The organism is Hymenobacter sp. BT188 (assembly GCF_014333585.1).
Taxonomy (GTDB): domain Bacteria; phylum Bacteroidota; class Bacteroidia; order Cytophagales; family Hymenobacteraceae; genus Hymenobacter.
Window position 1 is genome coordinate 634386 of the sequence record NZ_JACSCW010000001.1, and the last position, 115343, is coordinate 749728.

General features: G+C 55.7%; 94 protein-coding genes and 1 tRNA gene (1 of these 95 only partly in view). 56 read left to right on the forward strand and 39 right to left on the reverse strand.

What is annotated here, in order from left to right; translation table 11 throughout:
• The 3 genes from H8B13_RS02465 to H8B13_RS02475 form a co-directional block, all read right to left on the reverse strand.
• Positions 1–2213: the 5' portion of a glycoside hydrolase family 127 protein gene (locus tag H8B13_RS02465; protein WP_187309235.1), read on the reverse strand. Its footprint begins 163 nt before the window's first position; 2213 of the gene's 2376 nt are visible here — the first part of the coding sequence; it begins with the start codon at positions 2211–2213; the stop codon falls past the left edge of the window.
• 169 nt (positions 2214–2382) lie between these two features.
• On the reverse strand, positions 2383–4827 hold the full coding sequence (locus H8B13_RS02470; protein ID WP_187309236.1) for a TonB-dependent receptor: 2445 nt from the start codon (positions 4825–4827) through the stop codon (positions 2383–2385).
• A gap of 114 nt (positions 4828–4941) precedes the next feature.
• Entirely contained in the window at positions 4942–6273 is a 1332-nt protein-coding gene (locus H8B13_RS02475; RefSeq protein ID WP_187309237.1) for an NAD(P)/FAD-dependent oxidoreductase, read from the reverse strand.
• 254 nt (positions 6274–6527) lie between these two features.
• Between H8B13_RS02475 and H8B13_RS02480 the strand changes: the two genes are divergently transcribed.
• The 10 genes from H8B13_RS02480 (at position 6528) to H8B13_RS02525 (ending at position 20590) form a co-directional block, all read left to right on the forward strand.
• Complete coding sequence (locus tag H8B13_RS02480; protein ID WP_261990196.1) at positions 6528–8000, forward strand: CoA-acylating methylmalonate-semialdehyde dehydrogenase; 1473 nt, start codon at positions 6528–6530, stop codon at positions 7998–8000.
• 193 nt (positions 8001–8193) lie between these two features.
• Positions 8194–9546 carry an aminotransferase class III-fold pyridoxal phosphate-dependent enzyme gene (locus H8B13_RS02485; RefSeq protein WP_187309238.1) on the forward strand — a complete coding sequence of 451 codons (1353 nt, stop codon included), beginning with the start codon at positions 8194–8196 and terminating at the stop codon, positions 9544–9546.
• 196 nt (positions 9547–9742) lie between these two features.
• A complete protein-coding gene (hydA, locus tag H8B13_RS02490) occupies positions 9743–11119 on the forward strand; it encodes a dihydropyrimidinase (protein WP_187309239.1) in 1377 nt (458 codons plus the stop codon).
• 247 nt (positions 11120–11366) lie between these two features.
• Positions 11367–12224 carry a nitrilase-related carbon-nitrogen hydrolase gene (locus H8B13_RS02495; RefSeq protein ID WP_261990197.1) on the forward strand — a complete coding sequence of 286 codons (858 nt, stop codon included), beginning with the start codon at positions 11367–11369 and terminating at the stop codon, positions 12222–12224.
• 211 nt (positions 12225–12435) lie between these two features.
• Positions 12436–13764 carry an FAD-dependent oxidoreductase gene (locus H8B13_RS02500; protein ID WP_187309241.1) on the forward strand — a complete coding sequence of 443 codons (1329 nt, stop codon included), beginning with the start codon at positions 12436–12438 and terminating at the stop codon, positions 13762–13764.
• 93 nt (positions 13765–13857) lie between these two features.
• Positions 13858–15258 (forward strand): NAD-dependent dihydropyrimidine dehydrogenase subunit PreA, encoded by a 1401-nt coding sequence (preA, locus tag H8B13_RS02505; RefSeq protein ID WP_187309242.1) that lies wholly within the window; start codon positions 13858–13860, stop codon positions 15256–15258.
• Positions 15259–15339: 81 nt separating this feature from the next.
• Positions 15340–16863, forward strand: coding sequence for an NCS1 family nucleobase:cation symporter-1 (locus tag H8B13_RS02510; RefSeq protein WP_187309243.1), 1524 nt, complete (start codon positions 15340–15342; stop codon positions 16861–16863).
• 198 nt (positions 16864–17061) lie between these two features.
• Positions 17062–17877, forward strand: coding sequence for an alpha/beta fold hydrolase (locus tag H8B13_RS02515; RefSeq protein WP_187309244.1), 816 nt, complete (start codon positions 17062–17064; stop codon positions 17875–17877).
• On the forward strand, positions 17874–19040 hold the full coding sequence (locus H8B13_RS02520) for a PAS domain-containing sensor histidine kinase (RefSeq protein ID WP_187309245.1): 1167 nt from the start codon (positions 17874–17876) through the stop codon (positions 19038–19040). The genes H8B13_RS02515 and H8B13_RS02520 overlap by 4 nt, the downstream gene beginning before the upstream one ends.
• A 113-nt stretch (positions 19041–19153) precedes the next feature.
• Complete coding sequence (locus tag H8B13_RS02525) at positions 19154–20590, forward strand: amidohydrolase family protein (RefSeq protein ID WP_187309246.1); 1437 nt, start codon at positions 19154–19156, stop codon at positions 20588–20590.
• A gap of 83 nt (positions 20591–20673) precedes the next feature.
• Here the strand turns inward: H8B13_RS02525 and H8B13_RS02530 are convergent, their stop codons facing one another.
• From H8B13_RS02530 to H8B13_RS02540, 3 genes are all read right to left on the reverse strand, one after another.
• Positions 20674–21390 (reverse strand): GAF domain-containing protein, encoded by a 717-nt coding sequence (locus H8B13_RS02530; protein ID WP_187309247.1) that lies wholly within the window; start codon positions 21388–21390, stop codon positions 20674–20676.
• Between the two features lie 74 nt (positions 21391–21464).
• The gene (locus H8B13_RS02535) at positions 21465–22220 is read right to left on the reverse strand and encodes a class I SAM-dependent methyltransferase (RefSeq protein WP_261990198.1); all 756 of its coding nucleotides are present in this window, start codon (positions 22218–22220) and stop codon (positions 21465–21467) included.
• Positions 22221–23103: 883 nt separating this feature from the next.
• On the reverse strand, positions 23104–23397 hold the full coding sequence (locus H8B13_RS02540) for a hypothetical protein (protein ID WP_187309248.1): 294 nt from the start codon (positions 23395–23397) through the stop codon (positions 23104–23106).
• A gap of 133 nt (positions 23398–23530) precedes the next feature.
• Here H8B13_RS02540 and H8B13_RS02545 point away from each other — a divergent pair, with 133 nt between their 5' ends.
• Positions 23531–24136: a tetratricopeptide repeat protein gene (locus H8B13_RS02545; RefSeq protein ID WP_187309249.1), complete on the forward strand. Its 606-nt coding sequence runs from the start codon at positions 23531–23533 to the stop codon at positions 24134–24136.
• A 289-nt stretch (positions 24137–24425) separates the two neighbouring features.
• On the opposite strand, the gene H8B13_RS02550 is transcribed toward H8B13_RS02545, so the two are convergent.
• Entirely contained in the window at positions 24426–25136 is a 711-nt protein-coding gene (locus H8B13_RS02550; protein WP_187309250.1) for a pirin family protein, read from the reverse strand.
• Positions 25133–25717: a nitroreductase family protein gene (locus H8B13_RS02555; RefSeq protein WP_222841315.1), complete on the reverse strand. Its 585-nt coding sequence runs from the start codon at positions 25715–25717 to the stop codon at positions 25133–25135. Before H8B13_RS02555 ends, H8B13_RS02550 begins: the two co-directional genes overlap by 4 nt.
• A gap of 579 nt (positions 25718–26296) precedes the next feature.
• On the opposite strand from H8B13_RS02555, the gene H8B13_RS02560 reads away from it, so the two are divergent.
• The 6 genes from H8B13_RS02560 to H8B13_RS02585 all read left to right on the forward strand — a co-directional run bounded on the left by H8B13_RS02560 (position 26297) and on the right by H8B13_RS02585 (position 31403).
• Positions 26297–27313 carry a 2-hydroxyacid dehydrogenase gene (locus tag H8B13_RS02560; protein ID WP_187309251.1) on the forward strand — a complete coding sequence of 339 codons (1017 nt, stop codon included), beginning with the start codon at positions 26297–26299 and terminating at the stop codon, positions 27311–27313.
• Between the two features lie 139 nt (positions 27314–27452).
• Entirely contained in the window at positions 27453–28325 is an 873-nt protein-coding gene (locus tag H8B13_RS02565; RefSeq protein ID WP_187309252.1) for a universal stress protein, read from the forward strand.
• A gap of 81 nt (positions 28326–28406) precedes the next feature.
• Entirely contained in the window at positions 28407–29162 is a 756-nt protein-coding gene (locus H8B13_RS02570) for an MlaE family ABC transporter permease (RefSeq protein ID WP_187309253.1), read from the forward strand.
• 48 nt (positions 29163–29210) lie between these two features.
• A complete protein-coding gene (locus H8B13_RS02575; protein ID WP_187309254.1) occupies positions 29211–29549 on the forward strand; it encodes a hypothetical protein in 339 nt (112 codons plus the stop codon).
• 28 nt (positions 29550–29577) lie between these two features.
• The gene (locus H8B13_RS02580) at positions 29578–30354 is read left to right on the forward strand and encodes an ABC transporter ATP-binding protein (protein WP_187309255.1); all 777 of its coding nucleotides are present in this window, start codon (positions 29578–29580) and stop codon (positions 30352–30354) included.
• A gap of 77 nt (positions 30355–30431) precedes the next feature.
• Positions 30432–31403: an MlaD family protein gene (locus H8B13_RS02585; RefSeq protein ID WP_187309256.1), complete on the forward strand. Its 972-nt coding sequence runs from the start codon at positions 30432–30434 to the stop codon at positions 31401–31403.
• 186 nt (positions 31404–31589) lie between these two features.
• Here the strand turns inward: H8B13_RS02585 and H8B13_RS02590 are convergent, their stop codons facing one another.
• Together H8B13_RS02590 and H8B13_RS02595 are read right to left on the reverse strand one after the other, a co-directional pair.
• Complete coding sequence (locus H8B13_RS02590) at positions 31590–33098, reverse strand: L,D-transpeptidase family protein (protein WP_187309257.1); 1509 nt, start codon at positions 33096–33098, stop codon at positions 31590–31592.
• A gap of 59 nt (positions 33099–33157) precedes the next feature.
• On the reverse strand, positions 33158–33982 hold the full coding sequence (locus H8B13_RS02595) for a universal stress protein (protein WP_187309258.1): 825 nt from the start codon (positions 33980–33982) through the stop codon (positions 33158–33160).
• Between the two features lie 496 nt (positions 33983–34478).
• Between H8B13_RS02595 and H8B13_RS02600 the strand changes: the two genes are divergently transcribed.
• Together H8B13_RS02600 and H8B13_RS02605 are read left to right on the forward strand one after the other, a co-directional pair.
• Entirely contained in the window at positions 34479–35297 is an 819-nt protein-coding gene (locus H8B13_RS02600; RefSeq protein ID WP_187309259.1) for a universal stress protein, read from the forward strand.
• A 53-nt stretch (positions 35298–35350) separates the two neighbouring features.
• Positions 35351–36265: a bestrophin family protein gene (locus H8B13_RS02605; RefSeq protein ID WP_187309260.1), complete on the forward strand. Its 915-nt coding sequence runs from the start codon at positions 35351–35353 to the stop codon at positions 36263–36265.
• 335 nt (positions 36266–36600) lie between these two features.
• On the opposite strand, the gene H8B13_RS02610 is transcribed toward H8B13_RS02605, so the two are convergent.
• Complete coding sequence (locus H8B13_RS02610; RefSeq protein WP_187309261.1) at positions 36601–38481, reverse strand: gamma-glutamyltransferase family protein; 1881 nt, start codon at positions 38479–38481, stop codon at positions 36601–36603.
• A 451-nt stretch (positions 38482–38932) separates the two neighbouring features.
• Positions 38933–39006, reverse strand: a tRNA-Asp gene (locus tag H8B13_RS02615).
• A gap of 279 nt (positions 39007–39285) precedes the next feature.
• Here H8B13_RS02615 and H8B13_RS02620 point away from each other — a divergent pair.
• From H8B13_RS02620 to H8B13_RS02640, 5 genes are all read left to right on the forward strand, one after another.
• Positions 39286–40233: an acetyl-CoA carboxylase carboxyltransferase subunit alpha gene (locus H8B13_RS02620; protein WP_187309262.1), complete on the forward strand. Its 948-nt coding sequence runs from the start codon at positions 39286–39288 to the stop codon at positions 40231–40233.
• A gap of 15 nt (positions 40234–40248) precedes the next feature.
• Positions 40249–41091, forward strand: coding sequence for an MBL fold metallo-hydrolase (locus H8B13_RS02625; protein WP_187309263.1), 843 nt, complete (start codon positions 40249–40251; stop codon positions 41089–41091).
• Between the two features lie 15 nt (positions 41092–41106).
• Entirely contained in the window at positions 41107–41868 is a 762-nt protein-coding gene (locus H8B13_RS02630) for a patatin-like phospholipase family protein (protein WP_187309264.1), read from the forward strand.
• A gap of 75 nt (positions 41869–41943) precedes the next feature.
• The gene (locus H8B13_RS02635) at positions 41944–42519 is read left to right on the forward strand and encodes a 1-acyl-sn-glycerol-3-phosphate acyltransferase (RefSeq protein WP_187309265.1); all 576 of its coding nucleotides are present in this window, start codon (positions 41944–41946) and stop codon (positions 42517–42519) included.
• A 71-nt stretch (positions 42520–42590) separates the two neighbouring features.
• Positions 42591–43139: a hypothetical protein gene (locus H8B13_RS02640; RefSeq protein WP_187309266.1), complete on the forward strand. Its 549-nt coding sequence runs from the start codon at positions 42591–42593 to the stop codon at positions 43137–43139.
• A 203-nt stretch (positions 43140–43342) separates the two neighbouring features.
• Here the strand turns inward: H8B13_RS02640 and H8B13_RS02645 are convergent, their stop codons facing one another.
• The 4 genes from H8B13_RS02645 to pckA all read right to left on the reverse strand — a co-directional run bounded on the left by H8B13_RS02645 (position 43343) and on the right by pckA (position 47488).
• Entirely contained in the window at positions 43343–43999 is a 657-nt protein-coding gene (locus H8B13_RS02645; RefSeq protein WP_187309267.1) for a DUF4159 domain-containing protein, read from the reverse strand.
• A gap of 89 nt (positions 44000–44088) precedes the next feature.
• On the reverse strand, positions 44089–44829 hold the full coding sequence (locus H8B13_RS02650) for a 16S rRNA (uracil(1498)-N(3))-methyltransferase (RefSeq protein ID WP_187309268.1): 741 nt from the start codon (positions 44827–44829) through the stop codon (positions 44089–44091).
• A gap of 131 nt (positions 44830–44960) precedes the next feature.
• Complete coding sequence (locus H8B13_RS02655) at positions 44961–45746, reverse strand: S1/P1 nuclease (RefSeq protein WP_187309269.1); 786 nt, start codon at positions 45744–45746, stop codon at positions 44961–44963.
• 119 nt (positions 45747–45865) lie between these two features.
• Complete coding sequence (gene pckA, locus H8B13_RS02660) at positions 45866–47488, reverse strand: phosphoenolpyruvate carboxykinase (ATP) (RefSeq protein WP_187309270.1); 1623 nt, start codon at positions 47486–47488, stop codon at positions 45866–45868.
• A gap of 251 nt (positions 47489–47739) precedes the next feature.
• Here pckA and H8B13_RS02665 point away from each other — a divergent pair, with 251 nt between their 5' ends.
• Positions 47740–49170 (forward strand): peptide MFS transporter, encoded by a 1431-nt coding sequence (locus H8B13_RS02665; protein WP_187309271.1) that lies wholly within the window; start codon positions 47740–47742, stop codon positions 49168–49170.
• 99 nt (positions 49171–49269) lie between these two features.
• Positions 49270–49665, forward strand: a complete 396-nt coding sequence (locus tag H8B13_RS02670) for an SH3 domain-containing protein (RefSeq protein ID WP_187309272.1) — start codon at positions 49270–49272, stop codon at positions 49663–49665.
• Between the two features lie 139 nt (positions 49666–49804).
• Here the strand turns inward: H8B13_RS02670 and groL are convergent, their stop codons facing one another.
• The 12 genes from groL to H8B13_RS02730 all read right to left on the reverse strand — a co-directional run bounded on the left by groL (position 49805) and on the right by H8B13_RS02730 (position 63211).
• Positions 49805–51448: a chaperonin GroEL gene (groL, locus tag H8B13_RS02675; RefSeq protein WP_187309273.1), complete on the reverse strand. Its 1644-nt coding sequence runs from the start codon at positions 51446–51448 to the stop codon at positions 49805–49807.
• A 44-nt stretch (positions 51449–51492) separates the two neighbouring features.
• Positions 51493–51783 carry a co-chaperone GroES gene (gene groES, locus H8B13_RS02680; RefSeq protein ID WP_166072468.1) on the reverse strand — a complete coding sequence of 97 codons (291 nt, stop codon included), beginning with the start codon at positions 51781–51783 and terminating at the stop codon, positions 51493–51495.
• 250 nt (positions 51784–52033) lie between these two features.
• The gene (gene secG, locus H8B13_RS02685; RefSeq protein ID WP_187309274.1) at positions 52034–52468 is read right to left on the reverse strand and encodes a preprotein translocase subunit SecG; all 435 of its coding nucleotides are present in this window, start codon (positions 52466–52468) and stop codon (positions 52034–52036) included.
• Complete coding sequence (locus tag H8B13_RS02690; protein WP_187309275.1) at positions 52469–53902, reverse strand: hypothetical protein; 1434 nt, start codon at positions 53900–53902, stop codon at positions 52469–52471. It abuts the gene before it with no gap.
• Positions 53903–54072: 170 nt separating this feature from the next.
• Entirely contained in the window at positions 54073–54606 is a 534-nt protein-coding gene (locus H8B13_RS02695; RefSeq protein ID WP_222841316.1) for an LptE family protein, read from the reverse strand.
• Positions 54587–55924: a sigma-54 dependent transcriptional regulator gene (locus tag H8B13_RS02700; RefSeq protein WP_315985103.1), complete on the reverse strand. Its 1338-nt coding sequence runs from the start codon at positions 55922–55924 to the stop codon at positions 54587–54589. Before H8B13_RS02700 ends, H8B13_RS02695 begins: the two co-directional genes overlap by 20 nt.
• 92 nt (positions 55925–56016) lie before the next feature.
• Entirely contained in the window at positions 56017–57465 is a 1449-nt protein-coding gene (miaB, locus tag H8B13_RS02705) for a tRNA (N6-isopentenyl adenosine(37)-C2)-methylthiotransferase MiaB (RefSeq protein WP_187309277.1), read from the reverse strand.
• Positions 57466–57615: 150 nt separating this feature from the next.
• Positions 57616–58890, reverse strand: coding sequence for an anthranilate synthase component I family protein (locus H8B13_RS02710; protein ID WP_315985098.1), 1275 nt, complete (start codon positions 58888–58890; stop codon positions 57616–57618).
• A 33-nt stretch (positions 58891–58923) separates the two neighbouring features.
• The gene (locus H8B13_RS02715; RefSeq protein WP_187309278.1) at positions 58924–60279 is read right to left on the reverse strand and encodes a DUF3808 domain-containing protein; all 1356 of its coding nucleotides are present in this window, start codon (positions 60277–60279) and stop codon (positions 58924–58926) included.
• Between the two features lie 246 nt (positions 60280–60525).
• Positions 60526–61275 (reverse strand): zinc ribbon domain-containing protein, encoded by a 750-nt coding sequence (locus H8B13_RS02720; protein WP_084447055.1) that lies wholly within the window; start codon positions 61273–61275, stop codon positions 60526–60528.
• Entirely contained in the window at positions 61265–62365 is a 1101-nt protein-coding gene (locus H8B13_RS02725; protein WP_187309279.1) for a Nif3-like dinuclear metal center hexameric protein, read from the reverse strand. The genes H8B13_RS02720 and H8B13_RS02725 overlap by 11 nt, the downstream gene beginning before the upstream one ends.
• 165 nt (positions 62366–62530) lie before the next feature.
• The gene (locus H8B13_RS02730; RefSeq protein ID WP_187309280.1) at positions 62531–63211 is read right to left on the reverse strand and encodes a uracil-DNA glycosylase family protein; all 681 of its coding nucleotides are present in this window, start codon (positions 63209–63211) and stop codon (positions 62531–62533) included.
• Positions 63212–63317: 106 nt separating this feature from the next.
• Between H8B13_RS02730 and lpxK the strand changes: the two genes are divergently transcribed.
• The 3 genes from lpxK to H8B13_RS02745 are packed head-to-tail and all read left to right on the forward strand — an operon-like array spanning position 63318 to position 66987.
• Positions 63318–64373, forward strand: a complete 1056-nt coding sequence (gene lpxK, locus H8B13_RS02735; RefSeq protein WP_187309281.1) for a tetraacyldisaccharide 4'-kinase — start codon at positions 63318–63320, stop codon at positions 64371–64373.
• A 31-nt stretch (positions 64374–64404) separates the two neighbouring features.
• Positions 64405–66375: a putative porin gene (locus H8B13_RS02740; protein WP_187309282.1), complete on the forward strand. Its 1971-nt coding sequence runs from the start codon at positions 64405–64407 to the stop codon at positions 66373–66375.
• A gap of 3 nt (positions 66376–66378) precedes the next feature.
• A complete protein-coding gene (locus H8B13_RS02745; protein ID WP_187309283.1) occupies positions 66379–66987 on the forward strand; it encodes a tRNA-(ms[2]io[6]A)-hydroxylase in 609 nt (202 codons plus the stop codon).
• A gap of 106 nt (positions 66988–67093) precedes the next feature.
• On the opposite strand, the gene H8B13_RS02750 is transcribed toward H8B13_RS02745, so the two are convergent.
• Complete coding sequence (locus H8B13_RS02750; RefSeq protein ID WP_187309284.1) at positions 67094–68977, reverse strand: glycoside hydrolase family 2 protein; 1884 nt, start codon at positions 68975–68977, stop codon at positions 67094–67096.
• Between the two features lie 547 nt (positions 68978–69524).
• Here H8B13_RS02750 and H8B13_RS02755 point away from each other — a divergent pair.
• Positions 69525–69836 (forward strand): hypothetical protein, encoded by a 312-nt coding sequence (locus H8B13_RS02755; protein WP_187309285.1) that lies wholly within the window; start codon positions 69525–69527, stop codon positions 69834–69836.
• Positions 69837–69931: 95 nt separating this feature from the next.
• Here H8B13_RS02755 and H8B13_RS02760 read toward each other — a convergent pair whose 3' ends face one another.
• A complete protein-coding gene (locus tag H8B13_RS02760; RefSeq protein ID WP_261990199.1) occupies positions 69932–71209 on the reverse strand; it encodes an asparagine synthetase B in 1278 nt (425 codons plus the stop codon).
• A gap of 279 nt (positions 71210–71488) precedes the next feature.
• On the opposite strand from H8B13_RS02760, the gene H8B13_RS02765 reads away from it, so the two are divergent.
• Positions 71489–72733, forward strand: a complete 1245-nt coding sequence (locus H8B13_RS02765; RefSeq protein ID WP_187309286.1) for an ABC transporter permease — start codon at positions 71489–71491, stop codon at positions 72731–72733.
• Positions 72734–72827: 94 nt separating this feature from the next.
• On the opposite strand, the gene H8B13_RS02770 is transcribed toward H8B13_RS02765, so the two are convergent.
• Positions 72828–73151 carry a hypothetical protein gene (locus H8B13_RS02770; RefSeq protein ID WP_187309287.1) on the reverse strand — a complete coding sequence of 108 codons (324 nt, stop codon included), beginning with the start codon at positions 73149–73151 and terminating at the stop codon, positions 72828–72830.
• Between the two features lie 224 nt (positions 73152–73375).
• Here H8B13_RS02770 and H8B13_RS02775 point away from each other — a divergent pair, with 224 nt between their 5' ends.
• Together H8B13_RS02775 and H8B13_RS02780 are read left to right on the forward strand one after the other, a co-directional pair.
• A complete protein-coding gene (locus H8B13_RS02775) occupies positions 73376–74416 on the forward strand; it encodes a DUF1259 domain-containing protein (RefSeq protein ID WP_187309288.1) in 1041 nt (346 codons plus the stop codon).
• A gap of 175 nt (positions 74417–74591) precedes the next feature.
• A complete protein-coding gene (locus H8B13_RS02780) occupies positions 74592–75227 on the forward strand; it encodes a helix-turn-helix transcriptional regulator (RefSeq protein WP_187309289.1) in 636 nt (211 codons plus the stop codon).
• Between the two features lie 118 nt (positions 75228–75345).
• Here the strand turns inward: H8B13_RS02780 and mtaB are convergent, their stop codons facing one another.
• Positions 75346–76677, reverse strand: a complete 1332-nt coding sequence (gene mtaB / locus H8B13_RS02785) for a tRNA (N(6)-L-threonylcarbamoyladenosine(37)-C(2))-methylthiotransferase MtaB (RefSeq protein ID WP_187309290.1) — start codon at positions 76675–76677, stop codon at positions 75346–75348.
• Positions 76678–76839: 162 nt separating this feature from the next.
• Between mtaB and H8B13_RS02790 the strand changes: the two genes are divergently transcribed.
• The 4 genes from H8B13_RS02790 to H8B13_RS02805 are packed head-to-tail and all read left to right on the forward strand — an operon-like array spanning position 76840 to position 79908.
• A complete protein-coding gene (locus H8B13_RS02790; protein WP_187309291.1) occupies positions 76840–77295 on the forward strand; it encodes a thioredoxin family protein in 456 nt (151 codons plus the stop codon).
• Positions 77296–77300: 5 nt separating this feature from the next.
• Positions 77301–78383 (forward strand): FAD:protein FMN transferase, encoded by a 1083-nt coding sequence (locus tag H8B13_RS02795; RefSeq protein ID WP_187309292.1) that lies wholly within the window; start codon positions 77301–77303, stop codon positions 78381–78383.
• Positions 78380–78613 (forward strand): DUF4266 domain-containing protein, encoded by a 234-nt coding sequence (locus H8B13_RS02800; RefSeq protein WP_187309293.1) that lies wholly within the window; start codon positions 78380–78382, stop codon positions 78611–78613. The genes H8B13_RS02795 and H8B13_RS02800 overlap by 4 nt, the downstream gene beginning before the upstream one ends.
• A 20-nt stretch (positions 78614–78633) precedes the next feature.
• Positions 78634–79908, forward strand: coding sequence for a DUF3570 domain-containing protein (locus H8B13_RS02805; RefSeq protein ID WP_187309294.1), 1275 nt, complete (start codon positions 78634–78636; stop codon positions 79906–79908).
• 53 nt (positions 79909–79961) lie between these two features.
• Here H8B13_RS02805 and H8B13_RS02810 read toward each other — a convergent pair whose 3' ends face one another.
• The 3 genes from H8B13_RS02810 to H8B13_RS21485 all read right to left on the reverse strand — a co-directional run bounded on the left by H8B13_RS02810 (position 79962) and on the right by H8B13_RS21485 (position 85219).
• The gene (locus H8B13_RS02810; RefSeq protein ID WP_187309295.1) at positions 79962–80324 is read right to left on the reverse strand and encodes a hypothetical protein; all 363 of its coding nucleotides are present in this window, start codon (positions 80322–80324) and stop codon (positions 79962–79964) included.
• Between the two features lie 171 nt (positions 80325–80495).
• On the reverse strand, positions 80496–82886 hold the full coding sequence (locus H8B13_RS02815) for a T9SS type A sorting domain-containing protein (RefSeq protein ID WP_187309296.1): 2391 nt from the start codon (positions 82884–82886) through the stop codon (positions 80496–80498).
• Positions 82887–83350: 464 nt separating this feature from the next.
• Positions 83351–85219, reverse strand: a complete 1869-nt coding sequence (locus tag H8B13_RS21485; protein WP_187309297.1) for an LTA synthase family protein — start codon at positions 85217–85219, stop codon at positions 83351–83353.
• Positions 85220–85520: 301 nt separating this feature from the next.
• Between H8B13_RS21485 and H8B13_RS02825 the strand changes: the two genes are divergently transcribed.
• The gene (locus H8B13_RS02825; protein ID WP_187309298.1) at positions 85521–87710 is read left to right on the forward strand and encodes a glutamine synthetase III; all 2190 of its coding nucleotides are present in this window, start codon (positions 85521–85523) and stop codon (positions 87708–87710) included.
• Between the two features lie 228 nt (positions 87711–87938).
• Here the strand turns inward: H8B13_RS02825 and H8B13_RS02830 are convergent, their stop codons facing one another.
• Positions 87939–88592, reverse strand: a complete 654-nt coding sequence (locus tag H8B13_RS02830) for a TetR/AcrR family transcriptional regulator (protein WP_187309299.1) — start codon at positions 88590–88592, stop codon at positions 87939–87941.
• Between the two features lie 83 nt (positions 88593–88675).
• Between H8B13_RS02830 and H8B13_RS02835 the strand changes: the two genes are divergently transcribed.
• From H8B13_RS02835 to H8B13_RS02860, 7 genes are all read left to right on the forward strand, one after another.
• The gene (locus H8B13_RS02835; RefSeq protein ID WP_187309300.1) at positions 88676–89107 is read left to right on the forward strand and encodes a cupin domain-containing protein; all 432 of its coding nucleotides are present in this window, start codon (positions 88676–88678) and stop codon (positions 89105–89107) included.
• 123 nt (positions 89108–89230) lie between these two features.
• Positions 89231–89659 (forward strand): cupin domain-containing protein, encoded by a 429-nt coding sequence (locus H8B13_RS02840; RefSeq protein ID WP_187309301.1) that lies wholly within the window; start codon positions 89231–89233, stop codon positions 89657–89659.
• 107 nt (positions 89660–89766) lie between these two features.
• A complete protein-coding gene (locus H8B13_RS02845) occupies positions 89767–90090 on the forward strand; it encodes an ester cyclase (RefSeq protein ID WP_187309302.1) in 324 nt (107 codons plus the stop codon).
• 405 nt (positions 90091–90495) lie between these two features.
• The gene (locus H8B13_RS02850) at positions 90496–91677 is read left to right on the forward strand and encodes a tetratricopeptide repeat protein (RefSeq protein WP_187309303.1); all 1182 of its coding nucleotides are present in this window, start codon (positions 90496–90498) and stop codon (positions 91675–91677) included.
• Positions 91620–92075, forward strand: a complete 456-nt coding sequence (locus tag H8B13_RS21110; protein WP_261990200.1) for a hypothetical protein — start codon at positions 91620–91622, stop codon at positions 92073–92075. Before H8B13_RS02850 ends, H8B13_RS21110 begins: the two co-directional genes overlap by 58 nt.
• Positions 92008–92613 (forward strand): sensor histidine kinase, encoded by a 606-nt coding sequence (locus H8B13_RS02855; protein WP_261990201.1) that lies wholly within the window; start codon positions 92008–92010, stop codon positions 92611–92613. The genes H8B13_RS21110 and H8B13_RS02855 overlap by 68 nt, the downstream gene beginning before the upstream one ends.
• Positions 92614–92745: 132 nt before the next feature.
• Entirely contained in the window at positions 92746–93273 is a 528-nt protein-coding gene (locus H8B13_RS02860) for a ferritin (RefSeq protein ID WP_187309304.1), read from the forward strand.
• A 136-nt stretch (positions 93274–93409) separates the two neighbouring features.
• On the opposite strand, the gene H8B13_RS02865 is transcribed toward H8B13_RS02860, so the two are convergent.
• Together H8B13_RS02865 and H8B13_RS02870 are read right to left on the reverse strand one after the other, a co-directional pair.
• A complete protein-coding gene (locus H8B13_RS02865) occupies positions 93410–94294 on the reverse strand; it encodes a DNA/RNA non-specific endonuclease (protein ID WP_187309305.1) in 885 nt (294 codons plus the stop codon).
• A 243-nt stretch (positions 94295–94537) separates the two neighbouring features.
• The gene (locus H8B13_RS02870) at positions 94538–95080 is read right to left on the reverse strand and encodes a GNAT family N-acetyltransferase (protein WP_187309306.1); all 543 of its coding nucleotides are present in this window, start codon (positions 95078–95080) and stop codon (positions 94538–94540) included.
• 358 nt (positions 95081–95438) lie between these two features.
• Between H8B13_RS02870 and H8B13_RS02875 the strand changes: the two genes are divergently transcribed.
• The 8 genes from H8B13_RS02875 to H8B13_RS02910 all read left to right on the forward strand — a co-directional run bounded on the left by H8B13_RS02875 (position 95439) and on the right by H8B13_RS02910 (position 107703).
• Positions 95439–97526 carry a HelD family protein gene (locus H8B13_RS02875; protein ID WP_261990202.1) on the forward strand — a complete coding sequence of 696 codons (2088 nt, stop codon included), beginning with the start codon at positions 95439–95441 and terminating at the stop codon, positions 97524–97526.
• 229 nt (positions 97527–97755) lie between these two features.
• A complete protein-coding gene (locus tag H8B13_RS02880) occupies positions 97756–98433 on the forward strand; it encodes a response regulator transcription factor (RefSeq protein ID WP_187309307.1) in 678 nt (225 codons plus the stop codon).
• Between the two features lie 9 nt (positions 98434–98442).
• Positions 98443–99837, forward strand: coding sequence for an ATP-binding protein (locus H8B13_RS02885; protein ID WP_187309308.1), 1395 nt, complete (start codon positions 98443–98445; stop codon positions 99835–99837).
• A 73-nt stretch (positions 99838–99910) separates the two neighbouring features.
• Positions 99911–100186, forward strand: a complete 276-nt coding sequence (locus tag H8B13_RS02890; protein ID WP_187309309.1) for a hypothetical protein — start codon at positions 99911–99913, stop codon at positions 100184–100186.
• Between the two features lie 31 nt (positions 100187–100217).
• A complete protein-coding gene (locus H8B13_RS02895; protein ID WP_315985099.1) occupies positions 100218–101387 on the forward strand; it encodes an efflux RND transporter periplasmic adaptor subunit in 1170 nt (389 codons plus the stop codon).
• Positions 101388–101436: 49 nt separating this feature from the next.
• The gene (locus tag H8B13_RS02900; protein ID WP_187309310.1) at positions 101437–104601 is read left to right on the forward strand and encodes an efflux RND transporter permease subunit; all 3165 of its coding nucleotides are present in this window, start codon (positions 101437–101439) and stop codon (positions 104599–104601) included.
• Positions 104602–104610: 9 nt separating this feature from the next.
• The gene (locus H8B13_RS02905; protein WP_187309311.1) at positions 104611–106083 is read left to right on the forward strand and encodes an efflux transporter outer membrane subunit; all 1473 of its coding nucleotides are present in this window, start codon (positions 104611–104613) and stop codon (positions 106081–106083) included.
• Positions 106084–106371: 288 nt separating this feature from the next.
• Positions 106372–107703 carry a glycoside hydrolase family 28 protein gene (locus tag H8B13_RS02910; RefSeq protein WP_187309312.1) on the forward strand — a complete coding sequence of 444 codons (1332 nt, stop codon included), beginning with the start codon at positions 106372–106374 and terminating at the stop codon, positions 107701–107703.
• Here H8B13_RS02910 and H8B13_RS02915 read toward each other — a convergent pair.
• Positions 107689–108057, reverse strand: coding sequence for a hypothetical protein (locus tag H8B13_RS02915; RefSeq protein WP_187309313.1), 369 nt, complete (start codon positions 108055–108057; stop codon positions 107689–107691). The two genes, H8B13_RS02910 and H8B13_RS02915, sit on opposite strands and share 15 nt — an antisense overlap.
• A gap of 710 nt (positions 108058–108767) precedes the next feature.
• On the opposite strand from H8B13_RS02915, the gene H8B13_RS02920 reads away from it, so the two are divergent.
• From H8B13_RS02920 to H8B13_RS02930, 3 genes are all read left to right on the forward strand, one after another.
• Positions 108768–109169 carry a hypothetical protein gene (locus H8B13_RS02920; protein ID WP_187309314.1) on the forward strand — a complete coding sequence of 134 codons (402 nt, stop codon included), beginning with the start codon at positions 108768–108770 and terminating at the stop codon, positions 109167–109169.
• 255 nt (positions 109170–109424) lie between these two features.
• On the forward strand, positions 109425–113837 hold the full coding sequence (locus H8B13_RS02925) for a CusA/CzcA family heavy metal efflux RND transporter (RefSeq protein WP_187309315.1): 4413 nt from the start codon (positions 109425–109427) through the stop codon (positions 113835–113837).
• A gap of 29 nt (positions 113838–113866) precedes the next feature.
• The gene (locus H8B13_RS02930; protein WP_187309316.1) at positions 113867–115126 is read left to right on the forward strand and encodes an efflux RND transporter periplasmic adaptor subunit; all 1260 of its coding nucleotides are present in this window, start codon (positions 113867–113869) and stop codon (positions 115124–115126) included.
• The last annotated feature ends 217 nt before the right edge of the window (positions 115127–115343 follow it).

Consider the following 115343-nt stretch of genomic DNA (forward strand, 5'->3'; position numbering starts at 1 on the left):
TCCTGCTTGAGCAGTTTGCCATTAACTAAGATCGAAAAGCGGCGGTTTTTGTCGGCTCCATAATAGGTAATGCGCAACGTGCTTGCCTTGCCGCCTTTGTTTTTGAGATTATAGCTAAACCAGCCTTTGGCCTGACGCCAATGCCGGTCCTTGAATACACCAGTGTCGGTTTGCTCACCCTTAAAGCCATGATCCGACTCAGGCTGCTGCTCGCCGGGCGCTACCTGATCGAGCGTACGCGCTTCTAGCGCCATCTTTTCCGCTTCTTTTAGTTGTAGGGCTTGTTTGCGAGCGACCAATTCAGTGGGCGTAGCCACGGGCCAGTAAATCATGTAGCGAGCATCGTGTATCCGGAAAAAGGGGATAAGCTCCACGTTCCGAAAGCGGTCAGAATCAATCAGTGAGGCGGCACTGAAGGTTAGGGGCTTGCCGGCCACGGGCTTTATTTCGGCTGCCAGGCTCTGCGGACTCGACGAAACCAGCACGGGGGCTTCATCAAGCGGGTAGGCGGGGCCGCTGGCAATATGGCCCATGCGGCTGCCATCCGCGAGCAAACCCGGCAAATCCGTGGTATCGGTAATGGCGGCCAGCACAATGGGGCCATGCACGAAGGATAACCACGGAGATTTATCCGGTAAAAACTCAGCTTTGGTTTCCATCGGCAAGGCCACGCTCACTACGTCGCCCGTCTTCCATTTGCGGTTGATGGTTAGATAGCCGGGGGTGGAGGTATCGTATTTCGCAGCGCGGCCATTCACGAATAGCTGGCGTGGGCCCGGCTTAAGCCAATTGGGTTGCCGGATGTGCAGAGCGAAACGCCGCGTTTTTTTAAGTTGTAGCTTCAGGCTCGACGTCTCAGCGTAGGGAAAGCGCGTGTCTTGGGTCAAAGTCAAGCCTGCCTCGGGCCAAGTGAGGCGGGAAGGAATAAAGAGGTTGACGAACAAGTCCTCCTTATTATGGGCATAAATCAGCTCGCCGTACTTGCCGTGGTTTTCCAGACCCGAGCCCACACAGCACCAGAAGCTTTCCTGGGGCTGGGAATACACGCGGTAATGTCGGGGCCGCATGGGCGTGAAGTACACGAAACCACCTTTCTCGGGGTGCTGAGAGGACAAAATATGGTTGTAGAGGGCCCGCTCGTAGTAATCTATATAAGGAGTAGACGCGCTGGTGAGATACAACTGCTTCGATAGCTTGAGCATGTTGTAGGTGTTGCAGGTTTCGGGGCCTTCCTTGCCTTCCAGCATGGCCGTGAAATCCTGAGCGGGGTGAAAGTGCTCGCTCACGCTGTTGCCGCCAATCGAGACGGTGCGGCGCTCCACTACCGTTTTCCAGAAGAAAGCCGCCGCTTTGCTCCAAGCCGTGTCGCCGGTAAGCTCCGCCACGCGCTCATAGCCTATCACCTTCGGAATCTGAGTGTTGGCGTGGAGGCTGTTCAACTCATCTTTGCCCCCCAGCAGCGGTTCCAATAGGGAGCGATGCGAAAACCGGTGGGCTAGGGTCAAATACTTTTTGTCGCCCGTAATTTCCGCTACGTCGGCCAGCACTTCGTTCATGCCGCCGTGCTCGCTGCGTAGCATATCCTGAATTTGGGCGTCGGTGAGCGAAGCGGTCAAGTCAACGGCCCAGCCGGCGAGCTGCACTAGCATGTCTTTGGCTTTAGCGTTGCCCGCAAACAGGTAGGCATCGCGCAGGCCAGCGTAAGTTTTATGGATGTTGTACCACGGCACCCATTTATCATTGAGCGAAAAGCTGCCGGCCTCGATTTTGCCGGCTTTCACCTGCTCCCACATTTTTTGCCCCCCAGGCGTCCCGCCGAGGTAGCCATTCCCGTTGCGTCGCTGACAAAGCGCCAGCTCATCAACCATATACGTGAGCCGTCGGCCAACCTCAGCGTTGCCGGTGGCCGCATACATATAGGCCAGGGCCGAAAGGTAGTGTCCGCCAATATGCCCATCCAGGCCCGTATTTTCCCAGTTGCCGTAGCTCGGGGCGCGAGGAGGGAGCCCCGCTTCGCGCAGATACGGAGCCAGCAGCCGATCGGGGTTGAGCGCCAGGATATATTGTAAGTCGGTTTGCTGCGCTGCTTGAAACGGACTTTCGGTAAGCTCTACGGTTGATAGCGGAAAGCTTTGCAGCGGCGGACGCGCTTGGCTTTGGCCTGCGGTAACGGCCACAAACAGCAGTCCTATAGTTAACCAGCTTGTTTTCATTGAATTGAGTTGAGAGAATAAAATTGCTTGCTACTCCGCTAACTCAGTTCGTGACGTTGCACTATACCTGAAGTCAGTGGCTAAATCTACACAATCGATTGTTATAGTACAGATCGAAATAAATTTGCCCCCCAGCGCATGAAAGAGGTATTGATTGGCTAGCTCAACCTTAGAATTCGAGAATAAAGCCGATGGTAGGTGTCAGGTTGGGGCTGTCGTCTTGCAGCAGGATGGGGAAGGCGTTGCTTCCATCGGGGCGGAGGGCCTGGCCGTCGGTGGTCAGGAAATCGGTATTGTCGGGGGTGCGCTGAAAGCTGTAGGTGGGCAGACTGGGCGTTTTTAGCAAGAAAGCGTTCTGCAGATCCAAGAACAGGTCGATGCTGGTGCGCCGCCAGTTGAATTTCTTGTCGAGGCGGAAGTCGAACTGCTGGAAGTTGGCCAGGCGCACCGTGTTCAGGCGCGAGTAGTCGAGCACACCCCGGCCCACGGCTAAGTAGCTGGCTTGGGAAGCGTCCAAATCAAAGGGTGTGTAGGGCGAGCCGCCCGCGAATCGGTATTTGAAGCCCATTTCCCAGCCCTTGCTAAACTTGCGCCCCAGCAGAGCAGAGGCCAGAAAGCGCGTATCCCAGGCCGACGGCTTATACTGCCCATCGGTGCCCGAAAACTCCGAGCGGAAGGCGGTAACCGAAGCCACCGCGAATACTTTGCGGGTGAGCTTCTGCTGGAAAAAAAGCTCCGCGCCATAGGCACGGCCCTCGCCGGTGCTTTGTACGGCTTCGTTGCCCAAGGCCGCAAAATCGCCCCCCAGGTTGGCCAGCGAGATGCCATCGCGCACCGAAACGGGGTAGTTGCTGTACTTTTTGTAAAAGCCTTCCAGCGTAAAACGTGAGGCCGCCGTGGGTAAAAACTCCAGGCCCGCTACGTAATGGTCGGAGCGGATGTAGCGGGCATTCTTGTTGACCAGCGTGCCGGCCTCATCCCGAAACCCCAAAATAGTGGAAGGCGGAATCTTATAGTAGCGTCCCACGGAGGCGTTGAGATTCCAGCGCTGGGCCAGGGCGTAGGAAGCCGATACGCGCGGCGAAAGCGTACGCAGCAAGTTGGCACCGCCCGTAGTAAAGGAGTTGCCATCGGTTCGCAGGCCCGCCGACAGCGTCAGCCGATCATCGGGGAGCAGCGTGCGGGTGAGCTGCCCAAACGCGCCAAAGCGGGCAAAGTCGATGGCCGTTTGGAAACGCACGTCCACCCGCGGCGACACAATTTGGCCTTGCGCATCGCGCACTTCGCGGCGCACCCGGCTGAAGAAGCGACTGTCATACTCTACGTATTGCCCCACGGCCCCATACGCGTACTGCCACCGGCCTTTTGCCTTATTGACATCGAGGCGCAGCTTGTTTTCCGTTTCGCCGGAGCGCGTGAGCAGCACCCGCCGCGACTCCTCGGTGGTGGTGCGGTCCTCAAATTGGTCGAGCTCATTGTCGAGCTGGGTGCGGCTCAAGGCTACGTTCAGGTAGCCATCGGGCAGGAGTTGGCGCAGCCCGAAGCCTACTGTATAGTTCCACTGGTCGATAGTAGGAGTGGAGCGCAGCGTGTACTCTTTATCGGGGCTGGATTTGCGGGGCACCGCCAGTTCGAAGTGGTCGATAGCGCCGAGCCCGAGCGCCGTAAGCGTGGTTTTGGGGGAAAGCTTGGTCGTTACTTTATACTGAAAGTCCCAGTAATTAGGCCGTATGGGCAGATCAATTGCTTTAAAGAGCAGTTGCAAGTAGGAGCGACGAGCCGAAGCCAGAAAGGTGGTGTTCTTGGCCAGCAGACCTTCCAGCGTGCCAGCTACTTCGGTGCCGCTCAGCCGCACATTGCCCTGCACGCGGTCGGGGTTGCCGTCACGCTGCCGGAACTGCAGCACCGACGACAAGGCGTTGTCGTAGCGGGCCTCAAACGCTGACGAGCTGAGAGTTACGTCCTCAATAAACGACACGTTCAGGATGCCCGTGGGGCCACCACCAGAGCCCTGAGTCTGGAAGTGGTTGATGACGGGCACCTCAATCCCATCGAGGTAATACACGTTTTCGTTGGGCGCGCCACCTCGGATGATAATGTCGTTGCGAAAGCCGGACGTGCCGCCCGTTCCGCCGCCACCCACGCCGGGCAGCGTCTGAATCACTTTTGAAATGTCAAAATTGCCCCCCGGATTGCTTTTTATCTCCTCTGTATTAATGCGCTGCACCGACAGCGGAGTTTCGGCCGTCGCCACCCGAATGGCGCGGCTACCTACTACCTGCACCTCCGATAGCTGCTGCGTGTTGCTGGTCAGCTCCAGGTTGATAATGGATGCGTTGCCGGAGGTAATTACTACGTTGGCTCGCAGCAGCATATCGTAGCCAATTATAGAGGCGCGCACGTTGTAGCTACCGACAGGAATATCGGTGAGGCGGTAGCGGCCTTCCGCATCCGAAGCGGCTCCTAGGGTAGTGCCTTCCAGTATAACGGTCACGCCGGGTAGGCTTTCCTGGGTTTTACGGTCGCGCACAGTACCCGTCAGCACTCCCGTCGATTGGGCTAGAGCGCGGAGGGTGGCCAGCAACAAAAGCAGGAAAGAATAGAATCTTAACATTACCAGCTAGTGAAGAGGTATTGGGTGAATGATCATACCAAACCCCCAGCTAGCCATGATGTTTGCGTGGTGGGCACCGCTGTGCTTACTACCACTCTGCCTCAATTTCTTTACTCACGTAATGGCTTTGTCCTGAGTGTCTTCCACTGGCGGAAGAACTTTGCGAGCACCTATAATGTAGCGCAAGCCTTTATCATAGCTAAAGTAGGTATACGCCCAGTTGAGCAGCACGATCAGGCGATTGCGGAAGCTGACCAGCGAGATAACGTATACCAATCCCCAAGCCAGCCAGGCAATAAAGCCCCCCAGACGCAAATCGCGGCCGAAAAGCTTGATGTCGGCTACGGCATGGTTGCGGCCGATGGTAGCCATGCTGCCTTTGTCGTCGTAGCGAAACGGCTGCATGGGTTCGTCCTTTAAGCGGCGCTCCAGGTTCTGCCCAAGCAAGCGTCCCTGCTGCAGGGCTGGCTGCGCCACCATCGGGTGGCCTTCGGGATAAAGCTCACTGCGCATGGCCGCAATGTCGCCGAGGGCAAAAATGTTGTCGTAACCCGCTACTTGGTTGACCTCATTGACTGCGTACCGATTGCCGGGCAGCAGACAGTCTTCGCGCAGCCCTTTAATAGGGCTCCCCGTAACGCCCGCCGCCCAGATAAGCGTGCGGGTAATGAGCTTCTCGCCGGTATTGAGGGTTACGGTATAGCCGTCATATGATTTTACGCGCCGATCCAGCCATACCTGTACCCCAAACTGCTTTAGATACTCCAGCGACTTCTGCGAAGCCTCCGCCGACATCCCTTTCAACAGAGCTGGACCGCTCTGTATCAGGTGAATATCCATTTCCTTGAAATTCAATTCCCGGTAATCGCGCGGAAATACGTGGGAGCGCAGTTCGCTCAGGGCGCCGGCAATTTCTACGCCGGTGGGGCCTCCGCCCACAATGACGAAGTCGAGCAGGCTATTGATTTTCTCCATGTCGCCAAGCTGCAAGGCTTGCTCGAAATTGGAGAGCACGGTATTGCGCAGCTCAATGGCATCGCCTACCGTTTTAAGCGTAATAGCGTGCCGCTGCATCTGCTCATCGCCGAAGAAGTTGGACGTGGCCCCGGTGGCCAGTACCAGGTAATCGTAGCGGATGCGGCCAATGGACGTTTCGAGCAAATGCTGTTCGGTATCAACACAGATTGCCTCGGCTAGGCGGAAGTAAAAGTTGTCCTGCCCATCCAGGATTTTGCGAAACGGCGACACAATGGAATCGGCCGCCAAGCTGGCCGTGGCTACTTGGTAGAGAAGGGGCTGGAAGGCGTGATAGTTCTGCTTATCAATAAGTACTACCTGCATCGGCGCATGGCGGAGCGCTCGCGCCAGCTCCAGCCCGCCAAAACCGCCCCCCACAATTACCACCCGCGGCTGATTGATATCTTCTATTTTAGCTAGGGTTTCCATAGGCATAAAGAGGTTCGGGGTAACGCAGTGGCGGCGCTGGGCTGATTTATTTCAGGTATAGATGGCTGAAATACGCGAAATGTGCGAAAATGGGGGTGAAGTAGTATAGCCATCAGCGAATGCCACAGCTAAAAAAAACCAGCCCTGCCAAGCATGCCCTGATTCGTGCCGTTGTGCTTCGCTAGAGGCTGGTGCGGCAAAGTTGCTTTTGTGCTGCAAACTCTTTACTTGCAAGAGATTAAACCCCCTCTCCCATGGAAGTCGACGTTCTGAAGTACCCCGCGGTGCGCAACTATATCGCTGGACAATTTGTAGCGGACGCCAGCGCCCGCACCCTGGAAGTCTTCAGCCCCATCAGCGGCTCGGTGATTTCAACCGTGCCCCTGAGCGGGATGGAGGCGCTCAACCAAGCAGTGGAAGCGGCGCGGGGGGCTTTTCCGGTCTGGTCGGCTGTGCCTATCAAGGAGCGGGTGCAGATTTTTTACCGCTACAAGACGTTGCTGGAAAAGAACTTAGCCGAGCTGACCGCCCTGGTGCGCGAGGAGAACGGCAAAACGACCGATGAGGCGCGGGCCGAAGTGGAGAAGGCCATCGAGCTGACCGAATTCGCCTGCTCTTTGCCCCAACTCGTGGCCGGGGAACTGATGGAAGTAAGCGCGGGCGTGGAGTGCCGCGTGGACCGCAAGCCTCTGGGGGTGGTGGCTTCCATCGCGCCTTTCAACTTTCCCAATATGGTCCCGCACTGGACCGTTCCTAACGCTATTGCCCTCGGCAACTGCATGATACTGAAGCCCTCCGAGCAGGTGCCCATCAGCGCCGGCCGCATTGCCGAGCTGCTCAAGGAAGCCGGCCTGCCCGATGGCGTGCTCAACATTGTGCACGGCGACAAGGAAATCGTAGAGGCCATCTGCGACCATTCCGATATTAAAGCGGTGTCGTTTGTGGGCTCCACCAAGATTGCCAAGGTGGTGTACCAGCGCGCGACGTCCAATCTGAAGCGTTGTGTGGCCTTGGGTGGCGCGAAAAATCACCTGCTCGTGCTGCCCGATGCGCACGTGGACATGACTGCTTCCAATGTGGCCGCTTCTATGTCGGGCTGCGCCGGGCAGCGCTGCATGGCGGGCTCCGCTATGGTGGCTGTGGGTGCCGTAGAGCCTATTATTTCCCGCTTGGTAGAAGAAGCCCGCAAGATTGTGCCGGGCAAAAACCTGGGTTCTGTTATCAGCCAACAGGCCAAGGAGCGCATTGAGCGCTACATCACTGAGGCGGAGCAAGCTGGCGCCCATATTCTACTGGATGGCCGCAACGCCGTGGTGCCGGGGCAGGAGGATGGCTACTACGTTGGCCCAACGGTCATTGACCACGTGACTCCCGATATGGCTATTGCGCGGGAAGAAGTATTCGGCCCGGTGCTGGCCATTATTCGGGCTCACGACCTAGATGAAGCGTTAGCCATTGAAAACGCCTCTAATTATGGCAATGCAGCTTCGGTGTTTACGCAAAGTGGGGGGCTAGCCCGCTACGTGATGGAAAACGCCTCGGCTGGCATGATAGGCGTGAACATCGGGGTGCCAGTGCCACGCGAGCCTTTCTCCTTCGGCGGCTGGAACGAATCGAAGTTCGGTGCCTGCGACATCACCGGCAAAAGCTCCATCGAGTTCTGGACCCAACTCAAGAAGGTGACCACCAAGTGGAACCCTGAGTCGCGGACTAATTGGATGAGCTAGGAGGCTAATATCTTAAGTGGGAATTATTTAAACACACTGGCCATCAAAAGTACGCCTGTCATCCTGACGAAGGAAGGACCTTGTCACCCTAGAACGAGTAGCATACCAATGTGCTGACGTAATAAGGTCCTTCCTCCATCAGGATGACAATTACATAACTGTACGACAGAACAATAAATCAAAGCTACCCACCATGGAAACGCTCACCCACGATAAGCAACAGATCCTGCAGGACAATCTTGACTACACGCTGTTCTCTTGGTCAAAGCAGTCCGGGCTAAACCCCATCAATGCCGAACGGGCTGAGGGCGTGTACGTGTACGACCGGGATGGGAAGCGCTACATCGACTTTTCGTCCCAGCTGATGAACGTCAACATCGGCCACGGCAACCAAAAGGTGACCGAGGCGGTGGCGGCGCAAATGCAGGAGCTGAGCTACGTGTATCCGGGCATGATCACCAAGGCCCGCGGCGACCTGGGCCGGAAGCTGGCCGAAATAACGCCCCCCAACCTGACCAAGGCCTTTTTCACCCTGGGCGGGGCCGAATCCATTGAGAATGCCATCAAACTGGCCCGCGTGTACACCGGCCGCCACAAAATTGTAACGCTGTACCTCTCGTTTCACGGGGCTTCCTACGGGGCCATCAGCGCCGGCGGCGACCCGCGCAAGCTGGCCGTGGATAGCCAGGCCATGCCGAGCGTGGTGCACGTTGAAAACCCGTACTTCTACCGCTGCCCCTGGTATAGCACCACACCCGAGGAGTGCGCCGAACGGGCCGCAGCCCACATGGAGCGGGTTATTCAGTACGAAGGGCCGGGCAACGTGGCCGCTATTCTGATGGAAGGTGAATCGGGGACGTCGGGCTGCATAAAATACCCCCCCACGTACTGGCAGCGGGTGCGCCGCATCTGCGACAAATATGGCATTCTGCTCATCGCCGACGAAGTAATGAGCGGGTTTGGGCGCACCGGCAAGTGGTTTGGCTCCGACCACCACGGCGTAAAAGTGGACATGATGGCCATGGCCAAAGGCATTACGGCCGGCTACCTGCCGCTGGGAGCCGTGATGGTAGACGAAAAGATTGCGGACTCCTTTAATGATAAACCGCTGCCCCTGGGCCTGACCTATTCGGCCCACCCCGTGTCGTGCGCGGCGGCCGTTGCGGTGCTCGACATTTATGAGGAGGAAAACATGATTGAGAATGCGGCCGAAATGGGCAAATACATGGACGCCCGCATCTGCGATTTGATGGGCCAGCACCCCAGTATCGGCGACTGGCGAAACACCGGTCTGCTGGGCTGCCTAGAGCTAGTAAAGAACCGCAAAACGAAAGAGCCAATGGCTCCCTGGAACGCCGCCCCGAATCAAATGGAAGTCATGAATCAGGTGGCTGCTAAGATTCGGGAGCTGGGCATGTACACCTTCGTACGCTGGAATTACATTTTTATCGCGCCTCCGCTGAATATTACTAAAGAGGAGTTAGAAGAAGGGTTAGCGATTATTTCCCAGGCCATCAGCATCGCCGACGAGCATACACACGCCTGATAGCTTGTTTGGGGGCTTTTTTCTTGGTTTAGGGCTGATTCTCTGGCCGCTGCTGAGCTTCTGCTTAAGCTGGGGGCTAGAGCTTGGTTTGGGTAATATTTGGGTTGGGGAAAATTTAGCTTTCGCCAGCTATTTGAATTTGTAAAGAAAAAATGATAAATTTTTAGTCCCTATACTTTACTCTTTCCCTTCCTGAATGGCGTCTATGCTCATTAAAAACGGCCGTGTCGTGACGGCTGATTCCGACAGCGTTTGTGATGTGCTTATTCAGGACGAAATCATCGTCGCCATCGGTCGCCATCTGCCGGATACGGCGGATCAGGTAATCGACGCGGGGGGCAAATTGGTGTTGCCCGGCGGCATCGATCCGCATGTGCACTTGGATATGCCCTTTATGGGCACCTTCAGCAGCGACACCCACGAAACGGGCACCCGCGCGGCCCTGCACGGCGGCACCACCACCGTCATCGACTTTGTGCTCCAAAAGCAGGGTCACTCCCTGCGCGAAGCTCTCACGGAGTGGCAGGGGCGGGCCACCGGCAATGCCGTCGGCGACTACTCCTTCCACATGGCTGTCACGGATTTCAATGAGCAAACCCAGGCCGAGATTGCGGAAATGGTGGCCGAAGGCATCACGTCGTTCAAGGTGTTCATGGCCTATAAAGGCGCGCTCATGATCGACGACGCGCAGCTGGTAGGCCTTATGCAGGAAGTGAAAAGGCACGGCGCCCTAGTAACCGTGCACGCCACCAACGGCGATATGATTGACACGCTCATCGCCCAGCACCGCGCCCAGGGCAAGCTGTCCCCCCTGTATCATTACCTCTCCCAGCCGGAAGTAACCGAAGCAGAAGCCTCCGGCCGCTTCACCGATATTGCCAATTACACGGGCGTCAATGCTTATATCGTGCATTTGACCTGCGAAGGTGCCCTGAACCAAGTGCGGGAAGCCACGCGCCGCAATCAGCGGGTTTTCGTTGAAACCTGCATTCAGTATCTGCTGCTGGATGCCTCACTATATGAGCTGGATTTCGAGGGGGCCAAATATGTGATGTCGCCGCCCTTGCGCCAGAAAAAGGACCAGGAAACGTTGTGGGCCGGCATTAATCAAGGCTTGGTACAAGTAGTGGGCACCGACCATTGCCCATTTCTATGGGAGCAGAAGCAAATGGGAAAGCATGACTTTTCCAAAATCCCGAATGGCCATCCCGCCATTGAGCACCGCATGGAACTACTGTTCTCAGAAGGCGTGAGCAAAGGGCGCATCAGCCTCCAGCGGTTCGTTGCCGTGACCGCTACCAACGCGGCCAAGATTTTCGGCATGTTTCCCCGCAAAGGCACCATCAGCATCGGCGCCGACGCCGATTTAATCATCATTGACCCGGAGCATAAGCACACCATCTCTGCCGCCACGCACCACATGAACGTGGACTACTCAGCCTACGAAGGCTGGGAGCTGACCGGCAAGGTCGAAACCGTAATACTACGCGGCCAAGTGGCCATCCAGGATGAGCAGGCCCATGTGGCTAAGGGCTACGGCCAGTTCATCAAGCGTGGGCCAACGTTTTTCTAACTAACTTATGATGAGACTAAAAGCTAAAGACTAGTTCCCCTCCTCAGCGGAGGAGGGGTTAGGGGTGGTTAACCGGAGCGTGAGAACGTTTTTTAGAGCTATAAATAGGAGCTAATTCTTGTTGTAGTAATTGTGCAACGATTGCCAACCACCCCTAGCCCCTCCTCCGCTGAGGAGGGGAACTAGTCTTTAGCTCTAAACTTCTCCTCATTTCTTCACTTTCTGAACTCCTGTGCTCATGCCACGAATGATTAAATCCGGTCTTATCCAGATGAGTTTGCCCATGACCGAGGGCGAAGGTACCATTGCCGAAATCAAGGAAGCCATGGTGCAAAAGCATCTGCCTTTCATCGACGAAGCGGGGAGGCAGGGTGTGCAGATCCTGTGTTTGCAGGAGATATTTAACACGCCCTACTTCTGCCCCGGTCAGGATAACGCCTGGTACGCGTCGGCGGAAGCCGTGCCCGGCCCCACGACCGAGCGCATAGCCGAGTACGCCAAGAAGTACAACATGGTCATCATTGTGCCGGTGTACGAAAAGGAGGCGGCGGGCTTTCTCTACAATACGGCCGCCGTCATTGACGCCGATGGTACCTACCTGGGCAAGTACCGCAAGAACCACATCCCGCACACCTCCGGCTTCTGGGAGAAGTATTTCTTCAAACCCGGCAACCTGGGCTACCCCGTGTTTCAGACCAAATACGCTAAGATTGGCGTGTACATCTGCTACGACCGGCACTTCCCCGATGGCGCTCGGGTGCTGGGCTTGAACGGGGCGGAAATCGTGTATAACCCCTCCGCTACCGTGGCGGGCCTCTCGCAATACCTGTGGAAGCTGGAACAGCCGGCGCACGCCGCCGCCAACGGTTACTTTATGGGCTGCATCAACCGCGTTGGGGAGGAAAAGCCGTGGAATCTGGGCAAGTTCTACGGCTCATCTTACTTCGTCGATCCTAGGGGGCAAATTTTCGCCCAAGCTTCCGAAGATAAAGACGAACTCCTCGTAGCCGAGTTCGATCTCGACATGATTGAGGAGGTGCGCGCCACCTGGCAGTTCTTCCGCGACCGTCGCCCTGAGACCTACGAGAAGCTAGTGGAACTGTAGGTTTTTACTACCTCAATAGCTCTATCAATCCCCATATAATATTCTCCCTATCTGTCTTCCTGACGAAGGAAGGACCTTCTCACATGAGCACTAACAAGCCGCTCAACTGGCATAAGGTCCTTCCTTCGTCAGGATGACAGGTTGCAGGGAAGGGAATTGATGAAAGATGACAAGTTCAAGAATGACACATTTCTAACCTATTGCCAGTCTCATGGCCGAGTTCATGCCACCCTCCTCCGAACAGGAGTTTCACGCCAATTTCGCTCAGCTTAAGCCCCGAATGAACAATACGGAGGCGCTTTACGAAAGCTCGCGCTGCCTGTTTTGCTTCGACGCGCCCTGCATCAAGGCGTGCCCTACCGGCATTGACATTCCACAGTTTATCCGGCAGATTAATACGGGTAACGTGACGGGGGCGGCGCTTACTATTTACGAGGCCAACTACTTCGGTAACGCCTGCGGTAAGGTGTGCCCCACGGAGGTGCTGTGCGAGGGAGCGTGTGTGTACAACTTGCAGGAGGTAAAGCCCATAGAGATTGGGCGGCTGCAAAGCTTTGCGACGCGTCAGGTAATTGAAAGCCATAAGTACCTCTTCGAACCGGGGCAGGCTAATGGCCGCAAAGTCGCCATCATCGGGGCGGGGCCGGCGGGTATTTCCTGCGCCTGCGAGCTTCGGGCGCTGGGCTACGAGGTCGATATTTTTGAGGCTAAATCCCAGCCTTCGGGCCTCACGGTGCATGGGGTGGCGCCCTACAAAATCACCAACGAAGAAGTGCTGGCCGAAATGGAGTACCTGCAAACGCAGTTTGGCTACCGGGTGCAGTATAACTCGCCCATCTGCTCCCGGCCCGATTTGCTGGCCCTGGAAGAAGCCTACGACGCCATCTTTTTGGGCATTGGCCTGGGTAAAACCAATGCCTTGCTGCTGCCCGGCGAGGAGCGTGAAAACTGCGTGGGGGCGGTAGAGTTTATTGAGCAGTTGCGGCGTGAGCATCATCAGATACTGGTGGGCCGCAAGGTGATTGTGTTAGGAGGGGGCAACACGGCCATGGATGCGGCCTCCGAATCGGCCCGGCTGGGCGCTGAGGATGTGATTCTGGCGTATCGGCGCAGCAAGGAGGACATGGGCGCTTACGACTTCGAATACGACTTGGCTAAAAGTGTGGGCGTGAAAGGGTTGTTCAACGTGGCGCCAGTCGAGATTGTGGGTAATGGGCGGGTTGAAGGCGTAAAATTTATCCGCACCGCCACCGTAGACGGACAGGTGCAGGCCGTGCCCGGCAGCGAGTTCGTGGAGCCCTGCGACATGGTCATTAAAGCCACCGGCCAAGCTAAGCAAACAACTTTTCTGAGCTTGATTCTGGGTTTGCAGCTCGATAGTAAAGGTCGGATTGTAGCTGATACGCACACGTATCAAACAACTAACCCTCAGTATTTTGCCTCGGGCGATGCCCTCAATGGTGGCGCGGAAGTAGTGAACGCCGCCGCCGAAGCGAAAGTAGCGGCGCGAGGTATTCATCACTATCTGTCAGCCCGGTAAAAAAGCCCCCCAGTATTACTTGTTAGCACTTTAGGATTCTAATTCAGCTCTCGCTCGGACGCAGCTAATGGCGTTCTTTTACCTGAATCTTCCATGCCGGACCTCTCCATTAACTTCGCCGGAATTAAGTCGCCAAATCCTTTCTGGCTGGCCTCGGCGCCGCCCACCAACTCGGGCTATCAGGTGATGAAGGCCTTTGATGCAGGTTGGGGCGGGGCCGTTTGGAAAACGCTGGGCGTGCCGGTCGTGAACGTATCGAGCCGTTACGGGGGCGTGAACTATCGCGACAAGCGCCTGATCGGTTTCAACAACATTGAGCTGATTTCAGACCGCCCGCTGGTGGACAACCTCCGCGAAATTGAGGAAGTGAAAAAGCACTTTCCGCACCACGCCGTCATTGCCTCCTTGATGGTGCAGAGTCGGGAGGAGTGGCACCAGATTGTGCGCGACGTAACCAATGCCGGCTCCGACGGCATTGAGCTGAACTTTGGCTGCCCCCACGGCATGTGTGAGCGGGGCATGGGCTCGGCGGTAGGACAGGAGCCGGACGTACTGCGCACTATCGTGGAATGGGTGATGGAAGTAGCTCAGATTCCAGTCATAGTGAAGCTCACGCCCAATATTTCTGATATCACGGAGCCCGCACGTGCCGCTCGCGAAGGCGGGGCCGACGCCATTTCGCTGATCAATACAATTCAAAGCATCGTTGGTGTTGACTTGGATTTATTCGCGCCTTACCCGATTGTAGATGGCAAAGGCACAAATGGCGGCTACTGTGGCCCGGCCGTGAAACCCATTGCCTTAAACATGGTGAAAAACTGCGCCCAGGATCCGCACGTGCAGCTACCGATTTCCGGTATCGGCGGGATTGAAAACTGGCGTGATGCCGTAGAGCACATCTTGCTGGGGGCCAGCTCGGTGCAGATTTGTACGGCAGCCATGCACTTCGGCTTCGGCATAATCCGCGAGATGACGGCCGGGTTGGAGCAGTACATGACGGACAAGGGCTTCCACACCATTTATGACATGGTGGGCAAGGCTTTGCCCAATGTAAAGCACTGGGAAGACCTGAACCTGAAGTACAAGGTGACGGCCAACATTCACGAAGACAAGTGTATCGGCTGCCAACTCTGCTACACGGCCTGCGAAGACGGCGCCCACCAGGCCATTGCCCTGCGGGAAGGCACGCGTGTACCCGAAATCATTGAGGAAAACTGCGTGGGCTGCAATCTGTGCTCCTTGGTTTGCCCGGTCGAGAACTGCATTACCATGGATCGGACGGATGATGGCACCGAGCACCTGACGTGGAAGGAACGCACGCTGGCCGGCACCATTCCCACTGACTTCAACGACGAGCGGGCCGGCGGCCTGCACCATTGGGTACCCGAACCGACTGCTGCGCTGGGAAAAGAAAAGCACAAAACCCTGCCCGGCAAGGCGCGCCAGCTAGGGCACCCAGCTCCCACAATTACCGATCTGTTAAGGAAGGAATAGGTTTACTAGTGCTGGAGGTGTAGTCGATTACAGGGCAATATATCAATCGTTTATGTAAAAATTTACTTAAACAAAATTCGAATGGAAACGACCCGGCAGCCAACAAAAAGCCCCCCAGATTCCGGTTTGACCAGTGAAGATTTGGCCCCCGTAACTTTGCAGGAGCGTACCTGGAATACTTGGAATTACGCCGCGCTCTGGATCAGTATGAGCTTGTGCATTCCGACCTACATGCTGGCTAGCTCCCTCATCGAAGGTGGTATGAACTGGTGGCAAGCCATCCTCACCATCTTTCTGGGAAACAGCATTGTGCTGGCTCCCATGATTCTGAACGGGCGAGCGGGTGCCACGTATGGTATTCCGTTTCCAGTGTTTGCGCGGGTGAGCTTTGGGGTGCGGGGGGCAAATATTCCGGCCATGATGCGCGCCATTATTGCCTGCGGCTGGTTTGGCATCCAAACCTGGATAGGAGGGTACGCGCTCTATCAAATGATGAAGTTGTGGGTGCCGGGCATCGCCACGTTGCCCGCTATTTTTCCGGCTTCCTGGTCTTTGGAAACCGGACCGGCGCTGATGTTTTTGCTCTTCTGGCTGCTCAATATCTACGTGGTGTATCTGGGCGTTGACAGCATCAAGAAGCTGCTGGTGTTCAAAGCATTCTTCCTGCCGTTCGCCGCACTGGCTCTGCTGTTCTGGGCCATCAGGGCGGGGAATGGCCTCGGGCCCATATTGGCGCAGCCAGCCAAGTTTACCTCTTCGGCGGAGTTCTGGGCTTTCTTCTTCCCCTCCCTGACGGGCATGGTGGGCTTTTGGGCTACTTTATCCCTTAATATTCCGGACTTTACGCGGTATGCGAAAAGCCAGCGCGCCCAGGTGGTCGGGCAGGCCTTGGGGCTGCCTTTGCCCATGACGCTTTTTGCCTTTATCGGGGTGGTGGTTACCTCGGCCACCTTCCTGATTTACGGGCAAACGATTTGGGATCCGGTGGTGCTGGCGGGACGGTTTGATAGCAAGCTGCTGGTAAGCGTGGCCATGGTGGCCGTGGCCCTTTCCACGCTGGCCACCAACATCGCGGCCAATATTGTGAGTCCGGCCAACGATTTTGCTAACCTTTCCCCGGCCCATATCAGCTTCAAAACGGGCGGCTACATCACCGGCGTCATCGGTATTTTGATCTTTCCCTGGAAGCTGATTGCGGACCCGTCGGGCTATATTTTTACTTGGCTGGTGGGCTATTCGGCGCTGCTCGGCCCAATTGGAGGGATCATGATTGCCGATTATTATTTTATTCGCAAACAACAGCTGCACCTGCCCGACCTGTACCAATACACGGGTCGCTACGCCTATCAGAACGGCTTCAATACCAAGGCGCTCATTGCGCTTGTGGGGGGCATTTTGCCTAATATACCGGGCTTTCTGACCGTCATTGGCCTTGTGCCGAAGGGCGCTGTGTGGCCTTGGTTGGTGGCCGTATACGACTACGCCTGGTTTGTAGGCTTCTTTATTTCGGCCATTTCCTATTTGCTCATGATGAGCCGGCAAAAGCAAGCCGTGCAGCGGGAGCAGACTCAATTGCAAGGAGAGTTTCAGGTAAGCTCCATCTGAAAGACTGTGGCTGCCCACCTTGCGCAAGAAGCCAACAATTTTTGTTGCTGATAGATTCTGAAGTAGCTGTGCTTTGCTGCCATAAATGAATTGTAGTAGCCTTTACACGGGGTTGCTAACTGCGTCGTCTACCTTTATGGCTTAGGGTTGAGGCATCAAGATGGTGCTGGGCTCGTATAACCAGATAGATTCGCAGCTATGGACGTCTTGAAGCGCAATAATGTTAGTGTAAGTGGGGCTGGTTCACAGACCATGGTTTTTGTGCACGGCTTTGGCTGCAACCAGCGCATGTGGCGGTTGGTAGCGCCAGCCTTCGAGGCGCGCTACCGGGTGGTGCTGCTTGATTTGGTAGGAGCCGGACAGTCAGACCTTACAGCTTACGACCCCGCTCGCTACAGTAGCTTAGCGGCTCACGCGGAGGATATATTGGAAGTATTGCGGACTCTGAATCTGTCGGATGCCGTTTTTGTGGGCCACTCCGTAAGTGCCATGATTGGGGTGCTGGCGGTCATCAAAGACCCGACCCGGTTTTCTCGGCTGATATTGGTGGCGCCCTCGCCGCGCTACCTCAACGATGAGGGCTATAATGGTGGCTTTGAGGCAGCTGACATTGAGGAGCTGCTGGAAACTATGGACAATAACTATCTGGGTTGGTCGGCAGCCGTCACGCCCATGATTATGGGCCATGCCGACCGGCCTGCGCTGACGGAAGAGCTAAACAATAGCTTTTGCAACACCGACCCGACCATTGCCCGGCACTTCGCCCGGGTCACCTTCTTATCTGATAATCGGGCTGATTTGCCTCTGGTGCGTACTCCAACGCTGATTTTGCAGTGCGCGCACGATGCGCTGGCCCCGGTGGCGGTGGGGGGCTTTTTGCACCAGCAGATACCCAATAGCCAGCTGGTAATGCTGGATACCTCCGGTCATTGCCCGCATCTGAGTGCTCCAGAAGCTACCATTAAGGCCATTGAGGCATTCTTGGAACCTATATCTAGCGTATCCAGCCTATGAGTGAGGCTGACGAAAAACCATTGCCCGAACTAGACCTGCGGCTGACGGAAGAAAATCCGGATGACCTTTACGAGCATGCGCCCTGTGGCTACTGCTCTTGCCTGCCCGACGGCACGTTGGTAAAGATCAACCAGACAATGCTGGATTGGCTGGGCTATACGCGCCAGGAACTGGTGGCCCGTTTATGCCTGCAGCAGCTATTTACCATTGGTGGGCGTCTGCACTACGAAATGCACTGTGCGCCCCTTCTGATACTGCAGGGGCAGGTGAGGGAGATAAGTTATACTCTGCGCCGCAAAGATGGCTCTACGCTGCCTGTGCTGATGAATGCGGTGCTGCGCCGCGATACCGACGACAAGCCGCTGCTCATTCGCGTTACCATGTTCGATATCACCGACCGGCGCAAGTATGAGCAGGAATTACTGCGGGCAAAGGATGAGGCCGAAAAGCAACGAGAACTGTTACAGCACCAAAATGAGCAGCTCACCCGCATTAATGCCGACTTGGATGGCTTTGTGTATACTGCCTCCCACGACCTCAAGCAGCCTATTCATAATATGGCCGGGCTGCTGAATGAATTCAAATCCATTGCCACCTTCCACGATCCGGAGGCCGACAAGATGATCGGCATGTTTGATCAGGCTTTGCAGCAAATTCTGCAAACGATTGAAGGGCTGACCGAGGTAGTGCAACGGCCGCGTGAGCTGGAACAGGCGGCCACCGAAGCTGTGGACTTGCTACCCTTCACTGAGGAAATTATTCGCAGTCTGCAGCCGCGGGAGGTAAAGGACGTGTTTAAGCTGGATTTTGCCGCGGTGCCTACCTTGCGCATCGCGCGTACCGCCCTGCAAAGTATTCTTTATAACCTCCTTAGCAACGCGCTCAAATACGCCGACCCGAGTCGACCACCCCGGATTAGGGTAAGCACAAGGCTCGAAAATGATGTGCCCGTGCTGAGCGTGCAGGATAATGGTCGGGGAATTAACATCGAACGCCATAGGAGCCAGCTTTTTCAGCTTTTCCGGCGCTTTCACCCGGAGGTAGAAGGCGTGGGCATTGGGCTGTATCTGGTCAATCGTTTGGTAGCACAGGCTGGGGGGCAAATTGAGGTGGAAAGTGAGGTAGGGAAGGGCACTACGTTTCACCTGTATCTGCCACAGTAGGTAACTGGTCAGACATTTAAAGCGCTACTTTAGTCTAGCCGAATCATCATACCGCTTCCTAAGTAGTAGTTGTATCGTATAACTACTGCCTTTCACTACCATTTCCATCTTCTATGGCTTTCTCTACCCGTTGGTGCCTGGTGCTGAGCACTATAATCCTTCTCGGCACTAGTGTGCTGAGTGTGGCGCAGCAGTTCACTCCACAAGTACAGGAGTTCATCAAAGTGCAGGAACCGTCCGTCGCCTTAGTCGATGCGAAAGTCATTGACGGAACTGGCCGGCCGGCGCTGCTGCACCAAACGGTGTTGCTAAATCAGGGCCGCATTGTGCAGGTGGGCCCAGTGAAGAAAGTTAAAGTGCCCGCCGATGCGAAGGTGATTAACTGCGCGGGCAAGACGCTGATTCCTGGCTTAGTCATGCTGCACGAGCACCTATATTACACCATGCCGATGGGGGGCTTTTTTAACATTGCCCAGATGCCGTATTCATTTCCGCGCCTGTATCTGGCCGGCGGCGCTACCACTATCCGCACGGCCGGCAGCATTGAGCCCCAAACCGATCTGGCTATCAAGCGCATGATTGGAGAAGGCAAGCTTATCGGGCCCGATATGGACGTGACCGCGCCGTACATGGAGGAGCCGAGTCTAGATATTCCCGCCTTGAACACCATCAATGGCCCCGAGGATGCCGCGGCAACCACGAAGTTCTGGGCCGACAAAGGCTGTACTTCCTTCAAGATGTACATGCACGCTACCCGCGCCGACCTGAAGGCCGTGGTCCAGCAAGCGCACCAGCGCAACCTCAAGATTACGGGCCATTTAGCCTCAATCACGTACCGCGAGGCTGCCGAGATTGGCATTGATAACCTCGAGCACGGCTTCATGGCCAGCTCCGACTTTATGCCCAACAAAGCTCCCGATGTGGCCGATTATCCCGCCGCGCGTCAGGCGTTGCTGAAGCTGCCGGTCAATAGCCCCGCCATGAAAGAGCTGATTAGCTTCCTGGTCAGCAAGCGGGTCGCACTTACGTCTACCTTGCCTGTGTTTGAGCCTTATACGGGCCGCGAAGTAGTGCTGGGCGGCGGTATGGAAGCTCTAATTCCTCAGCTACAGGAGCGCGAGCAAGCCACCTGGCAGCAAAACCAGAATAAGGACACGGCCAGCTTGCGACTATTCAAGAAGGAAATGGTCTGGGAAAAGCAGTTCTACGACGCTGGGGGGCTTTTAGTATCCGGCACCGACCCAACGGGCGCCGGCCGCACCATTGCTGGGTATTCCAACCGCCGCCAATTAGAGTTGCTCGTGGAGGGCGGCTTTACACCGGTTCAGGCTATTAAAATAAGTACGCTCAACGGCGCTATTTACCTGGGGCGCGAGAAAGAAATTGGCACCATTGAGGCCGGCAAACAAGCCGATTTGGTCTTGATTAACGGCGACCCCGAGCAGGATATCAAGCAGGTGCGTCGCATGGAAATCGTCTTTAAGAAAGGCGTGGGCTTCGATTCCGTCAAGCTTTTTGAGACGATGAAGGGCAAAGTAGGCTTGAACTAGAGAGCCTAAAAAGCGTCCTGGGGGGCAAATTCGGATGTAAACTTGCTAGATCGAAAGTGCGGCCCAGTAATTCTACGGCGTTGCTATTCCTGGTTCTGATACTGATCGAGCAACTCGTGCAGGTCGGGCAGGCGGCGCTCAAACTGCGCCAGCAGAGCCGATGGTACGGGCACGGTGGTGCCATAGCGCGTGAGCAGATACCGCACCAAGGCCCGTAGCGCCTGCACCTCTTCCTGCAACTGTAGGCGCACCATTTTCCAGCGCGTTTCGCCATCCGGCTGGGTGCGGCACACCTGCCTGACCGCTACCGTGTGGCTGACCACGGCCGCTAGCTTCTCCAGCATGCGCTGCTCATCCTCACTGAATACCCTGGGCTGACGGTCGATAATGCACAGAGCGCCAATTGGTTGGTGGTTGAGCATGCGCAACGGAGCCGCCGCATAAAACTGTATTTGGTTGTTGCGGGCAGCCTCAGCGGCCTGCTTCGTAATCAACGGGTTCTGTTCCTCTTCCACATCCTGATACACAACGGCTTTATCGTGGAGAATGGCAGTAGAGCACAGTGCCTCCTCCCGGGGCTGCTTTTCGTTGCCCGGCATCCCATGATTGGCTTTATAGAACACCTGCTCCTCGTCTACAAGGGCAATCAGCGAAATGGGCAAACTGAAAATGCGGGCGGTAAGCGCCACCAACTCGTCAAAAACAGTTTCGCGCAGTGCCGGCAGCAGGTCGTAGGAGCGCAGGCTGCTTAGCCGGGTGGCTTCGTCCTCGGGGAGTAGCCAAGAAGGAACTTCAGACATGAAAAGCCGGCATTATGTAAGCAGAAGTATAAGGAGAAAGCGAAGGTAAGGCACCTTCGGCAAAGTACAATTTCCTATTTTTCGCCCGAAACTACTACAGCTCCATAGTCTAGAGCAGCCTTTTTATAAAGATATTTCTGATCTACTAGCTCGTATACCTGCTGTTTAATTTTTTCTGTGGTTGCCGTATCCGCTTTGCTCACAGCCGCTACCACCGGAGCCGCGACCTCGTTCATGAAATTCCAGTAGCGCTCGTTGTCACCGCAGGTGAGCTTGACGGTTATCTCCTTTTCCGAAACGTGCTTAAAACCAGCCTGTTTGAATATGTCAGCCAGAAAGCCGGGGCTGCCGCAACGAAACATACCAAGCGCGCCGGCGGCAGGAGCGGGCAAGCTTATGTTTTTCTGGATGGTGCCCATGATGGCGGTAACCCACACATTTTTGTCGGGTACGCCCCATACGGCAGCCGCAATTTTGCCCCCCGGCTTCAGTACCCGCGCCATTTCTTTGGCAGCCAGAAGCATATCCGGGAAAAATATAAATCCGAAGCGGCAACTCACGGCATCGAAAGTGGCGTCGTCGAACGGCAGCTCGCTGACATCGCACACCACTGTTTCATAGTTGGTGACTCCTTTTTGGCGGGCCTTGTCGCGGGCTACGTCCAGCATGCCTTCCGCCAGATCGGTGATCACCACTTTTCCGCGGCTAGCCAGGGCGGCAATGGTAAGTCCGGGCTCACCGGTGCCGGCCGCAATATCTAGCACCGTGTCGGTAGGCTTTATCTGCAGGGCTCGGATTATCTCATCGCCCATGGGCTTTAACCAGTCCATCGTAAAGTCGTCCCACTTTCGCCAGCCCGGCGAAAACTTGTTCTACGTTGCCTTCTGTTGCTCTCGGATCTGTTCCAGCTGCGTATCCATAGCTTTAAGATGATTAAGTGAAGTGGATATGTTATTCGCGGAGAGGAAACAATGTAAGTGGCGTGGGCTGGCGCGGGTACTGAAGCCGGGGGGCTGTATCTAGAGCATGAGTCGGCAGCGTTGATGAGAAATTGTAGAATGCTTTAGAGCCCTCTTACCCGAATATAGCGGTTTTTACATTCTGATTTCATCGCTCCTCTCTGACTTCTAAAAGCTGTTTTTATTAGCTCTAGAACGGTGTAAAGACGCATATTTGCGTCTCGTCGTTGAACGACAATCGTGCGGAAAATCCGAACAATGTAGAGACGCAAGTATGCGTCTCTACATTGTTCGGGCTTCTTACAAAACGTAACGCTCAGCGTCTAAAGCATCCTGATTTCTATACCCAGGATGAATGATACAAGGATAATTGGTGATGGTAAGAGCGAGCGTAGAAGGTGCTCACGAATACGTTGCACTATAGCAGTTGCCATGCAAAGCAGGAACATCGCCACATCTAATTGCCAGACCGGAAGTATATCTTTTCTATGGAATATTTGGCAATGTGTTTGCTCCCGCGCTCCCCAGATAATATAACTACCTTGGTATATGAAAAACCAATACGATCCGAGTACCGGAGAGCTCATTGTAGAGGCTAAAAGGGATATAGCTGTAGCTATGTGCCTGTTTCTGAGCTCCTGCCTTACTATTATGTGCTGGGTATAAGCTGCCAGCAGCCTGGGGGGCAAAGTACAATGGGCTCACAGCCTTGAGGACAGGAGTGGTTGCCCGGCTAGGAAGCGAACAATAGAAGTTACGCAGTCTGGTATTCTTCCATTACCTCCGCAAGTTCAATCTCTTCCAGCGGTGGTACTGGCGCGAAGCGGGACTCATGGAAGTTGGCCTCTGGAAAGCCCGGCGCTACATCAGCATTGTTAATCTCGACCAACGTAATACCGTAGCCGCGATGCGTATCATAAACGCCGCGCACGGTATAGATAGGCCCACGCTTGGGGGTCTGAATATTGGGGTTTTGTACCAGTAGTAGGGTGAAGTCATCGTTCGTGCAGATAATCTGCTGGCCCGGATGGAATAATGGCGGCTTCATGCGGCAAAGATACGGCAGGGTGTTATGACAGAACTAGAGCGTTGAGCCCGCGAACTTCATTGAAAAAGAGCAGTGCTCGAAACGATCAAGCGGCAACCAGAGTCATTAGGAAAATTTTACAAAGATCTTGGATATGTTACCCAAACTACTCGTGACTACATTGTTATCCTACGGGCGAACCACTTTGTTTTTTATGGTTTGCCTGGCTGCAGGGGCATGTACACCGGAGGACCACGCTGTACAAGGGGGAGAATATATGTTGCAAGAAAATTATGACTCCGCGTTGCCAGAATATCAGCTAGCGGTTCAGGCCAATCCACAAGACTACGCTTCCTATAATGTATTAAGTCTCATTGTCGGTAAACTCAATGACCTGGCATCTGCCCTTCGCTATGTGGATACGGCCTTGCAGATTAATCCTCGTTATACCTATGCGTATGTAGCCCGGGGTGCGCTACAGGGGCAAGCGGGTGATTCCACTGCGTGCTTCGCGGCGCTGACCCGGGCCATTGAGTTAGACTCCATGTATGTGGAAGCTTACTTTAACCGAGGATTTTTCCACGCACAGTTTCACAGCAACATCCGGGCTATCGCTGACTTTCGCCAAACCATCGAATTAGCTCCTACAGATTATGCGGCTTATTATCATTTAGGCCGGTTGTTACTCCAGCAGGGAGACCGGCAAGAGGGGTGCTGGCATGTAGCGAAAGCCCTGGCAATAATGAAAGGCTTGTCTTAAGCTCCCTTACTTGGAGCGCAAGAGTTGCAGGAGCAGTATTGTAACAAAGGTTATCCATTAACTGCTAGGAAGTAAGTCTAGGAACTGATTAGGGCACTATTTAGAGAGTCTAATAATCGCCATTATATAAACTTGCCGAGAAAAACAGCCGTCTCCAATATGACAAGGTAAGGCATCCATTCTCTAATCTACCAGAGCCTGAATCCTTTGCATGCAGTCAACTCAAATGCGAAAAGCCGGCGGTAGCAAACCGCCGGCTTTTTGTCTACAATAAGCTACCAATCGTAGGTTAATGATTGATAGGCGCTTCAATCAGTAAAAACCGCGTATCCGCCGCGCACTCCAAGCTAACGTGGTCGGTTTCCCAGATTCCCATACTGTCCCGAGCCTGAAGGGTCTGCCCGTCTAGCGTGATGCTGCCGCTGATGACAAATAGGAACAAGGCTTTATTCAACGGATTCAAACTGTATTCTACGGTTTGGGGTGCCTCGTAGTAGCCTAAGGAGAGTTTTGCGTTCTGGTTTATCCAGCAATGCGCCTGCCCTTCCTCGTTGCTGACGATGGTAGTCAGCTGGTTTTTACGCTTCGCTTCCGGGAACTGACGGCGCTGATAGCGGGGGGCAATATTCTGTAGTTTCGGCTCAATCCAGATCTGCAGGAAGTTTACCTCGTCGTCGCCTACGTTGTGCTCTTCGTGGCGCATGCCCGTGCCGGCACTCATAATTTGCACCCAGTCTTGGTGCACTACTTCGGTGTAGCCCAGGGTGTCCTTATGGTTCATGCTGCCGGCCAGCATCACGGAAATAATTTCCATGTTGGAGTGCGGGTGAATGCCGAAGCCGTTGCCGGGCTGCACGAAGTCGTCGTTGAATACGCGCAACAGACCGAAGCCGTTGCGCTGAGGATTGGCGTAGCTGCTAAAGCTAAAAGTGAAGTTGCTCTTTAGCCAGCCAATGTCTTTGAGGCCACGCTCGTCGGCCCGCGTGATGCTGGTTTTCATACTGTTACAGGCAACTGGTGGGCAAATACGAACTCGTCCAGAGGTTTGCGCTGGCGTGGAGCAACTTCGCGGCTGCGCAACGGTTCGTCCAACTGTTCGGCCGGGCCGGCATAGCCCAAGGCCAGGAAAGTCACTGGTTCCAGATTTTCCGATAGCTCAAAGTGCTCGCGGGTGCGGTCCATGTCAAAGCCCCCCATCGCATGCACCGACAGGCCGAGGGCGGTAGCTTCGAGCGTCAGGGTGGCATTAGCGGCTCCTACATCGTGCTGCGCGGTGCGGTTTAGGTGGCCATTTTCGTAGTGCGTTTTTACCAGCGAAAGAATGAGTACGGGAGCATGCTTGGCCCAGGCTTGGTTGGCGGGCACCAGGCACTCCAGCAAGCGGTTAAACGCTTCCGGGTCCGACTGATCGGCGTAGATATAGCGCCAGGGCTGCTCATTCATGGCGCTAAAAGCCCACGAAGCCGCTTCAAATACACGGTTGAGGTCTTCAGGACTTACTTGTTGGCTCGTAAAAGAGCGCGGGCTCCAGCGTTGCCGAATCAGGTCGCTGATGGGGTACGTAGTGGGGGCAGTTCTCATAATCAATGTTCGATTTGTAAAATGGCGGGGATCAGAAACGGGTTCGATCCGGGTGCAAATGCTTTCTCAACACCAGTAGCCGCAAGCGAATAATGGACTCGTATGCATTGCCTGCGTTACTGAAATGCTAGATCAGTACAAATGTATATACATTAAATGTATGTACATAGTTTTACATGGTATTTATCTTCTTCAATCTTTGAAAGGCCATTGAGCAGCAAGGTATCAACCTCGGATATGGGCAGCCAGCAGACTAAGGCAAGCTATTACGCCAATTATAGTCCTGACGAAAGGAGTGAGATAAAGCTCCTATTTGTGGTCAGAAAAAGCCCCCCAGAAGGAAGAGTGAGTATCGGACAGAGCGTCAGCTTCCAGGAATCGGCAGTGCCGTCGCGCAGGCATATTCAGCCGGGATTTTCGCTGCTGGGGGGCTTTTAGGTTGTATATTTAGCAAAAGCGATACGCTGCCAGCCCCCGTTCGGGTGCAAGCTGAACGCTAGTCCTGGCTGTGTTTGGCGAGAAGCCTTTGGCTCATTGAATCCGCTCAGGCTTCCCACTCTTACTTCTTATCCATCTCGTATGAACATCACGTTTTTTAGCTCTAAGCCTTACGATCAGCAGTTTTTCAACAAAGCCAACGAGGAGTTTGGGCACCGGCTCCGGTTTCTGGAAGTGCCGTTGAACGCCCAAACGGCCGTGCTGGCCCAGGGCGCTGAGGTGGTGTGCGTATTTGTGAACGATGTGGTGAATGAGCCCGTGCTGCACCAGTTAGCCGACAATGGCGTGCGGCTGGTGGCCCTGCGGTGCGCGGGCTTCAACAACGTGGACCTCAACGCGGCGGCAGCCCTGAGTCTGCCTGTAGTACGGGTGCCGGCCTACTCGCCCTACGCCGTGGCCGAGCACACGCTGGCGCTCATTCTGACGCTCAACCGCCACACGCACCGCGCCTACAACCGTGTGCGGGAAGGCAACTTCGCCCTGACCGGCCTGATGGGCTTCGACTTGCACGGCAGCACCGTGGGCCTTATCGGGCTGGGTACTATTGGCATGGTCACGGCTCGTATTCTGAAGGGGTTTGGGTGTCGGGTGCTGGGCTACGATATCAGGCCAACCGCTGAGTGTCAGCAGATAGGAGTGGAGCTGACCGACCTCGATACCCTGTATGCGCAGTCCGACATTATTTCGCTGCATTGCCCGCTCACGCCCCAAACCTATCATCTGATCAACGAGGAGTCGATTGCGAAGATGAAAAGCGGGGTAATGCTGATTAATACCAGCCGGGGGGCAATTATTGATGCCCGGGCTGTTATAAAGGGGCTTAAATCGGAGAAGATTAAATACCTAGGGCTGGATGTGTACGAAGAGGAAGGCGACCTATTCTTTGAAGACCTATCGGGCAAGGTTATTCAGGACGACGTGTTTATGCGCCTGCTCTCCTTCAACAATGTGCTCATTACCGGCCATCAGGCCTTTTTTACCACCAACGCCCTCAACGGTATTGCTCATATCACCCTGCAAAATATCACCGACTTCGAGCAAGGAAAGAGCCTTGTGAATGCCGTGCCGTTCGAAAAAAGCCCCCCAATGACCGTTTAGCGACCAGCGGGGCGTTTTTGATTTCTGCTGAAAAAAGTGATAAAAGTCATCTTGAAAAATGCCATTTGTCATTGCTAAACCGCTTTACATCAAGCAGCTTTAACCGCAGTGTTTTCGGTCATCTCTTCACGTCACCGTTATGGAACCTTCCTTTCTGGTACTCACCGATTTGTCCCCTAGGTCGCAGCGGGCGGTTTATCTGACGGCGCTTCTGGCGGCCGCCGCCAATGGTCAGGTAATCTTGCTGCATATGGAGAATATGCCGATGCTCGAACCTGAGCTGGGCTTGGTTACCATTCCGGAGCAGTACTATCGGCAAGAGCGCCGTGATACGCTGGACGCGCTGGCAGCGCTGGCCCGGCACCTGCCTGCCCCCGCCATTGTGGAGAGTGAAGCCGGGAATCTGCACGATGTGTTGGGGGAGCTAATCGACCGGTGGCAGCCTAAGCTACTTGTGATGGGGCTGGCCGCGGAGCATGATATGCTCGATGAGATGCTGATGAATCAGGCTTTGCCCGCGCTGCGGCAGACTGGCCTGCCGCTCCTGCTGGTTCCGGAAGAAACCGACGTTGCCCAGGATCCGGTGCTGCCACTGCCCCGGCTGGTGGCCGTGGCCGCCGATAGCGAAGCCTTTCAGCTAACCGACTCTTCCCTGGCATTTCGGTCGGTGCTGGAGAGCTGGTCGGCGCAGTATTCTATTGTGCATATCGTAACGCCCCAGGACCCCGCCGATGGTGGCATTAGCAAGGCTGAGGCCGCTGTGCGCCAGAGCGGCCTGATGCCCGCTGAAACCAAGTACACTACCTATCAAATTCGTTCGCAGCCGCGCAGCAAAGGCATTGTGCAGGCCGCCCTTGATATTCAGGCCGATATGGTAGTAATACTGGCCCGGCCGCGCACCTTACTAACCAGCATTTTCAACTTGGGAGTGTCGGCCGAAGTAGTGCGCATCAGTACCGTACCCGTGTTGCTGCTGCCCACCACAGACCGCCCCAAGTCCGCGCCCGAGTAGATTAAGTGCTGGATGAAGCTGCTGGAGCCCAATGGGCGCTTCCGGCCATGTTACCTTGGTTTTACTGACTAACGCAATGAGATGAACAGTACTATTCTTGCTGAAACAGGGGCCATTACGAACTTCGCCTGGCGGTTTTTTCGTCATGGCTTTCGGCCCCGCTACGAGGTGCAGGAGTTGCTGTATCAGTGCTACGTTGTTGGATACCAGTCGCTGCCGCTGGTGGGCATTACGGGGTTTATCATGGGCATAGTGCTCACCCTGCAAAGCCGGCCAACCATGGCGAAGTTTGGGGCTGAGTCCTGGATTCCGACTATGGTGGGGCTGACTATTGTCCGCGAAATGGGCCCCATTATCACCGCGTTGATTTTTGCCGGTAAAATAGGCTCCAGCATTGGGGCCGAGCTGGGCTCTATGCGCGTAACCGAGCAGATTGACGCCATGGAAGTAGCTGGCACCAACCCGTTTAAGTATCTGGTAGTTACGCGCGTGCTAGCCACCACGCTCATGCTGCCGATACTCACCCTGCTCGCCGACGCCATTGCCCTGTACGCGGCCTATATCGGTATCAATCTGAAAGGTGTCACCACGCTGGCCTTGTTCACCAACAATATCATCTCTACCCTGACCTTCGGCGATGTAGTGCCAGCGGTTATCAAAACCTTCTTCTTTGGCTTTGCCGTCGGCATAATTGGCTGCTACAAAGGCTACAACGCCAACAAGGGAACAGAGGGCGTGGGGCGGGCGGCCAACTCGGCGGTGGTCGTTTCGTCGCTCGTCATTTTTCTGCTCGATTTACTGGCCGTTCAGATCACCGGCGCCCTCGGTCTAAACTGAGCCAGAGGTTGCCTTTTGAGTATTGTTATGACGCTTGTCATCAAGGCCATGAATAAACATCTGGCACTGAGTCTTATAAAAGGCCTACACACGCTGATATGGCTGTTTTTCAACGTTGTGATTTTTTACCTGCTCTACGCGGCCATTACTGGCCGGCTGGATCACTGGCTTTGGCTGGGCTACGGCCTAATAGCTCTGGAAGGGCTGGTACTTCTGGGATTCAACTTCTTCTGTCCGTTGACGATATTGGCCCGGCAATACTCCAGCTCGGCGGCCGATAATTTCGACATTTATCTGCCTAATTGGCTGGCCAAAAACACCAAACTTATCTATACTTCCCTGGTGCTGATTAGTGCTATCATAACAGCGTACCGGCTGCTCAAATAGCTACTCAAATTCTTGTTTTTGCTTTCCCATGCTTCCTGATTCTGCTCCATTGTCAGCTACTGCTGCCGCCTCGCCTGCCGAGGAGGTGCTCACGGTGGAGCACGTGAGCAAGTCGTTTGGCGACAACCACGTGCTGCAGGATTTCTCGCTTACCCTGCACCGGGGCGAGAATCTGGTGGTGCTGGGCAAGTCGGGCTCCGGTAAGTCGGTGCTTATCAAGTGCATTATTGGCTTGCTGCCCATTGATGCGGGCCGCATTACCGTGTTGGGTCAGGAGGTGAGCACTCTGAGCCATGATGAGCTGGACCAGCTGCGAACCAAAGTGGGCTTTCTCTTCCAAAGTAACGCGCTCTACGACTCTATGACAGTACGCGAAAACCTGTTGTTTCCTCTCCGACGCCACTGGATGGCCGATCGGCGGGGGCAGGAAGAAAGCATGGTGATGCAGGCCCTCGACGATGTGGGGCTGGTCGAAACCATCGATAAGATGCCGGCCGAGCTATCGGGTGGGCAACGCAAGCGCATTGCTCTGGCCCGCACCCTCATCATTCCGCCCGAAATTATTCTGTACGACGAGCCCACCACGGGCCTCGACCCGATAACGGCGCGCGAAATTTCTCAGCTTATCCGCGAGGTGCAGCAGAAGTACACCACCTCCGCCATCATCATCTCGCACGATATGAATTGTGTGCGCCTCACCGCCGACAGGGTAGCACTTTTGGTGGAGGGACGCTGCCACGTCGAAGGCACCTACCAGGAATTGCAGCAGCTGGACGATCCATACGTGCGCGAATTTTTTGTCTGACAACTCTGTAAAAAAGCCCCCCAGCTATTAAAATCAGGTATTCAAGGCTCCCGTTTTATCATTAACCGTTACGTAAAATGCCGCAAGCTACCGCCAGTAATAATATTCGCCTGGGCTTATTTGTGGCTGTGGGAGTGGGCTGCCTGATGGCGGTCTTGTTTCTGCTGGGGCGCAAGCAGAACCTATTCGGGTCGTCGCTGGAGGTGATGGCCGATTTTCGCAATGTATCGGGTCTGCTGATCGGCAACAACGTGCGGCTGGCTGGCATCGACGTTGGTACCGTGCGCCGCATCCAGATTCAGAATGACAGCACGGTGCGCGTAGTAATGCACCTGAACCGCGACGTACAGCCTTTTGTAAAGAAGAATGCCGTGGCTTCCATTGGTACCGACGGCTTGGTGGGGAATACGATTGTGAACCTGAGTGCCGTGGCCGCGCCCGCTCCGCCCGTTGAGCCCGGCGACGTGCTGCGTACCAAAAAGCCCCTGGCCGTGGCGGATATGCTCAATACGCTCGACATATCGAACAAAAACCTGGTGGGCATTACACAGGACCTGCGCCAGATTACGAGCAAACTCAATGGCAGCAAGGCTATTTGGCAGATTTTGGACGACCAGAAATTGGCTGAAAATCTGGGCGCATCGCTACGTCGCGCCGCCAGCGCAACGGCCTCTTTGCAGGCTTCCGCCGTCGATCTGCAGAATATCACCAACGACGTGCGCCGAGGACGCGGTCCGGCGGGCTACCTGCTCACCGACACAGCCTTCGCCGGCCGGATGCGCTATACCACGCGCCAGCTCGCCAGCTCTTCCGATACGCTAGCCGCAACAATGGCATCTCTGAAACAGCAGGTGCAAACCAGCGGTGGCCCCCTCAATACCTTGCTGGTTGATACCGCCATGAGCCAACAGCTGCGCCGGACGCTGCAAAACGTGGAAAAAGGAACTGAGGGCTTCAACCAAAGCATGGAAGCTTTGCAGCACAATTTCCTGCTGCGGGGCTACTTTCGTCGGCAGCAAAAGAAACAGGCCCAAGCTGCCACGCCTTAGAAACGGTTGGAGGTAGTTTGGCTACTACCCGAACGAGGTAGAGACGCGACACTTCGCGTCTCGTCGTTGCTGAGGTTGTAATGATTGGACTTGGGGTTCAGGCCGTTCAAAGACCGCAACGACGAGACGCGAAGTGTCGCGTCTCTACCTCGTTCGGGCAAGCAGTGGTTGAAAAAGCAGGAAGCTCTACTCAATCGGGGCTACCAGTAAGCGCAGACTATTTTGGGGGGCAAATAATTGCCGCCGTAAAGCTTCGTCGCGGCTGTATATATCGGGATAGAATTTGAGCTCGCCCGCTACAACGGCGCACGTGGCGTAGCGCACATGAAAGGGCATCGGACGCCGAAGAGTAATGGTGCGCGGCTTGGGGGCGGCTTCGCATTCCGCTTCCGAAGGTAGTGCTACGCTGGTGCTATCGGGGCCGAGCAGATAGGCGGCCAGCCGCATGGGGCGCTCCGTGCGCAGGCAGCCGTGCCCCAAGGCTCTGTTGGCCAACTCAAAGTCGCTGGTTTCGGAGGTGGCGTGCAGATACACGGAGTAGGGGTTGGCAAAGCGAAAGATGATGTTGCCCAGCGTATTGCCGCACCCCGGATTCTGCCGAATACTATAAGGAAAGTTCTTGGCTGTCACGTGCTGCCACTTCACCGTAGCCGGATCTACGCGGCGGCCTTTGGCATCGTAGAGGGAGTAGTTGTTTTCGGCCAAAAAATCGTGCTCCGACGGATATTTGGCGTTTTCCTGCAGGTAAGGCAGTATTTCGGTGGTGGCAATACTATGAGGCACGTGCCATTCCGGCGCCACCGTGAACGAGGTAAGCCGGCTGCTAAGCGTGGGCGTGGGGCTTTCGGAGCGGCCAACCACGAGGCGGTGGGTTTGGCGTACACGGCCATTGTCCACTACTTCCATAGCGTACGCGGCCAGATTTATCAGTACGTAAGTCGAATCGGGAATAGCGTCCCAACGCCAGCGCTCCAGGGTGAGGACTATCTGTTCCGTCCGTCGTTGCCGCGCGATGGAATCAGCGCCTTTGGGTTGCTGCCGCCACCGTACCAGTGCCTGTTGGAGCTGCTGGTACTCGCGGTGGCGGGGCTGGCATCGCAGCAGCGCCGCCGCAAAGTCGGGCGCTTCGAGGGCGCGGCTTACCCATGCAACCGGGTCGAATGGCCCTTCCACCTTTTCCAAGGGCGACGGAACAAAGGCGTGTAATTGCCCCCGGCGCAGGTGCTTGGCAAACTGCACCAAGCCATCGGTGAGCAACACCTCAAAGCGAGCCTGCTGGGCTTGCTTGCGCACAACGGACGTGGGCCAGGTCAGCGAATCGGTGAGGGCTAACAGGGCCGGCGCATGATAGGCGCTGGGCTGCAAGCCATAGTCTTCGGCCCCGGCCAGCAACGCCAGGGCAGCGCGACCATTGGCACTGGGCTGCTGGCTGGTGCTCCAGGCCGGCACAAAACGGCGCTTTGCGTAAAAAATGCGTGCTTCTTTTGGGTCAATTGCGGGCTGCTGATGCTGAGCCCACGCTGCTCTAGGCCGTAGCAGACTCTGAATACGGGCGGCCAGCGCCTTCGGCGTAGTTTGGCTGACCTCCGCACTGATACTATTGCGCCCGATATACGCATTCGGAGCTGGAACTGCCCGCAGGGAGGGCAGCATCGTGAGCAGCAAGGCAAGAAACCAGCGCCGGTATATATGCATAGTCAGAGTTAGAGATGAAGTCGATAGGAAAGAGTTGGCCGAAAACTGCTGGCTTACCCTTATTTATTAGTAGGCAACACCAACACCGGCACCGGGCTGCGGCGTAGGATCTGGGCCGTGATGCTGCGGTGAAAAAGCCCCCCAAGAAACGTATGCGGCCGCGCCAGCATCACTATCAGTTGGGCCTGCAGCTCCGATGCGGCGTGCAGAATACCGTCAGCGGGCGCTTCTTCGCACACCTCGTACAGGCTATTACTGGAAAGGCTGCCAAATAACCCTGTGCGTTGCACCGAAGCCAGCCCCACTTCCGCCTGCGACGGGCCAGAGCCGGAGGTAACGTGCACCACCGTAGTCGTAGGCTGCAGCGCCTTAAACAGCTCTTCTAACTCCAGCGAAGGCGCGCTCAACGTGAAAGGATGCGCATCGGTGGCCACCACTATACGCTGCGGCAGCTCCGTATCGTGCCAGCTCTCAGGCACCACCAGCAGGGGATGATGCGCGTCCTGCAGAATGGGGAGCGCACGGTTGCCCACCAGTCGGTCCAGCACGTTATCAGGTTCCTCGCGCCCCAGCGCCAGCAGCAAAGGATGGTGTTGCTGCACCACGTTGGCTAGTGCCGTACTCAACACATCAACAACTACTTCGGTATCAGCCGGAACAGGCAACGTGCTGGCCCGCTGCACCATATTCGTCATGATTTCCTGGCGGCTGGCTACCAGAATAGGTGCCGCCACCATCGATATCTCCGGTTCGAGCACCGGGTCCAGAAAAACATGTAGCAGCACTAGGCGCCCATCCAGGCGTTGGGCGAGTCGGGTGGTATACGTCAGCGCCGCCTCAGCGGAGCGCGACAAATCGGTCATAACTACGAATGTCGGTTGCATAGCCAATAGGTTTGCTTGAGCGAAGAAAGAGGAGCAGAGTAGGGGAAAAGCGGAAACAATTTGCTAGTGTAAAGCAGAAGTTGACCAATATTTAAAGATCGTCAATTTCTTCTGCCTGTAAAATGATGACTGTCAAATGAATAAATGACATATCTCACGCCAGAAGAGTACTATTTTCTGTTGGGACTTTCCTCGTCTTTCCCTCTTGGTATTCCCCCTTATTCCATCACATCAAGAGGTAATTACCCCGCGTTACTGGTCCAAAGAGGGCGTACATACTGATGTATGTACATTAATTTTCTTTAATAAAAGCCCCTTGCTATATAATTCAACTATCAGATAGTCAAGTGTTTAAATAAAATAATGGATACATGATTTTGGTTATAGTTGAGCTTTAATGGCATTATAACCTCCTCTTAATATCACTTTAATTAGGGTGTTTTTGCTTTGTCTCTATTCTAAAAGCCCAGTCTAGAAACAAACCAAGAACACCTATATGAAAAAAATAGTAATTCCAACCGAGCTAACACTATACTCCCTAAATCTGGTCAAACACGCGCTTACCCTGCTAAAAGGGGAGACCTGCGAGATTATACTGTTGCACCATACGCCTTTACCCGATTCTATTACCGAGTTGCTGCTGTTGCCGCGCGAAGCTGAGAAGGCTCGGGAGCCCGATGCGGAGTTTAAGAAGGCTCTGGAGCGGCTAAAAAAATCCTACGCCCTCGAGATACACAGTATTCGCGTAGTTCATCTCTGCTGCGATACCTCCCTGACGATCAAAAATTTCGTCAGTGGCAATCAGATTGATCTGATAATGAGCCCCGTATCGCTTACGAACCCGTCAGAGGCCATGCGTCATTTCAGCAGCCTGGTGCAGGATATTTCCTTTCCGGTTTTATACATCCCCGAGTTTTTTGAAACCACTCAGTTCCGCAAAATCGCCTTTGTGCTGGATGCGGAAGTCCGTACGAATACCCTGCCCGACAAAACGCTGGTGGACCTGCTGTGTAGGAATGATTACCACGTTACGTTCCTGCTGGTGTTTGCCCCCGGCACCAGCACAGTCAAGCTGAAGCAGGCGCTGGATGAGCTGTATGCGGCCCCCGTGCTGCAGGGCGTCGAGTTCTCGGTGCACCTGCAGCAGCAGCGCGACCTGACGACCGGCGTGGTTTCTTTTATTGAAGAGTTTGAAGTGGACTTGGTCGTTACCTGCAAAAAGCGAAGTATGCTCGACTACCTGCGCGTAGGGCGCAGCCGCAGCGTCCGTGATAAAGCCATCAACACGAAAGTGCCCTGCCTTTCGGTCGCGTAGCGAGCGCCAAACATTGCCATGCATTTCTGCTAACGCTTAGTAACGAACCATTTATGTTATTGAAGACCAAAATTCCGCTTAGCTACGTTTTTGGGAAAATACAGAAGGAAGTCCTGTTTGTATTCGTCTACGCCACGTTAATCGCGGTAGAAGATCATTTTTTTCATATTATGTCGCTCTCCCTGCCGCTGAGCGTTCCCATGGTGCTTGGCACGGTGCTTTCGCTGCTGCTGGCATTTAAGTCGAACCAGGCCTACGACCGGTGGTGGGAGGCTCGCATTGTTTGGGGGGCAATTGTAAACGACTCACGCTCCCTGATCCGCCAGGTGCTCTGCTTTGCCGACGCGCCCTACGCTCCGCAGGAAGTTCACGCTTGGGTGGAGCGCTTCACAAACCGGCAAATTGCCTGGAGCTACAGCCTTGGGATGGCCCTGCGCAATAAAATGGATGTGGAGAAAATTCGCCGCTATCTGGCGCCCGAAGAACTTGCTTTTATCACCAAACACGATAACATACCCAACGCGTTGCTGGAGTTGCACGCCCGGGATCTGCGCTACGCCTTGAACGAGGGCTGGGTGAACAGCTACCAGCAGGTAGAACTCGATGCCACCCTAACCCGGCTAACCGATTCTATGGGCAAGTGTGAGCGTATAAAAAACACCGTTTTTCCGGTGACCTACACGCTGTATACCCACTTTTCCCTGTTCTTTTTTGTGATGTTGCTGCCCTTTGCTCTACTTGAGATATTCGGCGTACTGGAAGTATTGATGGTTGTAGCCATCTCATCCTCGTTTTTCCTAATCGAGAAGATGGCCATTCACCTGCAAGACCCCTTCGAAGGCAAGCCCACGGATACCCCAGTGACGGCTATTGCACGCACCATTGAGGTGAACCTAAAGCAGATGATTGGCGACAAGAATCTGCCAAAAGACAATACGCCACTCGCCAGCACGTACTATGTAATGTGAGGACACCATAAGCACACCAACAAGGTGAAACTTTGCGTGCAGGTTATAGGCTGATGCTTACCGAAACCACTCTAGCATAGCCTTTAAGGTAGCTTGTCTCATAACAACAAAAAGCCCCGCTTACCTCACTTTGACTAGTTAAGTCAAAGTGAGGTAAGCAGGGCTTTACTAATATTTAGCTGGCAATAGTTGACTTAGAACGACGCTTACTTGCTCATTGAAGCCGTTTAGGAATTCGTATGATAGTCAGCCTTGACCTGCGGACGCCAGATCCAGATGAGGCATGATTCTAAAGTGTTTTAAGGGACTTCCTACACATCTTTTACATCCTTCTCCTACCAGCCAATGCCGTAATCTTCGCCGTGGTTGCTGGAGCCGCCCCACAGACTGCCGTGTTTCCAGTCAAAGTAAATGGCATTAATGGGTCCGCTGGTGCGCTCGTCAAAGCTCATGGTGTAGCCGAGCTTTTTCAGTTCTGCCCGCACCGGTTCAGGGGTGCTGTTGTTGAGCAGAATGTGGCCCGGTTTGGGTTTGCGGTCGTCGGTTTTGGAACCGCCTAGTGAGAGCCACAGCTGGTTGGTGTTAAAGTTGGGAGCCTCCGAGGCTTGCTGTACGGTCATACCGAATTCCACCACGTTCAGAAAAAACTGCAGTAGGTTCTGGTCTTGGGTGTCGCCGCCCTGCACGGCAAAAGATAGAAAAGGCTTGCCATCTTTGAGTGCCATCGAGGGCGTTAAGGTGACGCGGGGGCGTTTGCCGGGGGCTACCACGTTAAACGGGTTCAGGGTGGGGTCCAGCACAAAGCTTTGCATACGCTGGCTCATGCCCACCCCAGTGTTGCCCGCAATGCAGGCAGGCAGCCAACCGCCACTGGGCGTAATAGACACCACCCAGCCTTCTTTGTCGGCCGCCTCCATGGTGGTCGTGCCTAGCCATAGGCGCTCTTGGTACTCGGGGGTAGAAGAATTGTTGCCCACGTCGTGTTTTGGGGCGAAGTTTCGTTTGGTGGTATCCATCTCGTAGCCACGGGCTTTGAGCAGTTTCAGGTACGGGTTTTTCTTGCCCTCAAACGGGTAGGGGTCGCCGGGGCCAATGCGGGGGTCGTTTTTCTGGTATTGGATAAGCCGCGCCCGCTGCTTAGCGTAGGCCTTGCTGAGTAAGCCCTTGATAGGTTCTTCCGGGGCAGCATGGGAATCACCGTAGTAAAAGTCGCGGTCGGCAAACGAGAGGTTCATGGCCTGATACACCGTATGGATGTACTTGGAGCTGTTGTAGCCCATGGCCTTCAGGTCGAAGTTTTCCAGAATATTGAGCCCCTGCAGCATGGCAGGTCCTTGGGTCCATTGCTGCAGCTTGTACACGTCGATGCCTTTGTAATTGACCATCAGCGGCTCCTCTTCCAAGGGTTTCCAGCGGGCTAAGTCTTGCATGGTAATCAGACCACCCTGTTCTTTCGAACCTCGGACAAATTCCTGGGCAATGTCGCCGGTATAAAACCGGTCGTAGGCCGCCATGATGGCCTGCTTCCGGCTTTTACCTTGCTTAAGAGCCGCTTTTTCAGCTTCCACCAGTTTGGTCAGCGTTTGCAGCAGGTTTTGCTGCACAAATATTTCGCCGGCCTCTGGCGCTTCCCGCGGCTGGCCGGGGTGTGTCAGAAACAGTTTTTTGCTGTACGGCCACTGTTTGAGAAGCTCCTTATTTTTCTCGATGCTGTTGGCTGTCTGTGCTTCTATAGGGTAGCCGGCGGCCATTTCCATGGCTGGGGTGAGCACCTGCTCTAGGCTCAGGGTGCCGTAGTTGGCTAGCATATGCATGAGTCCGCCCGGGGTACCAGGCGTAGTAGCGGCCAACGGGCCGTTCTCCGGAGGAAAGTTGTACCCTTTGCTTTTGAAGAACTCTGCTGTCGCCCCCGTAGGTGCCACACCCATGGCATTGATGGCAATTACCTTTTTGGTTTTCGGGTTATAGATAAGGGCCTGAGTTTCCCCGCCCCAACTCAACACATCCCACATAGTACAGGTCGCGGCCAGCATGGCGCAGGCCGCGTCGACCGCGTTACCGCCTTTTTGAAACGTCATGGCCCCAGCCGTCGCCGCTAGGGGTTTGCCCGTTATTGCCATCCAGTGCTTGCCGTGCAACGGTGGTTTCTGGGTCTGTTGGGCTATACTGGGCAACGAAAAGACCAATGGAGCCAGAAGCGCATAGAGAAGTTTCATAACCTGAACGTTTAGTAAGGTAATGGGAGGGTGTTTCGAGCGTCAGCGCGGAGCATTATTGTACGACGCAATAAGACGACAAAAGCCAGAAAATGAAAGGTTCGCCACTTTTGACGCTCGTTTCAAAGCGTACAGCGGTCGCGAAGGAGTTTGACATACAGCTAGGTGCCTTCTGCTTCTTCGTTTTTAATGGCCTGCGGGTTTACAGCAATAGTCACCTCAATGCCACGAAGGAAGCACATACTGGCTGGCAGAAGAACAACAAGTCGTTCGGTAGGGTAAATTGGTTCGGTAGTTCAGTTGGTTAAAATGCTGCCCTGAAATAAAGCAGATTCTTCCTTCTTGGCCCTGCCTTGAGCATCCGAAAGCACCGTAAGGTTAGAAACAGGGTATAAATAGTAAACAAAAAGCCCCAAATTGCTGATATACAGCAACTTGGGGCTTATGCAAGCGGTCCGGACGGGACTCGAACCCGCGACCTCCGCCGTGACAGGGCGGCATTCTAACCAACTGAACTACCGAACCAATTACTTTGTGGGTGAACCGTTTGTTTTTCCCTTAAAGTGCTGCAAAGGTAGGAGGAGGTTTGAGACTGCACAACATAGGGGGCATTTTTTTACAGAAAAAAAGCCATTCTGTACGGTTGTGGCTGTTTTTCAGCGACATTGTTTTTTCTAAACTCGATTTGGAGCTACTGATATAGCGGGTGGAGCGGTTTCGCTTACCTTTGCTAACTCAGGCTTGAGGCACATTTGTCCAGTCTCAATCCCTTTTTTCGTTATCTGACGCCTATTTCACTCGGCAATGCTCCTCGATTTCGAACAACCAATAGCCGCCCTCGAAGGCAAACTCCGCGAAATGCAACAGTTGGCGCTTGACAGCCAGGTAGATGTATCGGAGGCCGTTGCGGCGCTGGAGGCCAAAATTAAGGCCCTCAAGAAAGAAACATACGCCAACCTCACCCGCTGGCAGCGGGTGCAGCTCTCGCGTCATCCCGACCGCCCTTATACCCTCGATTATATTGAGGGCATGGCCACCAACTTTATTGAGTTGCATGGTGACCGGACCGTGGGCGATGATAAAGCTATGGTAGGAGGCTTCGCCAATTTGAATGGCCGCACAGTAATGTTCATTGGGCAACAGAAAGGCCGCAATACCAAGGAGCGGCAGTACCGTAACTTCGGCATGGCCAACCCAGAAGGGTACCGCAAGGCGCTTCGCCTAATGAAAATGGCTGAGAAGTTCAATAAGCCAGTGGTGACGCTGATTGATACGATGGGTGCGTTTCCGGGGCAGGAAGCTGAGGAGCGGGGGCAGGGCGAGGCCATTGCCCGCAACCTGAAGGAAATGTTCATGTTGAAGGTGCCTGTTATCTGCGTCGTCATTGGCGAGGGCGCTTCCGGCGGCGCGCTTGGCATCGGTATCGGTGACCGGGTGCTGATGCTGGAAAACACCTGGTACTCTGTTATTTCTCCGGAATCGTGCTCCAGTATTCTGTGGCGTAGCTGGGATTATAAAGAGCAGGCCGCTGAGGCCCTTAAGCTTACGGCTACTGATATGATGCAGGCCAAACTGGTGGATGGCATCGTGAAAGAGCCGCTGGGTGGTGCCCATACCAATGTGCCCAGAATGATTGATACGCTAAAGAAGACGCTTATCAAAACTATCGATGAGCTAAGTGTCATACCGACGGAAGAGCGCATTAGCCAGCGCATTGATAAGTTTTCGGCCATGGGCGTTGTGGCTGAGTAGTGTACTGCATAGCGTATGAACCTTTATACAATTGATACTGGGCTATTCAAGCTTGACGGCGGCGCTATGTTTGGTGTGGTGCCCAAAAGCATGTGGCAAAAGCTCAATCCGCCCGACGCTAATAATATGTGCACCTGGGCCATGCGTAGTTTGCTGATTGAGGATGGCAACCGTCTCATCCTCATCGACAATGGGATGGGTAACAAGCAGGATGAGAAGTTTAGGTCGCATTTCTACCCGCATGGTGATGACACGCTGGAGAACTCACTGCGCCAGCGAGGCTTCACGGCCGCAGATATTACCGACGTTTTTCTGACCCACTTGCACTTCGACCACTGCGGTGGCTCGGTGGTGCGCACGCCGGGGGGCAAATTGGAAGTGGCTTTCCCTAATGCTACGTATTGGTCAAACGAAGCGCATTGGAATTGGGCTGTAACGCCTAATGCGCGGGAAAAGGCGAGCTTTCTAAAGGAGAATATTTTCCCAATTCAGGAAAGTGGGCGTTTGCAGTTTCTGACGCCGGGTGCAACTTCGGCGCTGCCGCAGTTTCGGGAAATCATTTTTGCCGACGGCCACACAGAGAAAATGATGGTGCCGGTACTGGAGTATAAAGGTCGTACGCTAGCGTTTATGGCCGATTTGCTGCCATCTGCAGGACATATTCCATTGCCGTATGTGATGGGCTATGATGTGCGCCCATTGGCGACGTTAACTGAAAAAGAGGCCGTACTCAACCGCGCTGCCGCCGAAAACTGGGTGCTGCTGCTGCAACACGACCCCACCAATGCTGCCTGCACCGTTCAGGCCACCGATAGAGGAGTGCGCCTAGCGGAAACGCTGCGCGTGGAAGACCTTTAACTCGTTGCTAACCAGATGCGGGAAATCGGCTTAGCGTTATCGGGAGGTGGGGCGCGGGGTATCGCGCATCTGGGCGTACTGGCGGCGCTGGACGAGCTGGAAATTCCGATTGCCCGTTTAGTAGGCGTCAGCTCCGGGGCAATTGTGGGGGCCTTTTATGCAGCTGGCTTCAAGCCGGCTGAGGTATTGCGCCTATTCACGGCCATGCCGATTACCCGCTTGCTGCGTCCGGCTTTTAGTCGGCATGGGTTACTGAATCTGGATGCGTTAAAACAACTGTTGGAAGAGCATCTGGGGGGGAATTTTACCTTCGCCGATTTGCAGCGCCCGCTCACGCTGGTTGCTACTGATTTGGTGGAAGGCGTGTCGGTGTACTTTTCGGAGGGGCCATTGCTGCCGGCCTTGTTGGGGTCGTCGGCGGTACCAGTGCTCTATCGGCCCGTGGAGTATCAGGGACGACAATTAGTAGATGGAGGCTTGCTGAATAATCTGCCCGTAGAGCCGCTGTTGGATCAGAACGTCGTCGTGGTGGGCGTGCATTGTAACCCCGTGAATCCGGCGGCGCGCATCACTACATTTCGGAGCCTGGTAGAGCGCACCTTGCTGCTAGGCATCAACGCCAATACGCCCGCCCGCCGCCTTCGTTGCGATTTGCTCATTGAGCCGCCTGAGCTACGCAACTTCCGCACGCTCAGCTACCGCCGGGCCACCGAACTCTACGATATTGGCTATCGCTACACGATGAGTCTGGCACCGCAACTGCGTGCCCTGCAATAAGTAGCGACGTTGCTCAAAAATTACCTAGTTTTAACCCTGGGGGGCATTTTCTCGTTGGTCACCCAAAAATTCCTTATGCCAAGAGCCTCTACTACGCCTTTCTTCTGGTACTACTTTTCTAAATTCTGGTTTTGGATAACCGGCTGGAAACTGGTTTCGCGGGTGCCGCCGGGCATTACCAAGGCCATGATGATTGCGGCCCCGCACACCAGCAACTGGGATATTCTCTATGCCCGCGCCTCTTTTTTTCTGATGAATGTGCCCGTGCGCTTCACCGTTAAAAAGGAGTGGGTCGATAACCCCTTCGTAGGCTGGCTGATGCGTTCGTTGGGTGCGCTGCCCGTTGACCGTAGCCGCAACAACAGCCTTGTGGATGGCATGATAAAACTATTCAATGAGCGCGATGAGCTGGTAATTCTTATCACGCCGGAAGGCACGCGTCAGTATCAGCCCAAGTGGCGCAAAGGATTTTATTTCGCTGCCGAGGGAGCAAACGTGCCGATTCTGCTAGGCTTTCTGGACTATAAAAACAAAGAGTCTGGCGTAGGTGGACCCATTTATCCCACGGGGAATTACGAGGCAGACTTGGAACAAATTCAGGCTTTTTACCGAACAAAAACTGGTAAATTCCCGGAGAAAGGTGTGCGCTAACAGGCGCTTTCTTTGCTCATCACAAAGAATAATACGACTAGTTTTTCCACTCTTCACGCACCTACCTCACTATGGAAAAGATCCAAACCTTACTCATCATCTTGTTGGGTATTGGCGTTTTTGTGTGGCGTATGGTGCAAAAAGCCCGAGAAATGGCAGCCCGCGAATTGCGTGAGCGGCCTACGTTGCCGAAGGCCCCTGGTTTGCCTACTACCTCGTTTCAGGATTTGCTGGAGCAGATGAAGTCGCAGAACAAAGCGGGTAATCAACCTCCGCCTACTGCTGCCAGCCGACCCACTACGCCGGCCGGTCGTCCTTTGCCCCGCGAGCAAGCGCCAGTGGCGCGTAGCTTGGAGCGCACGGAGGTTGACCCCCGATCCTTGGAAACGATGCCACCAGCGCGCTCCTTGGAGGCGCCCACGCGGCAGCCGCGTTTGGCAGCTAATTTACCTCGCGCGACTGCTTTACCAGCCCGCGAAGACTACTGGACCCGCCAAGCCGCGCACAGCCCCGACGAGGCCCGTCAGGATGCCCGTCGCCGGGTACAGGCCATGTTGCGCAACCCCACTGATCTGCGCGCGGCCTTTGTTCTAAGCGAGATTCTTAAACCTAAGTACTAATAGCTGAGGATTAGCTATTAGTACTGCTGGAGGGCAAAAAGCAGAAGCTGTCCCTAAAATCTGAGCTATCCGGTGCACAATTTGACGGCTGTTTACCAAGGCCGTCATGCAGGGCGGAGCGAAGCATCTGGCATGTTTAGTAAGATTACTGCCCTCTCGTCAGCACGCGAGATGCTTCGCTCCGCTCTGCATGACGTTCTTTATTAGTCCTGCGTTAGTGCGTATGCGACTAGGTTGGCCCCCATGCGCAGGGCCGCTTCGTGGGTGGCGGGTGGGTCGTCATAGGTGCCTACATCCTCCCAACCATTGCCCAGATCGCACTCAAAAGTATAGAAGCATACCAGCCGACCTTTGTAGAGCAAGCCGAAGCCTTGAGGGCGTTTGCCTTCGTGCTCGTGCACTTTTGGCAGACCTTTCGGGAAGTCGAACTTTTGGTGATAGATAGGGTGGGAGAAAGGCAACTCCACAAACTCCAGCTCCGGAAACACCTTCTTCATCTCGGGACGGATGAACTTGTCGAGGCCGTAGTTATCATCAATATGCAGGAAGCCGCCACCGGTGAGGTAGCGCCGTAGGTTTTTAGCCTCCGCATCAGTAAAAACGACGTTACCGTGGCCCGTCATGTGGATAAAGGGGTAGGTAAACAACTCTGGATTATCCAGCTCCACGGTGGCCTCGTCGGGCGCGATATTGGTTTTTATCGTCTGATTGCAGAACTGAATCAGGTTGGGTAAGCTCGTTTTGTTGGCGTACCAGTCGCCGCCGCCGCCGTAGTGCAGTTTGGCAATGCGGAAGCTAGGCGCGGGCGCAGCGGCCGTTATCAGAAGCAAACTAACCGCTAAAAGAAGGTGCTTAAGCATAAGGTGACAAGATTTCTTACCAAGTTAACGCGGAAGGAAACAGCGGTCGTTCAATGAAGTGGCAGCTTATTAGGGTATGTAACCTGAATTTACTGCTCATTAGTCTGATTGGCATTCGCAGCTGCGTAAAATTCGTGGGCTATATGCACCGTATGGACTGCTGCCAGCGCGGCTGTTTCGGTGCGTAACCGCGATTCACCCAGCGTTACAGGTCGAATACCGCGTTGCAGCGCCAGTTCTATTTCAGCTGGAGTAAAGTCGCCTTCCGGCCCGATAAGGATGCAGCAATTTGCCCCCCACGCCGCCACCTGCGATAAAGCCGTACGCTCACCCTCAGCCAGATGCGCAATAAAGCTGGTAGCTGGCTCGAGTGTTGGAATAAAGCCAGCGTAATCCGTCAGTTCATCCAACTGCGGCAGCCACGCCTGCCCCGACTGCTTTAGAGCACTAACTACAATTTTCTCCAGCCGGTCCAGTTTCAGTTCACGGCGTTCGGAGCGGGCGCAGCGCAGGAAGGTGAGGCGGTCAATACCGATTTCGGTCGTTTTTTCCACCAGCCACTCCATACGGTCGAGGTTTTTGGTGGGGGCGACGGCCACGTGCACTGAAAAGGCGCGACGCGGTATGCGCTGCTCACTAGTTATGCGAAGCAGGCAGCGTTTGGGATTCGCATCGGCTACTTCCGCCTGAAAAATGCCCCCCACACCATCCACCAGCTCTACAGCGTCGCCGGTTGTAAGACGTAGCACACGGACGGCGTGCTTGCTTTCGTCTTCGGGTAGCAGGTAAGTTGACGTAGTAAGGTTGGGAGCGTAAAAGGTGTGCGGCATGCGGCAAAGATACAAGTAAGCCACCCTGAAAGCCGAAACCCCACTGACTGAGGCCAGCAGGGTTTCGAAACAGGATAAACAATTTATTGTTAAACGTTGCTTCTCCGCCAGACGGCCAGTGGATTAGTTGATTAGCGGAACGCCTTGTTCAGCATGCCAGCCAGACGCACGCCAGCTTGGGTGATACGCTCCTTCATCATGTCGGCATGAGCAGGGTAATAGCGATAATCGACGTCGGCGTTGTTGGGCGTGTCCTTATATATCTGATTACTAGCTTGATACGATTCCCACAGCCACTGCTCTGGTGCGGCAGCCTGCATCTTCCGCACTACCCGGCCTCGCAGCGTGGCATTGTAGGCAGCAGCCATTTCCGTGTAGGTGAGGCCCTGATAATCAAGCAGGCCACTATCCCAAAGGCTATGCAGATTGGTGTCCTTGCCCCGATACTTTACCTTAATGTCGTTGCCGCCTTTGTCCTCGGCATGGCCCGCATGCAGCGGCTGATGCACATCGCCCACCAGGTGCACGACATACTTAAGCGCGGCTACGCGTTCGGCTTGCGGCTTGCTCTTATCCTTCAGAATGGCAAGCTGAGCGAGCATAGCGCTGTAAGCATTCGGAACGGTTTGGGCCTTGAGCTGCTGTATGTACTGGTCATGATTGAGGCCGGAAGGCGTGTTTACATAGTGCCAAGGGGCAGTTTCCTTGAACTCGGGGTAGTAGCGCACTTCGTCGGGCCAGGTGCTGACCATCGTCAGTGTTTCCGTGTTTAGCAGCTTCTGAATTTCGCGCTTGGCGCGGCGGGAGAGGTGTTGTTCGGCAATTTTGCCCACGGCCCGGTGCCCGTCGGCACCCCAGGCCCACAGGCTGAGCGGAGTGAGCAAAAGCAGGAGCAACGGGAGAAGACGCTTACACATGACGCTAAGAATAGGAGGGTTGAATTAAAAAGTAAAGCTAGCAGATTTGGAGCGAATGCGACAAAAAAGCCCCCCAGACGATAGCTGGGGGGCTTTTTTACAAATCAAATGTCGCGGCTTTATACGCCGGCTTCCACGGCTACTTTAGGAGCCCCAGCCAGAATTTCGTCATTGGCGAAATCGGCGTACTTCTTAAAGTTGCTCACAAATTTCTCGGCCAAAGAGGCAGCTGTTTTATCATAAGCTTCCTTATCAGCCCAGGTATTGCGTGGGTCCAGAATCTCGGCTGGCACATTCGCAACGGAGGCCGGCACTTCCACTCCGAAGATGGGATGCTTGGTGAACTCTACGTTGTTCAGGTCGCCGTTGAGCGCGGCCGTAATCATGGCGCGCGTGTAGCCCAGCTTCATGCGTGAGCCTGTGCCGTAGCTACCGCCGGTCCAGCCGGTATTGATAAGCCACACATTCACGTCCGGGTGCTCATCCATTTTCTGGCCCAACATCTCCGCGTACTTTGTAGGGTGCAGAGGCAGGAATACAGCGCCAAAGCAGGCAGAAAACGTGGTCTGTGGCTCCGTAACGCCCATTTCAGTACCTGCTACCTTCGCTGTGTAGCCCGACATGAAGTGGTACATGGCGTGGCTCTTATCCAGCTTGCTGATGGGGGGCAAAACGCCGAACGCATCAGCCGTCAGGAAGAAAATGTTCTTAGGTGAATCGGCCACCGACGGCTCAATGGCGTTGTCGATGAAGTTGATGGGGTAAGCCGTGCGGGTGTTTTCCGTTACCGACTTGTTGGAATAATCAACAGTGTGCGTGCCAGGAATAAAGCGCGTATTCTCGACGATGGCGCCGAACTTGATAGCATCCCAGATTTGGGGCTCGGTTTCGCGGTTTAAATCAATGACTTTCGCGTAGCAGCCGCCTTCGAAGTTGAAGATGCCCTCATTGGGAGTCCAGCCGTGCTCGTCGTCGCCGATAAGGCCACGGTTAGGATCGGCGGAGAGGGTGGTTTTGCCAGTGCCCGACAGACCGAAGAAAATGGCTGCGTCGCCATCCTTGCCCACGTTAGCGGAGCAGTGCATCGGCAGCGTGCTCTTCTCGTGGGGCAACAGGTAATTGAGTACGCCGAAAATGCCTTTTTTCATCTCGCCAGCGTAGCCAGTGCCGCCGATGAGAATCATTTTCTTAGTGAAGTTCAGGATCGCAAAATTGGGCTGGCGGGTGCCATCTACGGCAGGGTCGGCCTCGAAGCCGGGGGCACAGATGATGCTGAAGTCGGGCGTCCAGGTAGTGTCCTCACCATCGGCGGGACGCAGGAACATATTATAGCAGAATAGGTTGTGCCAGGCTAGCTCGTTTACTACGCGCAGATTCAGACGGTAATCGGGGTTAGCACCAGCATAGGAATCACGCACATAAATTTCCTTATCGGCCAGGTATTGCACCATCTTCTCCTGAAGCTGGTCAAACTTACCGGCGTCGAAGGGAATGTTAATGTCGCCCCACCACACGCTATCCTGCGTGTATGCGTCCTTTACTATGAAGCGGTCCTTGGGAGAACGGCCAGTGAACTTGCCGGTATCGGCCATGAACGCGCCGGTGTCGGTGAGGTTGCCTTCGCCGCGGCGAAGAGCTTCTTCTACCAAGGCGGCGGGAGTTAGATTCAGGTGTACCTGGGCCGCCTGGGTAAAGCCAAGTGGCTGGAGGCGATGAAGAGCTTGGGTGGCAGTGTCCATCATAAGCCGATAAACAATAAATAGGGGTGGGTGGGAAATGGGAATTCTTAAAACAAAAGTAGTCAAAAAACCGAGCCTGCCACGGCTGTGCTGCGGTTTGATATAGTAGTAGCGAAAATTCGCTGTTGTATTATTCAGCTAATACCAGCTTGGGAGGCAAAAGTTGGCAGTTGCGAAACTTTTGTAGCTTTACAAACCCCCGATCACTGTTTCGGACAGGTTTCTCTTCCACCTCCATCTTATCATTCTTTTACATGCAATCAGCCTCCGTCGTGCCCAATCAGCCACCGGTTGCCGCGCAGCAAGGACACCCCAAAGCACTGTATCTGCTCTTCTTCACTGAGTTGTGGGAGCGGTTTAGTTACTACGGCATGCGGGGCTTGCTTACACTGTACCTGACCAAAACCATCTTGGCTGGTGGTCTGGAAGTACCTGCGGCAACGGCTACCCTTATATACGGGTACTTCACTGGTTTTGTGTATTTTACGCCCATTATTGGGGGCTGGATTGCCGACCGTTTTATAGGGCAGCGCCGCGCAATCCTTATCGGCGGCACTCTGATGGCCCTGGGTCAGTTCTCGTTATTCTCAACTACTCCCGGCAGTCCGGCTGTGGCGTTTGGCCTGCCGCTGACTACGTGCCTGGGCTTGCTGCTGCTTATTATTGGCAATGGCTTCTTTAAGCCTAACATTTCCACGCTGGTAGGCCAGCTCTACGAGCAAGGCGATCCGCGCCGTGACTCGGCGTTCACCATCTTCTACATGGGCATCAACATCGGCGCCTTCCTTGCCCCGTTGGTGTGCGGTTATTTTGCCGAGGACCTATTCGCTACCAAGACCGTCGTTGATGGCGTGGAGCAGGTAAGTAACTACGGTTTCCGCTATGGCTTCCTGGCTGCTGGCTTAGGAATGGTGCTGGGTCAGATTATCTTCAACCTTTTTGCCCCCCGCTTGCTCGGCCCGATTGGTCTGGCTCCGGTGAAGGTTGTGAAGGACAAGAACGCGCCGAAAGAGACCTTGTCGAAAGAAGAAACCGACCGTATGGCGGTAATCTTCATTATTACGCTATTCGTTGTGTTCTTCTGGGCTGGCTTCGAGCAGGCCGGTAGCTCCCTAACCTTGTACACGGACAGCTACATTGACCGTGAGGTGTTTGGCTACCTGATTCCAACTTCCTGGTTCCAGTCAGTGAACCCGCTCTTTATCGTGGCGCTGGCACCTATTGTCGCCAGCATATGGCTGAGCTTAGGCCGTAAGGGCAAAGACTTGAGCATCCCCGTAAAAATGGGTTTGGGAATGGTCCTGTTGGGTATGGGCTTCCTGTTTATGGTGGGCGCCGTAATGGAGCGCGGCGGCGACGTGAGCGATACGACGGTGAAAGCCAGTATCCTCTGGTTGCTTGCTACTTACTTCTTCCATACCATCGGCGAGCTGTGTTTGTCACCCATCGGCCTTTCCATGGTAACGCGCTTAGCCCCGATCAGCTATACCTCCGCGCTCATGGGCGTGTGGTTCTTGGCTCCTTTCGTGGCACAGATTGCGGGTGGCTACATTGCTGCTTACGTAGAAGAGCTTGGTGCTTTGAAGGTATTCGGCCTCATCGCCGGCTTCGTTATTTTGGCTGGTTTGATTCTGATTGCCATTGCCAAGAAGCTGTTCCATATGATGCACGGCCGCGGAAATTAGGTTTCTGTTGTCAAAAAGCCCCCCGTACAGATGTCCGGGGGGCTTTTTTTATGTTTCATACATGTATGTTTTCATACGTATGTTCTTACTGTCCTTCATATGAGTAAACTCCTTCGATTAGCTCCCGTGCACCGGCAAGCGGGAGAATGGCGCATTAACTGGTGGCAATTAGTCGGGTGGACCCTGCTGGTCAATACCGTTTTCGGATCCCTCGTCTATTATTACACCCGTCCCGTCCCCAGCCGCCTGCTCTCCCACCCCGCAGCTGTTATTACCCCGGATGTGCCTCTACTTTCTCACCCCACCGCCGACCTAACGGCTACAACCACTGGCGTTGTAACCTTGGGCGACACGCTGGAGGTTCATGCGGTGCAAGCCAACGGCTGGTGCCGAGCGACGTTGCGGGAAACCTCTTGGCCAAGCGGAAGGGGAGCCACCGGCTACATCCAAACGAGCTACCTCTCTCTGCTGGATTCTATTAAATTCACTCGCTAAGCCTAAGCAGTGCGGGACCTTACAGTAGAGGAAGTTAAATACTATTGCAGCGCGAAGCAAGCATAAAAAAGCCCCCTAGACCAAGTCTGGGGGGCTTTTTTATATTAAACGAACAGCTTAGCTAGCTGCGCGGCTGATATTACATCATGCCGCCCATGCCACCCATGCCGCCCATACCACCGGCACCGCCAGCAGCAGCTTTCTCATCTTCTGGCTCATCCGAAATAACGCACTCTGTAGTCAGGAGCAAGCCGGCGATAGACGCAGCATTCTCCAGAGCTAAGCGAGTTACCTTGGTTGGGTCGAGGATACCAGCGGCCATCAGGTTCTCATAGCGGTCTTCGCGGGCGTTGTAGCCGTAGTCGCCGGAGCCTTCACGCACTTTCTGTACGACCACCGAGCCTTCGCCACCGGCGTTGCCTACGATGCAGCGCAGCGGAGCTTCCAGAGCCGTGCGGATGATGTTTACACCTGTACGCTCGTCGCCGTTCAATGTGTTAACAGCAGCCAGTGACTCGATAGCGCGCACCAAAGCAACGCCACCACCAGGTACTACACCTTCTTCAACAGCAGCACGAGTTGCGTGCAAGGCATCGTCAACGCGGTCCTTCTTCTCTTTCATCTCTACTTCCGTGGAAGCACCGATGTAAAGGATAGCGACACCACCCGACAACTTAGCCAAACGCTCCTGCAGCTTCTCCTTGTCGTAGTCCGACGTAGTAGTCTGAATCTGAGCTTTGATTTCATTGATGCGGGCCGTGATAGTAGCCTTCTCACCTTTACCATTGACGATGGTCGTGTTGTCCTTGTCAATGATGATTTTCTCAGCAGTACCGAGGTACTCGATTGTAGCGCTGTCGAGCTTGTAGCCGCGCTCTTCCGAAATCACAGTACCACCAGTCAACACAGCGATGTCTTCCAACATTGCCTTACGACGGTCGCCGAAGCCGGGAGCCTTTACAGCTGCAATCTTCAACGAACCACGCAGCTTGTTAACTACTAGCGTAGCCAAAGCCTCGCCGTCAACATCTTCTGAGATGATAACCAACGGCTTACCAGTCTGAACTACCTGCTCCAATACGGGCAGAAGCTCTTTCATGGTGCTTACTTTCTTGTCGTAGATCAGAACGTAAGGGTTTTCCAACTCCACTTCCATCTTCTCCGGATTGGTTACGAAGTAAGGAGAGAGGTAGCCGCGGTCGAACTGCATGCCTTCTACCGTCTTTACTTCGGTCTCCGTGCCACGCGCTTCTTCCACGGTGATAACGCCTTCTTTGCCCACTTTGTCCATGGCATCGGCAATCATCTGACCGATTTCCGAGTCATTGTTGGCCGAAATAGTACCTACCTGGGCAATCTCCGAAGAGTTCTCGATCTTCTTCGACTGCGCCTTCAGGTTAGCAACTACTGCGTGTACCGCCTTGTCGATGCCGCGCTTCAGGTCCATTGGGTTGGCACCGGCAGCTACGTTCTTCGAACCAGCCGTGTAGATAGCCTGAGCCAATACAGTAGCAGTGGTAGTACCGTCACCAGCCTGGTCGGCAGTCTTGGAAGCAACTTCTTTTACCAACTGAGCACCCATGTTTTCAACAGGGTCAGTCAATTCAATTTCTTTAGCTACAGTTACACCGTCCTTAGTGATGGTGGGTGCGCCGAATTTCTTATCGATAACCACGTTGCGGCCTTTTGGGCCGAGGGTTACTTTCACGGCGTTAGCCAGCTTATCTACGCCGCGCTTTAGCTTGTCGCGGCCGTCGGTATCAAATTGGATGTTCTTAGCCATCTTATTTTAAATAGAGAGGTAATTCTGGAAAAGAAAAGGAAACCCTACAGAACGGCGAAAATGTCAGACTCACGCATGATGAGGTAATCTTCCCCATCTACGGTGATCTCAGTGCCGGCGTACTTACCATAGAGCACTTGGTCGCCCACTTTTACCTGGGGGGCAATGAGGGTACCACTATCGGCTACTTTGCCTTCGCCTATGGCCACTACTTCGCCGCGCTGGGGCTTTTCCTTGGCCGTATCGGGGATAATAATGCCCGACTTGGTTTTTTCCTCGGCGGCGGCTGGCGCGATAATTACGCGGTCGGCCAGCGGTTTCATGCTAAGTGACATATTGTACGTTTTGGTTGAAAGATGTTGAGTGAATAAACCCGTGCGCCGTTCCCGACACTTCTTATGCCAGCCCACTCAAACCTGACATAATGGTCGTTAAAGTGAACTTTTTGGGGGCCCATACCAAAATTTTGCTGCCAAACGTGTCAGGTTTGTCGAAACCTGACACATTGAGAAATGCATAAAAAAACCGATGGCTTCCAAGCAGAAAGCCATCGGTGATAGGGTTGAGGATAAGAGCAGCGAAGCCTTACTGGTTGCCGGTTGTTGAAGCTGGGGCGGGAGCAGGAGTTGTAGTAGACTGTTGAGCGGGGGCAGATGCTGCTCGCTCATTAGGAGTAGCCGTGCCGGAGGCTGCAGGAGCCGTAGCACCTGGAGCCGTAGGAACTGGAGTAGCAGGGAGTTGCGTTTGAAGCGCGCGCTCTTGGTTGATGCTACGTGCCGGGCCGTTATCACCGCCACCAATAATCATGTGGGTACCAAGCGTAAGAACCATCAATCCTAAGGCGAAGCCCCAAGTTAGGCGCTCCAATAGGTCGCCGGTGCGCTTTACGCCCATCAGATTGGCAGCTCCACCAGAACCGAACTGGTTCGACAGTCCGCCACCCTTTGGATTTTGGGCCAATACAACGAGGGCTAGAAGCAAGCAAACAAAAATAATCAGGGCAATGAGGGCAATATACATCTACTCGAAGGTTTGCAATTGTTGGATTTGGTCGGCAAAATACGCCTTTTTTTCCGGCTGACGCACTATCAGCCGTTCATATATTTCAATGGCCTTGCCGATTTTGCCCTGCCGAACCAGAATGCGAGCCAGACTTTCTGATGCCAAACTGGGCTCTGCAAGCGTACTACGCACCGATAAATCAGCTTGCGCTTCGGTAGTCGGGGGCAACGGTAATGGAGCTCTAAAGCGAGGCTTGCTGCGTAAAAACTTATCAATTAAATCAATGCTAGTTGGCACAGGCGGCAGCACGGGCTGGTGCTGTTTTAAGTACTGAAGCAGCAAAGCATCGGGTTCGAAAAAGGCGCTGGGGGGCAAATCCAGACTGTATTCGTCGTGCGCTTGTAAGCAGAAACCCAGGCGGCTACCTAAGCCCGGCGCGTATCCAACTTCTTCATCAGCCCAAAAAGGAGGAATGACAGCGGGTTGCTTAGCTACCGCTTTCTCGACCTCAAATAAATTATATGTTGGAACGGGCAGCGTTTGGGCCAAGCCAAACTCGAAACGGGAGGAACCAACTTCCACCGGAGGACGGATGGGCGGCGGTGTTAGCGGCAATTCCTCCTCAGTCAGCTCTGATTCTGTTAGTTCTGTCTCTAGCTCAATAGTTACAAACGAATCTTCCACCCCCGCTGTCGAAGCGAACGGCTCCTCAATAGGCTCGAATACATCCGGATCCGCTGCTATAATCGCTACATCAGCTTCAGCGCTTTCTGCTAAAGGCGTTTCCTCAACTGCTGAGTCTGCAACCACAGGAGGCTCAGTAAGCTCTTCCGCCAATTGGCCATCAACTTCATGGAACGGCGTGTCAGATACGTCATTAGATTCCGTGTCTGCTTGCAACGGAATTTCTGACGTAGCGTCAAGTAATACAGCTTCTGAAAACGGAACCTGTGTCGGTGCCTCTTTTGCTTCTAATTCAGTACTAGTAGAGCGGGAGTCCTGAATGGCCTGCTGCTTAGCATCATAAGCGCCGTCAAGCGATTGATTATCACTTATATCAGTTTCAGGGCTTTCGCTATTGTCAGCAGCTTGTGATAATTCAGGTCCAGCAGCAATAGTATCAACCGGTAGTGGGGCAACTATTGCAAGCTGAGCCATAGGTACAGCTTCTACGTGCTCATCCTTAGCTGTAGCAGGTACTTCAGCGAGCGACATCGGTGCCGGCAGCTCAATGAGGGCGCGCAGCTGCTGCCTGTCTACCGCGTAGGTGGCGGCGCGGCGCAGGCGCTGTGCTGCCAGCATGCTGCCCCGATCATGAGCAGCTTTTGCCAGCAGTAAATGGGCGGTCTGGCAGTACGGAAAAGTAGCCGCTAACTGCTCCAACTCCTGAACTTCCGTCTCCGAAATGCCCCCCAAATTGTCCAGAATATGCAGCAGCGAGGCGCGGGTCATGATGTGCGGTACTAAATTTTAGTTGGCTAAGAATGGATGCTTAGCTTAAAAATGGCTTCAAATACGAAAAGAACCTAGCAGCGCCATCGTTTGTAGAGCCGACAACAATACGGCAATTTATTTACTAAACAGGCGCCACAGTGTGGCTAGTAAGCCTGACGCTAGAGTAATTACCAGTTGGCTACCGACTTATTAAAAACGTCGGTGATAATGTTATTGGTAATGACGCGAACGCGCGGGTCATTGTTAATCGTGGTGATGTCTTCCGTGGCCGAGAAGCTGTCGCTGCTTTGAAAGGTTTGCTCCAAGTCCTGCAAAGGGTCTTTGGTGTTCACAAATTTTACCTGCACCTGAATAGTCAGCCGGTTCTGGCCGGCCTGGTCAATATTTCCTTCGCGCTGAATGGCAGCCGGCGCGAAATCATAAGCTGTAATGGCACCTTCAAATTGTAGGTCGCCATCGCGGGGCACGAGCTTAAGGGTGGTATTACGCTGAAAATAATCCTTGAAGTCCTCCGTAAAGCGTTGAGCCAGAAAGGATGGACCGTTGCTGGCGTTGTTCTGAAACGTTGCTATAGATATAGTTTTTACTGCGGGGTCGATGTTGGTGCCCGTAAAGGAATACACGCTGCAACCAGCCAGCAGAAACAGAAAAAAGCCCCCCAGTAGCCAGCCAGTCAATCGATTAAAGCTGCTCCAGATCATATTGCTTGAGTTTGCGGTATAGGGTGCGCTCCGAAATACCCAGGTCGTGAGCAGCATATTTACGCTTGTTATGGTGCTTCTTGAGCGCCTTCATAATCATTTCCTTCTCCTTAGCCTCCAGCGACAATGTTTCCTCTTCTGTTTCGTGCGGAATATCTTCCACCCGCTGGGCTTCATCGTCGTAGGTCAGTTCCTCGTCGCTGTCGTTCAAATCACTAACGGGACGCGGAGAAATAAAGTACTCGCCAGCACCTTCGGTCGGTGCAGGACGATTCAGGCGGCCGCCTTCATAGGAGGAAGCAACGTTTAGGTTATTGAAAAGATGGCTGTTTTGCCGTAGAAGCTCCTGCGCCTCCGCGGGGCGCTGCCCGGCTGCCAGGTCCAGAACTAGCTTTTTTAAATCGGTCATATCGCGGCGCATATCAAACAGCACTTTGTAAAGCAGGTCGCGCTCCGAGTATGTGTTGTTTGCACCTGCACCATCAGGATTTGCGGCGCTCAATAGCATAGGCAAGCGGCTGCTCTGATCGGCTGGCAGATACTGGCGCAGACGGGCCGCATCCAGCTCACGCTCCATTTCCAGAACCGACATTTGCTCGGCAATATTCTTCAGCTGCCGAATGTTGCCCGGGAACCGGAAGCGCTGTAACTCAGCTACTGCATCAGGAGTAAGACTAATCGGCTTGACGCGGTAGCGCTCAGCAAAATCAGTTGCAAACTTTCTGAATAATAGATAGATATCGTCTCCTCGATCACGCAAAGGTGGAACTGTAATAGGAACAGTATTAAGACGATAATAGAGGTCTTCGCGGAAGCGGCCTTCGCGTACAGCGTCCAGTAGATTTACGTTGCTAGCCGCCACTACACGCACGTCTGTCTTCTGCACCTTGCTGGCACCCACCCGAATGAACTCGCCATTTTCGAGTACGCGCAGCAAGCGGGCTTGCGTACCAAGCGGCATTTCCCCAATTTCATCGAGGAACATAGTGCCCCCATTCGTTACCTCAAAGTAACCCTTGCGGGCCTCATTGGCGCCTGTAAACGAGCCTTTTTCGTGGCCAAACAGCTCGGAATCGATAGTGCCTTCAGGAATTGCACCGCAGTTGATGGCAATAAATTGCCCATGCTTGCGGGGTGAAAGAGCATGGATAATTTTGGAAAAGGATTCCTTACCTGAGCCGCTCTCCCCCGAAATAAGCACGGTCATATCGGTGGGCGCCACTTGGGCAGCCACCTGAATGGCGTAGTTCAGCGCTGGCGCATTGCCAATGATGCCAAACCGTTGTTTAATAGATTGTATTTCGCTGGGAGTCAAAATCAGTAGGTAGGGTTTCGTTAGAAGACGAAAATCGGCCGCGTTTACTTTAGCTATTAAATAACCCCTGCAGTAATAAGGGTCAATTCCTATGCTTAAATGGCGTTGCCGAATAAGGTGCTGGCTGTGCAGTCGTGCACCAGCACGTTCACATAATCGCCTTTCTGGAAGGTTTGTTTTGGAAAGAGGACCACTTTATTCTGGTCGTTTCGACCGCTCAAAAACTCATCAGAACGCTTAGAGAAGCCTTCAACTAACACCTTGTGGACCTGGCCAATAGCACGTTGGTTGCGGATTAGATTATGCTTTTGCTGAACCGCAATGACTTCGGCTAGGCGTCGCTTTTTTACCTCCAGCGGCACATCATCTTCTAACTTACGAGCGGCCAGGGTGCCGGGGCGCTCTGAGTAAAAGAACATGTATGCCATATCGTATTGCACTTGCTCCATTAGGCTCAGCGTGTCCTGATGCTCCTCCTCCGTTTCGGAGCAGAAACCCGAAATCATATCGGTGCTAATGGCACAGTCTTCGCCCAGAATGCGGCGGATGGCCTGCACCCGATCTTCGTACCAAGCGCGGTCGTAGGTTCGATTCATCAGCTTGAGTACCCGCGAGTTACCACTTTGGGCAGGTAAGTGAATGTAGTTGCAGATGTTGTCGTACCGAGCCATGGTGTACAATACCTCGTCGGTAATGTCTTTGGGGTGAGACGTAGAGAAGCGCACCCGCAACTCAGGGCTGAGTAACGCCACGCGCTCCAAAAGTTGGGCAAAGTTTACTTGCTCCAAGCCATCTTCCGAAGCCCATTTGTAGCTGTCCACGTTCTGGCCCAGCATGGTGACTTCCTTATAGCCAGCGTCAAGCAAGTCACGGCACTCCTGCACGATACTGTGCGCATCACGACTGCGTTCGCGGCCGCGGGTGAAGGGCACGACGCAAAAGGAGCACATGTTGTCGCAGCCTCGCATGATGCTCACGAAGGCTGATACCCCATTGGAGTTAAGGCGTACCGGCGTTATATCGGCGTACGTTTCCTCGCGGGAGAGCAGCACGTTTACCGCTTTTTGCCCCCCATCAACTTCCTGAATCAGGCGGGGCAGGTCACGGTACGCATCAGGCCCTACCACGAGGTCTACAATCTTTTCTTCTTCTAAGAATTTGGTCTTCAGGCGCTCAGCCATGCAGCCGAGCACACCAACTAGCAAACCGGGGTTCCGCTTTTTATAGCCGTTAATCTGAGAAAGCCGCATGCGTACCGTCTGCTCGGCTTTTTCCCGAATAGAGCATGTATTGAGCAGCACCAAATCGGCACCTTCTAGTTGTTCCGTGGTGTCAAACCCTTCCTGAAACAGGATGGAGGACACGATTTCGGAGTCAGAAAAATTCATCTGACAACCGTAGCTTTCAATATAGAGCTTGCGCTGCCGGCCAGTGCTGGTAGCGGCACTAACCCGAACCTCACCGCTGGGGGTATGTGCGTGGTCAGCGGGGGCGGTGGAAGCCGGAGTATCTAGAAAGTCGAGAGTAAGAATGGGCTGCGACATAGCGGTCAAACACGAATAGGGAGGGCAAAGGTAGGCCTTTTAGGCTTAAAATGACAGAATGGCAGAGATTACAATACGTAAGATTTGGGCTCTCTTTGCAAAGCGCACTCCTTAGAAATAATCCATTGTGCCTTGTCGTTCGTCTGGCCTTTAAATAATTTCAGCGCCCAAAACCTCCAGCATCGCTTTTGCCTTTAATAAGCACTCTTCATATTCAAGCTCCGGGACCGAATCGTAGGTGATGGCGGAGCCTACCTGGAAGGAGAGGTAGCCCGTGACGGCGTTGAATTGCAGACTGCGAATGACCACGTTAAAATCGAAGTTGCCCGAGGGCCAGATGACGCCGAGGCTGCCGCTATAGAGGCCGCGACGGTTATGCTCATACTGCTCAATAAGTTGCATAGCCCTGATCTTGGGGGCGCCCGTCATGGAGCCCATTGGAAAGGTGGCACGCAGTGTATCCACGAAGTCACATTCGGGCCGACGTCGGGCTTGCACAGTAGAAATCATCTGCCAGACGTGCTGGAAACTGTAAAGACCGAATAGTTCGGGCACCTGCACTGAGCCCGTGACAGCCACGCGGGCAAGGTCGTTGCGCACCAGATCCACAATCATCAGGTTTTCAGCTTGTTCTTTCTCATTGTGGCGCAATTGCTGACACAATTCCTCATCTTCCTCAGCCGTCAGGCCGCGGCGGATTGTGCCTTTAATAGGTTGAGAAAGAAGTACATCGTGTTGCTGCCGGAGAAAGCGCTCGGGCGACGCGCATAGTAGGTATCGATCCTGCCATTTATAGAACCCAGCGAAAGGGGTAGGTGACGCTGCATTAAGCTGTAGGAAAGTTGAAACGGGCTCTATAGCAACGTGCTCAGCGTAAAATTCCTGACACAGGTTTAGCTCGTACACTTCGCCATTCAAAATGTCTTCCTGAATAGCCGCTACGGCCGCGAGGTACTCAGTTTTAGGCATGCGGGCGCGCATCTGAGGCACCGAAACGGCAGCATGAGCTGGTACTGAAGTAGCTAAAATTTCATCCAAAATGCCCCCTAGACCGTGAATCTCCACGGAATCCGAGTGCCATATCAGCCAGCTTTCTGGTAAAAAAAAATGGAGATTAGGGAAAGATAACCCATCGAAATGATGACTATTGAGGTCTTCTATTTGATTCTTTAGTTCATAGCTTAAAATACCGCAACGAGGAGCGTTAGTAGGTTGCTCCAGCCAGGTTCTCAATTCATTCAGATCGGTAGGTGGCGATGCAGCAGTAGCACGCACACCTAGCAGCCGCGAAAAAGCCCCCTGTGGATAGGCTAGGTCATTTGATTCGTAATAGGCGCAGTACGCAAAGCGGGCAGCCCAATGCAAGGCTTTGGCCCGAAACTCAGCGGGCGTAATGGATAAGCTGGACAGCGGAACGATTAACACAGGGCAAAAGTAAGGGTCGTGAACGCTTGTGTTTTAACCTAGTTCCGCCAGAGCTACTTTGGCCTTCATATCTGTGCTGTTTTTGTACTCGTGCTTGGGATACTGGAGCGCCTGCCGAAAGTATTTCCGAGCAAGCTCCGTCTGACCTGCCGATTGGTACAAATATCCTAGTTGCAAAGCAGCCTGGGGGGCAAAATAGTAGGGTGCCTGGCCTTTAGATAGCGCAATTGTGCGAGCGTAGAAGTACCGGGCCGAATCTAGTTGGTTGAGGCCATGATAGGCACGGGCGCGGCGGTAAGGCGCTTCTAATTGGTCGCGTAGCGTTCTTTTGTTGGTAGCACCAAACGATTTAAGTGTTGTGAGAGCTTCCTGATAATAGCCGCCATCGAGTTGAAGGCGGGCGCGAGTCAGGATGGGATGTAGGGGGCTTTTTTCCTCAAAAAAACGTTGCGCATAGGTGTCTTCTTCAACGATGGTACGGCCGCTGGCGGCTATCTGCTGGCGGTAATGGTCAGCAGTCGGGTGTTTGCCTCCGAGCCAGGCAGCAAGATAAAGCTTGAAAGCAGCCGCCTTCCTGTAGTGCTGACCGCGGTAGAGGTGTAAAAACTTCAGGTTTTCGCGTTCGGAAGCGGCAAACTGACCCTGATAAAGCAGCAAGTCGGCCGCCATATGGTGTAAGTAGGCCACAGGCAAATAGCTCGGCCCCGTGGGGCGCGCCTGGAAAGCAGCCAGGGCGCGGTCAGTATGATGCAGCTTCTTGTTCTGGCTGATAACCAAGAAGGTGAGTAGTAAATTGTCTGGCTGTTGGGTGGCTAAACGCGTAACTAGCTGCGTCGTTTCGTTGCTTCGCCGATAGTAGGTTTCTTCCACTAAGGCTAGAATAAGCTGGCTTTCCAACTGAAAATCGTGGGGCCGCTGCGCTGCTGCGCGTAAATGCTTCAGGCCGGTATCTACGCTACCACTTAAGCCTAGCAGTCGCAAAAACCAGCGGTAACCCTCAGGCAGGGAGCCGATTGCAAACTCCAACATACCCAATGACTTGCGAGCGGGCAGAAAGCTTGGGTAGCGCTTCGCAACCCCCTGCATCTGCTGGTACGCCTGCCGCAGGTTCCAGGCTCCTTGAACCTCATGTTCAAAAACTACCTGTAGCACGGCCTGATGAAGGCGAAGCTGGGCGCTGGAATAGTCACGCAGTGGGCTCTGGGGGGCTTTTTCTAACGTTTCCAGGCGCTGGTCCTGAGCTTCCAGCACAGCAGAATAGCGCTTTGCATCCTGGCTGATTAGTATTTCCACCATCTCTAAACAATCAGTTACCAATACAGTGCCGGCGCTGTTTGGGTCTTCGGAACGAAGTAGGGCACGGGCGGCGGGCACGCGCAGCTTTACCACTTCAGCGTACGCACGGGCTTGCGAGGGTGTCAGTGAAGAGCTTGGAGCCAGTGTGAACGCCGATGGCTGTAATGGCTCGCAAAGACAGACATAAAGGTTGGCCACCAAGAACAGCAGGACTAAGACTAGCCGCTGTGCTCCGCTGCGTAACCAAATATGCTTCTTCGCTGAAAATTTCATGGGTACTCCAACAAAAAAGGAACGACTTCTGTCGTTCCTTTTTCAAATCAATTGAATAATAGCGAATTAAGCAGCTTTCAAGTCTACATCAGCCAGAACCCGTCCGCAGTGCTCGCACACAATGATCTTCTTGTGCGAGATGATGTCGGCCTGGCGCTGAGGGGGCACCGTGTTGAAGCAACCACCGCAGGCATCGCGCTTTACCGTCACCACGGCGAGGCCGTTGCGAACGTTACCGCGAATACGCGTGTAAGCCATAAGCAAACGCTCCTCGATTGGCTTTACGGCACCATCGCGCTCCGTCATAAGCTTTTTCTCGTCGGCTTCGCTTTCCCCTACAATGGTTTGCAACTCGCCTTGCTTGTTCGTTAGGTCTTTGCGGCGCTCATCGAGGCGCTGTTTGGTGCCGGCGATGTCGTTGTTCTTTTGCTCAATCTGGTACTGAGCTTCTTTTATCTTCTTCTCTGAAATCTGAATTTCAAGGCGCTGCAACTCAATTTCCTTGGCAATTGCCTCGTACTCACGGTTGTTACGCACGTTCTGCTGCTGCTCCTCATATTTGCGAATGAGGCCTTCAGCGTCTTTTGCAGCCTGCTTGCGCTGCTTGATCTGGTCATTAAGGCCCGAGATTTCCTCGTCGAACTTGCCTACACGCACTTCATAGCCGATAATCTCATCTTCTAAGTCACGGACTTCCTCAGGCAAGTCGCCGCGCACGCGCCGAATTTCATCGAGCTGCGAGTCAATACGCTGTAGGTTTAAAAGGGCCTCCAGCTTGTTGGCAACGGGGGTTTCCGCGGTAGGGTTAGAAGTCATAACGGACGGGGTTGGTGAGGGTCTCTGCGATTAAGACCGCAAAAGTACTCGAAAACGTTGAGGTTAGCAATTCCTGAAATAGCTCACTAGTGAATTGTTCGCTCTCAAAATGACCCACATCGCAAAGCAGCAAATCGCCCTCAGGGCCAAAAAACTCATGGTATTTTAAATCGCCAGTTACGTAAGCGTCGGCGCCGGCTGCCCGGGCTTTGTTTAAAAGAAAACTGCCGGCTCCACCGCACAACGCAACGCGGCGGATAGGCCGGTCAAAATCGGTGTGCTTTACAACGGGTACGCCCAGAATAGTGCGTAGCTGCTGCCGAAATGCTACCGGGGTCAGCTCCTGGGGCAATTCGCCTAGCATACCAGCGCCTACCTCCTGGTTTTCGTTTTCAAGCTTCACTATTTCGTAGGCGACTTCCTCGTAAGGGTGAGCCTGCCGGAGCGCCCGCAGCACGTTTTTTTGCTGGTGTAGCGGCAGAAGTACTTCCAGGCGCTGCTCGGCAGTGGTTTCGGGCTGGCCTGGTTGCCCTTGGAAAGGCTGGGTAGCAGATCCGGGAGTAAAAGTGCCCACGCCATCGGAGCGAAAGCTACAGTCAGAATAGTCACCGATTTGGCCGGCTCCGGCTTGGTAGAGAGCTTGCAGAACGGTCTCCGTATAAGTTGGCGGAACGTAGGTGATAAGCTTGGCCAGATTGCCGCTGGTGGGGGCCAAAATGCGTAGATTCTGCAAGCCAAGCTTTTCACCGAGCTTACGATTTACGCCGTGACGCACGTTATCGAGGTTGGTGTGGGCGGCGTAAATGGCGATGTTATTTTTCAGCGCCTTTAATACGGTGCGCTCTACTTCGGTAGCGCCGGTCAGGCTTTTGAGGGGGCGAAAAATGACGGGATGATGAGCTACAACCACGTTGCAGTCTCGGCTCAGCGCTTCGTCAAGAACGGCGGGAGTGCAGTCGAGCGCAATCAGAACGCCTGTTATTTCCGCTTGAGGATCACCGCATTGCAGGCCAGCATTGTCATACGATTCCTGGTAGGCGAGGGGTGCGGCCGTTTCGAGGGCGCGGGCAAGGTCAGCGACGGTAGGCATTTTGGTTAAGCAAGAAATGAAGAAACGAATTGAAGAGAACCCAAAAGAGCGGCATGCTGGATCTGGCGTCCGCTTGTTGAAGCATCTCTACTATATAACTGACCTCAAGGAAGCGGGAGAGATGCTTCGATTCCTCAGCATGACAGACGTAAGTATAGGCTTTGTTTACAAGGCGATTGCACCCGTAAGTACATTCACATAGCGAGCTACATGCGCTGCCAAATCTCGCCGTTTATACTGCATCAGATAGCGCGGGTGGTCCAGAATATGAATCTGGTCGAACAGCTGCAGCTCCCGGTTCCACCGCGTAAAGTATTCCCCGTTCCGGCGTCCCAAACAGATAGCTACGTCGCGGCGCAGACCCACATCGTGCACTTGAAGCTGCAAAGAAACACGGATGGCTGGATCCAGCGCGGCGGTCAGGGTGGGCGAGTCGTAATAGTTGTAGTTGCGGCCCTCCCGCAATAAGACCAAGGGGTAGAGTGAGCCCAGATAAAAGTTGTCGAAGAAAACCGTCGGGCCGCCTATAGCCCTGATTACTTCGTGTATAAACTGACTTGATGGCTCGCGTTGTTGAGGCAGCTCATTTGGAATTTCGCAGGCGGTTAAGGCTACCGGATCAGTGAAAGCTACGCCGGTGCGGCCATTGCCCAGCCGGCCCGGATTAATGCCCAGCAGTGCCACCCGAGGACGATTGTCGGCGTAGTAGCGGCTGGCAAATTGAGTGAGCAGCGCCTGGGGAGTCTCCTCCTGGTAAGGGCTGAAAGCCAATACGTCATCAGGCAGCATAGTGGGCAGGGGAAAGCTGGTCAGAAAATGCAGAAGGCGGTTGCCGAACGTAGACATAGTAGCAGAACAGTTATCTGTGCATACGTACGACTTGCCTTAAACAGTAAAAGTGGCGTACTCTGCATTTCCGCGTACTTTTGCCCCCCAAGCTCTATTATTCTCCATGCCACCTTTTCTGGTCTTGCTGCTGCTCCCGTTTGCCTGGCTTTATGCCGGGGTGATGGCAGTGCGCAACTGGTTGTATGATAGAGGATTTAAATCATCATTTGCTTTTGAAACTCCGCTGATAAGTGTCGGTAACCTGCGCGTGGGGGGCACCGGCAAAACGCCTCACGTAGCCTGGCTAGTGGCTGAGCTACAAGCGCAGGGGGCAAAACCGGCCATTCTGAGCCGGGGCTACGGGCGTAGTACCAAGGGCTTCCGTTTAGCCGATGCTGCCGCCACTGCCGCCACCATCGGCGACGAGCCCTTGCAGCATTACCAGGACTTTGGGGGGCAAATTCCGGTGGCCGTGGCCGAGGATCGACGGGCGGGCATCACCCAACTGCTGGCTGCTTGCCCTGACCTGACGACCATTGTGCTCGATGATGCTTACCAGCACCGACGCGTGCGCCCCGCGCTCAGCATTCTGCTGACCGAGCAGCAGCGCCCGTTTTATAGCGATTATGTGCTGCCCGCCGGTCGTATGCGCGAAAGCCGCGCCGGCGCTCGCCGCGCCGATGCCGTGATAGTTACGAAGTGCAGCGAGGCGCTAACCCCAGCCCAGCGTGAGGAAATAACCCGCAACATTCGGCACTATGCCAGGCCCAACGTGCCGGTTCTTTTTTCAACCTATGCCTACGGCGAGCCGGTGGCATTGGGCAGCCAGGAAAAGCCCCCCGGCACCGATATCGTGCTGCTTACGGGCATTGCGCAGCCCGAACCACTACGGGAGTATCTGGCGGCGGCTGGCTACCGTATCAGGCACCACGCCAGCTTTGGCGACCACCACGCTTTCACCGCGGCCGATGTAGCGGCCGTAGCTGCACAATTACAACCCGGCCACTGCGTTTTTACCACCCAGAAGGATGCCGTGCGCTTGCTCGAGCCTGGCTTGCGAACAGCGGTAGCGCAGTTGCCTCTCTTTTACATCCCGATTACCGTACAGTTTCTGGCCGATGACGCCACCCGGCTGCGGCAGTTGCTTTCTCCCTACTTTCAGCCCCAAGCTGTTGTCTGACTTTTCGCTGTTCTCGCTTTTCTCTACGTCTGTGCCCCACTGTTCGGTGTCTGTCCGTGTGCTGCCAGCCAGCCGGCTCTTTCGCTGGCTTACGGGGCTATCACTGCTGCTGGGGGGCTTTTTTGACCCGCTCACCTCGCAGGCCCAGGTTGTCGACGATACCACCAAAACACTCTACGGCGCCAAAACCACCCTCGTCATTCGCGAGGCCGACGTGCTGCGCGAAAAGCACGAAGGTCGCATGGTAGATACCACGCTGGTTGGCATGCAGCAGGCCCGCAACTGGTACCACGACAGCACTTTTCAGCAGGACCTGGGCAACGGAGGCACGGCCTCGCGCCGGCTGCTTTGGGAGCCGAATACCCAGCTGGGCGCGCGTCTGGGCCGCAATGTGTTTGATAAGTACATGCGCAACTCGGCCACCATTCCATACTATGATACCCGCTCGCCCTACACGTTTTTTCGCTTTGTGCAGGGCGGTACCGGCGAGCAGGTATTTGAGCTGTCGTACAGCCGCAGCATTAAGCGCAATGCTAATGTGGGCTTCGCTTACGAGCGATTTTCTTCGAACAAGATCTTTACGGACGTAGGTTCGGAGGGCCTGACCAAGCACTCAGGTGTGCTGTTTTTTGTGCGCTACCAAACCACCGACGATCGGTATCACCTGCTCTTCAACGTGAATACCGCCCGCCATGAAGCCATTGAGCAGGGCGGTATTGTACCCCAGCCCGAGGATATCAGCGACGATAATCGCATCCTGACCCAAAACCTTTTGGAGTACGATGATGAGCGGGTATGGCTGACCCAAGCCCGAAACCGCGACGACCGCGACCGTATCCATCTGGCCCAGACCTATCGGCTGCTGGGTAAAGGGCTCACGGCGTTCCACGTGATGGACATAAGCCGCCAGACCAACCGCTACAACGACGACGCCATTCCGCGCGGCCCCACCGATCCACTCTACTACCCGCGCACCCGCCTGAGCCCCAACGTTACGAACGATCGGGCGACGTTCGAGCAGGCCGAGAATAGCGTTGGGGTGCTGGGAGCCACGAAGCTAGTAGAATACCGACTGTATGGTCGCCACCGACTGGCGCGCCTGTCGGCCAGCAGCCAGATTGAGGAAAGTGTACAGGAAGATAATGTGCCCATACGCACCTTCAACCAGATATTTCTGGGGGGCAATGCAGCATTTAAGTACCGCATATTTGGGGTAGAAGCCGCCGGAGAAATCAAAGTGCCGGACATTTCGGCGCCCGGCGAGGCGAGTCGCGTACCCGAATATTGGGGAAAAGCAGCCGCGCGTACCGGCCCAATTACGGCCGAGTTTTACAGCGCTTCTTATGCCCCAACGCTCACGGAGCGAGAGTTCAGCGGCAATCACTACGTGTGGAACAACTACAGTCGTTTCGAAAATACCTTTGTCAATCAGCTTACCGGTCGCCTCGATCAGACACTAGGAAAGCAGCGGCTGCAAGCGTCGGTGGCGGTGGCCAATATTTCGAGCCTCGTTTACTATAACCAGCAAGCGGAGCCCGCTCAGCTCTCCGACGCTCTGCAATTGGTTATCGTTGGGGTGCGGCACCGCTTTCAAGTCGGCAACTTCTTTGCCGACAACCAGGGCACCTACACGCTGGGCGGCGACCAGGAAGGGTTGCGCATTCCCAGCTTAGTGGCCAATGCAAAGGTGTACTACCAAGGCTACATCTTCAAAAAGGCGCTTTTTGGCCAAATTGGAACGGAGTACTATTACCAGTCGCGCTTTCGGGCCTACGATTATAGCCCCAGTACGCAGCAGTTTTTCGTGCAGGATCAGTTCAGAATTCGGCGCTACTCCTTGCTGGATGCCTTCGTGAACATCGATATTCGTACCGTGTCGGTATTCCTGAAAATGGCTTATCTGAACCAGGGTCTGCACCGCAACGGTTATTTCACCACGCCCTATTACACCGGGTTGCCGCGCCGCTTTGAAGTGGGCCTGAAGTGGCAGTTTTTTGATTAATCCATGGAACAAGAGCCGAAAGAAAAAACCATCCTCAAGCTCAAGCTGAATACCGACCCGCGCTGGGTGGATATCGCCAGCAAGAACATTGAGGATATTCTCGTCGACCATGCTTATTGCGAGCAGAAGGCGGCCAGTACGGGCATCAGCCTGATTGTAAAGTATCCCGAAAAAACGCGGCTGGTCGATGAGCTGACTGAGTTGGTAGCCGAGGAGTGGTCTCACTTCGAGCGGGTGCTGCACGAGCTGCGCAAGCGTGGCCACGAGCTAGGGCGTCCGCGCCGCGACGAGTATGTGGTGCAACTCATGGCCCACGTTCGCAAAGGCGGCGCCCGTGAACGGCAGCTAATGGATCAGCTGCTGGTAAGCGCGCTGATAGAAGCGCGTAGCTGCGAGCGGTTTAAGCTTTTATGGAAGCACATTCCGGACCCCGAGCTATCGAAGTTTTACTACGAGCTAATGGTATCCGAGGCTGGTCATTTCGTCAGTTACGTGGAGCTTGCCAAGGAATATTGCGACAAGCAGGAGGTAGATGTGCGCCTGCAAGAACTCCTAAAGATTGAAGGCGAAATCGTAACCAACCTCCCCGTGCGCGACGACCGGATGCACTAACATTCGACTTTGGTAACTGCCGCGTAAAGTTTAATATGGAGGTAAGAACTGAATAACCAGCAAAAAGCCCCCCAGGCGACGTCTGGGGGGCTTTTTGCTGGTTATGCTAAGAGGTTCTCGGCTCGGTTGGTTTGGGCTGACCTTCTTGTTCCTCTGAGTGAGAAGCCAGCAGGCCCGGCGGTACACTCAACTCACCCGTTTGCGGATCTATAAGGCCATTGCGCTCCTCCTCAATATTGGTAGCCTGGGTATAGACATCGCCGGCAATTGGCCGCGCACGCAATTCGCGTTTGAAATCGCGAATACGCTCCGTGCGCTCATTCGCGTCTTTGGGGCCACCGTAGTCGGGGAAGCCGAACCCACCCCACTCGCTGACGATAAGTGGCACCTGGCGACGGTAGAAAAATGGGTCGCCCACGACAAGTGGAAAGGCAGCCGTGCCTTCCATTTCGCCCGCTACAAGGCGGTCGAGCAGCTCGCGCCAGCGGTCTAGGTCGGGAGTGTAGAGGTGGGCTGTGAGCAGGTCGGACTTTAGGCGGCCCGTGTGCGAGATATGGTGCCAGCCATCGTTATCGACCACCAGAAACTGCGGGTGCGCAATTTGCATATAGTGGTACATATCAACGATATAGGACCGCGTTTCAGGGTTGGTAGCAATATCCTGTGCGCCCCAGTCTTCGTTATACAAGCTCCAGATAACGACGGAAGGGTGCGTTTCAATAAGCGCGACCATCCGCAGCAGCTCAGCCTGGTGGTTTTGGCGGCTGCGTGGGGTAGAGCTGTGAGGACTAGGTACTTCCACCCAAAGCAGCAAGCCCAGCTCATCGGCCAGGTTATAGATGCGCGGGTCGACACCGGCGATGTGTACGCGCACCAGGTTGCAGCCCAGCTCCTTCATGGCGTACATGTGCTTGCGCATCTCCTCATAGGTAGCCGTACCGGGCTGGTATAGAATACCATCGAGGTAGATGGGCTGGTTATTCAGGTACACGTAGCGGCCCCGAGCTTCTATTTTGCGCAGCCCGAAATACGTCTCAATTTGAGCCGTGTACTGCTCAGCGTCAATAAGTTGGGCTACGATGCGATACAGGTGAGGCGAACTGGTTGACCACAGCCTCGCTCCGGGCAGCTCCAGCACTACTCGCTGCGATTTCTGGCCTGCCTCTAAGCGCAACGGAAAATCAGAGGTAGCCAGCGGAGCGCTATCATCGGCCGCATCGCGCTCGAACACCTTGAGGCGCAGGGTATAGCAGCCGGGGTCATGAACGCGAGTGGTAAAATTGAAGCGAACCAGCTGGTCTTCCACGATGCTCACCACACCTACGCGGGAGCGAAGACGGTTGCGCTCCACTACTTCCAGCCATACGCTGCGCACGGCCCCAGTGTAGGTTTGGTACCAGATACCGCCGCGCTTATACACATGCGATTCCTGCTTGCCGCGTGGGGTCTCGGCATCCATTGTGTCGGCAATGCGCACGGTGAGGCGGTTCACCAAGTGTAGGTTTTCCTGGCGCAGCTCGTAGGAAAACGACGTGTACTCGCCGTAGTGCACATCTTCGCCCTCAATGGTGCGGAGCAAACGGCCATTTAGCCACACCCGCGTTTCGTAGCCGCAGGCCCCAAACGTCAGCTGAAGCATAGTGCGCGACTGTTCCAAAGACTCGTCCAGTTCTGGCAACGTGAATTCACGCTCATACCAGGCTACTATTTTGTCGTGCCAGCCAGCGGAGTGGGGGTGCTCTTTCGACTCCACCATGTGCTCTTCAATAGAGCCTGGCCATTGAGCCGTGTGCTTGTAGTCGTAACCCAGGTGCCAGCCGTCGCGCAGGCCCGCGTCGGCCTCGTCGATAGCAAAGCGCCATTCGCCGTCGAGCAGAGAATAGGAGTTAAATCGTAATACCGCCCGGGGCAGGGGGTTGGCGAGGTCTTCAGGCAGGCGGTCTTCTTCTTTGCTGACCGAAAAGCCGTAATTGGAATGATCAAGATCCATACGGACGGGGTTAAGGGTAGTCGGGGCGTACGCAAATAGAGGGCGAGTGTAGGCAGGGTTTCGGAATTTGCCCCCCAAGACCTCCATACGGCCTAATTCGTTTCGTGTATGAATTTACGGCAAAGAACCCGGGCTTTCGCGCAAGCTTGTCTTCTGGCGGGTACAGTGGAGCCTAGCTTAACATTACAAAACACCTGAGAGATTAATGTGAAAACATAGAGGCACACTGTTTGCAGAAATAAATTAAATTTCACTGAAGTCATTTCAACAGATACTTCAAGATAGACAGTAATTTGTAAGTAACTGATTTGAATATTTTTGTGACAACTGGATAATGCGCATATTTATAGCCATGAAAAGCATTTGTACTCTCGTTTTGTTGTTTTGCTCATCCTTGGCCTTCTGTCAGACAGCAGCACCAGCCACTACTTCCACGCCCGCGCCTTCGGTTAACTTTTGTGGACAGAATCTAGAAGTCACCGAGGGCTGTACAAGTACAAGTCCGTACCAGATAAAATGCGATAAATACGACATAACCTGGATGTACATGGATTACGCAGTCATGAAAACGGCGCCGGAGGAATTTGCCAAGCAAATGAAGCGGGAACATAAGCGCACCGACATGGCCCCCTTTGAGTGCTACATATCCGGTAAGCCTGCTAAAGGCTTTAAGCTGAGCTACATGACGGATGCGGGGGGCATGGCCTACCAGCTCATCGTGTCGGGGGTGGCCAATGGGCAGCCGGTACTCGTGCAGCTGACGCTGGACATCGACCCGTATAAGAACGAAGACATCCCGGCGCTGCCCCGTCAAATCGTGCAGCTTACCCCAACTACCCAGCTCACTACCGCGAAGTAGAAACAGCGTAATATATATTAAAAAAGCCTCCCAGAAGTTGTCTGGGGGGCTTTTTGATGTCTGAGTTTTCGCTCATCGTATCGGGTATATATTTCTCAGGTCTTCTGCTTTTTCTTCTTCGCGGCCGGAAACAGAATGTTGTTCAGAATGAGACGGTAACCGGGCGAATTGGGATGCAGAGCTAGGTCAGTGGGCTCTTCTTCTACCAAGTGCTGGTAGTCTTCGGGGTCGTGGCCGCCGTAGAACGTCCAGGTGCCTTTGCCCAGCGTGCCGTGCATGTAGCGCACCTCATTGGACTGCTTGTTTTCGCCCATCACGATGACGTCGGACTTCACCAGGCTTTTGCGGAAAGCGGTGGTTTGGCCCATAAAACCCTTCACCGTTTTCTCATGGTTCTGGGTGAGCATGGTAGGCACCGGGTCGTATTTGGCGGAGAAGGTGAAGAGCTGAAAATAGTCGTTGTCTTCGTATACCCCGCGCTCATAAGGCTGCATATCAATGCTGGAATACTCGTACTGATACGGGTCGCGCACGAGCTGGAAATCCTTGAAAGCCAGCGTGCGGTTGAAGTTGAGCTTGCTTTGAGCTGTAGGATCGGCGGGGTCGCCGTCGTACATGCTTTCCACCATATCCAGGCCGAGGCCGGCCAGAGCTATATCATAGGAGTCGGTGGCCGAGCACATAGCAAACAAAAAGCCCCCCCCGGCAATGAATTCCTGCATTTTTACCGTTACGGCGCCTTTCATCTGGCTCACTTTGGCGAAGCCGTTACGTTTGGCCGCTGCTTCCGAATCGCGCTGCTGCTGCTGATACCAGGGGCGGTTGCGGTAGGAGGCGTAAAACTTGCCATACTGGCCCGTGAAATCTTCGTGGTGTAGGTGCAGCCAGTCGTACTTGGGCAGGTCGCCGCGTAGCACTTCGTCGTCGTAAATCTGGGTATAGGGAATCTCGGCGTAAGCCAATACCATCGTCACGGCATCGTCCCAGGGCTGCTTGTCCTTGGGCGTGTACACCGCAATTTTGGGCACTTTCTCCAGCTTCATAATGTCCATATTGGCATTAGGATCAGCTATTTCCTGCAAAATATTCCCGTATTGGGCCGAAGAAATTACCTGAAAGCTCACCCCGCGCACGGTCAGCTCGTTTTCGATGCCCGGCGCTACGGCACAGGAAAAAGCCCCCCCGCGGTAATTGAGTAGCCAATCGACCTCAACCTGCTTGCTGAGCAGCCAATAGGTGGCGCCGTAGGCTTTCAGATGCTCTTTCTGCGCCGCGTCCATCGGTATCAGAATCTGGTTGGCCCAGGCGGCCAGCGGTGCCCCCAGCCACAGGGCTGCCAGCAACAGCAGAAACGAAAAGCGTTTTAGTAGCATCAGATTCTTAAAGTCAAAGAGTGAGCAGACATAATACCAGACATATAACTGGGATAGGCGGATAACGATTAATAAAGCAAAGACGGATAAGGAATAGAAAAATTCACCGCTTGTCAATGATTTAAAGGTAGGAAAACCCCGACGGAATCTGCCCAAAACCGGCTAACTTGCATCACCAGGCATCGGCCCAAATCAAGGCTGCCAGCTTATACAGGCCGATTTGAAAGGGTTTTTTCCTCGGTCTTCTTCTTTTCGTCTTGTCGCCATCAGGCCGCTATTATGCACTTGCTAGAAAACATCCGCGAGGCTTTCCGTTCCATCAAGAGTAACCTGCTGCGCACCGTGCTCACAGCCCTTATCGTGAGCATCGGTATTATGTCGCTGGTGGGGATTCTCACGGCCATCGACGCCATTAAATCGTCGTTGACCAATACGTTTGCCAGCCTGGGGGCCAATTCTTTTGAGATGACGGCCAAAGGTTACACCAACCGCTTCCGACGTGGGGGCGTGCAGGGACGTACTTATCCGGCCATCAGCTACTTACAGGCTCGCCAGTACAAAGAGCGCCTCGGCGACGATGCGCAGGTCGGTATTTCTGCCTTCATTACCGGCGCGACCGAAGTAAAAGCGGGTGGCCTCAAAACGAACCCCAACATGCAAGTAGTAGCCGGCGACGAGAACTATCTGCGCATTCAGAGCTACAACCTGGAGGATGGTCGTTCGTTTTCTCCTTCTGAACTGGAGGTAGGCGCCAATGTGGCCATCGTGGGCACCGAAATAAAGGAAAAACTTTTCCCCGATCAATCCGCCATCGATCAGTACGTGTTCTTTCTGGGTCAGCGCTTCCAGATAATCGGACAACTCGAAGCCAGCGGCAGCGGTATGGGCGGTGGCGGTGGTGCCGACCGGCTCGTGCTCATCCCCTTAATTACGGGCAACCAATTGCCCCGGCAGCGGGCTCTCACCTTCGACATCAAAACTGCTACCACCGACCCCGATAACCTCAACTTTATTATGGGGCAGGCGACCGGCATCATGCGCGCCGTCCGCGGCGACCGGCTCGGGCAGGAAGATTCCTTTGAGCTGGAACGCAGCGACTCCGCCGTGGCTACCCTCGATAGTTTGTCGGGCAACCTGCGGATGGGGGGCTTTATTGTGGGCTTTATCACGCTGCTTGGCGCCAGTATCGCCCTCATGAATATCATGATGGTATCGGTGACGGAGCGCACCCGCGAAATTGGGATTCGGAAGGCGTTGGGTGCTACAGCCCTTCAGATTCGCCAGCAGTTTCTCATTGAGGCCATTGTGATATGCGTGATGGGCGGCGCTTTAGGAATTGTGCTAGGCGTGGCTGGTGGCAACGCTATTTCCCTCTTTATTCCCGGCGGCGGCGCATTTTTGGTGCCTTGGCTGTGGATGATGATTGGCTTGGTAATCTGTGTGAGCGTAGGCCTAGCCTCTGGTTACTATCCCGCCAGCAAAGCCGCCGGTCTCGACCCAATCGAGTCCCTCCGCTACGAGTAAAGCGCAGTTCCAGAGTCACGGATTACAGCTGCCACAGATAAGAAGCCATAGGCCGGCAGCGACACTGCAGTTCCCTGATTGAAAGGCTATCGGGTTAATAGATTTTGCCCCCAGACCAGGAATCAGGCAAGTGAATCCGCACGGACCGTTTGCGCACATTCATTACTATTGCCACTCGCTCTGAACCCGCTGTGTGCTCCACTACCACTGCGTCAGTCGACTGATTAAAGCTCTGCACTGCCCCACCGCGTAAGGCCGGGCAGGCGCGGAATAATTGGCGAAAAAACTGCGTGGCGGAAGGCGAGCGAGTCCAGAAAATAGAGCGCTCGAGCTCACCTGTTAGCACCGAATCATCTACCTGTTGCTCTAAAAGCAATAATGCAGTGCCTAAGTAGGAGAGAATCCTGCGCTGCTTCACGCACAACTAATGCGGTTGATCTCACCAAGACTGCCGATTTTCTAAAACTGCGTCAAGAAAAAGGCGTTATATCATACTGTGTGTAAAGCCAGTAGGAGAAGAAAGTGGGAAGTAGCGTCGGCTAAAAGATGGATAGAAAACCCAATCGAAAGACGAGATTCTACGTTGTGAATTAGTGACTTTTACGGCTTACGTTGGGCACTGTATTACATAAGAACACTACTATGTCAGACCCTTCTTTCTCCCGTCGCGATTGGCTCAAAACCACCGCTCTCGTAACCACCCCATTATTACTGAGCCCATTCACTACGCTTGCTGACGTTAGTCCGATAGGCAAGACTCCACCGCTAAGTGCTGCCGAAATTGCGGCGATTGAGGCCACAATGGGTAAAAAAGGGGTGTACACAGAGCCTCAGGCCACGCTTAGCATTCCTTTGCCACGCAACGATTTGAAAATAACCATCAAGGGAGAGGCAATACCTATTGCATTTGGTTTTGGCGGCTGGGTAGCTATCAAGCATACACTCGACGGCAAATCAGCTATGCTTATGAGTGACACAGTGCTCTTGCAAGAAGAAGTCAATCCGCTGATTTCCGCTGCTCACGCCAACGGGCTAGAGGTAGGAGCTATTCACAACCACTTTTTCTACGAAGAGCCCCGTATCTTCTACATGCACATTCATGGCATGGGCTCACCGGCTGAATTGGCTCAGAAGTTCGCCGCCACGCTTAAAAATTCAAAGCTGCTGCCGGCTAACCAACCTAAGCCTACTGCAGCCACTCAGCCCCAACCCGGTAACAACGCCACGCCCAGCGCTGCCGCTCCCACCGGTAAAGAGTTGTTTGATATTTCTGCGCTCGACCAAGTAGTAAAGTATCAGGGTGCCGTAAACGGGGCTACCTACAAGTACACTGTGGGCCGCGCCGATCTGCAGTCGGTAATGATGGGCACAGAAATGACTGCTGCAATTGGTCTGAATTCGTGGGCCGCGTTTGCTGGGAAGCAGGCCGACGCCCACATTGCGGGTGACATCGCTATGCTTGAAGCCGAAGTTAACCCGGTAATTAAGGCCCTGCGGGCGCACAACTTGGAGGTAGTTGCCGTGCATAATCACATGCTCTTCGACCAACCTCGCATGATGTTCTTGCACTACTATGGGCGCGGGCCTGCCATACAGCTAGCAACTGGCTTTCGAGCAGCCCTCGACCACTTGGGAAAAGGCAAATCCGCTGGCAAAGGAAGTATTGAAGGGATGAAACACTAAGGCTAATTCTCCTGCTCGATTAATTCCCCTGCTCGATTAAGGTGCATACCAAGCTTTCACCACCTTTTAATGAAAGCCTTGAGTGTAAAGTAGCCTTGTAGAATTAAAGCGATCTAAAAATGATATTACTCATTTGGTTATATATTGCGGCCTCTGCAATGATAACCTTTTGAACATGGCTATAAACACAACTGTTGGTCAGCGCTTTTCGGAATTCATTACCTACCTGGGTATTTCAAAAAACGCCTTTGCTGCTTCCTTGGATAAGACCGCAACCGTAATTCAGCATCTGGTAGATGAGCGCAATAAGCCTGGATTTGACCTTTTGTGTAAGGTATTTGAGGTATATCCAAATCTGTCAAAAGACTGGTTGTTGCAAGGCGTCGGGCCAATGATTGCTGACGAATTGGGAGCAGAAAATAGCAAGCCTATTCGTGGAGAAAATAACTCGTCAAAGCCTGCGCCTGCCAAAGAAAAGCCCCCCGTGGCTGCAGTCTCTGCTCCAGCCGCCATTTCCATTTCGAAGCCAGCAGAAGATATTTTTTCACCAAAAATGCAAGCTGTGCACGAGCCTACAGTTGCTAGCTCTGCTCCAGTTGCCGCCGCTTCGCAATTGCAAATGCCTGAGACAGCCGTAGCGGTTGTTCCAGTACCAACGCCTGCAAACTCTGTGGATACCAGCTGGCAAACCGCGCTCTATACCCAGCAAATGGCGCATCAATTGGCTATGGCTGAGATGCGCAATCAGCACTTACAAGAGCAGCAGCGCCTCATGCAGCAGATGCTGGACCTGATGCAGCGCAAAATGTAGCCGAGTCAATAGCTTATTCTGTATGCGAGTTATTGTAAGCTCATACTTATACAGCAAAAAGGCCCTGACTACATAGTCAGGGCCTTTTTGCTGTATAAGTATGAGCCAGATTAAGTCATTAGTGCTGCAAAACTTCGAAGCCAATTTCTTCGGCTTCCATTTGTGCTTGTGGATTAACAGCAGTGAGCCGGAGGCGCTTCAGTTCGCCAACGAGTATCGGATCATATTTGACGGCGACGCGAATATAATTTGGCGTGAAGCCTTCCATTACGCCGTTAGTCACATCGTCCTCGAAGAGCACTTCCGCTTCCTGCCCCACGTGCTGGGCATAGAAGTGTCGCTTTTTCTTCTCAGAAAGGCTGCGAAGCTGCGTGGTGCGCTCGTGGCGCACGCGGTCCTGCACGCGGCCCGGAAGAGTTGGCGCCAGCGTGTTTTCGCGCTCTGAGTAGGGGAAAACGTGCAGGTAGCTGATATCCAGATCGTTTAGGAACTGGTAGGTTTCCAGAAAGTCTTCCTCCGTTTCGCCCGGAAAACCCACAATCACATCGACACCAATGCAGGCGTGCGGCATGACTTCTTTAATGAGGCGCACACGATCGGCGTAGAGGGCGCGGCGGTACCGGCGGCGCATCAGGCCCAGGATCTTATCCGACCCGCTTTGCAGCGGAATATGAAAGTGAGGCATAAACCGCCGCGATTGGGCCACGAAGCGAATTACGTCGTCGGTGAGCAGGTTGGGCTCGCAGCTGGAAATGCGGAAGCGGTTAATGCCTTCCACTTCGTCTAGGGCTTGCACCATGTCGTAGAAATTCTCCAGCCGCTCCCGATTTTTCCCCTGCAGGCCAAAGTCGCCGAGGTTCACGCCGGTTAGCACTATTTCTTTAACGCCGGTGGTGGCGAGGCCCTGTACGCGCTCCACCACGCTCTGTACGCTGCCCGAGCGGCTGTTGCCGCGAGCCAGCGGAATGGTACAAAAAGAGCAGGAATAGTCGCAACCGTCCTGCACCTTGAGGAAAGTGCGAGTACGGTCGCCGAAGGAGTGGGCGGCGTGAAACTCAGTGGCTGCGCTGATGGGGCTGGCGTACACCTGCGCCTGGGGGGCTTTTTTGAAGCCGGCCAGAATATCCACCAACTGAAACTTCTCGGCCGCACCCAATACGGCATGTACGCCCGGAATCTCAGCTATTTCCTGGGGTTTGAGCTGTGCGTAGCAGCCCACAATAGTTACGAAGGCCTCCGGATTGTGCTTTAACGCCTCCTTGACCACTTTCCGGCACTTACGGTCGGCGTGGTCGGTGACGGAGCAGGTGTTGATGACGTAGATATCGGCCGCGTCCTCGAAGGGGACTTTACGGAAGCCGCGCTCCTCAAACTGCCGACCAATGGCCGACGTCTCGGAGAAGTTGAGCTTGCAGCCCAGCGTGTAAAAAGCAACTTTCTTAGTTTCCATACGAAGCCGCAAAGGTACGAAGGAACAGATGTTTTCCAGACTTGCTACCTCAGTGTGTATAGCGCCCAATTTATTTCCGCCATTTAATTAAACCTATCAGCCAGCAACAGTGTATGCTAAGTAATTTTAATCTGATTTTAATCTCAGCTAAAGCCCCCCAGCATGCGCTTATTACTTCTGCTTTTCGTCTTGGTAGTTGGCTGGGCAACGGCCAGCGCTCAGGTGCCCACCGCTACCTGGAATACCGATCTTGCTGGCGCTTTGCAGCAAGCCAAAGCCACCAACAAGCCCGTGTTGGCCGTTTTTTCGGGCTCCGACTGGTGCAAGCCCTGTATTATGCTCAAGCAGGAAGTCTTCGACCAGGCCGAGTTTCAACGCTATGCCCAAAATCGCTTCGTGCTGGCCCGCTTTGATTTTCCACGCAGTAAGAAAAATAAGCTACCCGCGGCGCAGATGAAAGCAAACGAGGAAGCGGCCGCTCTTTTAAATAAAGAGGGCTCCTTCCCGCTGGTCGTGCTGCTTTCGCCCGAGGGAAAGGTGCTGGCCAAGACCGGCTACCGCCCCGGCGGCGCGGCGGCTTACGATGCTTACCTCACACAGTTGTTGGCCAAAAAATAAGCCCCGTGCGCACCCTCCCAAAGTGGTTTGGTACCTTCCTGGCACGAGCCGCGCTCCTATTGGTGCTATTGGCTGGGGGGCAAATTTCGGCAACCACAGCGGTAGCCAAGCCCCGCAATTTCACCCGCTCGGCCTACCTGATGGGCTCGCACTTTACGTTCACGGCCGTTGCGGCGGATGATACGCTGGCGTGGCGCGCCATCCGGGCCGGCATCCGCGAAGCCCAGCGCATCGATCGGCTGTGCTCGTACTGGGACTCTACTTCGCAGATCACGCAAATCAACCGCCAAGCCGGTCTCCAACCTGTGGTGGTCGATCAGGAAGTGTACGACCTGATTGCGCGCACGCTTAAGCTTTCCGAGCTCAGCGGCGGGGCCTTCGATATCACGTTCGCCGGGGGCGAGAAGATCTATAAGTTCGACAAGCAGGAGCATGCAGCCCTGCCGGCGCCCGAAATCGTGAAGGCTTCGGTGGCGCGCATCAACTACCGCAAAGTATTACTCGACCCGGCCGCGCACTCGGTCATGCTACAGGACAAAGGCATGCGCATGAACCTGGCGGGAATTCTGCAAGGTTACGGTGTGCGCCGCGCCCAGGCCCTGATGAAACAGGTGGGCATTCAGGGCGGCCTCATCAACGGCTCGGGTGACGTGTCGTGCTGGGGCCGGCAGGCCGACGGCTCCTTATGGCGCATCGCCATCGGCGACCCGGCGCACCCGCAGTCGGTATCGTCGTGGCTTACGGTGACGGATGTGGCCGTGGTAACGGCTGGCAACTATGAGCAATATTTCACAGTGGGGGGCAAATATTACGGCCACATCATCGACCCGCACACCGGCTATCCGGCCACGGGGCTGCGCTCGGTCACCATCATTTGCCCCGACGTGGAGCTGGCCGACGGCCTCGATGAGGTGGTGTTTGTGCTGGGTCCGGAGGAGGGCTTGGCCTTCATCAATAAGCTGAAAGGCGTCGATTGTACCCTGATTACCAACGATGGCCGCACGCTGACCTCCAAAGGCATGCAGGTTAATTATTACAAGAACGCCGGCAAACCCACATCCGCCGTCATTTCCCCTTCGAAGCCATGAACTATTCTAACCTGATCCGGCTGGCGCTGGGGGGCTTTTTTCTGCTCGGCGGCAGCGCCCTGAACGGCTGCGTCTCGGTGGCTGCTTACCAGAAAGTATACCTCAACGACGAGGACATGCAACTGGCTAACAAGCGTATTCAAACCTACGAAACCAACTTTGAAAGCTACCGCGAAGGCGCGGGCGGCGCCAACGGGGGTAAAGTAGGGGGCGGCTGCGGCTGTAATTAATCTCTCATACTGCTCCACTTATGCCACGCCCCATTCACGTGTTCGCTTTTCTCTGGTCGGCTATCGCTTTGATGCCCCTACTGGGCTGGGCGCAGGCCACGCCCACGCCCAATCGGGTAGATGGCTATGGAGCCCCGGCTACCACCGCGCTTAGCCCGATCAATCCCAGCAACCACGGCGAAACCGAATTGAATATCCTGTCCAGCTACTACGCCCAGGACGGCAACCGTAGCGCCGTGGAGGGCGGCATCGGCACCCAGCAGCTAACCGACCTGACACCGACCATCATTCTGAACGTGCCTCTGGACTCAGCCACGCGTATCTCGGCCAACCTGGGGATGGATTATTACTCTTCCGCCTCCACTGATCGGATTGACCAAGTCAGTTCCTCGGCCTCGTCGAGCGACACGCGTTACCACCTCGATTTGGGCCTTGCCCGCCAATTGGCCGACCAGCGTACCATCGTGGGAGTTGGCGGGGGCTTTTCCAAGGAGTACGACTATACCTCCTTTAATGTAACCGGCTCCTGGGCCCGCGCCTCCCAAGACGGCAACCGGGAGCTGAGCGTAGCTGGCCAGGCTTTTTTCGACCGCGCTACGCTGATTCTGCCCGTAGAGCTGCGCGGCAATGGGGGGGGAGAGCACGGCTCGGGCTTCGACACGCGCCAGAGCTACAACCTGAACGTGGTGTATTCCCAGGTCATCAACCAGCATCTGCAAGTGGCCGTCAGCACGGAGCTGGTAGCGCAGCGCGGACTGCTGAGCACGCCGTTTCACCGGGTGTATTTTCGGGAAACCGGAGGCGAGTTCGGCACCGCCCGCACCGAGCTGTTACCCCGGCAGCGCTACAAGTATCCGGTGGGTCTGCGCCTGAACTACTACGCCACCGATCTGGTACAGCTGCGCGGTTTCTACCGGTTCTACAACGACAATTTCGGCATCCGGGCCCACACCCTGGAGTTGGAAGTGCCGGTGAAGGTGACGCCCTTCTTCGTGCTGTATCCCTTCTACCGTTACCACACCCAGACCGCCGCCAAATACTTCGCGCCCTACCTAGATCACTCCAGCAGCGACACTTATTACACCTCCGATTACGACCTGGCGGCCTTTTCTGCCAATAAGGTAGGGTTGGGGATGCGTTACTCGCCGGTTTATGGGATTGGCCGCTTCAAAACTCCTTTTGGCGGAGGAATAGCCAAGTTTAAAGCCTTGGAAGTGCGCTACGCTTACTATCGGCAAAGCGTCGGCCTGACGGCGAACCTGATCAGCGCCGACCTGTCATTTACCTTGCCTTAAAGAACAGGGATAAGTAGATCACTGCATATTCAAGAAAAGGCAAACCAAAGTTCTCAGGCCATGTGCACGGCCTCTTGCAGGCGCTGCATCAGCTCCGGTAAGCTCAGCGAATCCAGTTCAGTGGCGGTTATAAGTGGCTCTAGCGTATGGGCGTCCTGTTCCCAAAATATCACTGGTAAGGCCTCATCCTTCAGTTGCGGAAACTCCCGCTGAAACTCGTCGCGGTGCTGAAAGCGGGCTTCTACGGGCAAAGATTGAAGAAATTCCTTCCACTCGGGTCGCATACTGGTGGCGCCGTAGGTGATGCTGCACAAAGAGCAAGGGTAGGTGCTGGGCGAAATAATTTTGTGCGCCATATCCCAAAACCCACTAACCAGTCCCGCATCAGCATTATAGACGAACAACAGCTTTTTCATAGACACCATAACGAAGATCAGCCGATTCAGGTCGTTGGCCTGGGTACTTGTGGCGTTGTCCTATATTAACAAGCACCAAGCAAGAAAGCCCGGTAACTACGCAGTTGCCGGGCTTTCTTGCTTGGTGCTTAACTTCAAAAAACCCTGTGGGGGGCTTTTTTAGCTAATTGATCACCGAATAACTACGCGCTGAGTTTTCGTTGTGCCTCCCTTGAAACGAAGCATGTACACGCCTGGCTTCAGCTTATCACTGGGAATGCTTAGCGTGGTTTGCTTGCCCACGTTCACCTTCGACAGCACTCTGCCCAGAGTATCCACTACTTCTACGCTTTTAACGTGGGCATGCTCAGCCCCTAACTTAATGTTGATTTTGTCCTCGGCCGGATTGGGATAGATTTCTATGTCACTGACAGCCTTGGCTTTACCATTGCTCGTCACTGTGCCGCAGTAGGAGGCCAGGCCTCCCAGGCCGCTAATGGAAGCCATGGAGGTGGCCAGCACTATTTTATCCAGTTTGGCACTGCCGCCGGCATTATAGGCGATGGTCAACGTGTGCGGGCCCACTGCTAGAGCAGCGTCTTTTAGTTTGGTCCAGCTCCAACCACTGCCAGTATTCACTTCTTTCACGCTGACATCATCAATATAATAGGTAGCAGCTACCTGGCCCATGTCGAACAGAAAGGTAGTGGAAGCAATGGAAGCTGTTATGGTCCAGGAAACCTGCTGCCATTCTGTGCCAATCGTTTGATCGGCCTGGTACTGGGCGCTGGAAGGCCCGGTAGAAAGCCGAATAGAGCCCCCAGGCGCCGCGGCTCTTACCCAATATGAAATCGTATACTGCTTTCCAATAGTAGTTGGGAAGGACGCGCTAGATACTTGCACGCGCCACTGATTGTTCGCTGGTTGGGCAGTCGGGTTTACTACCTTCATCGAGCCGCTGCCGCTATGGGCTTCTGCCGCCACGGTATTAGCGGAAATGGTAGCCCCGCTTGAGTTAACCGTTCTCCACCCAGTCAAGCCACTTTCAAACCCACCATTGGCTACCAGTTGGCTACCTATCGATTGAAAATTCTCATTATCAATCTTTACCCAATAGCCATATTCTTCCCCGGCGGTAACAGCTTGCCGGGCCAGCAAATTATAAGTCGCCGCGCTATCAATGGTGAAGGGCAGTACCAAATAAGCCGATGCATCAGCCGGCGGGGTAGCTGGGCTGCTGAGCCCGCTTTTCACCTGTGCGTACTTCTCATTAGAGGCTTCCGAATCCGTTACTACACTCCAGCTGGGGCCCACCGTGGCGCATTCGGCCTCCAGCCATAGTCGTTTGCCTAGCGGCTCCAACGGGAGCACCGGGTTGCCCGTGCCCCACCACTTGTACCAACGCTGGTAGTCGAGGGCTGGGTAGGGGTGGGTGGTGATGTTGGTGTTGACGTTAGGGTTGCCCAACAGAAATTTGTCGACGAAGGCTTCGATGGCGGGCTGCTGCGTGGCCGGTATGGCGCAGTGATTGTGGCCGCCATCGATGTAGAAGCCGAACCGGTCGCCGATGCCGAAGGTCTTCCACACCTCGTGCGCCGCCCGCGCCGATACGTAGGCCGACGGATTGGCCAGCCACTCAAAGTCGGTATTGCCCGTTACGAGCAAGGCTCGGGGGGCAATCATGGCCATCAACTCGTGGTGGTCGTGCGGCAGCTTGGCCACGTTCTTTTCAGAAAACTGCTTCATGTCGTCCTTGAACCAGCGGTAATCCGTGGCCCCCAGGTTTTCCACTCCGCCCAGGGTTTCGGACACGCGCCAGGCCGGCGCCCCGCCGCCGCCCGATTCTTGGGCGATAGTCAGGGCAATGCGCTCATCCATAGCGCCGGAGAAGAGGGCCATTTTGCCAGCGTATGAGCAGCCAGTTACGCCAATATGCTTCAAATCGATGGGCAGACTAGCCTGCACCAGCTCCAGCCCATCGATGAGGCGGCTCACGCCCCAGCTCCAGGCCGCGTACTGCCCGGAGTTCTCCAGGTTCTGGTCCGGGTATAGTTGGTAGTAGGGGTCCGTCGGTTGCGGATTACCATAGGTTGTGACGTTGTTGTGAGCGTACTGAATGCGCGCCACGTTGCGGCTGGTGAAAACCGCCGCCGGTAAACTCCCCGATAAGCTGTTCATCCCAATAACTGCCGGAAATGGGCCCGGACCGGTGGGCAAACTCACTTGGGAGGTTAGGGTCAGCGTTTTTCCGTTTACCGTCACATTGACGGTGAGCGTGCCATTAGCAGTGCCCACACCAGGAGCATAGCTGGCGGTGATAGTTTCGGGTCGGCTGGGTCGGCGCCCGATTTCATAGTTCTCAATCTCGGCTTTAATCTCATTACGCCGGCATTCCCAGTCGCTAAAAATCGTCGAGCGGCCTCGGCCATCAGACCACATGAATGGGTCAGTTAATGGCTCGACAACTGGTAATTGGCTGAAGCTGGGTAAGGGAGGAGCCACGCAGCTTCCGCCCGTATTCTCCACCGTGTACACCAGGGGAGGTGCTTGGGCAAATAAGTCCGCACCTATGAAACTGAGCAAAAGCGCGGAAAGCGTGACTTTTGCTCTCATTGCCGAAATCCTACTGGAAAAAGAGGGGAGCAGTTTTTTCATAGCCTATTGTTTTGGTCGGATAGTGTAGATGCCGCGAAGCTGGCTTTTCACCGTTTGAACAGAGCTTCATTCGGAAGATAGTTGCGATACCAGAGAAAAAGCCTCTTCACTTCACAAGCATTTAAATGAGAATACCGTAATCGTTTGCGGAAACGTTTGTGACTTTTTTACGACATAATATTTTGTCACTAGTCCACCACGTTCCAGGGCCCCTCCACTTTAAATGGAGGTAGAACGTCAGTTTCTTTCGTTCTGAACAGATAGAATAAATAACGCCGCATTGCTTGCCAAACGGCTGCAATACGGCGTGCTTCTACTAAAGAATTGGGCTCAGGGTAGCATCTATAAGCTAAAGTCTGCAAGCAGTGGCCTGCCCTAGGCATCAGTGCATATCACTTGCGCAAATAGTCCTCGAACGATACCTGCTGATACGCTTGTCCCTGTTGCACTTGAGCATCGGGCACGCCCGCACCACGGAAAAGCACGCGGCGTGCGACGTGGTCGTAGGTGACGGCGCCGGCCGGGGTGAGCATCCCAAAACCATCATTGAAGTTGTAAAACGCGAAAGATTTGCCCCCCAGCCGCAGCAAATCGCGGCCCCAGGCGTACTCTTTAGTTGGCAGATCTAGCTGGGCTAACAATGTAGTAGCAACATCAGTTTGAGTCCCAAAGCTGGAAACTACGCGGCCCCGCGCTTCTGGCCGCAACGCCCCGCCGGCCAAGATCAGCGGGATATGAAACTTGGCCGGACTTTCATTGGCGGAGTTGCCGGGCAACGGGTGGCCGTGGTCTGCCACCAGCACCACCAGCGTATTGTCCCACCACGGCTGCTGGCTGGCCTGGCGCAGAAAGCGGCCCAGCGCCCAATCAGTATAATAAACAGAGTTGCGAAACAGCGCCGTTTCGGTGGTGCCGGGAAATTTTTTCGGAATCGGAATCTCGAAAGGCTCGTGGCTGCTGAGGGTGAAGGCCGTGAGAAAGAAAGGTTGGGTGGCGGGCCTTTGGTTTAAATCGGTGAGAATGCGGTTGAAAAGAATGTGGTCGTGGGCGCCCCACTTGGAGTTTTGCTCCTGGGGGGTAAAATCCGCGCGCTCGGTGAGCTGGTCGTAGCCGGCGGCCACGAGGTAGCTTTTCATGTTGGCAAAGGCCAGCTCGCCCCCATAATAATAGGAGCTGCGGTAGCTGGCTTGCTTGAAGGAGCGAGCCAAGTGGGGGAGGCGCTCTGTTTTGCGCGGCACCTTAATAATGCTGCCCGTAGGTTGGTTGGGGTAGCCACTGAGCAGTGCTACGAGGCCCTTCTGGCTTCGGTCGCCGCTGGCGTACACGTTTTTAAACAACACACCGGTGCGGGCCAAGCTGTCCAACGTTGGCGTTATGCCGCGCTCCCCGCCCGTACTGCCTACAAACTTGGCGGTAAAGCTCTCCAGAATGATAAACAGCACGTTAGGTCGTGGCGTCCGCAGAATATTGTTGCCGGAATCAGCCGCAGCAACGGTAGCCGGCGCAGCATAAAGCTGCTTTACGATGCGCTGGGCCGTGGAATCGGGCATAAACTGGTACGGGTTCGGGCCGGTATTCTTGAGCATCAGCGAGTTCAGCACGTTCCAGGGCACATTCACGGCCGCGTGGTTGGCAAAGGACTGGCTGGAAAAGTACACGTCGCTCTGATTGATTGGAATTTGCTGCACCCCACCGCGCATGGGCACCACCAGCAGGGCCAACAGTAGCAAACTCACCAGCGCCGCCCGCAGCCGTCCGAAGCCGGCCGGCAGCCCTGGCAGACGACCCACCAGTTTTTTATATAATATCCAGCCCAGCACCAGTAAAGCGCCAAAAATGCCCCCCAGCAGCAGCACGGGCGCACTGCCGGCCGAGGCCATTATTTCCGCAGGTGAGTCAATATATTGGAGGGGAGTGGCATCGAGGCGGAAGCCCCAGGCACGGTATAGCTCCAGGTCGGCCACGGTAAAAACACTGACCACCACGCCCATCACAGCCGTGTAGAAGCGAATCAGCCGGTCGGTGGGGAAGCGCGGACCGGCCAAATTGCCCCCCAGCAGCAGCACAAACGGCAGAATGCACAAGTACGCCGCCGTGGAAGCATCCAGCCGCAGTCCGTAACCAAAAATGCCCCCCACGGTAGCCCACGACAACTTAGCCATTTTGGCCGTGTGGTAACCCAGAAAAATAGCCTTCGCGGCCACAAAAAAAACCAGCCAGAACAAGAAATACCACGGCTGGAAGGCAAAACGGTTTCTCACGCCGCAAAGGTAGCGCTGCAAGGCGATGATGAAAGCAAGGCATTTATCCTTGTGGGCATTGCTGCCACAAGACCGTCATACAAAGCGGAGCGAAGCATCTCGCGTGCTGTCGTGAGGTTAGCACTCCCGCTAAATACGCGAGATGCTTCGCTCTGCATGACGGTCTAGTGATATTCAGGTGGTTTTCAATATAAATACCATATATTTCCAGATTACACCCTGATTTTGAAGGGGTATTTGGAAAATAAAGTACTATTCATCTACATTTGCCTTAGAAATATTAACCCTGCTTAAACTTTACATGGCAATTCTCCGCTTTAAAGCCCTCGAACTTGTAGATCAGCGCCGACCCATTACGGTGGTTCAGTCTGGGGAGCGTCGTTCCGATACGTTCGGCCGCAATGTGTTCAATCTGGATGCCATGCGCGCCACCATGCCGGGCGAGTATTTCAAAAAGCTACAATCGGCGGTAAAGCAAGGCACGCCTGTAGAGCGCAGCGTGGCCGACGCCGTGGCCTCGGCCATGAAAACCTGGGCCATGGCCAAGGGCGCTACCCACTATACTCACTGGTTTCAGCCCCTGACCGGTGCCACTGCCGAAAAGCACGACTCATTTTTCGACCTGAACTCCGACGGTCGTCCAATTGAGAACTTTAAGGGCTCGGCGTTGGTGCAGCAGGAGCCCGACGCGTCGAGCTTCCCGAGCGGCGGTATTCGCAATACCTTCGAGGCACGCGGCTACACTGCATGGGATCCAACTTCTCCGGCCTTTATCATTGAAACCGCTGGCGCCAAAACGCTGTGTATCCCCACTATTTTTGTGGCTTACACCGGCGAGGCCCTCGACTATAAAGCACCGCTGCTTAAGTCACTAGCTATTCTGGAACAGGCCGCGGTTGATGTTTGCCAGTACTTCGATAAGGACGTAAATCGGGTAAATACGACCCTCGGTATCGAGCAGGAGTATTTTCTGGTAGATAGAGCCCTTTTCGACGCACGCCCTGACCTGGTGATGACCGGCCGCACCCTCTTCGGGCACGCGCCCGCCAAAGGCCAGCAGCTGGAAGACCATTACTTCGGCTCCATTCCGAGCCGGGTACACGCCTTCATGCTCGACTACGAGGAAGAGGCAAACCGCCTTGGTATTCCGTTGCGGACGCGCCATAATGAGGTGGCACCCAATCAGTATGAGTGCGCCCCAACCTTTGAGGATGCCAACCTGGCCATCGACCACAACCAACTCCTGATGGATATCATGGAGCGTGTGGCCGAGCAGCACAACTTCAAGGTTCTCCTCCACGAAAAGCCTTTTGCGGGTGTAAACGGCTCAGGTAAGCACAACAACTGGGCTATGAGCACCGATACTGGCGTAAACCTGCTAGCGCCCGGTCGTCGCCCGAAAGAAAATCTGCAGTTCCTGGCTTTCTTTATTACCACCATCAAGGCTGTACACCGCTACGCCGATTTATTGCGTGCCAGCATCGCTTCCGCCTCCAACGACCATCGCCTGGGTGCAAATGAAGCTCCTCCGGCTATCATGTCGGTGTTCGTAGGTTCGCAGCTCAACTCCGTATTGGATGAGTTGGAGCGTACCGCTAAGCTGCCTCTCGACAAAGGAGACAATATTTACCTTAAGCTCGGCATCGACAAGATTCCAGCTATTCTGCTCGACAACACCGACCGCAACCGCACGTCGCCGTTTGCCTTCACCGGCAATAAGTTTGAACTGCGCGCCGTGGGTTCTTCGGCTAACTGCTCGTCGGCCATGACAGTGCTCAACACCATCGTAGCTGAGCAGCTGATCAACTTCAAACAGTCGGTAGATGAGCTGATTGAGCAGGGCAAGAAGAAAGAAGTCGCCATTGTAGAAGTGTTGCGCGAGTACGTGATTTCTTCCAAAGCCATTCGTTTCGAAGGCAACGGCTACTCGCAGGAGTGGGAAGACGAAGCCAACCGTCGTGGCCTGGCCAACGTGCGCACCACGCCTTTAGCCCTTGATGCCCTGATTCGCGAAGACGCAGCGGATCTATTTGGTCGTCACCAAATTTTCTCGCCCGTAGAGCTGCACGCCCGCCACGAGATTTTGCTGGAAGATTACATCAAGAAAATCCAGATTGAGAGCCGTACTATGGGCGACCTGGCCATCAACCACGTCATTCCAACGGCCATCGCTTACCAAACCAAGCTGATCACCAACATCAGTGGTCTGCGTGAGTTGGGCCTCGACGATGAGTTCTCGCAGGTGACGGTGGACACTATCAAAGCTATTTCGCGTCATATTTCAACTATCAAAACCACAGTGGTCGAGATGATTGAGCGCCGCAAACGAGTTAATAAAATTGAAGACACCCGCGCTCGGGCCATTGCCTACTGTGACGAGATAAAGACATGTTTCGACGCCATCCGTCGTTCCACCGATAAGCTGGAACTGATGGTGGCCGATGAGGACTGGCCGCTGGTGAAGTACCGCGAACTGATGTTCCGGCACTAAGCCCAGCGAACAGGATCGGACCGGGGTTGGGTGGGAATTTTCTCCGGTTCCGATACTAGTAAAAAAGCCGTTTCCGGGTGGGGACGGCTTTTTTGTTTGGGTGCTTCGCCAGGCATACCATAAACATCAGTTTCGAAGCGTAGTATGGCTTTTTGTCGCTAAGGTTAAGTTGCACTCATCACGCGTCGCGTCTGCCCGGCGGCTGCCGCATGCGAATGAGGAAGTAGTTTAACTGTTGCTGGCTTTCCCAGCCGCGCCCGTCGTCCCGGTTCCAACCTTTTCTGCTTCCATGCCCTTAAGAATCATTTGCAGCGCCCACTGCAACAGATCATTGGAAGCGTCATTCGAGAGACCATTGACATCCTTGTTGACAATCATGGGCTCAATGCCCGTCAAGACGGACACCGTCTGCTTAAGGCGCTCGTAGTTTGCCGGCTCAATCTGGGCGGCGTAGCGCCGCATCACCGCTTCTAGCGCGTCGAGCCGGCGGGCGCCCCGCAGCGACGCGCCGCTGCCTTGCTTCACCGATTCAGCCAGGACTACACTCAGGTATTTGCGGAACGCGGGCTCGTGGCGTTGCGCCAACCAATTGTAGTAGGCTTGCACGTAGGCCAGCGATTCGGCCAGTCCTAGGTGCTGGGTATCCAGCACAAAATCGGCGGGCTGTTTTGCCTGGAACGAAAGGGCAGCCTCCGTGCAGAGCAGATCCACGTCTGAAAAATAGCGGTAGATAGTGGCCCGGGAGATACCCAAGGTCTGAGCCACGTCTTCGAGGGAAAAGGCGGCTTGGGTTTGCAGCAGGCGCTGGGCCGTTTCCAGAATTTTGGCGCGGGTCGCTCGTTTCTGCTGAATTCGACCAGTGGTGAGGGTTTTATTTTTCATGAGACAAATATCTCATGAAATTTGCAAATCGGATAATTTCTTGGTTATGTTTGTGAGACAACTATCTCATAAACTATTTCCTCATGAAAAAAGAAATTATTTGCCTGGGCCACACCCTAACCCTGCACGCATCCTCAGGCGACTACGATTTGCTCGAAGGTGTCACCCTGCCGCAGGTACCCGGCCCGCCGCCCCACCACCATACCCGCTACCACGAGCTGTTCTACGTGCTGGACGGCCAGCTTGAGTTTCTGGTGGATGGCCAGCCCGTGCCGGTACCGGCTGGCGAATCGATTGATTTGCCCCCCAATACCGTACATACCTTCAGTAACGTGGGCGCCGTGCCCTGCAGGTGGCTGAACGTGCATAGCCCCAAGGGCTTTCGAGCTTTTTTTGAAGAGTTCGGCATTGAGGCGGCTCGGGAAGGCGCCTTTGCTGCCTCCGTGGACGCGCAAGTAATTCAGCAAGTAGTAGAGCGGGCTTCTAGCTTCGACATGCACCTCGCCCAGTCCTAAGCTGGTGGCCCTACACGACTCGGCTCGCGGCAGGAGACAGATCGTCTCACTCAAGGCCTTGCTCTGTAGACGAAGGCAGTTAATAAACACTTACCAAATCGAAGGAAAACTACTACCTCCAACATGCCAGAACCCAAAGAAATTATTCGCGTGGGCGCACTGGAGTTGCGCTTTTTGCTCGATGGCGACGATACCGAACAGCGCCTGGTCATGTTCGAGTTTTCGGTGCCGCCCGGGGCGAAGGTGCCCGCCCCGCACTACCACGAGGACGTGGACGAGCTACTCTATGGGCTGGCGGGCAGCATGACGACCACCGTGGCCGGCCAGGTGCGGGCGCTGGGCGTGGGCGATTCGTGCTTTATCCCGCGCGGCGTGGTGCACCACCACGCCAACCTGGGCACCGAAACGGCGACGGTACTCACCGTGCTGACCCCGGCCCGCATTGGCCCGGCTTATTTTCGGGAGTTGGGGGCCCTGCTACAAGCCGGCGGCCCGCCAGACCCGGTCCGGGTGCAGGAAATCATGGCCAATTACGGGCTAGTCGTGGCGTAAACTCCGCGCCGTCGTGGCGGCTACCGCAGGCTGGGGGGCTTTTTCTGGCTGCTGGTGCTGAAGCCATTACGCACAATCAATCCTTTCCTACCTACATACTGACCGCTATGGCTGCCGCCGAAAACAAAGAATTTATGACTCATTTTATTGAGGAAGTCATAAACAAGAAGAACCTCCATGCCATCGACGATCTAGTTGCGAAAGACTTTACGGAACAGGTGCCGTTTCCGGGCCAAGGACCAGGCCGAGAAGGATTAAAGTTTGCGATTACAGCTATGCTCGCCGGCTTTCCTGACATGCACTGGACGGTGCAGGAACAAATTGCGGAAGGGGAGAAGGTGGTAACCCGATTCACCTGGACGGGAACGCACGCCGGGGCCTTTATGGGTATCCCCCCACGAATAAAAGGGTGGAGGTCTGGGGAGTGGTGATGGACGTGGTGAGGAATGGCCGCTTTGCTGAAAGCAGGATACTGATGGATACCGTTGGGTTATTGCAGCAGGTAGGGGTGTTGCCTACAGCGGCAGCGCAGTAAGGGCAGTTTAAATAAAAAAGCCCCCCATCTCTTGCGTCTGGAATAACGGGCTATGGGCGAGACTGTCTTTTATTTTAAACGGTAATAAAGCGTATACCTGGCCCTTTGCAATCCGGTTGCTTACTGCGCGCAATCTGGCAACAACAGGTTTTAAGTGAATAGCCTCTTCCTGTGCGGCGCCGGCTGATTTTGAAGTACACGGGGCTACGTAGCTCCTCCTGGTGCAGCGGTCGGCATGCCGGTCTGCGCTACTTTCTGCTGGTGAGCAGCAATACTCCAATCTGACAACAAGCTGCTGGCCATGCGAACGTTATTGCTGCTCATCCTGCTTTCCACCGGTCTATTCCTAAGCCTGCTTGGGCTGCCGCAGCTGGCGCGGGCGCAGGACAGACCGACCCTGCCGGACAGCCTGCGTCAACGCTTGCTAACCCAGCCCGACGATACCAACCGGGTAATGCTGCTCATCGACCTAGCGTTTAACTATCGTAATACCCGGCCGGATACGGCCTACCGGCTTGTGCAGCAAGGGTATGCGCTGGCCCGCCGCTTGACCTATCCAATGGGCCAGGCGCATGCCCTCAATGTCATGGGGGCCATTATGGTGCAACTGGGCGACTATCCCCGCGCCATCCGGCTGATGCAGCAGTCCGCAGATCTGAGTGAGTCATTGCATAATCTGCGCCAGCAGTCGGTAGCGCACAATAACATGGCGGTAGCCTATATCGACCAAAAGGACTACGCGCAGGGCCTGAAGCACCAGCGGGAGGCCTTGCGGTTGTTTAAGCTGCATCAGCGACAGGCCGGTCGGCCGCCCGACTCGCTGCTCCACGCCATCCAGTACTGCAACCTGGGGGAGCTGTATGCCAATAGCGGGCAAGTGGATTCAGCCGAAGCATACCCACGCCTAGCCTTAATATTTACACAAAATCCAGCCGCCCAGATGGTGCTGCCCAACACGCTGTACGTGCTGGGGGATATTCGCAAGCAACAAAACAACGTGGGCGAGGCGCTGCGCCTATATCGGCGGGCCGGGCGCCTGACTCAGGACCCAGCTGAACAGAATATCATTTACTTGCGGCTGGCCACGCTGCATCAGGCAACGGGGGCCCGCGACTCCAGCCTGGTCTATGCCCGGCAGTCACTCCGAGTCGCGCAGCAGAGCCAGTTTCTGACCGGTATTTTGCCAGCCAGCCAACTGTTGGCCCAGCTTTACGAAGGCCGCGACGACACCCAGGCCCTGCGTTACTACAAGGTAGCCGTGGCCGCCAAAGATAGCCTGTTCAGCCAGCAAAAGGTGAAGCAGCTGCTCACGATCCGCTTTGAGGAGCAGCAGCGCCAGCAGGAGTTGGCGGCCACCCGCCAAGCGTACCGAGAACGCATGCGCAGCTACGGCCTGGCCGTAGCTGCGCATGCGTTGGGCTGCTGGTGGCGCTGCTACTGTGGCGCACAACGCGGCGGCAGCAGCGCAGCAATGCCTTATTGAGTCAGCAAAAAGGGGAGCTGGACGCCCAGCGCGCCCACGCCGAGCAGGCTTACCAGGTTCTGCAAACCACCCAGGCTCAGCTCATTCAGAAAGAGAAGATGGCCTCCTTGGGGGAGCTGACGGCCGGCATTGCCCAAGAGATTAAGAACCCGCTGAACTTCGTCAACAACTTCTCGGAGGTCAGCGCCGAGCTGCTCGACGACCTAGCCGCGGAGCAGCAGAAACCCACCCCTGATGCGGCCTTTGAGGCGGCGCTGCTGGCCGATCTGAAAGCCAACCTACTCAACGATCAACCACTACGGCCGCCGCGCCGACACCATTGTGCGGGGCATGCTGGCTCACAGCCGCCAAGCTACCGGCACCAAACAGCCGACCAAACTCAACCAGCTCACCGATGAGTATCTGCGCCTGGCCTACCAGGGCGCACGCGCCAAGAATCCCGATTTCCGCTGCGACCTTGTGGCGGAGTACGACGAGCGACTTGGTTCTCTGGCCGTCGTGCCCCAGGACATCGGGCGGGTTCTCCTCAATCTATTCAGTAATGCCTTTTACGCGACCCAGCAGCGCTCTGAGCAGCAGGAAACGGGCCATGACTACCAGCCCCAAGTACGGGTGCGGACGCGGCGCGACGCACAGACCGTGGAAATCCGCGTGTGGGACAACGGGCTCGGAATACCGGCGGGGGTTCAGGAGAAAGTGTTTCAGCCGTTTTTCACGACCAAGCCGCCCGGGCAGGGCACCGGCCTGGGTTTGTCGCTGAGCTACGAGATCATCACCCAGGGCCACGGTGGCACCTTGCAATTGCGCTCGGAAGAGGGGCACTACACCGAATTTAGCCTGCATTTGCCCCCCGAGCCGGTAAGGCCGGAGCCAGCACAATCCCCACGGCAGTTCCCCGCGATTCTTCTTCCGGTGCTGATACCCCTTCTCTGGTGAGTTACTCTCGGGCTAATAAGCCGCCGCGCTTGGACAGCCTTATCCTTTCTAGGTCATGTTCCCGTATAGGATAGCAGGTGGGACCGGGCGGGCCGCACCGTTCCTGTTTCGTGGTGTTAACCCTGCTTTACGATGCTCACAGCTCCGCTGCAAGACGCGCTCAACCAACAAATTGCCCTGGAGGCGCAGTCCTCCCAGGCCTACTTGGCCATGGCCTCCTGGGCCGAAATTCAGCCCGGTCTGGACGGGGTAACCACCTTCTTTTACCAGCAAAGCCAAGAGGAGCGGGTCCACATGCTCAAGCTCATCCGCTACGTCAACGAGCGCGGCGGCTTTGCCCTAGTGCCCGCCCTAGCGCAACCTGTCCTCACCTTTCAGTCCCTGCAGCGGGTCTTTCAGGACTTTCTGCACCACGAGATGGCTGTCTCCGCCAGTATCAACGAGCTGGTAGGTCTGGCCCTGCATGAGCGGGACTTCGCCACCCACAACTTTTTGCAGTGGTACGTCTCGGAGCAGCTGGAGGAGGAAGCACTGGCCCGCACCCTCAACGACAAGCTCGAGTTGGTGGGTGACGACAAAAGTGGCATTTACCTCTTCGACAAAGACATCCTGCTCTTTCGCAGCCACGTCGCTGCCAAGGGCAACGCCGCCCCCAGCTAAGGGACACCCAACGCAGGAAGTGGCCCGACCAACAAAGGTGTGGACCAGCCGCCAGCAGGTGCAGAGATAAAGCAACTTGATGGGCACAAAAAAGCCTCCCACCCGGGGGCGAGAGGCTTTTTTGTGCCCACCGGGCTTAGTTTGTCGGCCCGGCGTCCACTCTTGCCTCGACGGTGCTCTGCACGGTGCTCGAGACGGCCGAGAGAATGTTGTAGCCCGTGGCGGACTCAATGGCGTCGACCGTGGTGCGGTAGCTTCCCCAGCTGGTGCTGAGGGTGTTTGTGTTGGGCATATCTACGGCAATCACGCGCGTGCCGGTGCTCACCCGACTCGCGTCCGAGCTGCCCTCGGGCAGCACCACCACGACTTTCCAGGTGCGCGCAGGCACGGTCACGCGGCCCGCATCCAGTGTCGTCTTGTAGCCAGCGGAGCCCGTGCCCCCCTTGCCATAACTGCCGGCAATCACGTAGAGCTCGTAGCCCTGGCCTACCAGCGTGCGGCAGTAATTTTCCAGATTTGCCCAAGTTTGCTGGTTGTTGGTTGGCGCCTGGGGCATCATGTTGGTCATCTTGAAGGTGGCCGAGTTATCGGCGATCGAGGCTGTGCGATCCGCCGACGGGCATAGGTGACCCCGGTCGAAGCCCGAGCCCGAGTAGCTGGTGCTCGTGACCCGGTACCAGCCCGTGGGCAGGGACGCGTCGGTGGAAAAGTTGTCCTGCCGCGGGGTGCTGCCCAGCCAAGCGCTGCTCAAGTGCCAACTGACCCAGTTGGGTACTCCCCGGTCGCGGTGGTAGGACATAGTAAACTGAGGCTTCACCAGCAAGTAGTTCCAGTAGTAATACGGGTCGGCGATGGCCCCGCTGGGGTTGCCCAGGGCCAGATGGCTGTCGCGGGTGGCATCTTGGCTACTAGGCGCTGCGGTGGGTGAGGGAATGGGAGCCACGAGCTCGTCTTTCGAGCAGGAGACGGCCAGGGTCAGTAGCACCAGCAGGGTGCTCAGGCGGGTAACAGTACGCTTCATAGAACAGGGGATTAGGGAATGGTGGAAAGGCAAAGCAAAGGTCTCCCGTCTAGCCTGAACTAGACGGCATCCTAGATTAGGGATTTATTACCAATTTATTACCACTTGACCAGGTAGTTGCCGCACCAGCCACCCAACAGCCGGGGCATGCGTACCTTAGACTTCTTTTTTCAATAAAAAGGGGCTTTTATACATACCAATTGACGATTCGGTCATCCAAGCACGGGTTCTTAGCCAGGCGGCTCACGCGGTGCGCGCGGCCCAGGTGGGTTTGTCGATGGCGTACACAAAGTTGAGCTGGGGCGGCTCGCCGTAATAGGCCACTTCCTGCTCCGCAACCTTGGTGGCGCCCAGCCGCTGGATGGCAATTTGCGAGCGCACATTGCCCGCCCCGATGTGAAACCGAACCGTGTCCACGAACTGAAACACGTAGTCCAGCAGCAGGCGTTTCACGGCCTGGTTGACGCCGGTGCCCCAGGACTCTCTACCGTAGAAGGTGTAGCCGATCAGGATGCTGTTGTCGGGGGCATTGTAGTCGTAGAGGCGGGTGCTGCCCAGCGTGGCACCTGTCGCTTTATCCACCACTTTGAAGGCCCCGCCGCTCTGCATGGCCCCTTCGAAAAAGGAGGTAAATACCTCTTGTCGCCAGCGGTCCTTATTGGGGTGCTGCTCCCAGATCTTGGGATCGGCCGCGACGGCGTACAGGTCCGCAAAGTCGGCCGCCTGCAAGGGCAGCAGCCGGAGAGTGTCGGTTTCTAAGCGGGGTTGCAGCGAGAAGGGATGCATGGCAGGAAAAGAGAAAGGGTAGGGAGCCGGGCGCGCCGGCGCTGACCAAAGCTGGTAACGAAGATGGGAAAAGTACGTTTTATACGAGCCTTTTGGCGCCATTCAATCACGGGCTATTATCTGCGTCTCTTGAGAGAACTTGTAGGAAGGCAGTGCTATGGGTGCGGGGACGCCGAAGAACGCCTGGGGGGCTTTTTTCTAAGAGGCCGCCTCCCATACGGTTTGCTAACGCCGCCCTTCTTGAACTCTAAGGCTGCGTGTTGATAGTTTGAATAGCTACTGAGGAAAAAAGCCCCCTAGCGTCATTGAAGGGCCCGCCGCCTAATAAAAGAGGCCGGATGCTTCAACCGACCGGGATTTGAGCCCACCTTTGCCGTCCACTGTCAAAAAGCCCCCCAGGATGAACGCAACGGAGCAAGAAGAGAGAGAATACCTGGAAGTAATTAAGGAGAAGCTGACCGTGGCCATTCGGCGGGTCGATGATGCCGTCAAGCAATTTTCCCACGAGCTCCGGGAGAAAAAGCAGTACCTCCACGAACACCAGTCCAGCCTGGACGACGCCGACATGGTCGCCGCCGACCAATCTATTAACCGCATGGCTTTTACGGGCGAAGCGGCCGTGGCCCGGAAGCACAAGCTCCTCAAGCTAGGGCAGTCGCCCTACTTTGGCCGCATTGATTTTGCCCTCCAGAATAAGGTAGCGCTGCCCGTGTACATCGGGATGTACTCCTTCGTCGATGAGCAGCAGCGCCAGGGCCTGATCTACGACTGGCGGGCCCCCATTGCCTCCCTGTTCTACGACTACGAGCTGGGGGCAGCCTCCTTCACTACCCCGTCGGGCCCAATTCGGGGCACTATTGCGCTAAAGCGGCAGTACAAAATCCGCGACGGCCGCCTGGAGTTTATGATCGACAGTGACGTCAACATTCACGACGACGTGCTGCAACGGGAGCTGGCCAAGTCCTCCGACGACAAGATGAAGAACATCGTCGCCACCATTCAGCGGGACCAGAACGCGGTGATTCGCAACGAGACCGCGCAGGTGATGGTCATTCAGGGCGTGGCCGGCTCGGGCAAAACCTCCATTGCCTTGCATCGCCTGGCCTTCCTGTTGTATCGCTACCGGGACACCATCAAGGCCAAGGATTTGCTCATCATCTCGCCCAACAAAGTCTTCGCCGACTACATCTCCAACGTATTGCCTGAGCTGGGGGAAGAGCACATCCCCGAGCTGGGTATGGACGAGCTGGCGGCCGACTTGCTTGAAGGCAAGTACCCGTTCCAGTCCTTCTTCGAACAAGTGTCCGCGCTGCTGCAGGACCACGACCCGGCCTTCATCGAACGCATCCGGTTCAAGTCCTCCTTCGACTTCCTCAACCAACTGGATCAGTACCTTCTCTACATTGAGAATCACTACTTCGCCGCTACCGACCTGCGGGTGGGCCCCACCCTCGTCGCCGGGGCATTTCTGGTGGCCAAATTCAAGGGCTATCACCGGGTGCCGCTCTTAAAGCGATTGGCGCTGGTTGCCGAGGATGTGCGCACCTATGTGCGGGACGCTACCCGCCGGAAGCTAACGGGGCGGGAGAAGGCAACAATCGGAGAAGCAATTCCCCGCCTGTTCAGGTTTCAGCAGGTGCTGGACTTCTACCGGGATTTTTATCGCTGGATCGGTCGGCCCGAGCTGTTTAGGTACGATCAGCGCGCGCGCTTGGAATACGCGGATGTCTTTGCCCTGATCTACCTGCGCCTGCGCCTGGAAGGCCTGAGTGCCTACGACCAGGTCAAGCACCTGCTGGTGGACGAGATGCAGGACTATACCCCCGTGCAATATGCCGTGTTGTCGCGGTTGTTCGCGTGCCGCAAGACCATTCTGGGCGATGTCAGCCAGACGGTGAATCCCTACAGCGCTTCCTCCGCCGAAACCATTGAACGGGTATTCCCGCAGGCCGACGTAGTGAAACTGTACCGCAGCTACCGCTCCACGGTCGAGATAACAGCCTTCGCGCAGCGCATCACGCCCAATCCCCACATCATTCCTCTGGAGCGGCACGGACCGGAGCCCGTCGTCGTGCGCTGTAGCAGCCAGGCCGAGGAGTGGCAGACCATTCAGCAGCGGATCACGGACTTCCATCGCTCCGGCCATCAGTCCCTGGGTATCATCTGCAAAACCCTCCAGCAGGCTCAGGAGGCGTATCGGGTGCTGCAAGCCCCCGCGATTCACTTGCTCACCGAGGAATCCACTTCCTTCACAGAAGGCATCGTCATCACCACGGCCCATCTGGCGAAAGGACTGGAATTCGACGCGGTGCTAGTTCCCTTGGCCTCCGCCCCGACGTATAAAACGGAGGTAGATAAGCGCATGCTCTACGTAGCCTGCACGCGGGCCATGCACCAACTCACCTTGACGCATACCGGGGAGCTCACCGCCTTCTTGTCCGCCTAAAGTGCGGGGCCGCGATTCCGCGTACTACCTATGGCGCGCACGGCTAGAAACAGATATTATGTAGGTAGCTTAGAAAATTTCAACATGATGATAAGCACATGGTCTACAGGCCTATCTTGCGGCAGTATAGCCTTGATAATTACAAAGTCCGGCCATGGGCGGTTGCTGAGCGGGGCCGATGACTTCCGCTCTGAAAGGAAATAAGGCCGCCATTTACCGAGGACTAGGCATGAAAATACTACTCGTGGAGGATGAGCCCAAGTTGGCTTCTTTCGTGAAAAAAGGCTTTGAGAACGAGGGCTATGAGCTGGACGTAGCTTACGACGGGCAGATGGGCCGGTCCCTGTTTCAGCAGCACATTTACGAGCTGGTTATTCTGGATGTGAATCTGCCCTATATCAACGGATTTGAGCTGTGCCGCCTTATTCGGGCTGATAACAGCCATTTGCCCGTGCTGCTGCTGACGGCCCTGGACAGCCTCGATGATAAAGTCATAGGCTTCGAGGCGGGCGCCGATGACTACCTGGTCAAACCCTTCGCTTTTAAAGAGTTGCTACTCCGGGCCCGCGCTCTCACCAAGCGCCGCTCCGACGCGGCAGCCGTAAAACAGGTGCTGCGCCTAGCCGACCTAGAGCTGAACCTCGACGCCAAAACCGTCACCCGCCAGGGCCAGCGCATTGATCTGACCACCCGCGAGTATGCACTGCTGGAATACCTGCTGCGTAATCGGGGAAAGATCGTGTCGCGGGTGGATATTGCCGAGCGCGTGTGGGAGTTGGATTTTGATACCAATACCAATGTCATCGACGTGTACGTGAGCTACTTGCGTAAGAAGTTGGACCGCAATTTCTCGCCCAAGCTCATTCATACCGTCGTGGGTATGGGCTACGTGCTGCGTGAAGGATAGGCCCGGCTCATGCTAATTCGCAACAAACTGATTCTGCGCTTTACCCTGTTGGTATTAGCCATTCAGCTCGTCTTTTCAGCCTTCGTGTATTATTTCCACGCCGCCTCCCGCGAGCAGCGCTTCATCAACCGCCTCACGGGCAAAGCGGCCCTGTCGGGCCGCATGCTGATTAAGCGGGGTAGCTTGTCGAAAGGCTTTTTTGGGGCTTTCCGGCGGCGCGATTTGCTGACGCTAGTGGGCGAGCAGGTGAGCATTTACGGGCCCGGTGGCCGTCTGCTCTACCTCAGTTTCGATACCATAAGTCAGGCGCATAACACGCTTTACCTAAGTAAGATAACGCCTGAAAAGCCTGTGCACTTCGCCGTGGGGCGGCGCGAAACGGTGGGGCTGCTTTATGAGCATGAGGGCAGAGCCTACCGGATTTTTACCTCGGGTATTGATGAGTTTGGTTGGGCCCAGCTCGAAAAGCTGCAACTGATTCTGCTCGTGGGCAACGTGGGGGCGCTGGTGCTCATTATTCTGGCGGGCTGGTATTTCGCCGATGAGTCGCTCAAGCCAATTTCGCGGGTGGTGCGGCAGGTGGAAAAAATTACCGCCTCCAGCCTGAGTCAGCGCGTGGATGAAGGCAACCAGCGCGACGAGATTGCCCAACTGGCTATCACGTTCAACCGCATGCTGGGCGGCGTGGAGCAGGCTTTTGAGTCGCAGAAAAGCTTTCTGGCCCACGCCTCCCACCAACTGCGCACGCCCCTGGCCAATTTGCTGGGCACCCTGGAAACCTCCCTCGACTACGACGCTACGCTGCCCGACACCCGGCAGAGCTTACGCTCCGGCATTGAGGAAGTGCGTCACCTGATCGACCTCACCAATGGCCTGCTGGCCCTGGCCAAAGCTGATTCGGCGTTGCTGCCCACGGAGCCAGTGCGCCTGGACGAGTGCGTAGCGCAGGCCCTGGACTACGCCCGCGCCAAGTGTCCTGACCGCGACCTGCGCTTGAAATTTGGTCCCTTGCCGACCACTGATGCCGACGTATTTATGGTGCCTGGCAACGCTCAGCTACTGACGACGGCTATTTTTAATCTGCTCGACAACGCCTGCAAATACTCGCAAGCTGCCGTGACGGTGCGCCTGGGCTACGCCGACGCGCAGACGCTGGAGGTGCGCGTGACGGACACCGGGATCGGTATCGCGCCGCAGGAGATCCGCCGGGTGTTTGAGCCCTTGTACCGCGCCGCCAACGGTACCGCTCAGCCGGGCTATGGCCTGGGCCTGGCCCTCACCCAGAAGATTGTGCAGCTGCACGGGGGGCAAATGGAGCTGGCTTCTGTGGTAAACCACGGCAGTACGGTCAGCGTGCGGCTGCCGGCTGTGGCGGAATATGGCCACCAGCCGCCTGCTTTCTAATATCTTCTAATCTGCTTCTCATCTCATTTTAATGTGGTGGGGCCTCCTTTGTACTACACTGGAGCGCACACCCATGCAGAAGAACACCCACCACCAAGCCCTGACTTACCTCCTGATTGCCACCTTGGTGCTGTCGGCGGGGCTGAACTACTATCTGCTGAGTTGGCGCACAACCCAGCCCGCGACGCCCGCCCTGACCGAGGAGCTCGACGCCACGGAAACCGCCGCCGAGCTGCAGCTCACCCAGCGGCTGCTGGCCCGCTGCCAGGCCGAGCAGCACCGCAAAGACAGCTTGCTGGGGTACGTGCCTCCCGCTACCGCCGAGCCGCTGGCCCAGTTCAATGACTAAAAAAAGCCCCCCAACCTTAACCACTACCGCAGTGCATCGCCAACCCAACCCTTCTTCCTTCACCAACCGCCGGCCGTGGCTTTGCGGAATGCTTGCTCTCCTGCTGGGGGGCTTTTTTGGCTGTGGCACCAAAGGGGAGGGCGGTGCCGTCGTCGTTGAGGAGACCCCGGAGCTGCCCGTCACCCGCCTTGTGGCTCGCGACACGGTGCTCACCCGCGAGTATGTGGCTGATATTCAGGCCGTGCGCAACGTTGAGTTGCGGGCGCGGGTAGCAGGCTTTCTGGAGAAAATATATGTGGATGAAGGCCAATCTGTGAAGAAAGGGCAGTCGGTTTTTAAGATAAACGATGCCGAGTACCGTACCCGGGTAGCCCGCGCCCGCGCCGCGTTCAGCAACGCCACGGCCCAGGCCCGGGTCGCCGACCTGGAGCTGGACCGCGTGCGCATGCTCACGGAAAAGAACATCATCTCCAAAACCGAGCTCGATGTGGCCCAGGCCAAGCTGCGGGCCGCCCAATCGACCATAGCGGAAACCCGCTCCGCGGTGGCCAATGCGTCTCTGCTGCTGGACTACACCACCGTGCGGGCCCCGTTTGATGGGGTGCTGAACCGGGAGCTGCTCAAAGTCGGGAGCCTCATTGCCAATGGCACCCTGCTCACTACCCTGTCGGACGCGCGAGAGGTATTTACTTACTTCAACGTGTCGGAAGGGGAGTATCTGGAGTACGTGAAAACCCGCCAGCAGGACTCAGCCCGCAGCTCCAACGTGGTGCGCCTAGTGCTGGCCGACGGCACGACGTATCCCGCGGCGGGCAAAATCGAAACGGTGGAAGGACAGTTCAAATCCAACACCGGCTCCATTGCGTTTCGGGCCCGCTTCGCTAACCCCAGCGGCCTGCTCCGGCACGGGGCCACGGGCAAGGTGCGCCTCACCAATACCGTTCCGGATGCCGTGCTGGTGCCCCAGACGGCCGTGTTTGAGGTGCAGGATAAAAACTACGTGTATGTGGTAGACAAACAGAATATGGTGCACCGCAAAAACTTCGTGCCCCAAACCCGGCTGTCGGCTTTCTACGTGGTGCAGGCGGGTCTGAAGCCCGGCGAGCGGGTCGTGTGCGAAGGCATTCAGGATCTGCGCGACGGGGCCAAAATTGCCCCCCGCCCGGTCACGCTGAGCAGCATGCTGGTGGCAGCCGAGTAAGAGGCAGCCCGTCACGCCGCACATTATCCGACCAGAATAATTCATCCCTATGTTCAATATATTCATTCGGCGCCCCGTCCTGTCGCTGGTTATCTCGCTCTTTATCACGCTGCTGGGGGTGCTGGCGTTTTTTACGTTGCCCATCACCCAGTTTCCCGACATTGTGCCGCCCTCGGTGGCGGTGAAGGCCAAGTATACCGGCGCCAACGCGGAGGTGTGCGCCAAAGCCGTGGCCACGCCCCTGGAGCGGGCCATCAACGGGGTGCCGGGCATGACGTACATGAGCACCGTGACCACCAACAACGGCACAACGCTTATTCAGGTGTTCTTCGAGGTGGGCACCGACCCCGACATCGCGGCCGTGGCCGTGCAGAACCGCGTGACCACCATCATCGACGAGCTGCCCGAGGAAGTAATCCGGGCCGGCGTAACGACCGAAAAGGAGGTAAACTCCATGCTCATGTACCTGAATGTGGTGAGCGACGACCCCACGGTGGGCGAGAAGTTTATTTACAACTTCGCTGATATCAACGTGTTGCAGGAGCTTAAGCGCATCAAGGGCGTGGGTCTGGCCGAGATTCAGGGCTCCCGCGAGTACGCCATGCGGGTGTGGCTCCAGCCCGACCGGATGCTGGCCTACAACGTGTCAACAGAAGAAATCATCGCCGCTATTCAGGCACAGAACGTGGAGGCCGCGCCGGGCCGCACCGGCGAAAGCTCGGGGCAGCAGGCTCAGGTATTGCAGTACGTGCTGCGCTACACGGGCAAGCTGTTTCGGCCCGAGCAGTACGAAGACGTGGTAATCAGGGCCAATGCCGACGGCTCGGTGCTGCGCCTCAAGGATGTGGCCGACGTGAAGTTTGACGTGCAGACCTACCGGATGCTGTCCAAGTCGGATGGGCGGCCCTCGGCGGCTATCATGCTCAAGCAGCTGCCCGGCTCGAATGCCTCTGAGGTAATTGAAAAGGTAAAAGCCCGCATGGTGGAGCTGAAGGCCACGTCCTTCCCGCCCGGCATGGACTACAACATCAGCTACGACGTGTCGCGCTTCCTCGACGCGAGTATTCACGAGGTGCTGCGCACGCTGGTGGAGGCCTTTCTGCTGGTATTCGTGATTGTGTTCCTGTTTTTGCAGGACTGGCGCTCGACCCTCATTCCGGCCCTGGCCGTGCCGGTAGCGCTCATCGGTACATTGTTTTTTATGCAGATGCTGGGCTTTTCCATCAACCTGCTCACCCTGTTTGCTTTGGTGCTGGCCATCGGTATTGTGGTCGATAACGCCATTGTGGTGGTGGAAGCCGTGCACGCCAAAATGCACGAGGAGCACCGCAGCGCCATGGATGCCACTTTGAAAGCCATGGGCGAAATCAGCGGGGCCATCGTGGCCATCACGCTGGTCATGGCGGCCGTGTTTATTCCCGTTTCCTTCATGGATGGGCCGGTGGGCGTGTTTTACCGCCAGTTTTCGCTTACGCTGGCCATTGCCATTGTTATCTCGGGCGTGAATGCCCTTACGCTCACGCCGGCTTTGTGTGCCCTGCTGCTCAAGCCCGTGGCGGAAGGGGAGGAGCGCAAAGGGCTGCTGGGGGGCTTTTTTGCCGGCTTCAACCGCCGCTACGAAGCCTTTGCCGACGGCTACCAGCACCTGGTGCGCACCCTGGCCTCGCGCCGCCTCATCACGGTGGGGCTGCTGGTGTTTTTCTTCGCCGCCACCTGGGGCGTCAGCACCATTTTGCCCACCGGATTTATTCCGACCGAAGATCAGGGCATGATTTACATCAACGTGACCACGCCGCCCGGTGCCACCGTGGAGCGCACCGGCCGCGTGCTCGACGCGGTGCAGCGCGTGGCCCAGAAGCTGGAGCCCGTGGAGTCTGTTTCCACCTTGGCGGGCTTTAGTTTGATGAACGACGTGTCGGGCGCTTCCTACGGCATGGGCATGATCAACCTCAAAGCCTGGGACCAGCGCAAGCAGTCGGTGCAGGAACTGATGGCGGAGCTTACGGCCAAAACCAAGGGCATCACCGACGCCCAGATTCAGTTCTTTTTGCCCCCCACGGTGCCCGGCTTCGGCAACGCCGGCGGCTTCGAGCTGCGCGTGCTCGACCGCACCGGCCGCGGCGACTTGCAGCAGACGGCCCGCGTCACCCAGAACTTCATCACGGCTTTAAACAAGACGCCCGTTATCGACAACACCTTCTCCGGCTTCGACCCCAGCTTTCCGCAGTACCTGATTCACGTGGATAATGACCTGGCCGCCAAGAAGGGCGTGACCGTGGCGCGGGCCATGCAAACCCTCCAAACCCTGATGGGCTCGTACTACGCCACCAATTTTATCCGCTTCGGGCAGATGTATAAGGTGATGGTGCAGGCCGCGCCCGGCTTCCGCACCAAGCCCGACGATTTGCTGAACCTATACGTGAAAAACGACCGGGGCGAGATGGTGCCCTTCTCCACTTTTGTGCGCTTGGAGCGCGTGTACGGCCCCGAGCAGCTCACCCGCTACAATATGTACACCTCGGCCCTGCTCAACGGCGACGCGGCCCCCGGCTTCAGCTCTGGCGAGGCTATCAGCACCGTGGCCCGCGTAGCGGCCAAAGAGCTGCCCCGCGGCTACACCTATGAGTGGAGCGGCATGACCCGCGAGCAGATCATCTCAGGCAACCAGGCCCTGTACGTGTTCGGCATCGTGCTCGTCTTCGTGTATCTGCTGCTGGCGGCTCAGTACGAGAGCTTTGCCTTGCCGCTGCCGGTGCTGCTGAGCTTGCCCACGGGTATTTTCGGGGCGTTCCTGTCGTTGAAATTGCTGGGGCTGGAAAACAACATCTACGCCCAGGTTTCGCTGGTCATGCTGGTAGGCTTGCTGGGTAAAAATGCCATTCTCATCATCGAGTTTGCCGTGCAGCGCCGCCAGGAAGGTGCTTCTGTGCTCGACGCGGCCGTGGAAGGCGCCCGTTCCCGCCTGCGGCCCATCCTAATGACCTCCTTCGCCTTCGTGGCCGGCCTGATTCCGCTCTGCATCGCCACCGGAGCGGGCGCGCTGGGCAACCGCTCCATCGGTACGGCGGCAGCGGGCGGCATGCTCATCGGTACCATTTTCGGCGTGATCCTGATTCCGGGTCTGTACGTGCTGTTTTCTAGGGACAAAAAGCCCCCCAAGGAAGCGCCCTTATCGGAATCCGAATTCGTGAAAGCCGAGCCCGCGACTGTTTAACTCTGGTGTATGAATCCGTTGATAACTTCCAATAATTCATCTTTCTCCGGCCGTGCCAGGCCGTGGCTGGCCTTGGTAGCGGGGCTGCTGCTTGTGAGTAGCTGCCAGGTAAGTCAGCCCATTGCCAGGCAGAATTTGCCCCCCGCGCCCGCCACTTTTGCCGGCGCTGGCTCCGATACGAGCAGCATTGCGGCCATTCCCTGGCACCAGTTTTTTGCTGATCCGCGCCTGGTGGGCCTGCTTGATACGGCTCTTCAAGCCAATCCCGACCTGCTCATTGCCCTGCAACGCGTGGAGGTAGCGCGGGCCAATGTGCGCATTGCGCGCGGAGCCCTGCTGCCCTTTGTGGATGCGGGCGGTTCCGTCAGCGTCGACCGCTTTCCGCCCAATGGAACTCGCGGCCCCAACACCACTAACGACGGCCGCGCCATTCCCACGCCCACCACCGATTATTTTCTGGGCCTTACCAGCTCATGGGAACTAGATATCTGGGGGCGGCTGCGCAGTCGGCGTAAGGCGGCTATTGCCCGGTTGCTGGCTACGGAACAAGGCCGCCGCCTGGTGCAGACTGCCCTGGTGGCCCAAGTTGCTAGTCTGTACTACGAACTGCTTGCCCTAGATACCCAGAATGTAGTAATTGGCAAAAACCTGCGCTTGCAGGAGCGAGCGCTCGAAATCGTAAAGCTGCAAAAGCTGGGCGGCCGGGCGACGGAGCTGGCCGTGCAACAATTCACTGCCCAATTGCTGCGCACGCAGAGCCTGAAAGCGGTGGTAAGCCAGAATATTATCCGGGCCGAAAACGAGATAAACCGGCTGCTGGGCCGCTACCCCCAGCCTATCCGGCGCGGGCGCCCCATCCGGGAGCAGGAACTGCCCGCCGTGGTAGTGGCCGGCCTGCCCGCCACCATGCTCCTGCGCCGCCCCGATGTGCAGCGCGCCGAGCTGGAACTGGTCGCCACCCGCGCCGACGTGTCCGCCGCCCGCGCCGCCTTTTTGCCCGCGCTCACGCTGTCGCCTTACGTGGGCCTGAATGCCTATAAATCTTCGCTGCTTTTTGCCACGCCCAGCTCGCTGGCGTTGGGGGCACTGGCAAATCTATCGGCCCCACTCCTGAACCGCAATTTCCTCAAAGCCACTCTTACTCAAGCCACCGCGCAGCAGCAAGCCGCCTATTACGGCTACCAACAGGCCGTGCAAAAAGGCTTTCAGGAGGTGACCACAAGCTTACGCGGGGTGGAAAACTACCGCTGCGTGTACGAGCTACAGGAGCAAGAAGTGGTTGCCCTCACGAAAGCCGTTGAAATTTCCAATGATTTGTACACGGCCAGCTACGCCACTTATCTGGAGGTAATTACTGCCCAGCGGAGCGCCCTGGAAGCCGAGCTGAACCTAGCCAATACGCGCCGCGAGCAATTTCTGCTGCTCATTGAACTATACCGAGCCCTTGGCGGCGGCTGGTCAGCCACTCCGGTAAGCGAGTAAGTATTGGGTTTACGATCAAGTTAGGAACTACCGTAGGATAACTTCTGAACCATCAAGAGGGACATAAGACCCCAAATCGGGCATGTCGTACGGCCATGGAGTAGTAAGGTGGGGGGCAAAATTCCGGGGCAGGGTGGGAGTAGTAGCGCCATAGAACTGCATTAAGGGCGCTTAGCAGGACATGCTAGGGGCAGGGGCTCCGCCGGATTAAATTCCGTTAGCAGGTAAGTACAGAACGGCACTCCCGCAGGGAACCGGCTTCTTTGCGGCAGACCTTTTTTTCGTCCTATGAAAGTTCTTCTGGCTCTGCTCTTTCTTGCGCTAACCGTTTTCTGGCTGCCTTTTCAGGCTGATATCCCTCCCAATAAGGCAGCGCTACCCAAAGACTATATCATCACGCAATTCGGGGCGGGCACTGATAGCACCCAGCTTAGCACCGAAGCCATTCAGCGCACCATCGATAAGGCCCATGCCCAGGGCGGGGGCACGGTGGTGATTCCTCGGGGGGTATTTCTGAGTGGGGCGCTGTTTTTCAAGCCCCGTACCCAGCTGCGCTTGCTGGCTGGCGCCAAGCTTAAGGGCTCCGATGACATTGCCCACTACCCCCTAATCCCCTCGCGCATGGAAGGCCAGAGCCTAGATTATTACGCGGCCCTCGTCAATGCCTACCAGGTCAACGGCTTCCGGATAACGGGCCCGGGCACCATCGACGGCAACGGACTGCGGTTTTGGAAAGCGTTCTGGGCCCACCGCGACTCCATGCAGAAAATCGGCAAGTCGTCTACCAACCTGGAGGTGCACCGGCCCCGCCTACTCTTTATCTGGGGCTGCGATAACGTGACTATCAAGGACGTGAAGCTGCGCAATGCCGGCTTCTGGACCACCCATCTGTATCAGTGCAACAACGTGCTGATCGAGGGCTGTGATATTCGCTCGCCGTTTCGGCCGGTGAAGGCCCCCAGCACTGATGCCGTGGATATCGACGTGTGCAAGAAAGTAACCATTCGCAATTGCTACATCTCCGTCAACGACGACGGCATCGTCATGAAGGGGGGCAAGGGCCCCAACGCTCATAAGCTCCCGGAGAATGGGCCCATCGAAGACGTGCTAATCGAGAACGTCACCTTCGGGGAAGTGCACGCGGCCGTCACCATGGGCAGCGAGTGCATCCACGCCAACCGCATTACCGTGCGCAATTGCCGGGTGGACAACGACCGGCCACTCTTGCTTTTCAAAATGCGCCCCGATACCTACCAGGTGTATGAGAACATCACCATTGACAACGTGACCGGCCGCTGCGGCACCATCGTCACGCTCTCGCCCTGGACGCAGTTTTTCAACATGGCGGGCAGCACCGAAAAGCCCTTCGGTATTATCCGCAACATCACCATCTCCAACGTTAAGGTGAAAACCAAGCAGTTTGCGGTTCTCAACGGCAACCTGAGTGACCAGGTGTCGAATATTACCTTCAAAAACGTGGAAGCCACGGCCGAGACAGCGGCCTTTCCCAACAAGTATCCGGACGTGAAATTCAAGAACGTTACCCTCAACGGGGTACCCTTGAAGGCCACACCAGGAGTACAGGAAGGTCCGGTGGTGAAACCTCTAAAGCCGGATTAAAGAGTCGTCAACCAAAGCGAATAACACCGTCGGCTTGGTGCGTAAGAGTTGGTGCTGGTTGGCTCCGCTGCCTCGCAGACGTTGTTGCCGTCCACTAAAGCAAAACCCGACGAGCTTCTGCCAGTCCTGATGTCGGGAAGCACGCAGATCAAGCGCTGCTAAAGATAAACCCGCACCAAATGCCGCATTGCGCGGGATTTGGTACGGGTTTATCTTTTGTTCGTCGCCCGTCCGGGGGTAGCGGGTTTCGTAGCCGAGAATCACTGACCAGGCCGACGGGTTATCCGACGAGCCTTGAAGCGTGTAGTACCCATTGCCCTGGGCATTCCCGATTGGTGGTCGGTCCGGGGCCACTGGCGAGGACCAATCCTCATTTTATCATCATAAGCGGAATTCTCGTCCCGCACGACAATGGTCTATTCACCCGGCGTCAATTCCGTGCTGGTCGCAAAGGCGAACGGCCAGTCCGCGGGCTTCACATCGTTGAAGACACTCGTTTTCGCGTTGGGAACTTCTATTGCCGCTGTGGGCTTCAACTGCAGGAACACGTCCGGCCCCATCTCCCTGCATCCCAGCCCATGCCGTCGAGGCGAGGAAGTTGGGCGTCTTAATCTGTATCCGCGCTGATGCCTCCAAGCCCCAAGAGTTTTGCCCCATAGCGGTGCTCTGCGCTGATCAGGGCATCACGTCTTGGCAGCCTCGGTTGAACACCGGTACGTTGAGGGCTAGCCCTACGGGCTAACTCGAACTAGAACTCAGGAGCCCGACACCTTTCCCACGGGTAACCTCGGCAAAAAATTAGTGGGGGTGGTCTTCGCTATCTTCCAAAAGCTTTCCGAAACACGCCCTATTTCCAAGAAGACCTTGAATTTTGCGTAACGTACCAACCACCTTGGTGAATGCTACCCTGGATTAGGTGCAATTATCTTCATCCTTCGGAAGCTCATAAACATAATAGGTCGCTCTACCGGTAGTTGAAGAATAGAGGTAAATATAATTTTAAAGTGATTGTACAGTTGTAGAGTCTTAAATACGAACTAGCAGTTTTATCTTTACACCCGGAGATGAGACCATTCCTTGCCTTTTTTCTGAGTTTGTTGATGCTCGTGGGTGGCTTGATGCCGCAGAACGACGTGGAAGAACTGGGCAAACTTCCGCAGCTGGTGCAGCATTTTCAGTACCATCGTTCGCCCCAGGGCGGAGGGCTCTCTTTCAGTCAATTTCTGAGCAAGCACTACGGAGGTTCCACCAACGCCGTGTTCAACTGTCCGCCCTCACCTGAGCACGACAAGCTTCCGTTGCGCGGCGCGCATCAGTGCCCCAACCTAGAGTATGTAGTGCCAGCGGCGCGCCAGCTGGCAGCGTTGTCATATCATGCCTGGCCCGCTTTGGCGTATCGACTCGCGGCGTCCCCACGCTACACGTTTGCCTTTCGCGCCGCGCTGTTAGAGCCTCCGCGCGCCTAAGCTGCGCGGCATCTAGGCCCACGGTTTTGCTGGTAAATGGTTGACTGCTATAAAGTAGCGAGCGGTCTTATATCTATTCCAGCCCCGGCCGAAAGTGTACTTTGTTGGTGGCAATTGCCGTCATATCCTGGCCCTCAGCGCTGGGGCTCCTACTTCATTTTGCTTTCGCGCCATTCTGCCGCCCTGGCAGCTAAGTCGTTTAGATTCCGCCTTTTAGGTGGAAGATCTAGGGGCTGCGGCGCTAAATTCTACTGTATGCTTTCTCGAATTATTGCGGCCAGCATCCGCAACAAGCTCTTCGTAGCCCTATTTGTGTTGGCCATTATGGCATGGGGAGGCTATTCGGCGGTTCACCTGCCGCTCGACGCCATTCCAGATATCACTAACAACCAGGTGCAGGTCATTACCCAATCGCCTGCTTTAGCGGCCCAGGAGGTAGAGCAGCTGCTGACCGTGCCCCTGGAGCTGCAGTTGCGCACCGTGCCGGGTGTGCAGGAAATTCGGTCTACTTCGCGCTTTGGCCTGTCGGTGATAACGGTGGTCTTCGACGATGATATCGACACCTACCGCACCCGCCAGCTAGTGGCGGAAAAGCTGAAGTCGGCCGAAAGCAGCTTGAGCCCGGACATAGGCCGGCCGGAAATGGCCCCCATCACCACGGGCTTAGGCGAAATCTACCAGTACGCCCTGCACGTGGCTCCGGGCTACGAGGACAAGTTCTCGCTAGCCGACTTGCGGGAGGTGCAGGATTGGATTATTAAGCGCCAGCTTTCCAGCGTGCCCGGCGTGGTGGAGGTGAGTTCCTTCGGGGGGTATGTGCGCCAGTACGAGGTGAGCGTGGTGCCCGACCGGCTGAACGCTGCGGGGGTTTCCCTCGCCGAACTGTTCGCTGCCTTGCAGGCCAACAACGCTAATACCGGAGGCTCTTACTTGGAGCGAGGTCCCAATGCCTACTTTATCCGGGGCGAAGGTCGAGTCAGCTCTTTGCAGGATGTGGGTAATATCGTCATTAAGCAAGCCGGCACCACACCCTTGTTGGTGCGTGACGTGGCCGACGTGCGCTTTGGCCACTCCGTCCGCTACGGAGCCATGACCCGCAACGGCAAGGGCGAAACGGCCGGCGGTATCGTACTGATGCTCAAGGGCGCCTCCTCCGAGGAAACCATTCGGGGCGTGAAGGCCCAAGTGGCGGCCATCCAGCAGACCCTGCCCAAAGGCCTGAGCATTGTGCCGTTTCTGGACCGCACCAAGCTCATTGACAAAGCCATCCGCACCGTAAGCACCAACTTAATTGAGGGCGGCGTCATTGTCATCCTGGTGCTGCTGCTCTTGCTGGGTAATCTGCGCGCGGGCCTGGTGGTGGCGTCCATGATTCCGTTGTGCATGCTTTTCGCCCTGGGCATGATGCGCACCTTCGGTGTTTCGGCCAACCTGATGAGCTTGGGCGCCCTGGATTTCGGCCTGATCGTGGACGGGGCCGTGATTATCGTGGAAGCCATGATTTTCCAGCTCGTGCATTACCGCGCCCAATCGGACGGCGAAACTATGGACGAGGTAGCCGAAACCGCCGCCACCCGCATGATGCGCTCGGCCTTGTTTGGGCAGCTTATCATTCTAATCGTGTACTTCCCCATCCTGGCTTTGACCGGCATTGAAGGCAAGATGTTTCGGCCCATGGCGCTTACCGTGAGCTTCGCCATTCTGGGGGCTATGCTGCTGTGTCTGACTTACGTGCCGGCGGTGGCCGCCTGGGCTCTGCGCAAAGACATCAAGGAAGAGGGCACCCTGGCCGACCGCCTCATGAAGGGCCTCTACCGCGGCTACTGGCCCCTGATTCACGGGGCACTACGCTTTCGCAAAGCGGTAGTAGGAGCGGCCCTGGGACTGCTGACCGGAGCGGTGGTGATTTTTATGAGTATGGGGGGCGAATTTGTGCCCCAGCTCGATGAGGGCGACTTCGCTGTGTACGTAGGTTTGCCTCCCGGCTCGTCGCTGGCTCAAACCATCGCTACGACCACCAAAGTGCAGAAAGTGCTGCTAAGCGAGTTTCCCGAAGTGGAGCAGGTGGTGGGCAAGGTGGGTACCTCCGAAATCCCCACTGACCCCATGTCGCTGGAGGATTCGGACCAGATTATTGTGCTCAAAGATCAAAGTGAGTGGACCTCGGCCGGGTCGCGGGAAGAGCTGGCGGGCAAAATGCAGGAAGCCTTGGCCGATATTCCCAGCATCTCGCTAGAGTTTCAGCAACCTATTCAGATGCGTTTTAACGAGCTGATTTCCGGGGTGAAGTCCGACATCAGCATTAAGATTTACGGCGATGATTTAAGCGTGCTCTACGAGAAAGCCAACCAGGCTGCAGCCCTGATTCGCCCCTTGGCTGGCGTGGGCGACTTGAAGGTGGAGCAAATTGCCGCCCTGCCGCAGATGCGGGTTACCTACGACCGTCAGAAGCTGGCTCGCTACGGCCTGAACGTGGCTGACCTGAACACGCTGCTGCGCGCTTCCTTTGCGGGCGACGTGGCCGGCCAGGTGTACGAGGGCGAGCGGCGCTACGACCTGGTGGTACGCCTGGACTCAGCTCACCGTCGCAGCCTGGGCGACCTGACAAACCTGTACGTCGACTTGCCTGGGGGGCAAAAAGTGCCGCTGGGCGAGGTAGCCACCGTGGCCTTCCGTAACGCGCCCCCGCAGGTCTCGCGCGACAACGCCCGCCGGCGCATCAACATCGGCGTGAACGTGCGCAACCGCGATGTGGAAAGCCTCGTGACCGAGATTCAGCAGCGACTTTCCACCCAACTGCCGCTGCCCGTGGGCTACAGCCTGGCCTATGGGGGGCAATTTGAAAACCTGCAGCAGGCGAAGTCTCGCCTGCAGATTGCGGTGCCCGTGGCTCTGGGTTTGATTTTCCTGCTGCTTTACCTCTCGTTTCGCTCGGTAAAGCAGGCAGCCCTCATTTTTACCGGTATTCCCTTGGCCGCCATAGGAGGCATCCTGGCGTTGTGGCTGCGCGGCATGCCCTTTAGCATTTCGGCCGGGGTGGGTTTTATTGCCCTGTTTGGCGTGGCCGTGCTCAACGGCATCGTGCTGCTGGCCAGCGTCAACGAGTTTGCCCAGGCCGGGGTGCGGGGCGTGCGCCAGCGGGTGCTGAAAGCTACGGCCGAGCGATTCCGTCCGGTGCTGCTGACCGCTGCCGTGGCTTCGCTGGGCTTTTTGCCCATGGCCCTGTCTTCATCGGCGGGCGCGGAAGTGCAGAAACCCTTAGCCACCGTGGTCATTGGGGGACTTATTTCGGCCACGCTCCTGACTTTGATTCTGCTGCCGGTGCTCTACACTCTGGTTACCAAAGATGGTGAGCCGAGCCCCACGGATGATACCGCCGAGCCTGCTGATACGCCCCAACTAGCGACTAGTGCCTATAGCTGGATTGGGGTGCTGCTGGCTTTGGGGCTGAGTCTGCTGGCACCGGCCTTCTCGGCTCGCGCCCAGACGCCTGAAGCCGGGGCAACTCAGCTGCCATTAGGCCCGTCGCTCAGTTTGCCGCAGGCTTTGCAACTAGGCTTGCAGCAAAGCTTGCTGGTACAATCGGCGGCGCTGGAAGTGGAGCAGCAGCGCGCCCTGACCCGCACTGGCTACGACATTCCACGCACCGTGGTTGACTACCAGCGCGGCCAGATTTCGGGTGGACTGATTGACCAGAGTATCAACGTTATCCAGCAAACCTCCCTGCCCATGCTCTACGCGGCCCAGCGCAAGCTACTGCAAAGCCAGGCCCTGACAGCCGAGCAACGCGGCCACCTGCAACGCCGGCAGGTAACCCAGGACATTCGAGGCGCCTACTACCAGCTGCTGACCAACTACCACCGCGCCGCGCTGCTTCGTCGGCAGGATAGCCTGTATCGCCGGGCGGCGCGGGCGGCGGCGGTGCGCTACCGCACGGGCGAAACCAACCGCCTGGAGCAGGTGTCGGCCGCGGCACGCGCTCAGGAGCTCCAGAACCGCCTGGCCACCCTGCACACCCAGTTGCAAGTGCAACGCCGCCAGCTGGGAGTCCTGCTGAACACTGGTGGCCTACCGGTGAGCATCGACACCACCACCCAGTTGATCGCGCCCCTGCTGCCCGCCGATACTGCGGGCCTTTCTGCCGATACCAGCCCATTGTTAGGCTTGCTGCAACAGGAAGTAGCCGCCAGCCAGCAGCAAACGAAGGTGGAGCAACTGCGCCGCCTGCCCGACCTGCGGGCGGGCTACTTCAACCAAAGTATCAACCGAGAAAAAGGCTTTCAGGTAGCGCAGGTGGGGGTTTCTCTACCGCTGCTGGGTGGGGTGCAGAAGCACCGCGTGGCGGCCGCCCGCATCGGGGAGCAGGTAGCCAGCACCCAACTGACCTACGCTTCTGCCCAGCTGGCGGGGCAATTGGCTGGCCTGCGCGAGCAGTTGGCCCGCGCCCGGGCCTCGCTCACTTACTACGAGCAAACCGCGCTGCCCCAGGCCCGCCTGATTCTGAGCACCGCCGAGAAAAGCTGGCGAGCCGGTGACATCGACTACGTGACCTACGTGGTGAACACTGAGCCCGCTTGGCAAATCCAGGTGGCCTACCTCGATCAGGCCGATCAATACAATGAATTCGTTATCGCGCTGCAGGCGCTTGCCGGGACCGACGCACCCTAGTGCCAGCTCCCATATTTAGCTGTCTTCCCATGACTATTTTCTTTTCTTCCAAGCTGGCTTTGCCCCCCATTGCGCGACAGTTGACTGCCAACTCACTAACCATCCGTGGTTTCATCTATGCGGCTGGCCTGCTGCTGACGGTCACTAGCCTGTCTGCCTGCCAGTCTAAGGGCGAATCCACCGGGCAGCGGGCTGAGGAGCCCGCTGCCACTGCCCCAACCTCAGACCTGCCCCCCCAGGCGCTTCGCATTAGTCCGGCCCAGGCCGCGGCGGCGGGGATTACGCTGGGGGGCTTTTCGCACCAGAATATGACCTCTGAAGTGGTAGCCAATGGTGTGCTCGACGTGCCGCCCCAGAATCATGTGTCCATTAGCGCCGTGATGGGCGGCTACGTGCAGCAGGTGAAGGTGCTGCCGGGACAGTATGTAAAAAAAGGCGCCGTGGTGGCCGTGCTGCGCCACCCTGACTACCTCAAGCTGCAGCAGGAGTATTTGCAAGCCCGCGCCCGCCTCCGGTTTCTGGGGCAGGAGCTGGAGCGTCAGCAGGAGCTCGACGCCGAGGATGTAGGCTCCAAGCGGCGCCTGCAGCAGGCCCAGTCCGAGCAGCAAACCGAGTTGGCCACCGAACGCTCCCTGGCCGGACAACTGCGCCTGCTCGGGTTGGTGCCGGAGCGGTTGCGGGCGGCCTCGCTTTCGCCCAGCGTGTCGCTGACGACTCCCATTGGCGGCTACGTGAAGGTGGTCAGCATCAACCCCGGCCAATTCGTGAACCCCCAAGACGTGCTGGTGGAGGTCGTGGACCGTTCCGGCCTGCACCTGGAGCTGAAAGTGTTTGAAAAGGATATTGCCCAGGTGCGCAAAGGCCAACGGGTGCTGTTCACCATTCCCAACAGCCGCTTGGAGCAAACCTTGGAAGCGCGCGTGTTCCTGGTCGGGCAGGCCTTCGACGACGAGGCGCGAACGGTGAGCGTGCACGCTCACCTGGAGCCAACATCGGCTACCTTGCTGCCGGGGCAGTACGTGGCCGCGCGCATCCAGACCGAGGGCGCCCGGCAGCAGACACTGCCCGAGGAAGCCGTGATTCAAGCGGAGGAGCTGAGCTACATCTTCGCCCGCGAGGGCACGGCCAGCACCGGCTATCACTTTCGGCGCTACCAAGTAAAAGCCGGCCCTCCCCAACATGGCGACGTGACGATTACCCCCTTGGAGCCGCTGCCCGACACTACGCAACTGGTGCGCCGGGGGGCTTATTTCCTGCAGGCAGAGTTTACTAAAGGGCAGCAGGAGTAGGGGCGTGACGGCGTGGACTCATCTTAGCGGTCAGAAGCGCTAAAAAACAGCCCTCATGTAGGGCGGTTCGTGGGGAGCAGGGAACCGCCCCGTCCCTTGGAGAAGGTAAGCTAAATCTTTCGCGCCGGCCTGCTGAGTGTTAACAGAGATTAGAGCACGGGTACCCTTCCCGACCAGAAAAGCCGCATTGGCGCGTTAAAGCAGTACTGGACACGTA

What these genes read in the sequence shown, in the direction of transcription:
- H8B13_RS02470 (WP_187309236.1), bottom strand. Translation starts at nt 4,827, where the DNA reads ATGTTAAGATTCTATTCTTTCCTGCTTTTGTTGCTGGCCACCCTCCGC.
- H8B13_RS02475 (WP_187309237.1), bottom strand. Translation starts at nt 6,273, where the DNA reads ATGGAAACCCTAGCTAAAATAGAAGATATCAATCAGCCGCGGGTGGTA.
- H8B13_RS02480 (WP_261990196.1), top strand. Translation starts at nt 6,528, where the DNA reads ATGGAAGTCGACGTTCTGAAGTACCCCGCGGTGCGCAACTATATCGCT.
- H8B13_RS02485 (WP_187309238.1), top strand. Translation starts at nt 8,194, where the DNA reads ATGGAAACGCTCACCCACGATAAGCAACAGATCCTGCAGGACAATCTT.
- hydA (WP_187309239.1), top strand. Translation starts at nt 9,743, where the DNA reads ATGGCGTCTATGCTCATTAAAAACGGCCGTGTCGTGACGGCTGATTCC.
- H8B13_RS02495 (WP_261990197.1), top strand. Translation starts at nt 11,367, where the DNA reads ATGATTAAATCCGGTCTTATCCAGATGAGTTTGCCCATGACCGAGGGC.
- H8B13_RS02500 (WP_187309241.1), top strand. Translation starts at nt 12,436, where the DNA reads ATGGCCGAGTTCATGCCACCCTCCTCCGAACAGGAGTTTCACGCCAAT.
- preA (WP_187309242.1), top strand. Translation starts at nt 13,858, where the DNA reads ATGCCGGACCTCTCCATTAACTTCGCCGGAATTAAGTCGCCAAATCCT.
- H8B13_RS02510 (WP_187309243.1), top strand. Translation starts at nt 15,340, where the DNA reads ATGGAAACGACCCGGCAGCCAACAAAAAGCCCCCCAGATTCCGGTTTG.
- H8B13_RS02515 (WP_187309244.1), top strand. Translation starts at nt 17,062, where the DNA reads ATGGACGTCTTGAAGCGCAATAATGTTAGTGTAAGTGGGGCTGGTTCA.
- H8B13_RS02520 (WP_187309245.1), top strand. Translation starts at nt 17,874, where the DNA reads ATGAGTGAGGCTGACGAAAAACCATTGCCCGAACTAGACCTGCGGCTG.
- H8B13_RS02525 (WP_187309246.1), top strand. Translation starts at nt 19,154, where the DNA reads ATGGCTTTCTCTACCCGTTGGTGCCTGGTGCTGAGCACTATAATCCTT.
- H8B13_RS02530 (WP_187309247.1), bottom strand. Translation starts at nt 21,390, where the DNA reads ATGTCTGAAGTTCCTTCTTGGCTACTCCCCGAGGACGAAGCCACCCGG.
- H8B13_RS02535 (WP_261990198.1), bottom strand. Translation starts at nt 22,220, where the DNA reads ATGGACTGGTTAAAGCCCATGGGCGATGAGATAATCCGAGCCCTGCAG.
- H8B13_RS02540 (WP_187309248.1), bottom strand. Translation starts at nt 23,397, where the DNA reads ATGAAGCCGCCATTATTCCATCCGGGCCAGCAGATTATCTGCACGAAC.
- H8B13_RS02545 (WP_187309249.1), top strand. Translation starts at nt 23,531, where the DNA reads ATGTTACCCAAACTACTCGTGACTACATTGTTATCCTACGGGCGAACC.
- H8B13_RS02550 (WP_187309250.1), bottom strand. Translation starts at nt 25,136, where the DNA reads ATGAAAACCAGCATCACGCGGGCCGACGAGCGTGGCCTCAAAGACATT.
- H8B13_RS02555 (WP_222841315.1), bottom strand. Translation starts at nt 25,717, where the DNA reads ATGAGAACTGCCCCCACTACGTACCCCATCAGCGACCTGATTCGGCAA.
- H8B13_RS02560 (WP_187309251.1), top strand. Translation starts at nt 26,297, where the DNA reads ATGAACATCACGTTTTTTAGCTCTAAGCCTTACGATCAGCAGTTTTTC.
- H8B13_RS02565 (WP_187309252.1), top strand. Translation starts at nt 27,453, where the DNA reads ATGGAACCTTCCTTTCTGGTACTCACCGATTTGTCCCCTAGGTCGCAG.
- H8B13_RS02570 (WP_187309253.1), top strand. Translation starts at nt 28,407, where the DNA reads ATGAACAGTACTATTCTTGCTGAAACAGGGGCCATTACGAACTTCGCC.
- H8B13_RS02575 (WP_187309254.1), top strand. Translation starts at nt 29,211, where the DNA reads ATGAATAAACATCTGGCACTGAGTCTTATAAAAGGCCTACACACGCTG.
- H8B13_RS02580 (WP_187309255.1), top strand. Translation starts at nt 29,578, where the DNA reads ATGCTTCCTGATTCTGCTCCATTGTCAGCTACTGCTGCCGCCTCGCCT.
- H8B13_RS02585 (WP_187309256.1), top strand. Translation starts at nt 30,432, where the DNA reads ATGCCGCAAGCTACCGCCAGTAATAATATTCGCCTGGGCTTATTTGTG.
- H8B13_RS02590 (WP_187309257.1), bottom strand. Translation starts at nt 33,098, where the DNA reads ATGCATATATACCGGCGCTGGTTTCTTGCCTTGCTGCTCACGATGCTG.
- H8B13_RS02595 (WP_187309258.1), bottom strand. Translation starts at nt 33,982, where the DNA reads ATGCAACCGACATTCGTAGTTATGACCGATTTGTCGCGCTCCGCTGAG.
- H8B13_RS02600 (WP_187309259.1), top strand. Translation starts at nt 34,479, where the DNA reads ATGAAAAAAATAGTAATTCCAACCGAGCTAACACTATACTCCCTAAAT.
- H8B13_RS02605 (WP_187309260.1), top strand. Translation starts at nt 35,351, where the DNA reads ATGTTATTGAAGACCAAAATTCCGCTTAGCTACGTTTTTGGGAAAATA.
- H8B13_RS02610 (WP_187309261.1), bottom strand. Translation starts at nt 38,481, where the DNA reads ATGAAACTTCTCTATGCGCTTCTGGCTCCATTGGTCTTTTCGTTGCCC.
- H8B13_RS02620 (WP_187309262.1), top strand. Translation starts at nt 39,286, where the DNA reads ATGCTCCTCGATTTCGAACAACCAATAGCCGCCCTCGAAGGCAAACTC.
- H8B13_RS02625 (WP_187309263.1), top strand. Translation starts at nt 40,249, where the DNA reads ATGAACCTTTATACAATTGATACTGGGCTATTCAAGCTTGACGGCGGC.
- H8B13_RS02630 (WP_187309264.1), top strand. Translation starts at nt 41,107, where the DNA reads ATGCGGGAAATCGGCTTAGCGTTATCGGGAGGTGGGGCGCGGGGTATC.
- H8B13_RS02635 (WP_187309265.1), top strand. Translation starts at nt 41,944, where the DNA reads ATGCCAAGAGCCTCTACTACGCCTTTCTTCTGGTACTACTTTTCTAAA.
- H8B13_RS02640 (WP_187309266.1), top strand. Translation starts at nt 42,591, where the DNA reads ATGGAAAAGATCCAAACCTTACTCATCATCTTGTTGGGTATTGGCGTT.
- H8B13_RS02645 (WP_187309267.1), bottom strand. Translation starts at nt 43,999, where the DNA reads ATGCTTAAGCACCTTCTTTTAGCGGTTAGTTTGCTTCTGATAACGGCC.
- H8B13_RS02650 (WP_187309268.1), bottom strand. Translation starts at nt 44,829, where the DNA reads ATGCCGCACACCTTTTACGCTCCCAACCTTACTACGTCAACTTACCTG.
- H8B13_RS02655 (WP_187309269.1), bottom strand. Translation starts at nt 45,746, where the DNA reads ATGTGTAAGCGTCTTCTCCCGTTGCTCCTGCTTTTGCTCACTCCGCTC.
- pckA (WP_187309270.1), bottom strand. Translation starts at nt 47,488, where the DNA reads ATGATGGACACTGCCACCCAAGCTCTTCATCGCCTCCAGCCACTTGGC.
- H8B13_RS02665 (WP_187309271.1), top strand. Translation starts at nt 47,740, where the DNA reads ATGCAATCAGCCTCCGTCGTGCCCAATCAGCCACCGGTTGCCGCGCAG.
- H8B13_RS02670 (WP_187309272.1), top strand. Translation starts at nt 49,270, where the DNA reads ATGAGTAAACTCCTTCGATTAGCTCCCGTGCACCGGCAAGCGGGAGAA.
- groL (WP_187309273.1), bottom strand. Translation starts at nt 51,448, where the DNA reads ATGGCTAAGAACATCCAATTTGATACCGACGGCCGCGACAAGCTAAAG.
- groES (WP_166072468.1), bottom strand. Translation starts at nt 51,783, where the DNA reads ATGTCACTTAGCATGAAACCGCTGGCCGACCGCGTAATTATCGCGCCA.
- secG (WP_187309274.1), bottom strand. Translation starts at nt 52,468, where the DNA reads ATGTATATTGCCCTCATTGCCCTGATTATTTTTGTTTGCTTGCTTCTA.
- H8B13_RS02690 (WP_187309275.1), bottom strand. Translation starts at nt 53,902, where the DNA reads ATGACCCGCGCCTCGCTGCTGCATATTCTGGACAATTTGGGGGGCATT.
- H8B13_RS02695 (WP_222841316.1), bottom strand. Translation starts at nt 54,606, where the DNA reads ATGATCTGGAGCAGCTTTAATCGATTGACTGGCTGGCTACTGGGGGGC.
- miaB (WP_187309277.1), bottom strand. Translation starts at nt 57,465, where the DNA reads ATGTCGCAGCCCATTCTTACTCTCGACTTTCTAGATACTCCGGCTTCC.
- H8B13_RS02720 (WP_084447055.1), bottom strand. Translation starts at nt 61,275, where the DNA reads ATGACTTCTAACCCTACCGCGGAAACCCCCGTTGCCAACAAGCTGGAG.
- H8B13_RS02725 (WP_187309279.1), bottom strand. Translation starts at nt 62,365, where the DNA reads ATGCCTACCGTCGCTGACCTTGCCCGCGCCCTCGAAACGGCCGCACCC.
- H8B13_RS02730 (WP_187309280.1), bottom strand. Translation starts at nt 63,211, where the DNA reads ATGTCTACGTTCGGCAACCGCCTTCTGCATTTTCTGACCAGCTTTCCC.
- lpxK (WP_187309281.1), top strand. Translation starts at nt 63,318, where the DNA reads ATGCCACCTTTTCTGGTCTTGCTGCTGCTCCCGTTTGCCTGGCTTTAT.
- H8B13_RS02745 (WP_187309283.1), top strand. Translation starts at nt 66,379, where the DNA reads ATGGAACAAGAGCCGAAAGAAAAAACCATCCTCAAGCTCAAGCTGAAT.
- H8B13_RS02750 (WP_187309284.1), bottom strand. Translation starts at nt 68,977, where the DNA reads ATGGATCTTGATCATTCCAATTACGGCTTTTCGGTCAGCAAAGAAGAA.
- H8B13_RS02755 (WP_187309285.1), top strand. Translation starts at nt 69,525, where the DNA reads ATGGATTACGCAGTCATGAAAACGGCGCCGGAGGAATTTGCCAAGCAA.
- H8B13_RS02760 (WP_261990199.1), bottom strand. Translation starts at nt 71,209, where the DNA reads ATGCTACTAAAACGCTTTTCGTTTCTGCTGTTGCTGGCAGCCCTGTGG.
- H8B13_RS02765 (WP_187309286.1), top strand. Translation starts at nt 71,489, where the DNA reads ATGCACTTGCTAGAAAACATCCGCGAGGCTTTCCGTTCCATCAAGAGT.
- H8B13_RS02775 (WP_187309288.1), top strand. Translation starts at nt 73,376, where the DNA reads ATGTCAGACCCTTCTTTCTCCCGTCGCGATTGGCTCAAAACCACCGCT.
- H8B13_RS02780 (WP_187309289.1), top strand. Translation starts at nt 74,592, where the DNA reads ATGGCTATAAACACAACTGTTGGTCAGCGCTTTTCGGAATTCATTACC.
- mtaB (WP_187309290.1), bottom strand. Translation starts at nt 76,677, where the DNA reads ATGGAAACTAAGAAAGTTGCTTTTTACACGCTGGGCTGCAAGCTCAAC.
- H8B13_RS02790 (WP_187309291.1), top strand. Translation starts at nt 76,840, where the DNA reads ATGCGCTTATTACTTCTGCTTTTCGTCTTGGTAGTTGGCTGGGCAACG.
- H8B13_RS02800 (WP_187309293.1), top strand. Translation starts at nt 78,380, where the DNA reads ATGAACTATTCTAACCTGATCCGGCTGGCGCTGGGGGGCTTTTTTCTG.
- H8B13_RS02805 (WP_187309294.1), top strand. Translation starts at nt 78,634, where the DNA reads ATGCCACGCCCCATTCACGTGTTCGCTTTTCTCTGGTCGGCTATCGCT.
- H8B13_RS02810 (WP_187309295.1), bottom strand. Translation starts at nt 80,324, where the DNA reads ATGAAAAAGCTGTTGTTCGTCTATAATGCTGATGCGGGACTGGTTAGT.
- H8B13_RS02825 (WP_187309298.1), top strand. Translation starts at nt 85,521, where the DNA reads ATGGCAATTCTCCGCTTTAAAGCCCTCGAACTTGTAGATCAGCGCCGA.
- H8B13_RS02830 (WP_187309299.1), bottom strand. Translation starts at nt 88,592, where the DNA reads ATGAAAAATAAAACCCTCACCACTGGTCGAATTCAGCAGAAACGAGCG.
- H8B13_RS02835 (WP_187309300.1), top strand. Translation starts at nt 88,676, where the DNA reads ATGAAAAAAGAAATTATTTGCCTGGGCCACACCCTAACCCTGCACGCA.
- H8B13_RS02840 (WP_187309301.1), top strand. Translation starts at nt 89,231, where the DNA reads ATGCCAGAACCCAAAGAAATTATTCGCGTGGGCGCACTGGAGTTGCGC.
- H8B13_RS02845 (WP_187309302.1), top strand. Translation starts at nt 89,767, where the DNA reads ATGGCTGCCGCCGAAAACAAAGAATTTATGACTCATTTTATTGAGGAA.
- H8B13_RS02850 (WP_187309303.1), top strand. Translation starts at nt 90,496, where the DNA reads ATGCGAACGTTATTGCTGCTCATCCTGCTTTCCACCGGTCTATTCCTA.
- H8B13_RS02855 (WP_261990201.1), top strand. Translation starts at nt 92,008, where the DNA reads ATGCTGGCTCACAGCCGCCAAGCTACCGGCACCAAACAGCCGACCAAA.
- H8B13_RS02860 (WP_187309304.1), top strand. Translation starts at nt 92,746, where the DNA reads ATGCTCACAGCTCCGCTGCAAGACGCGCTCAACCAACAAATTGCCCTG.
- H8B13_RS02865 (WP_187309305.1), bottom strand. Translation starts at nt 94,294, where the DNA reads ATGAAGCGTACTGTTACCCGCCTGAGCACCCTGCTGGTGCTACTGACC.
- H8B13_RS02870 (WP_187309306.1), bottom strand. Translation starts at nt 95,080, where the DNA reads ATGCATCCCTTCTCGCTGCAACCCCGCTTAGAAACCGACACTCTCCGG.
- H8B13_RS02880 (WP_187309307.1), top strand. Translation starts at nt 97,756, where the DNA reads ATGAAAATACTACTCGTGGAGGATGAGCCCAAGTTGGCTTCTTTCGTG.
- H8B13_RS02885 (WP_187309308.1), top strand. Translation starts at nt 98,443, where the DNA reads ATGCTAATTCGCAACAAACTGATTCTGCGCTTTACCCTGTTGGTATTA.
- H8B13_RS02890 (WP_187309309.1), top strand. Translation starts at nt 99,911, where the DNA reads ATGCAGAAGAACACCCACCACCAAGCCCTGACTTACCTCCTGATTGCC.
- H8B13_RS02900 (WP_187309310.1), top strand. Translation starts at nt 101,437, where the DNA reads ATGTTCAATATATTCATTCGGCGCCCCGTCCTGTCGCTGGTTATCTCG.
- H8B13_RS02905 (WP_187309311.1), top strand. Translation starts at nt 104,611, where the DNA reads ATGAATCCGTTGATAACTTCCAATAATTCATCTTTCTCCGGCCGTGCC.
- H8B13_RS02910 (WP_187309312.1), top strand. Translation starts at nt 106,372, where the DNA reads ATGAAAGTTCTTCTGGCTCTGCTCTTTCTTGCGCTAACCGTTTTCTGG.
- H8B13_RS02920 (WP_187309314.1), top strand. Translation starts at nt 108,768, where the DNA reads ATGAGACCATTCCTTGCCTTTTTTCTGAGTTTGTTGATGCTCGTGGGT.
- H8B13_RS02925 (WP_187309315.1), top strand. Translation starts at nt 109,425, where the DNA reads ATGCTTTCTCGAATTATTGCGGCCAGCATCCGCAACAAGCTCTTCGTA.
- H8B13_RS02930 (WP_187309316.1), top strand. Translation starts at nt 113,867, where the DNA reads ATGACTATTTTCTTTTCTTCCAAGCTGGCTTTGCCCCCCATTGCGCGA.